The following is a 110,975-nucleotide window of genomic DNA, read 5'->3' as shown; positions in this document are numbered from 1 at the left end:
GGCGCTGTCCGGCGCGGCCAAGACCTCTTTCATGAAGAAGTGCATGGCCGATGCCTGCGAGGTGAAGGCGGTCGGCTCCGACGGCAAGAAACTCGCCGGCGCTGCCAAGACCAGCTTCATGAAGAAGTGCGAGGCTGGCGGCTGAGAGATCCGCTCGCGACACTGACACCCCGCCGGGACGCCGGCGGGGTGTTTGACAACCATCCCGCAGGTTCCATCGGAGGGAGCGTACCGCAGCCTTCTTTGACATGGTATATTGTCAGCCGAACTCCACATCGAGCTGCTCATGCCCTTTTACACCATCCTGATGTCGACGCCGAACGAGGCCTGTACCGCGTGAGTTCCGTGGAGGCCGACGCGCTCCGCCAGCGCCTGCTGGAGCTTGAAACCGAGAATGCCCGCCTGAAGGCGCGGTTCGCCGCCGACGCCGGCAAGCGCGCCGAAGCCGAAACGGCCCTCGCCGAAAGCGAGGAGCGCTACCGCACGCTGTTCAACTCGATCGATGAAGGCTTCTGCATCATCGAGTTCTTCGACGGCCCGCACGGCCCGCTCAGCGACTACGTCCATGTCGAGGCCAATCCGGCCTATGCGCTGCATGCCGGCATTCCGAACGTTGTCGGGCAGAAGGTGCGCGAGATGGTGCCCGATGAAGCCGACGGCTGGGTTGAGCTGTATGGCGGCGTGTTGCGCACCGGCGAGCCGATCCGGTTCGAGCGCGAGCTGGTCGCGACCGGCCGCTATCTCGAGCTCGCGGCCTTCAGGGTCGAGCCGGCAACGAGGCGGCAGGTCGCGGTGCTGTTCCAGGACATCACAGCGCGCAAGCGCGCCGAGGCCGCGCTGCAGGAGATCAACGACACGCTGGAAGCGCGTGTCGTCGCGGCGCTCGCCGAGCGCAAGCTGCTCGCCGACATCGTCGAGGGCACCAATGCCTTCGTGCAGGTGGTCGACATGCAGTTCCGGCTGATCGCGATCAACGGCGCCGCCACCCAGGAGTTCGAACGCATCTTCGGCCTGCAGCCGAAAGTCGGCGACGATCTGGTCGCGCTCTTCAACCATCTTCCCGAGCACCAGGCTGCCGTCCGCGCCGTCTGGTCGCGCGCCCTGGCGGGCGAGGAATTCGTCGAGGTCGGCGAGTTCGGTGTGAGCGGCCGCGACCGCCGTTTCTACGAGCTGCGTTTCTCCGGGCTGCGCGACGCCACCGGACAGCAGATCGGCGCCTATCAGTTCGCCTATGACGTCACCGAGCGTCTGCACGAGCAGGCGCGGCTGCGGGAGGCCGAGGAGGCGCTGCGCCAGTCGCAGAAGATGGAGGCGGTCGGGCAACTCACCGGCGGCATCGCCCATGACTTCAACAATCTGCTGACCGGCATCATGGGCTCGCTGGAAATGTTGCAGACGCGGATGCGGCAAGGCCGTTTCTCCGAGGTCGACCGCTATGTCGCCGCCGCCCAGGGCGCCTCGAAGCGCGCGGCGTCCTTGACGCACCGCCTGCTGGCGTTCTCGCGCCGCCAGACGCTCGATCCCAAGCCCACCGACGTCAACCGGCTGGTGATGGGAATGGAGGAACTGGTCCGCCGCACCGTCGGCCCGCAGATCCATCTCGAGGTGGTGACCGCCGGCGGTCTCTGGCCGGCCTTGATCGACTCCTCGCAACTCGAAAGCGCCCTGCTCAATCTCTGCATCAATGCGCGCGACGCGATGCCCGAGGGCGGCCGCATCACGATCGAGACCGCCAACAAATGGCTCGACGACCGTGCTGCGCGCGAGCGCGACCTGCCGCCCGGCCAATACATCTCTCTCTGCGTCACCGATACCGGCACCGGCATGACGCCCGACGTGATCGAGCACGCCTTCGATCCGTTCTTCACGACCAAGCCGATCGGCCAGGGCACGGGCCTTGGCCTGTCGATGGTCTACGGCTTCGTGCGCCAGTCCGGGGGACAGGTGCGGATCTATTCCGAGATCGGCCATGGCACCACGATGTGTCTCTATTTCCCGCGCCACTATGTCGGCGAGGCGGAAGCCGCCGATTCCGCGCACACGAGTGCGGGGACGTCGGCGCGAACCGGGCAGACGATTCTCGTCGTGGATGACGAGCCGACGGTGCGCATGCTGGTGATGGAGGTGCTCGACGAGCGCGGCTATGCCGTGATCGAGGCCAAGGACGGACCGACGGGATTGGTGGCGCTGCAGTCCAATGCGCACATCGACCTGCTGGTCACCGATGTCGGTCTGCCCGGCGGCATGAACGGCCGACAGCTTGCGGACGCGGCGCGCGCGACGCGGCCGGATCTCAAGGTGCTGTTCATCACCGGCTATGCGGAGAATGCGATCCTGGGCAGCGGCCAGCTTGCGCCGGGCATGCAGGTGCTGACCAAGCCGTTCGACGTCGAAGCGCTTGCAAACCGGGTAAGAGAAATGATCGAGGGCTGAACAGGACCGATGTCATCGCGCATCGCGATCCGGCGCCGGAGTGCCGCCGCTGCAGGGTTGGCCTTGTTGGGCCTGGTGACGCTTGGACCGGCCTTCGCCGCACCACCGGAGACCGTCTACTTTGCAGGCGGAGACGGCACCGAGCTGACAGCCTATCTGTTCAAGCCGGCCGGCAACGGTCCGTTCCCAGCGATCGTCATGCTGCATGGACGCGGCGGCCCCTACTCGTCGAACGTCAACAAGGATTGCGCGCTCGTCTCACGCAACGCACCAGCGTCGCCCTGCAATGCCGGCTCGTTGTCGAAGCGGCACATGATGTGGGGCAACTCCTGGGCGGAGCGCGGGTACGTTGCACTGCTGCCCGACAGCTTCGGACCGCGTGGCAAGGCGCACGGCTTCGGCCGCCACACCCATGACGATCCGGATCGCGACGATGTCAACGAACGCACGGTGCGGCCGCTCGATGCCGAGGGCGCGCTGGCCTATCTGCGCCAGCGAAGCGAAGTCATGCCGAGCCGCATCCTGCTGCAGGGCTGGTCCAACGGCGGCAGCACCGCGCTGAACGTGCTGTTCCGCCAGGGCACGTCGACAGCTGGCTTTCGCGGCGCGCTGGTGTTCTACCCCGGCTGCGGCGACAAATCGCTGCTCGGCCCGACGCTCACCTCGCGCGTGCCGATCCAGCTGTTTCTCGCGGCCGATGATGAGGAGGTGTCACCGACGCTGTGCAGCGCGATGGCCGATCGGTCCCGGCAAGCCGGCACGGCGATCGATGTCACGATCTACCCCGGCGCGACGCACGGCTTCGATGAACCGTCCGCCAGCCGGCAATCCGTCCCAGGCAATCGCCCGGCGATGGACGACACGCTCAGGCGCGCCGCGTCGCTTGCCTCCGAATGGCTGAAACAATGACCCACGGCCGGGCCCTCAGCTCCGCAAGCCGGGCGCCTCGTGACCGCTGCGGGCAACATATTCGGTGTAGCCGCCGCCATATTGATGCAGCCCGTCGGGCGTCAGCTCCAGCACGCGATTGGACAGCGCCGCGAGGAAGTGGCGATCATGCGAGACGAACAGCATGGTGCCCTCGAAGTTCGACAGCGCGGAGATCAGCATCTCCTTGGTCGCCATGTCCAGATGGTTGGTCGGCTCGTCCAGCACCAGGAAGTTCGGCGGATCATAGAGCATCTTGGCCATCACCAGCCGCGCCTTCTCGCCGCCCGACAGCACCCGGCAGCGCTTCTCGACGTCATCGCCCGAGAAGCCGAAGCAGCCCGCCAGCGCGCGCAGCGAGCCTTGGCCGGCCTGCGGGAACGAATGCTCCAGCGACTCGAACACGGTGTCCTCGCCGTCCAGGAGATCCATCGCGTGCTGCGCGAAGTAGCCCATCTTGACGCTGCCGCCGATCGTCACCGAGCCGTCATCGGGCTCGGCCGTGCCGGCGATGAGCTTCAGCAAGGTCGATTTGCCGGCGCCGTTGACGCCCATCACGCACCAGCGCTCGCGGCGGCGGATCGTGAAATCCAGCCCCTCATAGATGCGGCGGCTGCCATAGCTCTTGGACACCTTCTTCAGCGCCACCACGTCCTCGCCCGACCGCGGTGCCGGCAGGAAGTCGAACGCCACGGTTTGCCGTCGCTTCGGCGGCTCGACGCGCTCGATCTTGTCGAGCTTCTTGACCCGGCTCTGCACCTGGGCCGCGTGCGACGCCCGCGCCTTGAAGCGCTCGATGAACTTGATCTCCTTGGCGAGCATCGCCTGCTGGCGCTCATACTGCGCCTGCTGCTGCTTCTCGTTCAGCGCCCGCTGCTGCTCGTAGAAATCGTAGTCGCCCGAATAGGTCGTGAGCTGGCCGGCGTCGATCTCGATGACCTTGTTGATGATGCGGTTGATGAACTCGCGATCGTGCGAGGTCATCAGCAGCGCGCCCTCGTAACCCTTGAGAAAGTGCTCCAGCCAGATCAGGCTTTCGAGATCGAGATGGTTCGACGGCTCGTCGAGCAGCATGACGTCGGGACGCATCAGAAGGATGCGGGCCAGCGCGACGCGCATCTTCCAGCCGCCGGACAAAAGGCCGACGTCCTTGTCCATCATCTCCTCGGAGAAGCCGAGGCCGGCCAGCGCCTCGCGGGCGCGGCTGTCGAGCGCGTAGCCGTCGAGCTCCTCGAACCGCGCCAGCACCTCGCCATAGCGCGCGATGATCTCGTCCATCTCGTCGGCGCGCTCGGGATCAGCCATGGCGGCCTCGAGCTCCTTGAGCTCGGCGGCGACCGAGGACACCGGCCCTGCCCCGTCCATCACCTCGGCCACGGCGCTGCGGCCGGACATCTCGCCGACGTCCTGATTGAAATAGCCGATCGAGATGCCGCGATCGGTCGACACCTGGCCCTCGTCGGGCTGGTCACGGCCCGAGATCATCCGGAACAGCGTCGACTTGCCGGCCCCGTTGGGGCCGACCAGCCCGATCTTCTCGCCGCGCTGGAGCGCGGCGGAGGCTTCGATGAACAGGATCTGGTGGCCGACTTGCTTGCTGATGTTATCGAGGCGGATCATAGGGGCTCAGGCGGTGGACGGGATGCCGCCGCTCTTAGTCGATGCGCGCCCCCGGTGGAAGGCGCAATTTTGCACCGCAACCGGCGCCCCCGTCTGCCCCGGTCAGCGGCCCTGTGGCCGGAAATCCTGGTTGCCGAACGGCTTGTCGGTCGGGATCCGGATCGCGACGAAACCGCGATCCATGGTGGCGTGGCAGGCATTGCAGCCCGATGTCAGCTCGGTCACGGCGGAGGCGAAGCGCTTGCCGTCCTTGGCAGCGATCGCGTCCGAAATCGACTGGATCGGCTGGCTCAGGGTCGTCACGTTGTTCACCGGCAGACCCGTATAGAAGATCGCCGCATCCGTGAGGCTTTGCTTCAACTGGGCCAGCTCATAGCCGGCCAGATCCCAGTTCTTGGCTTGGCCGGCGAACCACAGCTTGGCGTGCCTGACCTGCACCAGATTCATGATGTCGCCGAGACGCGGCAGATATTGGTCTGCACTGGAGCGCGATGGCACCGCCGCGAGCGACACGATCGAACAGGCCAGCGCCACACCTGCAGCCCACTTGCGATACGTCATTCGATCCCTCGCTTCCCAGATCCGAACCACTGCGATCCGAGATGGACATACCGCCGTCCCAGCGCACGGGACTTGCGATTGATCAAGGGCGGCCATACCGGCTTGGCCTCGGCCGACCGACCTCCAAAACGAATGATCCGCCGGAGCGGTTGCTCCGGCGGATCATCACGTCAGCCCCGGCCCCGGGGTATGATGTTCGGCGTCTTAGGCTGCGGCTTTCGCGCCGGTCGGAACCGTCGCGATCGTCTTCAGGACCTGAGACGCGATCTGGTAGGGGTCGCCCTGCGAGTTCGGACGGCGGTCTTCCAGATAGCCCTTATAGGCGTTGTTCACGAACGAATGCGGCACGCGGATCGAGGCGCCACGGTCGGCCACACCCCAGCTGAAGGTGTCGATCGAAGCGGTCTCGTGCTTGCCGGTCAGACGCATGTGGTTGTCCGGTCCGTACACGGCGATGTGGTCGGCGCGGGCCTCCTTGAAGGCGTCCATCAGCTTCTCGAAGTACTCCTTGCCGCCGACTTCGCGCATGTGCTTGGTCGAGAAGTTGCAGTGCATGCCCGAGCCGTTCCAGTCGGTGTCGCCGAGCGGCTTGCAGTGGAACTCGATGTCGATGCCGTACTTCTCGGTCAGGCGCAGCATCAGGTAGCGGGCCATCCACATCTGGTCGGCGGCGGTACGCGAGCCCTTGCCGAACACCTGGAACTCCCACTGGCCCTTCGCCACCTCGGCGTTGATGCCTTCGTGGTTGATGCCGGCCGCGAGGCAGAGGTCGAGATGCTCTTCGACGATCTTGCGGGCGACATCGCCGACGTTCTTGAAGCCGACGCCGGTGTAGTACGGACCCTGCGGAGCCGGATAGCCATACTCGGGGAAGCCGAGCGGACGGCCGTCCTTGTAGAAGAAGTACTCCTGCTCGAAGCCGAACCATGCATCCGGATCATCCAGGATGGTCGCGCGGGCGTTCGACGGATGCGGGGTCTTGCCGTCCGGCATCATGACTTCGCACATCACCAGCACGCCGTTGGTACGGCCGGCATCGGGATACACGGCGACCGGCTTCAGCACGCAGTCGGAGCTATGGCCTTCGGCCTGCATCGTCGACGAGCCGTCGAAGCCCCAAAGAGGCAGCTGTTCCAGGGTCGGGAAAGAGGAAAATTCCTTGATCTGTGTCTTGCCGCGCAAATTCGGCACCGGCTTGTAGCCGTCGAGCCAGATGTACTCGAGCTTGTATTTCGTCATTGAGCCTCTCTGTCTTATCGAAAGGTGGGAGCCCAGCAATCGAAGGCTCCCCGCTTACCCGGCCACGATCGGCCAGCGCACTCTTAAGCACGGAACGTGCCAACTGCCGCGACCTCCCGCCGCAGGCAAGGCGCGCAATCCCGGCCCCCCACGGCCCTACCGGCACACTCACAGGGTGCGGCAAAGCGGCGCGCCCGGGATTGCACGGAGCGCATGGCGACGGAACGGTGTTGTCAAAAACCCGCTTGATTCCTTGGCATTGCGGCGGCGCGAAAAACGCCGCGAACAAGGCGTCAGCAGTTCCTCGACATTTTTGAAAAGATTACCGCCAATCCTCGCAACCTTCAGTCCGGCTCAAGGGTTAGTCAGGTGCCCGTTGCTTTGCAGGAGGCAAATCCATGAATGCCTCAGAAATACGCAAAATGTGATTTCGTTTTCATCATATTGCATTCCCCGGGGCAGCCGCCGATATCGCAAGTGGTAACCACAAGAGAACGAGTCGGGCGCACCATCATCATTGCCCGATGGGAAGGAGACTTGGAGTATGGACACCAATGTGAACGAGGGATCCGCACGGATCTATCAATTTCCGCGCGGAGGGCGGGCCGGTGTTGCGCCCCGCTCACCCGGAGTAACGTCTGCGCGGACGGTTGCGCCGTCAATCCAACCGACGATCTACAGCGGCAGCTGGTATCACGACGAGGCCATCCAGGAAGCCAAGCCGGCATGGGATCGCTAATGTCAGGCTGTACGTTGACGCAATGGCGCCACTGCTGAAGGGCCGCACCGATGAGGTTGCGGCCCTTGCTTTTTTGATCCTGTCCGGATGTGCTACAGCCGCTCGCAAACGGCCGCGGGCCGCCGCGCATGCCGGATCATGGTCCGGCCATCGCGGGTCAGGATCAACGTGACACCGCCGCCCGCATAACGTTGGCCCGACACGGCCATTCTGCGCGCCAGCGTCACCTCGCCGCCGTCGATCTGCATGAAGGCCCGGGCATCGTAAGGATAGAAGCCGACGATGAATCGCGTGCCGTCGGCGCAGCCATAGCTCGTGACAGACTGCGCGACCGCAGGGACCGCAGCGCCCGCGATCGCTGCGAACGACACGGCTGTGGTCATGATCCACTTCATCGAGCCCCCTGCTCCCTGATACGCATACGCTTCCCCGCTGAAAACAGCGCGCACGAACTTTCGCACAGGAAGCCTGCGTGTCATAGACTACCGGAATGTCCGATCCTCATCCCCGCCATCTCGGCCTTCACGGCGCCAGCAACTTCAGAGATCTCGGCGGGTATCCGAGCCGCGCTGGCGGGCATGTGCGCTGGCGGCAGCTGTTTCGGTCGAACCATCTCGGCCAGTTGACGGAGACCGACATCGCTGCCGTGCGTGGGCTCGGCATCCGCACGGCCTTCGACTTCCGTGGGCGTGACGAGCGTTTGGCGGGCATCTGCGCGCTTGACGAGATCAGCGTGCGCTCCGTGCCGATCGAGCCGAGCGTCGTTCCCGCCTTGCGGGCGCGGGCAGCGGCCGGGCAGCTCACGGCCGAGGCTGCCTTGGACCTCATGCGGGAGTCGTATCGCAACTACATCCGCAGCTACACGCCCCGCTTCCGCGCGCTGTTCGATCATCTCATCCAGGACGACGCTCCCCTGGTGATCCATTGTACAGCCGGCAAGGACCGCACGGGCGTCGCGTGTGCGCTCATCCTGCAGGCGCTCGACGTCCCCCACGAGATCATTCTGCAGGACTACCTGCTGACCAACGAATTGTATCGCCGCGAGGGCGTGGCCCACCCTGATCTCCCCCTCGAAGTCTTCCAGGCGATCGGGACGGTGCAGGCCTCGTTCCTGGAGGCGGCATTCGACACCATGCGCGACGATTTCGGTGACATCGACACCTATCTGGGTGATGGCCTCGGTCTCGACGATCCGGCGCGCGCGGCGTTGCGGGAGCGCTACCTTACGGCATGAGGCGCCCTTTCAATCAGGCAGCTTGGCGCGCTCGACTGTCACGATGCGCGCCGCAGCGGCGGACTTGACGGTACTGATCGTCATCTCCACCCGGAAGCCTAGCGACGGCTTCGCGCTCTTTGGGATGAACAACATCGCCGCGAAGCTGAGATGCCCGTCGGCGTCGAGCTTCACCGGCAGATCCTCCCGAACCCGAAACACACGGCTCTTGTCGGATGCTTGCGGACTCCTGGCGCGGACAGCGCCTTCCGTCAGATCGTGCAGGTCGAGCGTGACGACCGAAGCGTCGCTGATCGCGTAGAACCGGAACGAGTCGGTTTGCCAGCGGCTGTTCGCGACTTCGACCACCGCTCGGCTGTCCGGCGACCACGCCGCAACCAAGTCGTAGCGGTTCGCCCGCATTTCGCCGGTCGCCCAATAGGCGCCCCCGAGCCGGCCGAGAACGTCGCCCTCCGGCAGTTTGATCAGCACATTCTCCACGTCGCCGGGCGGCTCGGCCTGGCCCGACGGCAGTCCGGCTGACGTTCGCCAGCCGAAACCGAACTTGCGCGACGGAGCGATGGTATCAGGGAAGACCCGAATGGCATCCCTGCCCTCGCCGCAGATGAAGCTGCGCGACTGATCAGGAACGCAGGCTGCCCCAGCGGCGAGACATGACAAGAGTGTCTGGAGGGCAGCGGCGATGAGAGTGGCGAGGCGGCGCATGGCTCAGCATGTTAGCTGCAGGGCCCATGGGGCGCACGCCGGACTTTTGCGGTCTTGCAACTGCTGTATTCGCTGAAGGACGAGCGAGCGGTGGTCAGACGCGCTCGCGCGCGTCGATCAAGCCGCCTCGATGTCGGCCGTTTCGGCAGCTTCCATGGCATCGAGATCGGCAATCACTTCCTCGAAGGCGGAAATCGCCTGTTGCACGGCCGCGATCTGCATCAGCTCCCAGCCGGTGACCGGACCCGCACGGTTCTGCAAGGCCACCACGAGATCGCGACGCTGCTCCTTCAACTGCACCAGCGGCAAACCATGGTCCGGCAGATGTCTCATCATGACAAAGCTCCAACGCCCCTTAAGCGGCACAGCGTCAGGCTAGCCGTCCACGCTGGCGATCCACTTACGAAAGTCCGGAGAATTTTAGCGATCAGGCCAGCGGCGCTGGCGTCGCCATGATGGCACGGGCCAGAATCAAGCTGATCTTCGCCGTGGCCGCTTCGCTCAGATGAAGGCGATCGTCGTGCCCGTCGTCGAGCGCCGACAGTGGGATCTTGCCGGTCTTGTGCCAGCCCTTCATCAGGTCCCAGCGCCGGAAGAGATTGACCTTGGCAGCCGACGTCACCTTTTCTATCCGCCGCTGGATCTCCTCGGCCCGGTCGAGGCGGTTCTGATAGGTCACGATCGCTGCCGTGTATTGCAGGTCCATGACGATGACCTCGACGGACAGCCCGGCCAACCATTGCAGGCCACGCCGCAACGCCGCCTCGACGGCATCGGGACTGTAGACCTCAGGGCGATAGGCCGCATTGGTGCCGACCTGCCAGATGACGAGGGAAGGATTCTCGGCGATCACGTCATTTTCGAAGCGCGACAGTTCCTCGGGAGACTCCTGTCCGCCGATGCCGCGATTGATAACGTCGATCATGCAGCCGAAGTTTGCCTTGCGCAGCGACTGCTCGAGACGGGCCGGAAATGCGACGATGTCATTTGTGCCAGCCGTGGACGACGAACCCAGCGCCACGATCCGGGTCTTGCGCCTGATCTCCAGACTTTGCCGGAAATGTCTGATCGAATGAGGGAAAGTAATAAAAACGTCGGGAAAATCGATGTCTTGTGCTGCGGTCATGGTCACCCCTGGCAAACCACGCTCTCTGATTGCAATTCCATGCCGCGTCCGCGCAGCCATTGCAACTCGTCGGCTTGCCAATAGTATTAGACGGTGGCGCTGCGGGGCGTGTGAACGGGGACCAGGGACGGAATGAACGGAGCAGTGATTGTCATTACGGGTGCGCAAGGAGCGCTCGGGCGCAGCGTTGCCGACCTCGCGCTGGCGCGCGGCGCGCATGTGGCCGGGATCGATCACGCGCAGGCTGAAATTCCGGCAAGCGACGACCGCATCGAACTGGGAGGCGTCGATCTCTCCGATCCGGACCAGGCCAAGGTCGCCATCGACTCCGTGGCCGCCCATTTCGGCACGCTGGACGCCCTGATCAACATCGCCGGCGCATTTGCATTCGAGACCACCGCCGAGGGCGACGACAGCGTCTGGGACAAGATGCATGCACGCAACCTGATGACCGCGCTGCACGCCTCCCGCGCCGCCATTCCGCATCTGGTGCGCTCCAATACGGGACGCATCGTCAACATCGGCGCGATGGGCGCGCTGCAGGCCGGCGCCGGCATGGGTCCTTATGCTGCCTCCAAGTCGGGCGTGCATCGGCTGACCGAGGCGCTGGCTGCCGAATGGAAGGGCAAGATCACCGTCAACGCGGTGCTGCCCTCGACGATCGATACGCCGGCCAACCGCGCCAGCATGCCGAAGGCCGATTTCGACAAATGGGTGACACCGCAGGAACTCGCGGAGGTCATTTTGTTCCTGGCCAGTGACGCCGCAAGCGGCGTGACCGGCGCGCTGATACCGGTGGTTGGCCGGGTGTAGAGCCCGCGCGTCACATCGAATACTGGACGCTGACACGACGAGTCTCGCCGGGCTAGACTCGCGCGCGCTGAGTCGCACTCATGGACCGCCCTTGGAAACCGCGCTCTACCTCCCCATCAAACGCTTCCTCGAAAACCTTGGCTTCCTGGTCAAGGGCGAGGTCGGCGGCTGCGACGTCGTCGGGCTGAAGGGCGATGATCCGCCGGTGGTCGTGATCTGCGAGCTAAAGCAGGCCTTCAACCTCGAACTGCTGCTTCAGGCGGTCGATCGTGCCGGCGCCTGCGACGAGGTCTGGGTCGCGGCCAATCTGTCCGCGCGCGGCAAGGGCCGGGAAAGCGACGCGCGTTATCGCAACCTGTGCCGCCGCCTCGGCTTCGGCATGCTGGCCGTCACATCAGCGGGCCAGGTCGAGGTGCTGGTCCCGCCGCCCACGACAGCGCCGCGCAAGAACCCGAAGAAGCGCTCGCGTCTGGTGATCGAGCATCAGCGCCGCAAGGGCGACCCCGTCGCCGGCGGCTCGACGCGCGCGCCGATCATGACCGCATACCGCCAGCAGGCGCTGGCCTGCGCTTCGGCCCTATCCGATGGACCGAAGCGCATCAAGGATCTGCGCGCCGACATTCCGGACGCATCGAAGATCCTCCAGCGCAACGTCTATGGCTGGTTCGATCGCGCCGAGCGCGGCGTGTACGGACTGACGAAAGCCGGACACGCGGCCTTGCGCCGGTGGCCTCAGGATATCCACATGACGAAGGCAGCGTTGCCGGATCGCGACATGGTGAATGCATAGCTGGGCTGCCCGGCCGATTTTATATTGCAATGCAACAATGCTGCTTCTAGGTATCCCGGACGATTCACGAGGCCACCATGAGCGAAGATTGGAACACCAAGTACGGTACGCGTCGCGTCAGGCGTGATCCCCCGACTTTGGAGGAGGCGATCTTCGCGGCGTCAGGCATCACCGACGACGTCCAGGCCCAGGCCGAGATCGCCTCGGCGCTGATGGGGATGCCGCTCGAGCAGGTGCTGCCCGAGGTCAAGAAGGCGAGCCGCGTCGCCGCGCGCACCAACACTCGTGTCATTACCGCCGACCAGGGCACGCAGCAGCGCGCCGTGGTGGTCGAGCGCCGCACGGTGCGCCGCTTCAACTTCGACAAGCGCACCGGCACCTGAGGCGCTTGCGCGCACAGCTCACCGGCGCGCGCATTCGTTTCATCCGCCCTGCTTTATCAAACGACAAAAGCGCGACAGCCATGAAGCTGCCGCGCTTTTTGTGTCGCCGAACCGTTCAGATCAAGCGGCGCGCTTGTCGTACATGCGCGTCATCAGCTTCCAGCAGGCGCGGTTCAGGTTGAAGAACGCGCGGGCCGCGGCGATCGGCGTGTCGATGACGAGCTTCGTCAGTTCGTCCTGCGGTTGCTCGGTGAGATCGATCGTACCGGTCGACTCGCCATGGCGGAATGCGAGATGCGCGCCGAACTTCAGCGCCAGCGCACGCATGGCGTGGTTCTGCGATCCCGTCGTCACGCGCAGCTTGCGATATCCCTTCCAGCGCGCTTCCGAGATGACGCGCTGAAACAGCAGGCTGCCAACACCGCGCCGGCGCACGCACGACTCCACGCTGAACGCGATCTCCGGAAGCCCGTCCTCGGACTGCTCCGGCGGATGCAATTCGGCCGCGCCGCGCACCATGCCGTTTTCCATGTAGGCGACGACGATGGTGCCGTCAGCCGCACAACGGGCCGCGTAGCGTTCGATGAAACTGTCATCGAGGAAGCCGTTGAAACGATCATGCCGGCTTTCTGAATCGAGCCGCAACAGATGATCGCGCAGCAGCGGCAGTTCCTCGTGCTGGCTGAGCGTCCGCACATAGCCGAAGCCCGGCCGGGGACGAAAAGTATCTACCTGTGACACTGCCAAAGACTCCTCTTCGAAGCCCTCCCGCACAGACGTCTTTCCCTAGACAGGGGCTATATTGTGCATCGCAGCATCCATTGCAAGCCCTGCTCTCTACGGTGAGATCATGCGGCCATGCGCGGATCGCGTGAGTTAACAACTCGTTTGTGTACGAATCATCACAGCACGAGCTGGGTCTGTGTCACGATCGCCACCAGCTTACCGTCATCGGTCTCGATTCGGGTCTGCCAGACCTGGGTCCGGCGGCCCCGATGCACCGGCGTCGCGGTCGCGGTCACGACGGTCCCTTCCCTGGCGCCGCCGATGAAGTTCGTCTTGCTCTCGATGGTGGTGGTGCCCTTGGCGTCCTCGGGCAGGTTGATCACCGTCGCTGCCGCGCCAACGGAATCGGCGAGCGCCATGACGGCGCCACCATGGATCGTGTGATGCAGCGTGCAGAGGTCGGGACGCACCTGCATGACCGCAACGACCCGCTCGGCGCTGGCCTCGGTGAAGACGACGCCCTTCAGTTCCGCGAACGGCATCTTCATCGACTTGATCTTGTCGAGCGGCGTCATGCTTCTCCCTCCTCTTCATCGCACAGCACCTCTTCGCGTGCCTTCAGCGCATCTGATGAGCCGAGCGTCCAACAGGAAGCAATGACCTCAGAGGTCATTGCGTCCCGGGTGGCTCTCCCGGCTCAGGCCTTCTCGATTCCGCACCACTCGGCGATGAACAGGGCCATCGTCTTGGTCGCGCGGCGCAGCGACTCGATCTCGACATATTCGTTGAAGCCGTGCATCGCCGCGCCGGTCGCGCCGAAGCACAGGCTCGGAATGTCGTAGTTGAGGCCGTAGAAGCGCGTGTCGGTCAGCGCCGTGAACACGAGGTCCTGCACCTCGCCGCCGAAGACCGCATTGAAGGCGCGGCCGAACGCGGCTTCGGGCTCGGCCGAGTTGGTCAGCTCGTAGCCTTCCGAGAGGAATCCGGACCATTCCACGACGGGCGGGTTGTTGGAGAGGAAACGATGATCGCGCGACGCGGCAGCGATGCAGGCGAGGATCTCGTCCTGACATTCCTTGACCGACCAGCCCGGCAGGATCGCGATGCGGCAATCGACGTCGCACCAGGCCGGCACGCTCGAGGCCCAGTCGCCGCCCTTGATGATGCCCGGGTTGAAGTTGATCGGATGGTTCAGCGTCTTGAAGTGCCGGTCGCGCTTGGCGCGCTCGTTCCAGTCGGCTTCGAGCTTCTCCAGCGCATGGATGAGATGATAGCTCGCCTTGATCGCGTTGGCGCCGATACCCGCCTCGAACACATGGGCTGGAATGCCGCGCACCTTGATGCGGAACCAGATCACGCCGACCTGGGATCGCACCATCTTCTCGCTGGTCGGCTCCGGAATGAAGCAGGCATCGGCGCGATAGCCGCGCTGCAGGGTCGAGAGCGCGCCGATGCCGGTGCTCTCCTCCTCGATGACCGACTGGAGATGGATGCGCGCCGTCGGCTTGAGGCCGGCGGCCTTGATCGCATCGAGCGCGTAGAGCGCGCCGATCGTGCCCGACTTCATGTCGCAGGCGCCGCGGCCATACATCCGGCCGTTGCGGATCACCGGTGAAAACGGCGGCGTCTCCCACATGTCGAGCGGGCCCGCGGGCACCACGTCGCAATGCCCCTGCAGGATCAGCGAGCGTCCGGCCGTGGTCGCCGGCCGATAGGTTCCGACCACGCTGCGCGCCTTCGAAAAATCATGCTCGATCGGACCATAGCCGCGCATGTCCTTGAGCTCGTCGAGAGCGATGTGCCAGTCGTCCACCTCGTAGCCGCGTTCGCGCAGGAGATCGCCGAACATGTCCTGGCATGGTCCTTCGGCGCCACGGGTCGAGGGGATGGAGACGAAGTCGCTGGTGGTCGCAAGCTGGCGGTCGAAGCCGGCGTCGACTGCGTCGAGAATGCGCTGCGTGGTGTCCGAAGTAATCATGCTGGTCCGAAATCCCATTGCTGAAGGCCGCAGCAAATCACAATCCCGCGCGTCCGTGCACCCAATTTGCCGCTGCTTTCAGAATCGCAGGTCTCCCCGTACATTGGCGCATGCGCGCGAGCGCGGATTCTGGAACTCGGCATGTCGGACCATCGCAACATTCTCTATTTCCTGCTCGGCATTCTCACCGCCGCTGTCGTCGTGCTCGGCTACAACTTCTATCAGTCGAAGCGGCAGCCCGACGGATTTCAGATCAATGTCGGCCCGAACGGTGTGAAGATCGAGGGGAAGTGATGCGTGACGTGCTGTCTTTGCGCTTGCCGGTCGCTGTATTCAGCCTGACCGTCTCGGCGAGTCTCCTCGCCGCCCCCGCACAAGCCCAATATGTCGGGCGCGAGCAGGACATCACCGATCTCCGGCTCGGGCAGCGCGTGATGGTCGATGACGGCACCTGCCCTGCCGGCCAGGTCAAGGAGGTTTCCGGCTCCAGGATGGCGGAAACCGGCATCGTCCGCAGCGTGAAATGCGTGCCGCGCTTCGGGCCGAAGAAGAAGTAGGCGGCCCCACCAACAGCATCTCCTGCCGCCTTTCCTCTCAATGTGACATGCCGCACAGTGCTGCAGGCATGGTTTGCCGATGCTGGCGTCCGACGAGAAAACGCGGGGACGCAGCATGTCGATGTCACTGGTGCAGGAAAACGACTTCTTCGAACCGGCGGCCCGGCCGGAGCCGAACAAAGCCGACTTCAGACGCTACGCCCTGCTCGGCTATGCCTCGATCGCCCTGGTGTTCGGCGGCTTCGGCGTGTGGGCCGGGCTCGCGCCGCTCGACCGCGCCGCCATCGCGCAGGGCACGGTGTCCGTCTCCGGCGACCACAAGGTCGTCCAGCATCGCGAGGGCGGCATCGTCCGCGAGATCCTGGCCAAGGAGACCCACGCGGTCCATCGCGGCGACCTGCTGTTCCGGCTGCAGCCGACCGAGGCGCAAGCCAACACCGATCTCCTGCGCAAGCAGATGGATGCTGCGCTCGCCGAGGAGGCGCGGCTGCTGGCCGAGCGCGGCAATGCGCGGATGATCACCTTTCCCGAGAGCCTCCTGAACCGGCAGAACGTGCCGGAAGCCGCGCTCGCCATCGCCGACCAGCAGCGCCTGTTCATCGAGCGGCGCAACGGGCTGATCAGCCAGATCAACATCCTCAATTCGCAGACCGCCCAGCAGCAGCAGGAACTCGCCGGCCGCGACCGTCAGAGGGCCTCGCTCACGGCGCAGCTCGCAAGCTTCGACACCCAGATGAACAATGTCCGGCCGGCGGTCGCGCAAGGCTACTATCCGCGCAACAAGTTCCTGGAGCTGGAACGCGATCGTGCCCGCGTCGAAGGCGATCTCGGCCAGGCCCAGGCCGACGTGGCGCGGCTCACGCAGACCATCGGCCAGACCCGCTTCCAGATCGACCAGACGCTACAGAAATATCTGACCGAGGTCGGACAGCAGCTCGACGGCACCCGCGCCAAATTGTCGGATCTGCGCGAGAAGATTGTCATCGCCGAGGACGTGCTCCGTCGCGTCGACATCCGCGCCGAGCGCGACGGCATCGTCATGAACATGAAGGTCCACACCGTCGGCGCCGTGGTGAAGCCCGGCGATACGCTCGCCGAGATCGTACCTGTCGGCGAAGGTGTCGACGTGATGGCCCATGTGTCGCCGCGCGACATCGAGAGCGTCGCCATCGGTCAGAAGGCCGAGGTGCGCTTCCCGAACTTCTCCTCGCGCAGCACGCCGACGATCTTCGGCAAGGTCGCGAGCGTCTCGGCGGACGCGATGACCGACGAGGCGAGCAAGCAGAGCTACTACTCGGCGCGCGTCGTGATCGACTACTCGACCATTCCGCCTGAGATCGCCGAGAAGATCATGCCGGGCATGCAGGCCGACGTGATCATCTCGACCGGTGAACGCACCGTGCTCGAATATCTGGTCGGTCCGCTGCTCAACACGCTCGCCAAGACGTTCCGCGAAAAATGATCAGCGATCGTCTAACCAGGGTTCGCCAGTGCCGCGCTCGGGACAGCGATGTCCCGGGCGCGGCTCACGCCGATCACCTCAAGTGCCCCGCCCTGCCCGGCCGCGAGGGTTTCACGGCTCACATCGCCGAGGTCACCCAAGCCCGCACGGCTCGCGACGTCGCCCGAAAGCACAAGCTGCCAGCCGCGGGTGTCCGCGAGCTGCGCCATGCGGGCCGGCCATTCCGTCCCGAGCCCGAGCACGGCGATCTGTGTCAACCGTCCGAGATCAAGGCGCCCGACCACGATTTCGGTCGCGCGCGCGCCGATCGCAAGCTCGACCGGGCGGCCGATCTCGGCTCCGATCTTCTCGTTCACCCGATCCATCGCGAGATCCATCGCTTGGATCGCCTGCAGCGCATCGCGACAGCCCTGATCCAGCCCCCGCAGCTCGCCGAACACGGCGAGCACGCCATCGCCGAGGAAACGGTCGATGCGGCCGGCGTGGGCGTCAACGGCGTCAGCCACGGCTCCGAAGATCTCGTTCAGGATGAAGGCGAGGTCCGAGGCCAAGCGATCAGCTGCGATGGCCGGGAAGGCGCGCACGCGGATATCGACCAGGCAGACGGCGCGGCGCTCGCCCTGGCCAGCATCCTGCGCCGCAATCGGCGCGAGCATCTCGACCTCCCCGATCAGCGGCGTGACGGTGAGCGGCGCTGCGGGGCGGATCTGGCAGGCAAGCCGTACATTGCCCGGCGCCGCCAATTCGTCCAGCACGGCGCGTTCGGCACGGCTGGGCGCCGCGAGGCTCTCCGCGCCTTTCTCGACACGAACACGGCACAGACCACAGCGCGCCCGCCCGCCGCAGGCCGAGGGATCGGCGAGATCGTGGCTCCTGATGCTGTCGAGCAGCGTCGGGCCGATGGCCGCTTGCAGCGTCGCTCCGCCCGGGAACGTGATCGCGACCTTCGGCGCGGCGAGCAGCGCAATGTGGCGGAACACGACGATCGTCGCACCCGCCACGAGCAGTGCCGCCGCAGCAATCCACGCCGACATCTTGAACAGGCCGAGCCATTTCGCATCGAGCTCACCCGGCCAATGCGTCACCTCGCGCATCCGCTCAGCCATTCCGGGATCGCTCAACAGCGCAGCGACCGACCGCCCGGCCACCACGAAGCCCATCAGCGCGGCCATCGGCAGAGCTACGGCGAGAATGATCAGCAGCGGCTGCACCAGCCGGTACCAGCTGCGAAATTTCAGCCAGTGGTGCAGGCCAAGACACCCGTGAGTCCAGACCAGCAGCAAAAGCACGGTCTGGATCCAAGCCGCCTTCGGCCACAGCAGCGCCAGCGCATAGAGGTAGCCGTCCTGGACGCCGAACAGCGCATGGGCGACGTGGGTTTCGACGATGTGCGGCAACAGCAGCACGAGAATTGCAAATCCCGTGGCGAGCTGGATCAGCTCCCACGGCGGCAGCCGCCAGGTGCCGCGCTGGATCGTCCTGGCGAACGCGAGCGCCGCATGCGTCAGCAGCGCCCCCGCCAGCACGATCATCCCCGGCCAGGACCGCGTGACGAGAAGCCGCCATTCCTGCACCTCGTCCATCGCCTCAAGGCTGAACAGGCCGACGGCATGATTGAGAAAGTGGGTCGCCGCGAATGCAAACAGGATGAGGCCCGAGACGAGCCGGAGGGTCTGAAACGTTACGGCAGGCATGAGGTCACTGCGAATGAGGCCAACTTCGAGCTCTGAGCACGGCTGACCCATCCGGTAGCGGCTGCATCTCGCCAACTCAAGCGCCCGTGAATCGGCGTCACCCTATGTGACGCCGGTCACGGTCGAAGGCGCTTGGCCGGGCGAAGGTCGGAGCGCCAATGCCAAGGGGATCAGCCATGACCACGACCACCGCCCGCAGCCCGCTCGGAACCGCGCTTCGCGCCTGCTTTCCCGCACTCACCGCGACCTTCGTGCTCAGCCTGTTCATCAATGCGAGCATGCTGGCCTCGCCGCTGTACTCGATGCAGGTCTACGACCGCGTGCTGACCAGCCGCAATGTCAGCACCCTCGTCATGCTGACCCTGATCGTCGGCGTGTTCCTGATCCTCTACGGCGTGCTCGAATTCGCCCGCTCCGGCGTGCTGGCGCGGGCCGGCGTGCAGTTCGAAGGCACGCTGCGGCATCCGCTGTTCGAGACGATGATGAAGGCCGAACTGTCGCCGCGTCATCGTTACGGCCAGCAGATCATCCGCGACGCCGAGACCATCCGCGACTGCATCTCCAGCGGCACGGCGGCGATCGCCTGCGACCTGCCCTGGACGCCGGTGTTCGTCGCGCTGTGCTTCCTGCAGCACGCCTATCTCGGAATCCTCTCGCTGTTCGGCGCGATCGTGCTGTTCTCGCTGGCGCTGTTCACCGAGTTCTACACCCGCTCCAGCGTCGAGCGCACCAATGCGCTGGCCAATGAGGCCTCACGCTTCGTCGCATCGGCGCTGCGCAACGGCGAGGTCGTGCGCGGCCTCGGCATGGGCGACATCGTGCTGGATCGCTGGAGCTGCCGGCAGTCGGCAATGGTCGACGCGCACTCGACCCTGGTCGAGCGCGGCGCGGCGATGCATTCGGTCACCAAGTTTGCCCGCATGGCGGTGCAGACCTCCCTGCTCTGCATCGGCGCGTGGCTGGCGATCGAGCAGCAGATCTCGCCCGGCGCCATGATGGCGACCTCGATCATCATGGGCCGCGCGCTGGCGCCGGTCGAGCAGGTCGTCGGCCAGTGGAAGCGCATCGTTGCCTTCCGCTCCGCCTATCGCCGCCTCGAGGAGCTGTTCCAGGCGCTCCCCGTCACCGCAGCGCCGACCGCGCTGCCGACGCCCCGCGGCGACATCGACGTCGAGAATGCGGTGGTGTGGCCGCCGGCGGCCGGCCGTCCCTCGGTCAAGGGCGTCAGCTTCTCGCTCAAGGCCGGCGAAAGCCTCGCGATCGTCGGTGCCTCGGCCAGCGGCAAGTCCAGCATGGCGCGTGCGATGGCCGGTGTCTGGCCGCTGCGCGAAGGCGTGATCCGCATCGACGGTGCTGCCTACAGCCAGTGGGACCAGAACCGGCTCGGCAAGCACATCGGCTATCTGCCGCAGGACATCGAGCTGTTCTCGGGCACGGTCGCCGACAACATCGCCCGCCTCGCCAAGGTCGACGAAGCGGCCGTGATCGCCGCCGCCAAGGCCGCCGGTGCGCATGAAGTGATCCTGCGCCTGCCGAATGGCTACGACACCCCGATCGGCGAAGGCGGCGTGGCGCTGTCGGGCGGCATGCGCCAGCGGGTCGGCCTGGCCCGCGCGCTCTACGGCAATCCGCGGCTGCTGATCCTCGACGAGCCGAATTCCAACCTCGACGAGGATGGTGAGCGGGCGCTGGCTCATGCCATGGCGCAGATGAAGGCCGCCGGCCGCACCGTGATCGTCGTCACGCACCGTCCGCAGCTTTTGGCGCATGTTGATCGCGTCATGGTGATGGCCTTCGGAAAGTCGCTGGCATTCGGCCCGCGCGACGAGGTGATCGCCAAGATGCGCGGCCAGCGCGTGGTCGTCGCCCACGACAAGGCGAACACCAGCGCAGCGGCCTGAGCAACACAACGATTTCGCAAAGACGACAAGGAGCCTGCCATGATCAAGTTCACCTCTCGCCAGACCGCCCTGCAATTGGCCTTCGCAGCCGCCGTGCTCATCCCGGTCTCGGCGTCGGCCGAGACACCGATGACGGCGCGGCAGATGCTGGCGCATGCGCAGACTCAGACGCTGAATCCGCCCGCCGATGTCAGGACGCCCGTGCAGGCCGCGGAGAGCAGCGACAAGATCACGACCGCCGCCCTCGCGCCGCCTGCCAAGGCCGCCGAGATCGCCGCGCCGCTTCCGGTGATCGAACCGCCGGCACAGGTCGCGCCGCCGACGATCACGCTCTCAGCGCTGCCGGCACCGCTGGCCGCCCCCGAACTGCCCGCGAAACAGAGCCGCGGTGATATGCCAGCTGCCATGATGCCGGCTCCGGAGGCCGTCAAAGCGGTGAAGGCGCCCGAGCCGGCGGCAGCCATCCCCGTCAACGTGGATACGCGCGCCGCAGCGCCGGCCGTCACACCCTCGCCCGCTCCCGCTGCGACGGCTGCGGCACCGGCTCCCGCTGTCACGCCAGTTGCGCCGCAGGCGCAGGAAGCAACGCGGCCGCAATCGCAGCCCGCCGCCACCGTCAGCAAGACTTCTGAGACGCAGCGTCAGGTCACCCCTGCCAAGGCCGCTCCGACACGCGCAGCCCACAAGTCGACGCCCAAGTCGTCCGCACGCGGCAACGGCGCGTCGATCGACACTCAGATCTCGCGCATCATGCGTCGTCCGGACGTGCAGGCTCTGATGTCGCAATACGGATTGGATTGATCAGGACGACCAGGATCAATCTTGATTTGGCTGAGCGTTCGATCCGCTCACGACTTGGGCGGATCGAACATGCACGTCAGGGCGGGCTTTGCGATCCGTGTGAAGGTCGGCCCGATCTCGGCACGCTTGGTGGCTGGCAGCCACTCTGCCTCGATCGTGGGAACGCCGGTCTCGCTGATACCGCGCAGCAGCGCCTCGCGCAGGTCTTGATCCTCAATCACGGCCACGGCCTGGTCATGAAGACAGCTGCACACGGCGTCAGGATGAAGCCACCGTCCGAGCATGTGCGGCGCGCATTGGCTGACAAACGCGCTGCGCGGTTCGGGCAGCTTCGCGGCAGGCTGTGCATGAACAGAGGATGAGAAGAAGGACAGGACGGCTAGCGCGGCAAGAGTCAGTCGACGATGCATGTGGGTTCGCTGATCTCGTCAATGATTCGCTGGAGTCGATGCCGGATCTGAGCCGTTGCGCCGATCCCAGCTGCTTCGTGATACGCGGTCGATGTTTCATCCGGTTTGCGCCGCAAGCCCAAAATGGTTTCGTCGCGGATCCCGATTGCTTCTTCCGCTCGCGCTGACGACACAAAATGCAGCCGGAGAACGAAATCGGCCGCCCGATCAATCGGAGCAACGTGGGTGAAGGCCCCTCGGCCGAGCTCAGACCCAAGCATGGCCCATCCGGCGACAGCAGGACTTCTTAAGCATTCTGTGTTGCAACCCTGCGGTCGGCCGTCATTTGGCACGATCGAGAGCAACCCCGGCCGGGGCTGCGCGTTGAGCGATGCTTGTCGAACCTGGATTGCCATGCCCCTCGGACGCGCCCCCGCCCTGACGTCGCCGCCACCACGAAAAGCTGTCGCGATACCGATGGCCCAGCAGCGGCCCGAGAACTTCTCTGAGTCCACCCAGCAACGCCTCGTCCGGCTGATCGGCTGCCACGATCGAGGCCAGCGCTGCGCGCCTGACAGGACCGCGGACAGCCGATCGACCGCCGGCGACTATCCTATTGAATGAAGTCTCCGCACTTCTGAACCTCGCCGTCGTCAGACCTGCCCCACGGCATGACCGGCACCGATGAGGTCGAGTTCTTCGGCGAGCCCTCGATCAGCTTGTCTGAATAGACCATGTAGACGAGCACGTTGCGCTTGGCGTCGCAGCCGCGCACGATCTGCATCTTCTTGAAGAACAGCGATCGCCGCTGGCGAAACATGTCGTCCGCCTGCTCGAGCTTGCGCTTGAACCGGATCGGCCCGATCTGCCGGCACGCCAGCGAGATGTCCGAGACCTCCTCGGAAAGCCCGAGCCAGCCGGCATATCCACCCTTCTGCGGCACCGTGAAATGACACGCGACGCCCTCGACCTCTGGATCGTCAACGCCATAGGTCGCGAGCTTGTCATTCGGGCTGAGCAGTTTGAACACTGTCGACCGACGAAAGATCAGATCGGGCTCGTCAGCGGCATAGGCTGACACCACAGGCGAGGACACTCCGATAAGCAGCAGGAAAGCTAGGGTTTTCAGCCACAGGTCAAACCGTTTGGTGGCTCTGAACGACATGTCGGTCTCCGTTATACCGCCGATGACTCGGCATACCGCCCATGTAGGAACACAAATGCCTGCAAGAAAGGCACAATCGGTCAGCCGGCTTCGATTGCTCGTTTAACGTGATGTGAGGCTTTTCTGCTACGATCGGAACGAAAATATCGCAGGGCAGAAGCCCCAAGCTGGTGAACGCGGATTCGGTCTGCGACACTAAATGCCAGATGGTTCTTGAGGATTTGCCGGAATGCTCTGCGTTCGTGCAGCCGCCAGGGGGCGGTTTTATTGTGCAGCAATCGTTTCAGTCCCGCTTGTCCTAGCAGCGACATCACAGGCAGGCGCAGCGCCTTACTACTATTGGAACGACTCGCAGCCGGTCGCGATCACTCCGGCCGACGCTCCGCTGTTGCCGCGCAAGCCGAAAGTGCGCCGCGCGCCCAAGGCGCCGGTGGTCGAGAAGGAAGCCGCCAAGCCGCAAGGGCCTGTCATGGTGGCGGTGTCGATCCACAAGCAGCAGCTCAAGGTCTACGACGCGAACGGGCTGTTCGCGGAGGCGCCGGTGTCGACCGGCATGAAGGGCCACTCCACGCCGATGGGCGTGTTCAGCGTCATCCAGAAGCAGAAATTCCATCGCTCCAACATCTATAGTGGCGCGCCAATGCCGTTCATGCAGCGCATCACCTGGTCGGGTGTCGCGCTTCACGCCGGCGTGCTGCCGGGCTATCCGGCGTCGCATGGCTGCATCCGCATGCCCGCAAGCTTCGCGACCCGGATCTACGGCTGGACGCGCATGGGATCGCGCGTGCTCGTCACGCCCGGCGAGGTCGCTCCGGCCAGCTTCTCGCATCCTTTGTTGACCGCATTCAAGGCGCCGCAGCCGAGTGCCTCGGTTCAGCCCGACGGCAATTCGCCTGCATCGATGAAGTCGGACAAGGGTGCCGCCGCAGCGCCGACGATCACCGTGGCCACGACGGATCTGCGCGCGACGATCGGCCACGCGGATGGCCTGCGGCTCGGCGCGGAGGCAACTGTGGCCGCCCGCCCCACGCGCACGGCCGACGCCAGCAACGCCACGAGCATTCCGGCAACAGCCACCGACACCCCGGCTGCTTCAGCGGAGATCAAGCCAGCCGTCGCCGAAACCGAAGCCAAGGCCGTGGACCCGATCACGGTCCCGGAGATGGCGACCAAGTCAGAACCGGTTGCCGACACAGCCCAGAACGAGGCGAATCCCGCCTCCGCCGACGCAGCGGCTGAACCGTCGAGCCCCGCGCTGGCGGCGGCACCCGAAAAGCCGGCCGACGCCACGAGCAAGATCGAGGCGACCGGATCTGCCAAAGTGAAGCCCGTCGATACCAAGCCCGTCGACGTCAAGGCCGCGGAGCAACCTGTCACGCCGGCGACATCCACCGCCGATGCTCCGGCGCAGCCTTCGGAGCTCAAGGATCTCTCCAAGGATCAGTCGCGCGTGGCCGCGCCGGACAAGCCGATCGCACCGAAGCCGGAGTTGAAGCGCAACAATCAGGTTGCGATCTTCATCAGCCGCAAGGATTCCAAGCTGTACGTGCGGCAGAACTTCGCGCCGGTGTTCAACACCCCGATCACGATCGCTCCGAGCGACAAGCCGCTCGGCACGCATGTGTTCACCGCCATCGCCGACAAGGCCGATCCGGCGACGATGCGCTGGTCGGTCGTCTCGCTGCCGGCCTCCGCGCGTAGCGTCGCGGCGAATGAGGGCTCGGACAAAGCTGTCCGTCGCGGCAAGAAGCCGATCGAACCGCATGTCGATGCCAAGCCCGCAATCCAGCTGAGCAGCGCCGCCGAGGCGCTCGACCGGATCACGATTCCGGCTGACGTCATGGCCTGGCTCGGCGAGGCGCTGTCGGCCGGAAGTTCGCTGATCGTCTCGGATCAGGGCATCAACCAGGGCGAAACCGGCGAGGGCACCGAGTTCATCCTTTCGCTGCGCTGACGACCGACGACCTCCCTGTTTCCGCCCCACGGCGAGGGTATCCCCTTGCTGGGACGCAGCCTGATCCAACGCAGCGTCGCGGCCGTTGAAGAAACGGCCGGTCGGGCGCGGGCGCAGTCATGCTGACGGGGCTGGCTCTGCACAGGGAGATACACATGATCGATCGCAGGATGGTTGTTCTCGGCCTCGGTGCGTCCTTGTCCGGCGCGATGCTCGCGTCGCGTGCGGCCCATGCCGACAATGCGGTGAGCAAGACGACCGCCTACCGCTTCTCCTTCCCGGTGCCGTCGGGCGAGCCGATCAGGCTGTCGGAGTTTTCCGGCAAGCCGGTTCTGGTCGTGAACACGGCCTCGCAGTGCGGCTACACCCCCCAATACGTCGGTCTCCAGAAGCTCTGGGGCGAGTTTCACGAACGCGGCCTGTCGATCATCGCCGTGCCCTCCAACGACTTCAACCAGGAGCCTGGGGTCGGCAGCGACATCGCCGCGCTTGCCAATAAGGACTACGGCGTTACCTTTCCGATGACCGCCAAGGCGGTGGTCACCGGATCCAACGCCCACCCGTTCTATCGCTGGGCGGCGGAAGCACGACCCAAGGACACCCCGCGCTGGAACTTCCACAAATACCTGATTGGCCGCGACGGCTACATCGCCGACGTGTTCGCCTCCTCGGTCGAGCCGACCGACACGCGGGTCAAGACCGCGATCGCCCGGATGCTCGCCGACGGCTGAGCAGCACTTTTGGCAACACTCTGCAAGAATGCGGCGGAAGCTGGCAACTTCCCCGTGTTTTTGCCTCGTTTCCTTTTGGCGCCGGTCCGGCCGCTGGGCTAGTATTCCGCCCTGGATGGTGGAGCGACTCCCAGCGTGGCGCTCCCGTTGCAACAACCTCGAGGAAACACGATGCGGATTGCGACTGGACTGGTGTTCGCAAGCTCTTTGGCGGCTTCGCTGCTGATGTCTGGAGCCGCCTGGTCGCAGGCGCAGCGCACGGCGGCGGCGCCGACCCCGGCGGCCGCTCCCGCGCCGGCCGCTGCTCCGGCGCCAGTCCAGGCCCAGCCGCCGCGCGCCCCCTGCATGAACCCGGAGGCGCTCGGCGTCGGCCGGACCGTCGAGATCGACACCACCGGCGGTCCCGGCTTCGGCTTCGAGCACTTCAAGGACCTCGATTTCCTGAAGGATCACGAGGTCGTCCTGACGTTCGACGACGGCCCGTGGCCGGAGAACACCCCCGGCGTGCTGAAGGCACTGGCCGACCAGTGCACCACAGGCATCTTCTTCATCATCGGCAAGCACGCGACCTACTATCCGGAGATCCTGAAGCAGGTCTACAACGCCGGCCACACGGTCGGCACGCACACCTGGTCGCACGCGGCGCTGACCAACAAGAAGCTGACCGACGACCAGCGCAAGGAAGAAATCGAGCTCGGCATCAGCGCGGTCAAATGGGCGCTCGGCGGCAACTCGCCCGCACCGTTCTTCCGCTTCCCGGCGCTGCAGCATCCGCCGGAGATGGTGACCTATCTCGGCACCCGCAACATCGGCATCTTCTCCTGCGACCTCGACTCGTTCGACTTCAAGGCGCGCAATGCGCAAGCGGTGATCGACGTCACCTTCAAGAAGCTCGACAAGCTCGGCAAGGGCATCATCCTGATGCACGACTTCCACAAGCACACCGCCGAAGCCCTGCCCGAGATGCTGCGCCGCCTGAAGGCCGGCGGCTACAAGGTGGTCGCGATGCGCGCCAAGGCGCCGGTGCAGTCGCTGCCGCAATATGACGAGCAGCTTTACAAGGTCGCGAAGCTGCCGACGGTGAGCCAACGGCCGGTGTCGAGCGTTGTGACGACAGTGTCCGAGTGAGACAGGATTCCTTTCGTCAGTGACCAAGCTTCGTATCGAAGGTTATGTGATCGTATCGGCCGACGGCATGTTGGCCGATGCTGCTAATGTGATGCCCGGGGTTCTCAAATTCCCGGGCGATGCCGAGTTCTTCTCCAGCGCGCTGGACGGCGCCGATCTGATCGTCCACGGCCGCAACTCCTATGAGGACCAGCCGAACTCGCCCAAGCGGCGCCGGCTGGTCGTGACCCGCAAGGTCGCTGCGCTGGCGCCGGATCCCGACAAGCCGCATTCGACCCTCTGGAACCCCGCCGGCGCCTCGTTCGATCAGGCCTGCGAGGCCGCGGGTGTGATGACCGGCACCGTCGCCATCATCGGCGGCCCGGTCGTGTTCGACATGTTCATGGACCGCTACGACACCTTCTTCCTGTCGTTCGCGCCCCACGTCACCATTCCCGGCGGCGCGCCCTGCTTCCCCGCGGTCGGCCCGGGCCGCTCGCCGCAGCAGGTGCTGACGGCCCATGGCCTGACGCCGGCCAATCAGCTGATGCTCGATCCCGCCCACGACGTCAGCGTCACCGCCTTTCAGCGCGCGGCCTGAGCCGCGCCGTCAGATGTCCCCATACGCACTCTGCTCCGGCTCCTTCGGGCCGCGGCCGTAGCCGAAGATCATGAACAGCGCGCCGATGATCGAGAGATTCTTCAGCGCGTCGATCAGGGTCTTGGCGTTATCGGGCGGGGTCTGATTCCAGAAATCGTGGAAGTAGAAGATCGTCGCGCCGACGAAGATGATCATCAGCGCGGCGAAGAAGCGCCCGAGGAAGTTCAGCGCGATCATCACGCCGGCGAGCACCTCGAAGGCGCCGGCCGCGATCGCAAGGATCTGCGGCATCGGCATCTTCGCGGCTGCTTCGAGCTGCGCCGCGTACGGCGCGAGCAGCGGCGGGATCGTCACCTTGGCGGCGATGAGATCGGCGGTCGCCTGAATGCCGAACAGCTTGGTCGCGCCCGTGTAGATGAAGATCACGGCAAACAGAACGCGCCCGAACGTAATGAAACCCGGCATTCTCGCCCTCACGGATGAAGTTCAAACAGATACCGCCGGCCTCTCCGGCCGGATGTGTGACATCGCGAACGCTTTTCACCAACAAAGGCGGGCGGAATGCGACCGAAACCGGACGAATTCCGCCACACTTCGATCACGCCAGAATGATCACGCGAACAGCGTCGGCTGCGCCCTCCCCGCCCGCTCCTGGGCCTCGACGGCGGCCACCGCCGTCATGTTGAGAATGCCGCGCGCCGTCACCGACGGCGTCAAAATATGCGCCGGCCGCGCCGGACCGATCAGAATCGGACCGACGGGAACCGCATCCGCCAGCACCTTGATCATCTGATAGGCGACGTTGGCAGCATCGAGGTTCGGCATGATCAACACGTTGGCCGAGCCTTCGAGATCCGAATGCGGCAGGATCGCCTTGCGCGCGGTCGCCGACAGCGCGGTGTCGCCCTGCATCTCGCCGTCGGCCTCGAGGTCCGGACGATGCTGCTTCAACAGCGCGGTGGCCTGCCGCATCTTGCGCGAGGAGTTGGTGTCGTAGCCGCCGAAATCGGAGTGCGACACGAAGGCGATCTTCGGCTTGATGTTGAAGCGCGTGACGTGATTGGCCGCGAGCGAGGCCATCTCGGCGAGCTCCTCGGCGGTCGGATCGGGGCGCACCTGGGTGTCGCCGATGAAATAGGCGCCCTTGCTGGTGATGGTGAGCGCCAGCGCCGCGTAGTCGCTGACCCCCGGCATGAAGCCGATGATCTCGCGGACATGACGCAGATGGCTCATGTAGCGGCCCTCGACGCCGCAGATCATCGCATCCGCCTCGCCGCGGACCACCGCGAGCGCCGCGATGACGGTCGCATTGGTGCGCACCACCGTGCGCGCCGCATCCGGCGTGACGCCACGGCGGCCGGCGATCTCGATGTAGCTCTGCACATAGGAGCGGTAGCGCGGATCGTCTTCCGGATTGACGAGATCGAAGTCGCGCCCGGCCTTGATCGACAGGCCGAAGCGCTTGATGCGCGCCTCGACGACGCTCGGACGTCCGACCAGGATCGGCCGCGCCAGCTTCTCCTCCAGCACGACTTGAGTCGCGCGCAGCACGCGCTCGTCCTCGCCCTCGGCGTAGATCACGCGCACAGGCTGCGCCTTGGCCTTGGCGAACACCGGCTTCATCACGAGGCCGGAGCGGAACGCGAAGCGCTCGAGCAGCGCGGTGTATTCGTCGAAATTGGTGATCGGCCGGGTCGCGACGCCCGACTCCATCGCAGCCTTCGCCACGGCCGGCGCGATGCGCAGGATCAGGCGCGGATCAAAGGGCGAAGGGATCAGCGAGCCCGGGCCAAACCCCTGCGTCTCGCCGGTGTCGAAGCCGCGGCTCACCGCATCCGACGGCGGGTCCTGCGCCAGCTGCGCGATCGCATCGACCGCCGCCTGCTTCATCGCCTCGTTGATCGCGGTCGCGCCGACATCGAGTGCGCCGCGGAAGATGAACGGGAAGCAGAGAACGTTGTTGACTTGGTTCGGGAAGTCCGAACGCCCGGTGCAGATCATCGCGTCGGGCCGCGCCGCGCGCGCCTCCTCCGGCATGATCTCCGGGTTGGGATTGGCGAGCGCCATGATCAGCGGCTTCTCGGCCATCTGCTTCAACAGCTCCGGCTTCAGCACGCCGCCGGCGGAGAGGCCGAGGAAGATGTCGGCGCCGCCGATCACATCGGCAAGCGTCCGCTTGTCGGTCTTCTGCGCATAGACCGCTTTCCACGGGTCCATCAGCGTATTGCGGCCCTCGTGCACGACGCCGTCGATGTCGCAGACCCAGATGTTCTTGCGCTGCGCGCCCATCGACACCAGCAGATTGAGGCAGGCGATCGCCGCGGCACCGGCACCCGAGGTCACGATCTTGACCTCTGAGAGCTGCTTGCCGGCCAGCGACAGCGCATTCTTGATCGCGGCGCCGACGATGATGGCGGTGCCGTGCTGATCGTCGTGGAAGACCGGGATCTTCATCCGCTCCTTGAGCCGCGCCTCGATCTCGAAGCACTCCGGTCCCTTGATGTCTTCCAGATTGATGCCGCCGAAGGTCGGCTCCAGCGCCGCCACGGTCTCAACCACCCGGTCGATGGTGTCGGCGGCGATTTCGATGTCGAACACGTCGATGCCGGCGAATTTCTTGAACAGAACCGCCTTGCCTTCCATCACCGGCTTGGACGCCAGCGGGCCGATATTGCCGAGCCCGAGCACCGCCGTACCATTGGAAACCACGGCCACGAGGTTGGCGCGCGCGGTCAGCGAGGCGGCCTCGGCCGGGTTGTTGGCGATCTCGGTGCACGCAGCGGCCACGCCCGGGGAATAGGCAAGCGCGAGGTCGCGCTGGTTGGCGAGCGGCTTGGAGGCCTGGATCTCCAGCTTGCCGGGCCGCGGCAGGCGGTGATAGGCCAGGGCTGCGGAACGAAGATCTTCAGAATAGGACGACGACATACGTGCTCCAGCGTTTCCGACCCGGATTCTTGGTCTCTTGCGTTTCGTTCAGACGTCGGTTTTTCCGGCCGGTGGAAGCGCATGTGATGCACGTTGGACGGCTTTCATGCAACATCCGAAACCATGCTCGTCGGCATCCCGGGCCAGCGATTCCCTAGTTCGCAGAAGCACATCCCTACTCCATCGATTTCCCTGAGACCATCACCCTCCTGCTGCCTAAGCGTTGGGCGGAGCATATCGAATGAAACGTGTCGTCATCGCAGTCCTCGTCGCGGTAGCCCTGGGCGGCGCCGGCTTGATCGGCGTCCCCTGGTACGCCCAGGCGCGCGCCGAGCGCGAGGTCGAGGCCAATTTCGCCCAGATCCGCCAGAACGGCGCCACCGCCAGCCATGGCAAGGTCACGTTCGACCTCTGGTCGCGCAAGTTGACAATCGCCGACGTCAAGCTGGAATCGGCCAGCCAGCCGCCGGCGAGCGTGACCTTCGGCAGCATCGTCGCCACCGGGCTGAACCAGCCCGACAGCGAGCACGTCACGGCGTCCAGCATCGAGGTCAATGACGTCACCATGGCCGGCAGTCTGGCCGGCGCGGCGCCGATGCGGCTCAGCTACAAGCTGCCGCAGCTGGTGGTGAAGGACTATGCCGGTCCGGCGCGGTTTGCCGCGATCCCCTCCGGCGCCAGCATGCTCGACACCTACCGGGCGCTTGCCCAGCAGTTCGTGACGATCAGCGCCGCGTCGATCTCCGTGCCGCGCACCACGGGCACCATGGACGGCGGCCCCTCCGCCGGCCCGGCCGAATTCGCCTATTCCGGGCTCACCTTCGAGAACATCAAGGCCGGCCGCATTGCCAACTACAAGCTCGACGAGGTCACCTTCACGATGACCCCGCAGCAGCCGGGCGGCAAGGCCGACAAGATGCAGGGCCGCATGGCCGGCATCGTCCATCAGGACATGGACGCCAATGCGATCCTGGCCGTGCTCAACCCCGACGCCGCCAAGGACGACAAGACCTATCGCGTCAACGGCAAGTTCACGATGGGCGCTTACGAGATCACCACGGACTCCGGCCTGAAGATGCGCATGGACAGCGCCAGCGCCGACGAGTTCAGCGTGCGGCCGTCCCGGCTGCAGCTGCCCGCGCTGTTCGCCGTCCTGCCGGCAACGCCGGCCGCCCAGCCGACGCCCGAGCAGGCGCGCGAGCTGATGGACAGGGTCGCCGGCATCTATGAGGGCATGGCCGTCAAGAATGCCGAGCTTCGCGGCTTCTCGATCGAGACGCCGCAAGGGCCCGCCAAGCTGGCCGCGTTCCGGCTCGATCTCCAGGACGGCAAGGGCGACATCGCCGTCGAGGGGTTTGACGGTCGCGGCCCGAACGGACCGATCAAGCTCGGCCGGTTCGCGCTGAAGAGCTTCGATCTCGCCGGCCTGATGCATTTCGCCGCCAAATATTCCGCCGCCGGCGCCAAGCCGGCCCCGGCCGATGCGGCCGAGATGCTCAAGCTGCTCGCCGGCGTCGAGCTGAAGGCGCTGACGGCGCCCTACAGGACCGGCGACAAGCCGGTGCAGATCGACGCCATCAGCCTCGATTGGGGCCAATATGTCGGCCCGATCCCGACGCAGGCGCGGCTCGTCGCCAAGATGGCCGGGCCGCTCGATCCCTCCAACCCGGCATTCCTGCCGCTGCTGGTCGCCGGCATCGACACCGCCGCGCTCGATGCCGATCTCGGCCTTGGCTGGACCGAGAGCGCCGGCACCTTCGCGGTGTCGCCGTTCAAGCTCGAGGTCAGCAATCTGATCGGTGCCTCCGCCAGCGTCTCGCTGGCGCGCGTGCCGCGCGAGGTGTTCACGGTCGATCTGCAGCAGGCGACGACGGCGGCGGCGCAGATCGAGGCGTCCGGGATCGAGCTGACGTTGCGCGATCTCGGCGCCGTCGACGTGTTCGTCGCCAACTATGCGCGGACGCATGCGATTCCGCGTGACGCCGCGCGCAAGGCGCTGGTCGACAGCATCAAGGCGATCGGCGCCCAGTTCGCTGCCGACAATGCCGACGTTGCCGCCGCGGTCGACGCTCTCAGCCGCTTCGTCGAGAAGCCGCGCCAGACGTTCTCGCTGAAGCTCTCGCCCCGCGCCAAGGTGCCCGCCATGCAGCTCGCCCAGCTCATCGCAATCGATCCGCCGAGCGCGCTGGCGCAGTTCAAGATCGAGGCGCAGACGGCGCCGTGAGTTCGGCGACGACTGGAACGGCGTGTTGAAACCGAACGTGAGTCCGCCTCTCTCTCTCCACGCGTCATTCCGGGGCGCGCGCAGCGCGAGCCCGGAATCCATAACCACGACCGCATGTGAGCCCCGAGATAGCTGACGCCTTCCTTCACGAGGGCCTTCCGGGAGTATGGATTCCGGGCTCGCGCTGCGCGCGCCCCGGAATGACGGGCGGAGAGAGTGTGCCATCAGGCGGCAACGTTGCACGCGGAGGGATCGCGCTCGCTGATCAAGACGCACGGTTGGCACCTCGCCGTCAGCACACACGTCCACGATCCCGCGGCTGAAACGCCCGAGTTGGTCCGGTTGGTTCGGCCCTCTCCAATCGAAGAGGGCGCAGGGAATGCCGGGTGATGGCCTCACCCATGGCCCGCCTGCACAAGAGTAAGCAGGCGGCAGGTACCACAGGTTCAGCCGGTCATCCGGCATTCCCTGCGCGGTGGGCTTGTCGGCTGCTTCGCGCTCTCCCTGGTGCACCGGGCTTGTTGGCCACCATGACGACAATGCGCTTCGAACGCCTTGCGCTTGACACCAGCGTCGGGGTGTCGAGACCACGCGACTTGACCGCCTGCGCCGTGCCGTTCGTCCACGCGCTATGAGCACGTTGCGACACGATGCAGCCACCGCCTCCCCACCTCACGTCTCGTGACGACCGCGAACCGTCCCTCTTCATCGAGGCGGGATGGCCGGAAATGTGAGGGTGATTTGCCCGACAAGACAAGCGGATTGATTGCGACAAACTAACACGACGGGCAGTTTGCGCATGAGAGGGATGCGGCGATTGCCCGTCGGGCAGACCGCCATACAGCCAGCCTAGCTCATGGCGGCGGAATCAAGACGTTGCATCTCCCAAGATTGGTCAGCGCTTCACCATCGGACCAGTCCTATGTAGGCTCCCATGATCCATAGCATCAACTCTTTGCGTCCGTGCCCATGCGAAGCCGCCAGATCAACTTTTTCCTGACGCCGGACGACCAGGCGGAGCTGCTGCGCAGACTCGATCCTGACGGTCAGTTCGTCTACCTCGCTCGCAGGTGCCTGTACGACCAGATGCAGATCCTCCCCACGGCCGTGGTTCGCCAGATGGGGCAAGAGCCGCTCGGCATCTATATCGCTCGTGCGGCTGATCTCGACACGATCGTCTTCAATGAAGGCGAGAAAGACAAGTCCATCGACGTGATCCGATCTCCCGTCATCGAATTCAACCGATGCTACTTGGGCGACGAGCATATCAGCGATGGCCGCCTCTATGTCGTCAACAGCTACTTCGACGCCCACGGTCGGATTGCCAGAAAGAACGACAGCTTCCTGAAATGGTCGGAGCGGCTGATAGCGAAGACCAGGAGATGTCTGACGAAGGAGGACAAATCGTTCTACTATTTTGGAACGGAGACGCTGCAACTCAAAAGATCGGGCTTCAAGACTTCACCATTTTAGCCGTCAATGCGTCGGGCCGCAGCGTTTCGCACGGCAACCGTCCATAGCCACGCCTTTGCGCCTCCCGGATGGAGACGCGCCGTGACCCGCTCTGCTCGCCGTGATGGTCGGTGACGAATGAAACAATGCAGATTTGATTCAAAGTCGAACGGATCTTCGCGCAGCACCGGCGTACCCGCAACACATCAAACTCTACGGTTGCATTATCAGAATACAGTAAGCCTTACTTAACCCGATACCCTCTATCGTGGAAACTACGGGAAACAATCGGCAACGAACCAACACCTGTTGTCCATCGAGACAGTCGGGGCGGCGTTCGGAAATGCCGAGATGGCCAATGTCGACCAAACGAGTGTGAGGGGTCATGCTGCACGGCCTGGTGCTTCGCTTCGCACGGGATCGCAAAGCCAATGTCGCGGTCATCTTCGCCCTGACTTTGGTGCCGACGATCTACCTGGCCGGCATGGCGCTCGACTATACGCAGGCCTTGCGCAAGCAGGGACAGCTCGACGCCGCGGCCGACGCCGCGGCGATCGCCGCCGTCCGACCGGCGATGCTGACCGTGACCGACGCCAACGCCGTGAAGGCGACGGCGGCTGCCGTGTTTGCGGCCAAGGCCAATATGCCGGGCCTGACCGTCGTCCCGACACCCGACATCACGGTCACGGATTCCGGGCTGAAGCGCACGATCAAGGTGTCCTACGTCGCGCAATCCATCAATAACTTCCCATCGGTGCTCGGCGCGCCGTCGTGGAAGGTGCAGGGCTCGGCGACCGCCGAGGCGTCCAGCGCGCCCAACATGAACTTCTATCTGCTGCTGGACGACTCGCCGTCGATGGCCATCGCCGCCACCCAGAACGACATCAACGCGCTGATCTCCGCCACATCGAAGCAGCCGGGTGGATCGAAGAACTGCGCTTTCGCCTGCCATGAAACGAACCCTCAGCTCGACAGCGGAGCCAATTCGTCGACCAAGGACAATCTCAGCGTCGCGCGGGCGAACAACATCACTCTCCGGATCGACCTCGTCGTCAACGCGGTCAAGCAGCTGCTGGTCGGCCCCTGGTCATGCCTGCAGGCGAACGTGTCCGGCGGCGTCATGCAGTGCATGTCGGCCATCAACAGCACGACCTACAAGGCCGCGATTTACACGTTCGACTACAATCTAAACACCATCCAGACACTGACCTCGCCGTCGTCTGCCGGCACCAAGATTTCGAACATCCAGCTGATGACGGTCGACCATCAGAACTGCGTCACGACCGCGATCTGCAACACCGACTTCGGCACCGACATCTCCGGCGCGCTCACGAGTCTCAACGCCATCATGCCCGCGCCGGGCTCCGGCACCAATCAGTCCGGCGACACGCCGCAGGAGGTGGTGTTCCTGGTCACCGACGGCGTCGAGGACAAGCTGATCGCCAAGACCGCGAGCTGCGATCCGAATGCGACCTATCCGCTGCCCTCGGCGGGAACGCAGGTGCGCTGCCAGCAGCCGCTCAACACCGCGGCCTGCGACGCCATCAAGAACCGGGGCATCCGCATCGCGATCCTCTACACCGAGTATCTGCAGCTGAGCGACAGCTGGTACAACAGCCGTATCGCGCAGTTCAACAATCCATCCTCGTCGACCGGCGCGATCGCGCAGCGGCTGCAGTCCTGCGCCTCACCCGGCCTGTTCGCGAACGTCCAGACCGGCGGCGACATCTCGACGGCGCTGACCAACCTCTTCCTGAAGGTCGCATCGAGTACCGCGAGCCTCGTGCAGTAAGGTCACGTCATGACACAGCCCGCAGCAGAATTGCAGACAGCCCACGACGTCAGTTGCACCGCCTTCGTCAAGGACAATAGAGGCGCAACGGCGGTCGAGTTCGGGCTTGTGGCGGCGCCCTTCCTCGCCCTCGTCGTCGCGCTGATCCAGACCTTCCTCGTCTTCTTCGCCCAGCAGTTGCTCGAAGCGGTCGTGCAGCAATCGGCGCGCCTGGTGATGACCCAGCAGGTGCAGATCCAAGGTCTGAGCCAGGACGCCTTCAAGCAGGAGGTCTGCAAGAAGATCCGCATCTTCTTCAACTGCAGTGGCCTGATGGTCGACCTGCAGGTGGCCAATGCCTGGTCGTCGGCCAACACGGGCATGCCGTCGCTGACCTACAACAGCCAGGGCCAGGTCACGAACACCTGGAAATTCAGTCCAGGCGGGCCCGGTGACATCGTCGTCCTCAGGGTGATGTATGTTTGGCCGGTCATGCTGGGCCCGCTGGGATTCAATCTGTCCAACCTGTCGAGCGGCAACCGCCTGATCATGGCGACCGCCGCCTTCCAGAATGAGCCGTAGTCGTGAGAGGAACGAACATGCTCACCCATCTGACCTGCCGCGCGCGCACGCTGTACGCCGATGTCGATGCCGTGGCCGCCACCGAGTTCGCCATCGTGCTGCCGTTCATGCTGACGCTGCTGCTGGGCGGTGTCGAGCTCGGCAATGGTCTCGCCATCGGTGTGAAGGTCAGCGAGACATCGCACAGCGTCGCCGACATGGTGGCGCAGAACACCCAGATCACCGCGGCGCAGATGCAGAACATCCTGCTGGCCTCGACATCGATCATGGCGCCCTATCCGGTCAGCGAGGCCGGAGGCAACTCGCTGATGACGGTGACGGTCTCCGAAGTCTCGACCGACGCCAACGGCAACGCGACCGTGCAATGGAGCACATCGACCAAGTCCGGCGCCGCAAGGGCCGTGGGTCAGAAAATGACCTTATCGGCATTCACCAATACGAGCCCGATCAACGCCAACATTTCGCTCATTCTGGGCGAGGTGTCCTATTCCTATAAGCCCAATCTCGGATCGGGCGTCACCGGCCCGGTGACGATTTCCGACAGCTACTATCTGTTTCCACGCTGCTCGACCAACAGTCCGTCGACATCGAGCTTCCCCTATTACGACGTCAAATACCCGGCCTCGGCAAGTTGCACCTGCGTTCAGCATCTGCGCCAGAAGAGCTGCTAGGCTGGACGCCACAGCCGCTTCTCGAAGCACACAGCCTCGGGTCGGCCGACATACCGGCCATAGTTGGGAATGCGGCCATAGCCGTGACGCTCGTAGAAGCTCACGGCGCGCGCATTGACGTGCCGCGTCTCCAGCCAGATCGCGTCATAGCCGAACCCGGCGGCGGCCGTTTCGAGATGGCTGAGGATCGCAGCCCCCACGCCGCGCGTGCCTGGACGCGCATACATGCGCTTGACCTCGGCGATCCCGGCATCGATCGGACGGAGCGCACCGCAACCGACGGCCTGCCCGGATCCGTCACGCGCGATCACGAAGCAGGCTCTTGGCCCCCGGACGTCATCCGGATCGAATGACGACCGGCCACTGTCACCGGTGATGCGCGCGAGCGCCGCGGACAGGTCCGCGATCAGGGCCGCGGCGTCGGCGGACGCCGGATCTTCCGGTGAGATCGTCAACATGCGAGGGACTCTGCAGCACATTCGTCGGCGCTGCTCCTATCATGCCGACCGGCGCGCCTGCCAGCCATCGCGACGCGGACGGCCTCATCCTATTTTGCAACGGCGGAAGAATTGCTCTAGAGGTCGCGGACTTGCCGGAGAAGATCACGTCATGCCCGACCTGCACACGTTTCTCCTGTTCCTGTCCGCTGCCCTGGTCGTCGCGCTGACGCCTGGTCCGGGCATCTTCTACATCGTCGCACGGACACTGGCCGGTGGACGCCGCGAAGGTCTGGCGTCCAGCGTGGGTCTTGGCCTTGGCGGTCTCGTGCACGTGATGGCCGGCGCGGTCGGACTGTCGGCGCTGGTGATGACCAGCGCCGAGGCCTTCACCGCGCTGAAGATCGCCGGCGCGATCTACCTGATCTGGCTTGGCATCAAGACCTGGCGCGAAGCAAAGATCGCCGCTCCGGCGGAGGTGTCGACCACGGGCCGCCAGCGCGCGTTTCGCGAGGGCATCATCGTCGAGGCGCTGAACCCGAAGACGGCGGCGTTCTTCCTCGCCTTCATCCCGCAATTCGTCGATCCCACCCGCACCGTCGCCACGCAGTTCATCGTGCTGGGCTTGATTTCGGTCGCTCTGAACACCGCTGTCGACCTCGTTGTCACCGTCTGGGCGGCCAAGGCACGCCATGGGCTCGTTCGGCGGCCGAGCCTCGTGACGCGGATGCGTCAGATGTCCGGTGCGGTCATGTGCGGGCTCGGCGGCGCGCTGCTCTTGGCGCGCCGCACGAGCTGAGCTGGCGGTCGGGCATGGGCGCGGTTGCCCCGTCGCCCTACTCCAGCTCGATCGCCTGGTAGGTGCCGGTCTCGTCGAGCGCGGTGCCCCAGATTTTGTGCGAGGCCTGGTGCTCGGCGCGGCCGAACGACAGCTTGCTGCCAAGGCCGAGATCGATGTTCTGCATCGACTCCAGCGTATCGACGAGACGCTCGGTGTCGAGCGGCGTCGTCTGCTTGAGCGCCTGGATCAGGATGTTCGCCGAGATGAAGCCCTCGAGCGAGGTATAGTCCGGCGCTTCGCCCGGGAAGTACTTCTCCAGCGCCGTCTTGTAGTCGAGCACCAGGCTCGAATAGCCGGCGACCGACGGGACACCCTGGGTGACGATCACGTTCTTGGTGTATTTCGGGCCGAGCAGCTTCAGCTCGGCGGCGAGCGACGACGATCCGACGGCGGAGATGTTGGCGTAGATCAGCCCCGGCACGGCATCGTGGGTCTTCTCGATGAACTTCGCCGCCGCGCGGTCGGTCGCGATCATGATGACCGCCTTGATCGCCGGCTTGGTCTGCGCCTTGAGCTGGTTGACGGCCTCGTCGACCTCCAGCGTGCCGCGCGGAAAGCCGTAGCGGATGATCGGATCGGTAATGCCTTGCGCGCGGAACGCCTTGGCGACGCCGTTCGCCCCATCGTCGCCATAGCCGTCATTCTGCGCGAACACCGCGATCTGCTTGGCCGGGATGCGCTTAACCTTCATCAAGTAATGGACGATCGCCGCCGTCTCCTCGGCATAGCTCGCACGGTAGTTGAAGACGTAGCGGTCGGGCGGATCGCGGCGCACGATGGCCGAGCCGCTATAGGGCGCGAAGAACAGCGCGCGGCGCTCCAGCGCATACGGGATCGCCAGCGCGTTGTTGGCGGTGCCCATGTTGCCGATGAAGCCGAACACCTGCTCCTTTTCATAAAGGTGCGTCATCGCGCCGATCGTCTTGGAGGGGTCGTAGGCGTCGTCGGCCGCAATCAGCCGCAGCTTGCGGCCGTTGATGCCGCCGGCGTCGTTGGCGCGGTTGAACGCCGTCTCGATGCCGACCTTCATCTGGCGCGCGGACTCCTTGCGCACGCCCGAGAACGGAATGACGGTGCCGAAGCGGATCTCGGTGTCGCTGACGCCGCGCGGCAGCGGCGGCGGTAGGTTGGCGGTGGGCTGCGTTGCCGCGGCAGCGGTGGACGGCGCCAGCGCGAAGGACAGGCTGGGCGCCGCCGATTGCTGCTGGCCGAGCGAGCGCTCCAGATCCGACAATTGGCGCTCAGCGGTCTGGCAATTGACTTGCGAGGACGCGACGCGGCCGCGGCCTTCGGCGATGTAGCTGTTGAAGCTGCGGATCAGCCCGTCGCGATCGCTGCTGTTCGTGGCGGCCTGGCGGATCACCTCGCCGAACTGATCGATGATGGTCTGGACGCGCCCCTGCGCGATCTCGCGGCAGGTCGCGGCCTGGCCGACCACCGGGCCGACGCGCGAGGCGAGATCACGAACCGTATCGGGAGAGATGGGAGCAGCGGAGGCGGTCGGCACTAACAAGCAGGTTCCGAGAAGGAGCACGCACCAGCGAACGGTCATATCTGAACTACCCGTCTTCTTTTGTTTGGTTGGCGTTGTTCGACTACATGAGTGAGACAGCAATCGTATTAAGGACAGGTTGCAGGACACCGCAAGCTCCATCGCACTGAGCGCCGGTCTAGGAACGCCGCGGCGACTGCTGTCGCGCGATCGCTGACATTGGGGGCCCTGCATCGTCGCGAACTAACAGCCGCCGTGATCGATTATCGCCGGGAAACAACGGCTTGCGACCTCGCATGACAGGCGGCTCGCGGTTCGCGCGCGACCGGGAGCGAGGCCCTCTCGCGGCACGGAGGCGTTCAGACGTGAGGGCGGGAAGTTGCTTGCAGTGTTAACCGCCGCTAACGCAGGACGATCAAATGCGCGCGCCGGCCTTGAAGGCGGGCTCACCTTGCGCCTGTTGGCGACGACGTGCCGCACCACAAGCCGTGATGACAATCGGGTGAGTTTTAATTGAATGCAGCAGCCGTCGAGGCCCTCGCAGGCGGCTGGATCGGCGCCCGTTTTGACGCTAGCAGCAGCCTATCTCGTGTGAGTGCAGAGGGGATCCGCCGTGCCGTGGAAGAATACCAGACTGGAGTTCGGCGGCGTCGCCAAGTTCTTCCATTGGACCAGCGCGGCGGCGTTCATCGCCGCCTACATCGTCGTGTACTACGTCATCTGGTTCATGGATGACACCGCGCCGGAGGTGCTGCCGGTGCTGAATGTCCATTGGGTGCTTGGCATCTTCGTCGGGCTGTCCGTGGTCCCGCGGCTGCTGTGGCGGCTCGCCAATGTGCAGCCGGAGGCGCCGCATTCATCTCCCGCCGAGGCGTGGCTTGCGCAGGCAGCGCATTGGGGCCTCTACGCGCTGCTGATCGTGATGCCGCTGACCGGCTATATCGGCACCGATGCGCCGACCGATTTCGGAGCCTTCGCGGTGCCGAGCTTCCGCGAGACCGCGTTGTTCGGCTGGATCGAGACGCGCTGGGGCGTGTCGTGGGAGGCGTTCGAGCCGCCGGTCGACGCGATCCACCATTTCATCGGCAAATGGATCGCCTGGGTCGTGGTGGCCCTGCACGTCGCCGCCGCGCTGGTTCACCACATCGTCCGCCGCGACGGCGTGCTGACGCGGATGCTGCCGGGGCGGCCGGCGGCGTGATGATGTCGCCCGAATCCGACCGTCATTGCGAGGAGCCGAAGGCGACGAAGCAATCCAGGGCGTCGCGAGGACTCTGGATTGCTTCGCTCGCAATGACGCCTGGTAAAGCGTCGATCGTGCTCTGCCGACCTACTTGGCCGGCAAATTGGGCTTGATGTGCAGCTCGCGGAGCTGCTTGGTCGAGGCTTCCGACGGCGCGCCCATCAGCAGGTCCATGGCCTGCTGGTTCATCGGGAACAGCGAGATCTCGCGCAAATTCGTGGTGCCACACAGCAGCATCACGATGCGGTCGACGCCGGCGGCCATGCCGCCATGCGGCGGCGCGCCGTACTGGAAGGCGCGGTACATGCCGCCGAAGCGGTCGACCACCTCCTGCTCGCCATAGCCCGCGATCTCGAACGCCTTCACCATCGCTTCCGGCTTGTGGTTGCGGATGCCGCCGGAGGCGATCTCGTAGCCGTTGCAGGCGATGTCGTACTGGAACGCCTTGATGGTCAGCGGGTCCTTGGTCGTCAGCGCTTCCAGGCCGCCCTGCGGCATCGAGAACGGGTTGTGCGAGAAGTCGACCTTCTTGTCGTCCTCGTTGTACTCGTACATCGGGAAGTCGACGATCCAGGCCAGCGCGAAGCGGTCCTTGTCGATCAGGTTCAATTCCTCGCCGACCTTGGTGCGGGCGAGGCCTGCGAACTTCCAGAACTTGTCGGGATCGCCGGCGACGAAGAAGGCGGCGTCGCCCTCCTTGGTGCCGATCTGGGCACGGATCGCAGCCGTGCGATCAGGCCCGATGTTGTTGGCGAGCGGGCCCGCGCCCTCGCCGCCCTCGCGCCACATGATGTAGCCGAGGCCGGGCTGGCCCTCGCCTTGCGCCCACGAATTCATGCGGTCGCAGAACGCGCGGCTGCCGCCACCGGGAGCCGGGATCGCCCAGACCTGGTTCTTCGGGTCCTCGAGCATGCGCGCGAATACCTTGAAGCCGGAGCCGCGGAAGTGCTCGGAGACGTCCTGCATCTCCAGCGGATTGCGCAAATCGGGCTTGTCGGTGCCGTATTTGCGCAGCGCTTCCGCAAACGGAATCCGCGGCCAGCCCTTGGTGACCGGCTTGCCCTTGGCGAACTCCTCGAACACGCCGGTGATGACCGGCTCCAGCGCCGCGAACACGTCCTCCTGCTCGACGAAGCTCATCTCGACGTCGAGCTGATAGAACTCGCCGGGCAGACGGTCGGCGCGCGGATCCTCGTCGCGGAAGCACGGCGCGATCTGGAAGTAGCGGTCGAAGCCCGACATCATCAAGAGCTGCTTGTACTGCTGCGGCGCCTGCGGCAGCGCGTAGAACTTGCCGGGATGGATGCGCGACGGCACCAGGAAGTCGCGCGCGCCCTCTGGCGAGGACGCGGTCAGGATCGGCGTCTGGAATTCGAAGAAGCCCTGCTCCTTCATCCGCCGGCGCATCGAATCGATGATCGCGCCGCGGGTCATGATGTTCTGGTGCAGCTTGTCGCGGCGCAGGTCCAGAAAGCGATACTTCAGCCGGATGTCCTCGGGGTAGTCCTGCTCGCCGAACACCGGCAGCGGCAGCTCGGCCGCGGGGCCGAGCACCTCGATGTCGGCGACATAGAGCTCGACCTGGCCGGTCGGCAGCTCGGCATTGTCGGTGCCCTCGGGACGGCGGCGGACCTTGCCTTCCATGCGCACGACCCACTCCGAGCGCAGCTTCTCGGCCAGCCCGAACGCCTTGGAGTCGGGATCGACCACGCATTGGGTGATGCCGTAATGGTCGCGCAGATCGACGAACAGCACGCCGCCATGGTCGCGGATGCGATGGCACCAGCCGGACAGCCGGACCGTCTCTCCGATGTTGCTGTCGCGGAGCGCGCCGCAGGTATGGGTCCGGTAGCGATGCATGGTCGTCCTGAATGGTCGGCGTGAGGAAAAGGGAATCGGCGCAGCCTTGAAGGCGCAGGCCGAATGCGCGCTGGGTTTAGCCGAGCCGCCCCGGCGCGGCAACCGCAGGAACGGCTTTTCCGCCCCGGAGGCCGGCCACCCGGGCTCTCATTGCAACCTCCCCTGCTGCCGCCGAATTGGGCTGGCGCCGAAGCGCTCATCTGACGGCCGTTTGGGCTCGAAAAGCGGCCGCCTTGCGCCTATCTTGGAGCCATGACCGTGCATTTCCCCTTCCAGAACTCCTACGCCGCGCTGCCGGACAATTTCTTTGCCCGGGTGGCGCCCACCCCCGTCGCCGCGCCGCGGCTGATCAAGCTGAACCGGCCGCTGGCCGAGGAGCTCGGGCTGAACCCGGCCGAGCTGGAGACGCCCGAGGGCGCGGAGATCCTAGCCGGCAAGACCGTGCCGGAGGGTGCCGAGCCGATCGCCATGGCCTATGCCGGGCACCAGTTCGGGCATTTCGTGCCGCAGCTCGGCGATGGCCGGGCGGTGCTGCTCGGGGAGGTGGTCGACCGCAACGGCGTCCGCCGCGACATCCAGCTCAAGGGCTCCGGCCCGACCCCGTTCTCGCGCCGCGGCGACGGCCGGGCGGCGCTGGGGCCCGTGCTGCGCGAATACATCGTCAGCGAGGCGATGGCGGCCCTGGGCATCCCGACCACCCGTTCGCTGGCCGCTGTCGTCACCGGCGAGCAGGTCTATCGCGGCACCGCGCTGCCCGGCGCCGTGCTGACGCGGGTCGCGACCAGCCATATCCGGGTCGGCACCTTCCAGTATTTCGCCGCCCGCCAGGACACCGAGGCGGTGCGCAGGCTCGCGGACCACGTCATCAGCCGGCACTATCCGGATCTCGCCGGCTCTGAGCGGCCCTATCACGCCCTGCTGGATGCCGTGATCTCGCGCCAGGCCAGACTGATCGCCGATTGGCTGCTGGTCGGCTTCATCCATGGCGTCATGAACACCGACAACACGTCGGTGTCCGGCGAGACCATCGACTACGGCCCGTGCGCCTTCATGGACGCCTATGATCCGAAGCAGGTGTTCTCCTCGATCGACGAGTTCGGCCGCTACGCCTTTGCCAACCAGCCGCGCATTGCGATGTGGAACCTGACCCGGCTGGCCGAATGCCTGCTGCCGCTGTTCGACGCCGACAAGGACCAGGCGATCAAGCAGGCCGAGGCCGCGCTCGACGGTTTTGCAAGTCAGTTCACCGAGGCGCACCAGGCGGGCCTGCGCCGCAAGCTCGGGCTATCAACGCAAACGGAAGGCGACCAGCCGCTGGCGCAGGCGCTGTTCGACACGATGGCGGCGGCCAAGGCGGACTTCACCCTGACGTTCCGCCGACTCAGCGACGCCGCCGGCAGCGGCGATCTGAGCGAGGTCCGCGCCCTGTTCGAGGATCCCGCCGGTTTCGACGAATGGGCGGCGCGCTGGCAGCAGCGCCTCGCCGAGGAACCGCAGACCCCGGCCGAGCGGCGCGACGCCATGCGCAAGGTCAATCCGGCCTTCATCCCGCGCAACCACCGCATCGAGGCCGTCATCAGCGCGGCGGTGGAGAACGACGACTACGCGCCGTTCGAGGAGCTGCATGCGGTGCTGGCAAAGCCTTTTGAGGACCAGCCGGAGCGGGCCGACTATGCCCAGCCGCCCGAGCCCGAGGAGCGGGTGCTGCAGACCTTCTGCGGCACCTGACACGCGCTCTTAACTCCACGTCCACCATCGCGGCGACCGCGCCTGGGTCCTTAAGAAACGATCAACGCAGCCCCGACAAGTTGAAGCAACAAGTCGGGGAGGTCCGAGACGTGGACGCGCTGGTGTTCGAATTCCTGGGTCTGGCGATGGTCGCCCTGTGCCTCATCGTGCTCGCGGTCCCCTCCGGACGGAGGCCCTCCGGCCGCGTCCGGCATCATTGACGGCCCGCCGGCCCGTCCATCATCAACCATAGAGCGATCGGCGGACACGGCAGCGCTTGCCTTCCGGCCTGATTAGGCCGACAAGCAGAGATGAATTTCGTCTCGTACCCTTTGCCGACACCCTTGACTTGTCAGCGTTTTCGGACGACGGCGTAAGAGCCTCGTCATGGATCGTTCATGGACTTGATCACCACCACCGCGGACCTCGCGGCCGCCTGCGCCCGTCTCGCCCAACACCCGGTCATCACCGTCGATACCGAGTTCCTGCGGGAAACCACCTACTACCCCCTGCTCTGCGTCGTGCAGATGGCGAGCCCGGACGAGGCCCTCGTGATCGACGCGCTGGCCGAAGGCATCGATCTCAAGCCGTTCTTCGAGCTGATGGCCAACGAGAAGGTCCTGAAGGTCTTCCACGCCGCGCGCCAGGACATCGAGATCATCTGGCACCGCGCCGGCATCGTGCCGCACCCGATCTTCGACACCCAGGTCGCCGCGATGGTGCTGGGGTACGGCGACAGCATCGCCTACGATCAGCTGGTCGAACGCATCACCGGCCATCGCCCCGACAAGACCCACCGTTTCACCGACTGGTCGCGCCGGCCCCTGACCAAGGAGCAGGCGCATTACGCCGAGGCCGACGTCACCCATCTGCGCGATGTCTTTGCCGCGCTCGATGCCGACCTCAAGAAGCGCGGCCGCAGCGACTGGGTCAGCGAGGAGATGGAGATCCTGACCTCGCCGAAGACCTACGACTTCCATCCCGAGCGCGCCTGGGAACGGCTGAAGACCCGCGTCCGCAAGCCCAAGGAGCTCGCGGTGCTGATCGAGGTCGCCGCCTGGCGCGAGCAGGAAGCGCAGAGCCGCGACGTGCCGCGCAGCCGCGTCATGAAGGACGATGCCGTCGGCGACATCGCCACGCATGCGCCGACCACGATCGAGAAGCTCGGCAACCTGCGCTCGCTGCCGAAGGGCTTCGAGCGCTCCAAATGGGGCTCCGATATCGTCGCCGCCGTGCAGCGCGGGCTGGCGCGTGATCTCGCCGCGCTCCCGAAGCTGGAAAAGCCGCGCAACAACTCCAATGGCGCCGCCATCGTCGAGCTGCTGAAGGTGCTGCTCCGCATGACGTCCGAGCGGCACGCCGTCGCCAGCAAGGTCATCGCCACCGTCGACGATCTCGAACAGATCGCCGCCGACGACCAGGCGGATGTGGCTGCGCTGCAGGGCTGGCGCCGCGAGCTGTTCGGTGAGGCGGCGCTGGCGCTGAAGCACGGCAAGCTCGCGCTGGCGATCGACAAGGGCCGCGTGATCCGCGTCGACCGGGCCTGACGGCGATCGAACCTGGCCGCTACGGCCGGTTGCAGCTCCGGGCGTTTACCCAGTTGATTGCGGAGCGCCGCATACGCGGCGAATTTGCCACACTTTCACTCGGAATCGGCCCGCCCCCTCAACTCCGCCTCGATTGTCTGGGACACCTCAACCAGAGCCAACGAAAGGATGTAGGCGCTGGTCGGCAGGTTGAGCTGGCGCGCCCTCGCGATGGCCGCCTGGAGGCTGCTCGCCAGCTCTTTGAGCTCTTCCTCTCGGGTCATGTCGCGGTCTCGGTGGTGATGTCGGTGCTGGAGCTGCCCGTGTGAGCAAAGACGATTGCGAGCCGCCAGAACAGAAGCTGCTGCGGCTGCTGAGCGAAAATCCTGTTGATTTGCACGTGATGGAGGCGTTGCGCCTCGTGGTTGCATTCAACAAGATCACCGATCCGTCGGACCGCCGCATGGTGATCGATCTGGCCGAGCGTCTCGCCGAGGGCTGAACACCACGCCGGCGCCGCTCACACCGCCAGCCGTCCGCCCGCTCCGACCAATTCGGCGCTGTCGAGAACGCCGGCGAAGTTGCCGATCACCTTGGTGACGACCAGCTTGTAGGAAGTGGCGTCCCCGACGCAGGCCTGGCGGCAGGCCACCGCGTCCCTGATCACCTGATAGCGCTGGCTGCGATGAAAGCCGTCGACCACCGTCGACAGGATCGTCTCGTCCAGCGAAAAGCCGAGCATGACGCAGCGGATGTTGCGCATGTTCGACATGTAGTCGGCGAAGCGCGCCGAGCTGTAGGCTGACGGCAGCGGATGCTCGAAGGCCATCTCGCCGGGCGTCGGCCTGAAGTCGTCGATCCACTCTGTCAGATTGGATGCCGGGTTGAACCAGGCCGCTTGCGCGATCCGCTTGAGATGGATCACCGGCCACAATTGCTCGCGCCAGAACGCGACCATTTGCCGACAGCGCGCCATGGTGGCGTCGCCGTCCGCGATCAGGTGCTTGCGTCCCAGCGCGAGATATTCGCGCTGCAGATCGGCGCAGACCAGAACCGGCGGATCCGTGTCGGTCGCGCCGAACAGCTCCCGGTTCGACATCAGGGTCTCGCTGCAGAGAAATCCCGCAGCGGCGAAGATGCCGGCCGGCCTGCGGAGAGATCGAGCACGCCGGGCCGATCCCAGTCGCCCTCGGGCCGGATGATCATGTAGGGATCGCTGTCGAGGGTGATCGCGTCGTTGCACGGCTCGAGGTCGAGCACCATCTCGGTGTAGGAGAAATCCGAGAAGGTCAGCTTGCGATTGTGCCCGAGCGGCTTGGCGCCGAAATGCGCCCAGAAATCGACGAGACGATCCTGCGCGTGGCCATACGCCTTCTTGAAGCCCTTGCGCCGGCAATAGTCGAGCGCCTCCCGGACCAGCTTGAATGACAGCCGTGAGCGCCGGTACTGATGGCGCACTGCGAGCCGCTCCACCTTCGCGAATTCGCCAAAGAAGCGCACGCGCACGCAGCCGGCCGGCTGATTGCCGACGAAGCCGAGGAAATGCGCCGCGACCAGGTCGTTGCCGTCGAACTCCTCCTCCATCGGGCAGTCCTGCTCGGACAGATAGACCGCCGAGCGGATTGCAGTGACGAGCATCAGGTCGTTCGGATCGCGCGCGATGCGCACCGTGATCGCGCGTGAATTCGATTTGGCCGTCTTGGCTGTACTAATGCCGTGCATCCGCAACACTCCCTTCCACAAATTGATTCATCCGTATCGCCGGGTCGATCAGCTCCGGCATCCGGTTCCAAGGCCGCTGGTACCACCAGAGATCCGGTTGAAAGCTAGGAACCGGCGAGAAGCCAAGCGCGCCGAGAAACGCGCGTCCTTCCGCGCTCGATGGCTGCGCGTAGTAGTCGGCGGCGCGAAACCTGGGCTCGCGCATCATCCGGGCGACATTGCCGAGCCCGATGGCGCCCCGGCCCTGCGCGACCAGCGCCCACACGTAGATCGCCGCGGCCTGCTCGCCGGGCCGCGCCAGAAATTGGCGCGGCGGTTGAATCAAATTGAACTCATCCAGCAGCAACGCATCGAGGCCGGCGCAATTCAGATAGAGAAAGGCGATCCCGCCGAGCAGGTTCCTACCGCGGCAAAGCATGAAGATGGAGTCCGGGTCGTAGCGCAGGAATTCGGCGAGCTCGTGCTCGGTGGCGCGCACGCCAGGGATTTCCCGCCGCGCGAGCGCGGCGAGCTCAGCCAGACGGTCACGCGTGACTGCGTGCGCCGTGACGATATCTGACTGCGGCAATGCGTCGAGGTCATGTCGGACGCTGTATTCTGTGCTTCCGCACTGCGGCTTCTGCATCTATGTTTCCAGCTTGGCTTTGATGACGTCACCATACTAGTCGGGGCTGGAGTGTGTATGCCGCAACATTTGCATCGGGGCGCTGCGCTGACGCAGCGCCGCAAACCTGACGAAACGCTTAATGCATCGTGGGAAGATTTAAGAGCATTTCTCCTTTGTACCCGGCACCGCAGCTTTCGACATGCCGCCGATGTGCTCGGGCTCACGGCCACCACATTGATGCGCAAGATCGACCGGCTCGAGGAAGAGCTCGGCTGCAAGCTGTTCATTCGCGATCAGTCCGGCCTGTCGCTCAGCGATGAAGGGCGGTCGCTGCTGTTCGACGTCGAACAGATGGAAAGGCTGAGCTTCAACATCTTCCGGCGCGCCTCGCTCTCGACCGATACCCGCGGCTCCGTGCGCGTCGCGGTGACCGAAGGCCCCGGCAATTTCTGGATCCTGCCGCGGCTGATCGACTTCCAGCGGACCTATCGCAGGATCACGGTCGATCTGAGCTGCGCGATGCAGCAGGCGGACGTCTCACGGCTGGAGGCCGACATCTCGATTCAGTTCGAGCCGCCGACCAATCCCGATGTCATCGTTGCCAAGCTCGGCCGCCTTCACATCTACGGCTTCGTGTCGGAATCCTATCGCGACGCCTATGGACTGCCGAAGACGCTCGCCGATCTCAGGAACCACCGCATCATCAAGCAGCACGGCGTGCAACTGGATGAGACGGGCTACGCCCGCATTCTCGGCTTGGAGTCCCTCGAAGGCATCGTCGGCATCTCGACGAATTCGAGCGTGGCCGTGCTCTACGCCGTCGAGCGCGGCGCCGGCATCGGCTTCCTGCCGACATCCGCGGTCGCGCTCGGCGCGCCGCTGGTTCCGGTGGACCTCGGCATCAACTACCACATGGATCTGTGGCTGACCTACCACAAGGAGTTTCGCAACTCGGACCGGCACAAGATCGTCATCGACTGGCTGAAGCGCATTTTCGATCCGAAGGTCCACGCCTGCTTCCGGGACGAATTCATCCATCCGCTGGAGCTGGTCCCCTTGATGGCGCAGGCACGGGAGGTGGTCGGCTTCGGCGGCTACGTCGCGCCCAGCCCGGTCTGAGAGCCTACCACTTGAACTCGACGCCGAGCGTGCCTTGATGCGACTGCAGCGCCGAGCGAAGCTTGGCGTCGTAGTTCACATAGATGCGCGAGGTGCTGCTCAGCGACAGCGACATCGCCGCTCCGGTGTCGGCGCCGTAGCGGCCCTCGCCCAGTCCTTGGAGCGTGATGCTTTGCGGACCGAGGCTGACGGTGACGGAGCCGAGGTTCTGGCAGACATTGTCGACGAACTTGGCGTAGGCCGAGAGGTCGAGGATCTTGCCATCGAGAATGAAGTAGCGGCCGACTTCGGCCCCGACGAGAAAGCGCGCGCGCTCGAGCGACGTGCCGCTGACAGTGAGCGGTTCGAGGCCGCCGCTTTCCTGGAATGCGGCGGTGGTTGCGCGCGCATATTCGAAGGCGAGCTTCGGCACGACCCGGGTTTCACCGAAGCTCCAGTAGTAGTCGAGTTCGCTCAGGACGCCGGTGATGTGGGCGCCGTAGGCTGCGCGCGTCGCACCCAGGCTGGTGCCGCGCTGCGCCTTGATCCCACCGGAGCCATAGACCACCGCGATGGCCCAGGTCCAGGGTCCCTGATCCACGGAGGCATTGAAGCCCAGCTGCGTCAGGTCGAGGGTGGCCGACTGGAGCGCCAGCGGCACGTCGACCCAGGTGCGGCTCTGGTCCACCGAGATCCCGGCATTCACGCCGGGCGCGAGGCGCATGCCGATACCGGCAACGCCGCCCCAGGTCGATCTGCGGTCGCCGACGAAATCGCCCTGGGGCTGGCTGCGAGCCCAAACCCCATAGGTTTCGCCCCAGGTCCGAAAGCGCGGCTGCTCCGCCGCCTCCGACGCGCCGCCGCCGCCGGGATTGCTGCGCTGGAGCCGGCTTCCGCCATGCGTCGCCTCGACCCCCAGCCGCTCCAGGAAGCTGGAGCCAAGATTGAGCACCGACTGGCCCGCAGACAGATCGGCATTCAGCGCGCTTGCCTTTGGGACAGGAACAGGAACGGGGGTCGGGCTTGGCGTGGGCGTGGGGCTTGCCGACGGGCTTGGCAGGCTTGCCGCGCCGGCGGCGCCAGCGGAGAGCACGAGCGTCAACCCGAGTGCGGCGACACCAGCCAGTGCGCGTGCGAACCCGCGCGAGCGTCCTGTCTCTGCAGCCCGAGATGCGCCGCGCATCGATGCCCGCCCCGAATTGATTAAATATCAACCGTCGGGATTTGCCTGCAGTTCTCCCTGATGGTCAATCCGGATGTTCCGGTCCGGCCGGGTCGTGCGGAACTTTGTGGTTCCGGCGCCACAACGTCGCGAGGCGCTGGCGCGACAGTGCTTGCGACTCCGCGACGCGTTCTCATCAGTTCGGCAAACTTGATATCGACGGAAAATCGTGTTGCAATCTCGGATACAATCGGATTGGCCGTTCGACTGTGCGTTTCGTGACTTCGGAAATCAAGCAGATCCCGGGAAGCCCGTTTGTGGCGTGGCACGCGCGAGCGTGGCCGCGTCTTTTTTTCGTCTAGACGGAGGAGACAACGATGCCGACCTACAAGGGCAGCGTGAAATGGTTCAACCCGACCAAGGGATACGGCTTCATCAAACCGGCCGGCGGAGACAAGGACGTGTTCGTCCATATCTCGGCCGTCGAGCGGGCCGGATTGACCACGCTCAACGAGAACCAGCCGATCGAATATGACCTGGTGGAGAGCCGCGGCAAGACCTCGGCGGAGAATTTGAAGCTGTCGTGAACCTGTGTGCGGGCGGACATGCCATGATGTGGGCCGCCCTCAGCTAACGAACTCCGCGCAAGGCTACTACGCGGATGACCAGACTTCGTCAGCCCTTGATGCGCCCCCGGCCCTGCCGGGGATTTTTTTTGTCCGAACGCAGGCTCAGCGCGGGCGATACACGGCTGTTCCTGCGGAAAGAAACCCCTCACCCAAGCGAGCCCGCAGATCGGCCGGCGATGCCCTCTCCCACCCTGGCGAAGCAAAGCTTCGCCAGGGTGGGAGAGGGCCAGACGGTGGCAGCGTCATACTCACTCGGGCGAGGGGTTCTTTCCGCGAGCGCACTCTCTCCGCAGACAAGATCCCTCACCCGGCAACAACGCCCCAACTACGAAACCATCGGCCAGATCATCATCTGGTCCGCCTGCTCCGTCGCGGTGGTCTTGCAGAGATCGCCTTCCAGCCGCACCTGGTCTCTCGCCAGCAGCTTCAGCGCTTCCGGATAGATCCGGTGCTCGACGCCGAGGATGCGCTCCGACAGCGTGTCGGCGGTGTCGTCGTCCCGCACCACGACCGCGCCCTGCATCACGATTGGGCCGGCGTCCGTCTCGGGAATCACGAAATGCACGGTCGCGCCGGAGAGCTTCACGCCGGCGCGCAGCGCCTGGCCGTGCGGATCAAGGCCAGGGAAAGACGGCAGCAGCGAGGGATGGATGTTGAGCATCCTGCCATACCAGCGCTGCACGAACTCGGCCGTGAACAGCCGCATGAAGCCGGCCAGGCAGATGATCTCGATGCCGCGCGCGTCCAGCGCCGCCTGCAGCTTGGCCTCGAAGCCGGCGCGGTCCTTGCCGAACGGCTTGCTCTCGATCACCTCGACCGCGATGCCGCTCTCCGCAGCCTTCTGCAGTCCGGCGGCGTCCGCGCGGTTCGAGATCACGACGGCGATCTCGGCCGGAAAGCCCGGCTGCGTCGCAGCGCGGATCAGCGCGGCCATGTTCGAACCGCGACCGGAGATCAGGATGGCGACGCGGCGCTTCATCGTGGCAGCTCGTCTCACAGAGCCAGATCGAGCGCGCCGGTGTAGATCACGCGCTCCTCGCCCGACGCCGCGACCACTTCACCGAGGCGGGCCACGTGCTCGCCATTGGCGGTGAACACCTCGGTGACGGCGTCGACGGCCTCGGCCTTGACGATCACGATCATGCCGATCCCGCAATTGAAGGTGCGCAGCAGTTCGCGCTCGGCGATGCCGCCCTGCCCGGCCAGCCATTTGAACACCGGCAGCACCGGCAGATGCGTCAGGTCGATCGAGACGCCGAGATGCTTCGGCAGCACGCGCGGGATGTTGTCGGTGAAGCCGCCGCCGGTGATATGTGCCAGCCCCTTGACCGCGCCGGTCTCGCGGATCGCGCGCAGGCAGGATTTCACGTAGAGCCGCGTCGGCGTCAGCAGTGCCGCACCCAGCGTCAGCACCGGCGCGAACGGCGCCGGCGCATCGAAGCCGAGGCCCGATTGGGCGACGATCTTGCGCACCAGCGAGTAGCCGTTGGAATGCACGCCCGAGGAGGCCAGGCCGAGCACCAGGTCGCCGGCCGCGATGTCCGGCGACGGCAGCAGGGTGCCGCGCTCGGCTGCGCCGACGGCAAAGCCGCCGAGATCGTAGTCGCCGTCCTTGTAAAGGCCCGGCATTTCGGCCGTCTCGCCGCCGATCAGCGCGCAGCCGGATTCGCGGCAGCCTTCGGCAATACCGGCGACGATCGAAGCCGTCGCCTCCGGGTCGAGCTTGCCGCAGGCGAAGTAGTCGAGGAAGAACAGCGGCTCGGCGCCCTGCACCACGAGATCGTTGACCGACATGGCAACGAGATCGATCCCGATGCCGCCATGCAGCCCGGTCTCGATTGCGATCTTGACCTTGGTGCCGACGCCGTCGGTCGCGGCCACCAGGATCGGATCCTTGAAGCCGGCGGCCTTCAAATCGAACAGGCCGCCGAAGCCGCCGATCTCGGCATCCGCGCCGGCGCGGGCGGTGGCGCGCACCATGGGCTTGATCAGATCGACCAGACGGTTTCCGGCATCGATATCGACGCCCGAATCTGCATAAGTGAGCCCGTTCTTGCGCTCGGTCATGGTAAAAACCCCTAATCTGACCGCTGGTTACGTCGGAATCCGGCTGCGCGCAATGGCTCGCAGGGGGCTCGTCCCCACCCTATCTAGGAACCGACCGGTTCGCTTCGCACGGAAGTGGGTTAAGTTTTGATCGAGTTGTCGTCGGGACCAGCTGCGTGACCATTCCCCACTCTATCCCCAATCTGATTACGCTGGGCCGAATCCTGCTGGTGCCGATCGTGGTCTGGGCCATCGCGGCCGGAGAGATGGAGGTCGCGTTTCTGGTGTTCGTGGTGGCCGGCGTGAGCGATGCCGTCGACGGCTTCCTGGCGCGGCGATTCAATCTCCGCTCCGAGCTCGGCGCCCTGCTCGACCCGCTGGCGGACAAGGCCCTGCTGGTTTCGATCTTCGTCACGCTGGGCATCTGGGGCGCCATCCCGCGCTGGATCGTCATCCTGGTGGTCTCGCGCGACATCATGATCGTGGCCGCGGTGATCGTCTCCTGGCTGTTCGACCGGCCGGTCGCGATGAAGCCGTTGATGGTCTCCAAGCTGAACACGGCAGCCCAGGTCGGATTTGCCGCGCTCGTGCTCGCCTCACTCAGCTTCGGCTTCGAGCCCAAGCCTTACGACGCGGTGCTGATGGTGCTGGTCACGGTCTTTACGCTCGTGTCGGTCGGGCTGTATCTGGTCGACTGGGTGCGCCACATGAGCACCATTGAAGTCCGCTGATCCTCTCAAGAGCTGTCGCGGACCTCGGGCACGCCACGTTACGGAGCACGTCGATCTTGGCCAGCCACATTCCCCCTCGCCAGCTGGCCCTTGCCCTGCCGCACGAGGAGAGCCTGACGCGGGACAACTTCTTCGAAGGTCCCGGCAACGCGGCCGGGCTCGCTCTGGTCGACGCATGGCCGGAATGGCCGGCCCGGACGATGTTCCTGGTCGGCCCCGACGGCTCCGGTAAGAGCCATCTCGCCGCGATCTGGGCCGAGCAGGCCGGCGCCCGCTCGCTGTCGGCGCATGCGCTGGAGGCCGGCGCCGTCCCCGGGGCGCTCGCCACCGGCGCGCTGGTGCTGGAGGACCTCACGGCCGCCGATCTCGATGAACGGGCCCTGTTTCATCTGCTGAACCTGGCGCGCCAGGACGAAGCCTTCGTGCTGATCACCGCCCGCGAGGCACCGGCGAGCCTGCCGATTGCGCTGGCCGACCTGAGGTCGCGGCTGCGCGCCGTCCCGGTGGTCACCCTGCTGCCGCCCGACGACCAGCTGTTCCGAGCCCTGATCGTCAAGCTCGCGGCCGACCGGCAGCTTTCGATCGACGAGACGGTCGTGAGCTACCTGGCGAGCCGCATCGAGCGATCCTATGCGGCTGCGCGCGAGACCATCGCGATGCTCGACAACGAGTCGCTGCGGCTCGGACGGCCCGTCACCCGTGCCCTGGCGGCCGAGCTGCTCCGCAGCGTGTGACCGCCGGCCATCTTGACGGCAGCCTTCGCCGGAACCTCAATGGTGCCGGCGACGTCATCCCTCTGTCATACGGCTTGCGCTACTGGTTGGCACTCGCGCCCTGATTTGGCGCCGTGACCGAATATGGATCGAGTTCTCATGGATATTGAGCAAGTGACTGAGATTGCAGCACAAGAGCCGGTTACGGCTGCCGGGCTCGAGATCGCCTCGAGCCCCGAGCGCTTCATCAACCGGGAACTGTCCTGGCTGCATTTCAATCGTCGCGTGCTCGAGGAATCGGTCAATCCGCGCCACCCGGCGCTGGAGCGGGTGCGGTTCCTGTCGATTTCAGCCAACAACCTTGATGAATTCTTCATGGTCCGCGTCGCCGGCATCCGCGCCCAGGTGCGCGAGGGCATTGCCGAGCGCAGCCCGGACGGGCTGACGCCGATCGAGCAGCTGAAGCTGATCAACGAGACCGTGTCGCAGCTCGCGATCGACCAGCAGGCGATCTGGCGCGACCTGCGCAAGTTTCTCGCCGAGCTCGGCATCGTGCTGGTCGACGGCCAGGATGTCACCAAGAGCGAGCGGGCCTGGATCGAGGACCACTTCCTTGCAAACATCTTCCCGCTGCTGACGCCGCTCGCGATCGACCCGGCGCATCCGTTCCCGTTCATCCCGAGCCTCGGCTTCACCGTGGCGCTGCAGCTCACGCGCACCGCCGACGGCCGGCCGATGAACGCGCTGATCCGCATGCCCGGCAAGATCGACCGCTTCATCCGCTTCCCCGGCGCCAAGGACGGCGTCATCCGCCTGATCACCCTGGAACAGGCGACCAGCCTGTTCATCGGCCGCCTGTTTCCCGGCTACACGGTCAAGGGCCAGGGCGCCTTCCGCATCATCCGCGACAGCGAGATCGAGATCGAGGAAGAGGCCGAGGATCTGGTGCGGCTGTTCGAGACCGCGCTCAAGCGCCGCCGCCGCGGCTCGGTGATCCGGCTCGAGATCGAGGCCAACATGCCGGAGGAGCTGCGCCACTTCGTGCAGGATGCGCTGGCGACCACCGACGACGAGGTGTTCGTGGTCGACGGCGTGCTGGCGATGAACGAGCTGTCGCAGCTGACGCGCGTCGACCGGCCCGACCTGGAATTCGCGCCCTATGTGCCGCGCCATCCCGAGCGGGTGCGCGACCATGGCGGCGACATTTTTGCTGCGATCCGGCAGAAGGACCTGATCGTCCACCACCCCTACGAGTCGTTCGACGTCGTCGTACAATTCCTGCAGCAGGCGGCGCGCGATCCCGATGTCGTCGCCATCAAGCAGACGCTGTACCGCACGTCGAACAATTCGCCGATCGTGCGCACGCTGGTGGAAGCGGCGGAGGCCGGCAAATCGGTCACCGCGCTGGTCGAGCTCAAGGCACGCTTCGACGAGGAAGCCAACATCCGCTGGGCGCGCGACCTCGAACGCGCCGGCGTGCAGGTCGTCTATGGTTTCCTGCAACTGAAGACCCATGCGAAACTGTCGATGGTCGTGCGCCGCGAAGGCGGCAGCCTGACCACCTATGTGCACACCGGCACCGGCAACTATCATCCGGTCACGGCGCGCATCTACACCGACCTGTCCTACTTCACCTCTGACCCAGTGATCGGCCGCGACGTGACGCGGGTGTTCAACTACATCACCGGCTACGCCGAGCCGATCGACATCGAGAAGATGGCGGTGTCGCCGCTCACGCTTCGCAAGCGCATGATCGAGCACATCCATGGCGAGACCAGCTTTGCCCGCCAGGGCAAGCCGGCCGTGATCTGGATGAAGATGAACTCGCTGGTCGATCCCGATATCATCGACGCGCTGTACGAGGCCTCGCAGGCCGGCGTCTCGATCGACCTGATCGTGCGCGGCATCTGCTGCCTCAGGCCCGGTATTCCCGGCCTGTCGGACAACATCCGCGTCAAATCGGTGATCGGCCGCTTCCTCGAGCATGGCCGCATCTACTGCTTCGGCATGGGCCAGGGCCTGCCGAGCGCCAAGGCCGCGGTCTATATCTCCTCGGCCGACATGATGCCGCGCAATCTCGACCGCCGCGTCGAGGTGCTGTGCCCGCTGCAGAACCCGACCGTGCACCAGCAGGTGCTGGAGCAGATCATGGTCGCCAACCTCAAGGACACCGAGCAGAGCTGGCAATTGTTGCCGGATGGGTCGTCAACGCGTATGAAGGCCGCGAAGGGCGAGGAGCCGTTCAACCTGCACAATTACTTCATGACGAATCCGAGTCTGTCCGGCCGTGGAAAGTCGCTCAAGGAATCATCACCGCGCCGGCTCACGCGCCGGAACGAACGCAACTCGTCCTAGCGACCTGCTTCTCAGGGGAATGACGCGGTGAAACGGCCCGCGACCAGGGCCGGAAATGTCGGTGTCATCGACATCGGCTCGAACTCCGTCCGTCTCGTCGTCTACCAGGCGATGGAGCGCAGTCTCGTCACCGTGTTCAACGAGAAGGCGCTGTGCGGGCTCGGCCGCGAGGTGCAGACCACCGGCCTGCTCGCTGCCGACGCCGTGGACAAGGCGCTGACGGCGCTGAAGCGGTTCCGTGCGCTCTGCAAGGTGCAGAAGGTAGGTCAGGTCCATGCGATCGCCACGGCCGCCTGCCGCGATGCCTCGAATGGCCCCGACTTCATCGCCAAGGCCGAGAAGATCTGCGGCGTGCCGATCCAGATCCTCACCGGCCCCGAGGAGGCGCGCTACTCGGCGCTCGGCGTCATCTCCGGCATTCATAAGCCCGACGGCATCGTCGGCGATCTCGGCGGCGGCTCGCTGGAGCTGATCGACGTGCGCGGCCATCAGGTGCGCAGCGGCGTCACCTTGCCGCTCGGCAGCCTGGCGCTTCAGGACCTTGCGGAGAAATCGCTGAAGAAGGCACAGCGGATCGCCAGCGAGGCGCTGACCGACCTGCCGCAACTTCTCGCCGGCGAGGGCCGCACCTTCTACGCGGTCGGCGGCACCTGGCGCGCGCTGGCGCGCATCCACATCATCCAGAGCGGTTATCCGCTCGGCGTCATGCACGGCTATGCGATCCCCGCCGCGGACGCGCTCGCCTTCGTGCGCCGGCTGCGCCGACTGGTCGCCGCGGACATGCTGGCCGACATCGAGGCGATCGCCGAGGCGCGCCGGCCGCTGCTCGCCTATGCCGCGCTGGTGCTCGAGCACATCATCCGCGTCGCCAAGCCCACCACGGTCGTATTCTCCACCTTCGGCGTACGCGAGGGCCTGCTCTACTCCAAGCTGCCGGATGCCGAGCGCGCCAAGGACGGCCTGCTCAGCGCGGCGCAAGGATTGAACGAGCTGCTGTCGCGCTCGGCGCAGCATGCCCGCGAACTGATCGACTGGACCGACCGCCTGTTTCGCGTCGTGCATGTCCGCGAGACCGATGACGAGCGCAGGCTGCGCCACGCCGCCTGCCTGATGTCCGACATCGGCTGGCGGATGCATCCGGATCATCGCGGCGAGCAGACCTACGGCATCATCCTCAACGGCAATTTCGGCTCGATCAGCCATGAGGGCCGCATCTTCGTCGCGCTGTCGGTGTTCTTCCGCTACGAAGGTCAGCGCGACGAGGCGGCTGCCCCTGCTCTCACCCAGCAACTAAGTCCCGCACAGATCGATCGCGCCCGCCTGCTCGGTACCGCCTTCCGCGTCGCGCATCTGATCTCGGCGGCACGGCCGGGCGTGCTGTCCGCCACGCATTTCCGCACCCAGGACCGCAAGCTGATGCTGGTGTTCGAACATCACCTGGTCGATCTCGTCGCCGACCGCGTCGGCGGGCGGTTCAAGCAATTGGCCCGGCTCGTCGGCCGCTCCGGCTCGGTGGTGCTGAGCTAGCCGAGTTCGCGCCTCGGCATCGACCAACACGCCAAGCGGCCGGGCCACGGCCCTGAGGGCGCTAGCGGGGCTGCGGCGGGACGCCGGCCGAGATCGCGATCATGCGCTGGGCGATGATACCGTAGACCTTGCGCCAGGCGTTCTCGACCTCTTCAGTCCATTGCGGCCCGAGACCCTTGGCCAGGCTCCACAACAGCGCTTCACCGACCACGGGATAGTGCTCCGGCCTGACGCCGTAGCGCGCATGATTGCGGCCGAGAATATCAGTGCTGGACAACAGGCCCGTCATCTTGTCGAGGCTGCCGACGAGCACCGCGAGGGTCGCGATGAAATCCCGCTTGAGGACCTCCATGTCGGCGGGAAACAACTGGCGGCATTCCGGAGCGAGCTCGAAAACGCGGTCATAGAACGTGGAGGTCATCTCCGAGGCATTGGCAAATACCATGTCGAACGACGACCTGACATGGCCGATCTCCTCTGCAGTCAACATTCGCTAGTCCAATTTCAAAAATACCGATGATGGCTCGATGGCTTGAAGTCCGACGTGGTGGTGTCGCCGCGGCACGATCTGGTTCAAGACGATCTGGTTCACGACGATCTGGTTCACGACGATCCAGCTCAAGACTACGAGACGCGACCGACGCCACCCTACCCTATTCGTTCAAAACGCGGCACCGTGCCGCAGCCGCATCAACAGCTCACGCCCTTCCCCGGCTCCGTTGAGCGCGTCGGCCCATGCGGACAGATCCGGCGGGCGGAGATCGCGTCTCGGCGATCCATCACAGCACCGGCTGCATCAGCCGGTCATCAGGCGTTGCCACCATCGCAAGCGTGCTGTGGGACTATCACGATGTCCCATCACGAGGGCATCGTCACACTGCATCATTGTTGAGCATTATCCGCGATGCATCGCGACGCATGATGACCTGAACTTGGGCAACGTCGCGGGCTTGTCGCAAAGCCGACACTCCGACACGTGATCTATATTTCTCACAATATAGCTTTCGAGAATTCCAAAATCATTCTATCTGCGTTCGGTGCGGGGCGATCCGCCTGCCGATCCTCCGCGCGATGGGGACGAACATGGGAGCTGAAGGCCATGTGGGCTCGGCGACCAGGAAAGGAAAATCTTCAATGGCAACCACGACGGCCGAGCTCGAGCAGCTTCTGATGCAGCGCTCGCTCACCGACGCCGAATTGATCGCGGCGGCGGAGACGGCAGCTGATTTCCGCATCCTCCCTGATGCCACCGTGATCAAGATCGGTGGACAGAGCATGATCGATCGCGGCCGTGCCGCCGTCTATCCGCTGGTCGAGGAGATCGTCGCCGCGCGCAAGACGCACAAGATGCTGATCGGCACCGGCGCCGGCACTCGGGCGCGGCACCTGTATTCGATCGCCGCGGGCCTGAACCTGCCTGCCGGCGTGCTGTCGCAGCTCGGCGCGTCCGTAGCCGACCAGAACGCGGCGATGCTGGGTCAGTTGCTTGCGAAGTACGGCATCTCCGCGGTCGAAGGCGCCGGCCTGTCCGCCGTGCCGCTGTATCTCGCCGAGGTGAACGCCGTGGTGTTCAGCGGCATGCCGCCCTACGGCCTGTGGATGCGGCCATCAGCCGACGGCGTCATCCCGCCCTACCGCACCGACGCCGGCTGCTTCCTGGTCGCCGAACAGTTCGGCTGCAAGGCGATGATCTATGTGAAGGACGAGAACGGGCTCTACACAGCCAATCCGAAGACGGACAAGACCGCCACCTTCATTCCAAGGATCTCGGTCGCCGAGATGAAGGCCAAGGGCCTTGCCGACTCCATCCTGGAATTCCCGATGCTCGACCTGCTCGAAGCCGCCCGCCACGTCCGCGAGGTGCAAATCGTCAACGGCCTCGTGCCCGGCAACCTGACCCGCGCGCTCGCCGGCGAGCATGTCGGAACCATCATCACCGCGAGCTAACGGAGCCGCCCGTCATGGCTGACACCAACACCATCAAGCACGTCGCCTCGCCGCTCGCCCGGCAGACCCTGCTCGACAACAAGCTCACCCGCCCCGTCGCCGGCAAGCGCCCGATGGCGCTGCTGCCCTGGCTTCAGGTCGTCAAGATCGGTGGCCGCTCGATCATGGATCGCGGCGCCGAGGCGATCCTGCCGCTGGTCGAGGAGACCAGGAAGCTGCTGCCCGAGCATCGTCTTCTGATCCTGACCGGCGCCGGTATCCGCGCCCGCCATCTCTACGGCATCGGCCTCGATCTCGGCCTGCCGGTCGGCTCGCTCGCGCCGCTTGCCGCCAGCGAGGCCGGACAGAATGGACACATCCTGGCAGCGCTGCTGGCCGCAGAGGGCGTCTCCTACGTCGAGCACCCGACCATTGCGAACCAGCTCGCCATTCATCTGACGGCAGCGCGCGCGGTCGTCGGCAGCGCCTTCCCGCCCTATCACCACCATGAATTCCCGACCTCGCGGCTGCCGACGCATCGCGCCGACACCGGCGCCTTCCTGATCGCCGACGCGCTGGGCGCGGCCGGGCTGACGATCGTCGAGGACGTGGATGGGGTCTACACGGCCGATCCGAACGGGCCCGACGCCGCCACGGCGACATTGCTGCGCGAGACCAGCCATGATGCGCTGGCCAAGCAACAGGGTACGCTGCCGTTCGATCGCACGCTGCTCGAGGTGATGGCCAATGCCCGGCACCTGTCGCGCGTGCAGGTCGTCAACGGCCTGGTGCCGGGGCGGCTGACGGCGGCGCTGCGCGGCCATCATGTCGGCTCGGTCATCACCACCGGCGCACGTCCCTGATCACCCAAAGAAGAAGGCCGCTCGTGCGACGAGCGGCCTTGTTGTTGGTCGGAACTGGACGAGCTTTCTGCACTGACCCTGCAGTCAGGGCAGCTCGACGCCGCGCGCCGGAACGGCTTCGATCTCGTGCTTGCCCTTGTTCTGCAGCGCCCGCCCCCGCCAGATGGAGCCGGCTACCAGGACCACCAGGGCGCCGAGCAGCGACATCAGGGTTTCCATGACGTCGACATGGCTGGTGAGAGTCGACTTGCCCGCCCACAGCGCCGATGTCGCGTCGATGCTGATGTTGACGGTGCCGTCGAGCAGATGATGCAGCATCGGCTCGATCGCGGGATCGGTCGCGATCACTTCGCCGGCGACCCAGCCGAGCAGCATGGCGCCGAGCCAGACCAGCAGCGGGAAACGATCGAGGACAAGCATGATCAGCGCGGCACCCGCAATGATCAGCGGGATGCTCATGGCGAGGCCGATGATCAGCAGCGACGCCTGTCCATTGGCGGCGGCGGCCACCGCGATGACGTTGTCGAGGCTCATCACGAGGTCGGCGAGCGCGACGATGCGCACGGCGTGCCACAAGGTCGTACCGGCAGCGATGTCGTCGTTCTCGTCCTCGGGAACCAGCAGCTTGGCGGCGATCACCAGCAGGGCCAGGCCGCCGATCAGCTTCAGATAGGGCAGCGCCATCAGGGTGGCGACGATGCCGGTAAAGGCGATCCGCAGCGCCACGGCAATGCCGGAGCCGGCCACCATGCCCCAGAAACGGTGCTTGCCGTGCAGGCCGCGGCAGGCGAGCGCGATCACCAGCGCGTTGTCGCCCGACAACAGCACGTTGATCCAGATGATCTTGCCGAGCGCGAGCCAGAACCCGGGGCTCTGCAGATCGGCTTCGAATTGAGCGAGGAGATGACCGTAGGTGGCGGGATCAGCGAGTTGCGACAGCCAGTTCACGGCCAGACCTTCCAGATGTGTTCGACGGGACTTCCCCGGCCGGAAACCCTGCGGCGGGGCCTGGCCCCGCCGCAATGTTCAGCGTCAGCCGACGATTTCGTTGCCGGAGAAGAACTGCGCGATCTCGATCGCAGCGGTTTCCGCCGCATCCGAGCCGTGCACCGAGTTCTCGCCGATCGACTTGGCGTGCAGCTTGCGGATGGTGCCGTCGGCCGCCTTCGACGGGTCGGTCGCGCCCATCACGTCGCGGTACTTCAGGATGGCGCCCTCGCCTTCGAGAACCTGGACGACGACCGGGCCGGAGATCATGAAGTCGACCAGCTCGCCGAAGAACGGCCGCGCCTTGTGCACGGCGTAGAAGGTCTCGGCCTGATCCCGGGTCATGCGGATGCGCTTCTGGGCCACGATGCGCAGGCCGGCTTTCTCGATCAGCGCGTTGACCGCGCCGGTGAGGTTACGCTCGGTCGCGTCGGGCTTGATGATCGAAAAGGTGCGCTCAATCGCCATGATATCGTCCTTGGAGGTGCGGGATTTGGGTGGGTTGCGGGCTTATATCGACGCCACGGGTCGACGGCAAGCGACCGGAGCCCTCCCGGAGGCGCGATGCCTTACGACAATTTCACGATTCTGAACATTGTCTGAAGGGCTCGTGCGCTCCTCGTTCAGGTGTCTTGCCCTATCGTGTGCGCTATCGGGCGATGACGAGCCAGCCGCGATCCGGCTGACCGCCTTCTCCCAGCCTCATCCCTCGGACAATTTCGGCGCCGCCAGCGCTGTCATCCAGGAGACGATCATGTTGCGCAAACTCTCACTCATCGCCGCGGCCACGGTTGCCCTGGGCGCAGCCGCCCTCGCCCCTACCGCTGCATCGGCCCATTGGCACGGTGGTTGGCATGGCGGCGGCGGTTGGCATCACGGCTGGCACGGCGGCTACGGCTGGCACCGTCCGTTCTATGGTCCGCGCGTGTTCGTCGGCGGCCCGGCCTACAGCTACGGCTATGGCGGTTGCTACGTGCGCCGCGTGGTTCCGACCCCGTGGGGGCCGCGCTGGCGCTGGATCAACCGCTGCTACTGAGATCTCGCCTGATACGAGCCTAGGAACGGCATCCGCCCCCCGCCGCTCCGAACTCGCATTGCCCCGGCGTCTCCCCCACGCCGGGGCTTTTTTCGTGTGTTATCAACCCATTTTCGGCCTTCTCGGAGCTTGCGCGGAAACAATTCGGCCTCCTACGACTTGGTAAGACACTGAATTGCAACTGCTCGTGGAACTCCGTCATGTCTGGCCGCACCGCCGATTACAGCGAGGCGCTCGATCGCAAGACCAGCCGATCGATCTGTGAGGCCGTGGGCGAAAGGCTGCAGCGCAGCCTGCCGCCAGAAGGCTCCGAATTGCCCGCGTCGCTGGCCCATTTGCTGAACGAACTGCGCAAGCAGGACGACGCGGCCGCGCGCTTCGACTGACCAGCCCGCACCTGAAAACACGATAAAGCGGTTGCGTTTGGCGGCGCGCGCGGTGACAAGGCGCGCATGCTTTCCATCACCGACATCTCCATCCGCCTCGCCGGACGGCTTCTCATCGACCAGAGCTCGGTGCAGATCCCGCCCGGCGCGCGCGTCGGCCTGGTCGGCCGCAACGGTACCGGCAAGTCGACGCTGTTCAAGGCCATCCGCGGCGAACTGTCGCTGGAGAACGGCAGTATCAGCCTGCCGCCGCGGTGGCGGATCGGCAGCCTGGCGCAGGAGGCCCCGAGCGGTCCCGAGAGCCTCATCGAGGTCGTGCTGCGCGCCGATCTGGAGCGGGATGCGCTGCTGCGCGAGTCCGAGACCGCCGATGATCCGGACCGGATCGCCGAGATCCAGACACGCCTCGTCGACATCGACGCGCATTCGGCGCCGGCGCGCGCGGCTGCGATCCTCAGCGGTCTCGGCTTCTCCGCGGCCGACCAGGCCCGCGCCTGCTCGGAATTCTCCGGTGGCTGGCGCATGCGCGTGGCACTGGCGGCGACGCTGTTCGCCGCGCCCGACCTGCTGCTGCTGGACGAGCCGACCAACTATCTCGATCTCGAAGGCACGCTGTGGCTCGAGGATCACCTGGCGCATTATCCGCGTACGGTGATCGTGATCAGCCACGACCGCGACCTTTTGGAAACCTCGGTCGACCAGATCCTGCATCTCGACCGCGGCAAGCTCACGCTCTACCGCGGCAGCTACTCGTCCTTCGAGGAGCAGCGCGCGACGCGCGAGATGCTCGACGCCAAGGCGGTGAAGCGCCAGGAGGCGGAGCGCGCGCGGCTGCAGGCCTTCGTCGAGCGCTTCAAGGCCAAGGCCTCGAAGGCGCGGCAGGCGCAATCGCGCGTGAAGATGCTGGAGCGCATGAAACCGATCACCGCGCTGGTCACCCAGGACGTCCGCGAGATCACGTTTCCGGCGCCCGAGAAGCTGCTGTCGCCGCCGATCATCGCGGTCGACAACGCATCGGTCGGCTACGACCCGGCACAGCCCGTGCTCAATCGCGTCACCTTGCGGATCGACAATGACGATCGCGTCGCGCTGCTCGGCGCCAATGGCAACGGCAAGTCGACGCTGGTGAAGCTGCTGGCCGGACGGCTGGCGCCGTTCTCCGGGAAAGTGACGCGCGCCGACAAGCTGTCGATCGCCTATTTCGCCCAGCATCAGCTCGATGAACTCGACGAGAGCGGCTCACCGTACACCCATGTCCGCAAGCTGATGGGCGATGCGCCGGAATCGAAGGTGCGGGCCCGCGCCGGCGCGATCGGCTTCTCCGGCAAGGCGGCGGACACCTCGGTGAAAAGCCTGTCCGGCGGCGAGAAAGCGCGCCTGCTGCTCGGGCTTGCGACCTTCTACGGCCCGAACATGATCATCCTGGACGAGCCGACCAACCATCTCGACATCGACAGCCGCGCCGCGCTCGCGGAGGCGATCAACGAATTTCCGGGCGCCGTGATCATGGTCTCGCATGATCGCTATCTGATCGAGGCCTGCGCCGACCGTCTGTGGGTGGTGGCCGACCGCACCGTCAAGACCTATGACGGCGACCTCGACGAATACCGGCGCATGATCCTGTCAACGCGCAGCGGCGCGCCGGCGCGCGACAACGAGCGATCTCAGCCGTCGGAGAAAGCCGAGCGGCCGCGCGGCGACAACAAGCGCAGCGGGCTGAAGCAGAAGATCGCCGCGGCAGAGGCCGAGATCGCGCGCATCACCGAGATCATCGCCAAGATCGACAGCGCGTTGTCGCTGCCCGACATCTTCACGCGCGATCCGAAACAGGCCGCGCAACTCTCCAAGGCGCGCGCCAATGCGGCCGATGCGCTCGCCCGCGCCGAGGAGCAATGGCTGGAAGCCAGCACGCTGCAAGATGAGGCGACAAGCTGAAAGAGCATCGGCGGACGAATTCCCTCGCCCGCCTGCTCACGGGTAGCGCGGCACCAAGCTTGGTCTTACAGGCTTGGTCTTGCAGGCTTGGTCTTAAGTGGCGCGCTTCTTCGCCTTGCTCGGCTTCGCCACCTTCGGCGCCGGTCCGGCATCGGGCGCGCGCTCGACGGACGCGAGCCGGCCGCTGTTGAAGGTGTAGACGCCGGCGCGGGCGCCGCGCAGCCATGTCACGGTGGCAACACGCTCACCGCCATTGCTCGAAATGTTGACGTTGTCAGGCGCACCGATGCCACGCACGACGTCGCACTCGGTATGGCCGAGAGCAACAGTGCCCCCGGCGGTCGGCGGCGGCGCAGCCGCGGCGTCATTCGCCATCGCATTGGCGCCGGAAGGCGCCATGCCGGGACACGCACCATCCGCGCTGACGAGATCCTCAGGCGACACCGGCTTATCCGGCGTCAACGGCGGCGCGTCGATCGAGATGTTCTTGATGAACAGGCGCTGCGGCCGGTTGAACCATTCGGCGTCCTTCGACAGGAACTCCGGCGTGCTCGAGCATCCGGTCATGACCGGTGCCAGCACAAGAAACGCCAGAACGCGCGTCAGCTGTTTGTTGTGATCTCGCACGATGAACCTTGCTGAATTGCAACCTGTGGACACTCTAAGATGTTGTCCCAACATCACTTTGCGGCACGTTCGTGACTTTGCCAACGCTTGGCCGGCAAATCGGCAGATTATCATTAATCACGATGTGCCGCTATTACCGGGCCAGCAATGAACCGGCTGCTACTGCCGACGTTGCCACCGTCCCCGCTCATCGGCCTGCCAGTAAGTGACCTCGAATCCGCGCGCTTTGCAATCGGTCCATGCCGACCGCGCTGCAGCAAGCGCATCCGGATCGTCGCCGTTGAACACCAGAACCATGCGCTCATAGGTCTGTGAGTCGGACGGCAACGGCGCGTTGTCCACGAGAAATCGCACATGCGCGCGGTTGGGATTGCTCTCCTCCACCGCCAGCAGAATCGGCTGGTCGGCTGCATCGGCCACCCGCCAGGTGGCATGCGGCAGAAACGAATCGTCACGATAGGTCCACAGATGCGCATCGAGCGCATCCGCGCGTTCCTCCGAGGTCGCTTGCACCACCACGCGCCAGCCGCGCTCGAGCGACTTCTCGAGCAGCGGCGGCAGGACGGATTCGAGCGTCATGTTCTGCAGATGATAGAACAGGACTTCGGTCATCGCAGGTTCAAACCTTGGCGCCTGCTTTGGCCTCGTAGGCGTCCCACACCATCCGGTCGAGCAGGCGGACACCGTAGCCGGACCCCCAGCTCTGGTTGATTTCCGATTTCGGCGCGCCCATCGCGGTGCCGGCGATGTCCAGATGCGCCCACGGCGTGTCGTTGACGAAGCGCTGCAGGAATTGCGCGGCAGTGATCGAGCCGCCATGCCGTCCGCCGGTATTCTTCATGTCGGCGAACTGCGAATCGATCAGCTTGTCGTATTCGGGTCCGAGCGGCATGCGCCAGACCTTCTCACCGGTTTCCTGTCCCGCCTTGACGAGCTTGTCGGCGAGATCGTCGTTGTTGGTGAACAGGCCGGCATGCTCGGTGCCGAGCGCGACCAGGATCGCCCCCGTCAACGTCGCCAGATCGATCATGAATTTCGGCTTGTACTTGGTCGCGACGTACCAGAGCACGTCGGCGAGCACGAGCCGTCCTTCGGCATCGGTGTTGATGATCTCGATGGTCTGGCCCGACATCGAGGTGACGATGTCACCGGGACGCTGGGCGTTGCCGTCGGGCATGTTCTCAACCAGGCCGATCGCGCCGATCACATTCGCCTTGGCTTTGCGCGCGGCGAGCGCATGCATGAGGCCGACGACGCAGGCCGCGCCCCCCATGTCGCCCTTCATGTCCTCCATCGAGCCGGCCGGCTTGATCGAGATGCCGCCGGTGTCGAAGCAGACGCCCTTGCCGATGAAGGCGGCCGGCGGCTCGCCCTTCTTGCCGCCGTCGTAGCGCATCACCACCGTGCGGCTCGGCCGCGCCGAGCCCTGGCCGACGCCGAGCAGCGCGCCCATGCCGAGTTTCTTCATGGCGGGAACGTCGAGAATCTCGACGGTGACGCCGAGCTTGCGCAGCGCGGCGGCGCGCTTGGCGAACTCTTCCGGGTAAAGCACGTTCGGCGGCTCGTTCACGAGATCGCGCGCCAGGATGACGCCATCGGTCACATGCGCGCGAGGCGCGAACGCCTTCTTCGCGGCAGCGACGTCGGCGACAGCGACCGACAGGTTGGCGGACACGCCGCCCTCCTCGTCCTTCTTCTTGGTCTTGTAACGGTCGAACCGATAGGCACGCAGCCGCACGCCTTCCGCGAGCGAGCTGACCTGGTCCGGCGTCATCGGCCCCGCGGGCAGTTCGGCCAGCACCGTCACCGCTTCAGTTCCGGCATTCAGCTTGCCGGTTAAAGTCCCGCCGTACTTGAGTAAATCCTTGTCCTTCAGATCGGCGCCCTTGCCCGTGCCGATCACGATCAAGCGCTGAATCTTGATTCCCTCGGGCGCCAGCAGGTCGAGCACGGCGCCGTCCTTGCCCTTGAACCGCGCGGCGCCAGCGGCGCGCTTGATCAGGTCCGTGGCTCCCCCGAGCGCCTTCTCGGTCGCGACTCCAAGTCGCAGGGTGTCATCGCAAAACGCCACCACGATACCGCGGGGAGCGGTCGACAGCGGGACGAAGCCGACCTTGACGGCGTCGGACATCAAGCAATCCTCCAGATTTCGACGTGATGAGCCGCCACGTCCGGCCGAAAACTTCAAGGGCCAGACGAGGATGGCGGCTGTTCAGAACCCAACTTGGCAACAGTATGGCCCGCCGTGGCCGGACCTGCCAAGGGGCCCATGAAAGGTCGCGTGGCGGAGTGGTCACAATGATGAAATTTTAACCGTATTTTCGTGGCGCCATGTCACAGCCATTTTGTCGACGGATCAAAGGGATGGTACAGATACTCACCGCCTTCGGAACGTGACGGCGACAGCAGCCTCGGGGGCCCGTTGCGAGGGTTGGCTGCAGCGCTCGTTTGGGACAGCTGACTGGGGATTCGAGCGCACACGATGGGGTCCATCGACAGGTACATCTTTCGCACGACGCTGGCGTCGTTCGCGTTGGTGCTGGTCAGCCTCACCGGCGTGATCTGGATTACCCAGGCGCTGCGCGGCATCGACCTGATGACCAGCCAGGGCCAGACCATCCTGACCTTCCTCGGCATCACCGGCCTCGTGATTCCCTCGCTGCTCGGCGTCATCGCGCCGATCGCGCTGATGATCGCGGTCTCGCACACGCTGAACAAGCTCGCGACCGATTCGGAGATCATCGTCATGAACGCCGCCGGCATGTCGCCGATCCGGCTGTTCGTCCCGTTCGCCTACGCGACCTGCGTGGTCGCGATCCTGGTGACCCTGATCGCATCGTTCTTCGCGCCCGACGGCCTGCGCCGGATCAAGCAATGGGACGCCGAGATCACCGCCGACGTGCTCGCCAACATCCTGCAGCCCGGGCGCTTCGCGCAGCTCGACCAGAACCTGACGATCCGAATCGGCGAACGCTCGCCCGGCGGCGAGTTGAAGAGCATCCTGATCGATGACCGCCGCGACCCCAAGGAGCGCATCACCATCATCGCCGAGAAGGGCACCGTCGTGAAGAACGCCGACGGCTCGTTCCTGGTGCTGGAGGACGGCAATCTCGAGCGCTTCGAGCTCGGCAAGCGCGAACCGGCGATGGTCGCTTTCGCCCGCTACGCCTTCGACATGTCGAAGTTCTCGAACCAGGGCCGCGACGTCACGCTCGGCATCCGCGAGCGCTATCTCTGGGAGCTGATGGCTCCGGCCGAGAACGATCCGATCTACAAGCAGATCCCCGGACAGTTCCGGCAGGAGCTGCATGACCGCTTCCTGGCGCCGATCTATCCGTTCGCCTTTGCCGCCCTCACCTTCGCGTTCCTCGGCGCGCCACGCACGACGCGGCAGAGCCGCAACTTCTCGTTCGGCAGCGCCATCCTGGCCGTGTTCGGCGTCCGCATGGCGGGCTTTGCCTGCTCAGTCATGACGGTGAAGACCCCCATGGCCGCGCTGGTGCAATACCTGATGCTGTTCGGCGTGCTCGGCCTGTCGATCTGGATCATCGTCGGCGGCGTGGTGGTCGAACCGCCGGCGCGGCTGATGGAGGCGATCAACCGCTCGAACGCGCGCATCGCACGGCTGTTCAGAAGGCCGGTCGCCGCATGAGCATGGTCACCAACACGCTCGGACGCTATTTCGCCGGCCGCTTCCTGGTCTCGGCGGTCGGCGTGTTCGCCAGCATCTTCATCCTGCTCGTGCTCGTCGATTACATCGAGATGGTACGCAAGACCTCCGGGCTGGCCTCGGCCTCGGCGCTGATGGTGGCGGAGACCTCCCTCTTCCGCGTGCCGCAGCTGCTCGAGAAGATGATGCCGTTCTGCGTGCTGATCGGCGCCATGACCTGCTACCTCGCGCTGTCGCGCCGGCTCGAGCTGGTGGTGGCGCGCGCCGCGGGCGTCTCGGCCTGGCAATTCATCGCGCCCGCGCTCGCCAGCGCCATCATGCTCGGCCTGATGGCGACCACGCTGTACAACCCGATGTCGGCGAATCTGCGCGAGCTCTCCAAGCGCATGGAGGCCGAGCTGTTCGGCTCCGCCCCAGGCGGCGGCGTGCAGGACGCGGCCGGCTTCTGGCTCAACCAGATCAATCCGGACGGCTCGGTCATCATCAACGCCGCGCGCAGCGAACAGCAGGGCGTGCGGCTGACCGGCCTGACCCTGTTTCGTTTTGACACGAACAAGCGCTTCAAGGACCGAATCGAAGCGCGCGAGGCGACGCTGGAGGAAGGCCGCTGGGTCTTCCGCTCGGTGCGCCGATTCTCGCTCGATGCGCCGCCGGTGGACGAACCGACGTTCATTCTTCCCACAAGCCTGACCCCGGCGCAGGTCCGAAACAGCTTCTCCACCCCCGAAACTGTGTCGTTTTGGCAACTTCCGACCTACATCCGCTCCTCGGAGAGTTCAGGCTTCGCGACCGCGGGGTACAAACTGCAGTATCATAAGCTGATCGCACAGCCGTTTCTGCTGGCTGCGATGGTCATGCTGGCCGCATCCGTAAGCTTGCGGTTCTTCCGAATGGGCGGCGTTCAAAAGATGGTTTTGAGTGGCGTGGGCGCCGGGTTTCTGCTCTACGTTCTGTCGAAAGTAACTGAAGATTTGAGCAAGGCTGAGTTGATGAATCCGATCGCTGCGGCGTGGCTTCCGGTGTTCGTCGGCGGCCTCACCGGCTTCATGGCCTTGCTCTACCAGGAGGACGGCTAGTGTCGTTCGTTGCCGTCCGTCAGACCGCGCTCGCCGCGATTCGGCAGCGTGTTGCCGCGCGCAGCGCCTGCGCGCGCGCGCGCTTCGTCGCGTCTGCTGCTACCGGATTCGTCGTGGCCGGAGGATTCGGCCTGCTGCTGGCGCTCGCCGTCGGCATCGCGGCCCCGTCTCCTGCTGCTGCCCAGAGCTTCACCTACAATCCGCGGCCGCCCAAGGCGCCGCCGCCGCGCGTCGCCAACGACAACCAGATGCTGGTGCAGGCGACCGAGGTCGACTACGACTACAACAACTCGCGTGTGTCGGCCGTCGGCAACGTGCAGCTGTTCTACAACGGCACCTCGGTCGAGGCCGACCGGGTGATCTACGACCAGAAGACCAAGCGCCTGCATGCGGAAGGCAACATCCGCATGACCGACGCCGACGGCAAGATCACCTACGCCAACAGCCTCGATCTCTCCGACGACTACCGCGACGGCTTCGTCGATTCGCTGCGGGTCGAGACCGAGGACCAGACGCGGATGGCGGCGACCCGCGCCGACCGCTCCAAGGGCAATTACACCGTCTTCGAGAACGGCGTGTACACCGCCTGCGCGCCTTGCAAGGACAATCCCAAGAAGCCGCCGCTGTGGCAGGTCAAGGGTGCGCGCATCATCCACGACCAGACCGAGAAGATGCTGTATTTCGAGAACGCCCAGCTCGAATTCTTCGGCGTTCCGCTCGCCTACATTCCCTACTTCTCGACGCCAGATCCGACGGTGAAGCGCAAGAGCGGCTTCCTGATGCCGGGCTTCACCCAGACGGGCGGCTACGGCTTCGGCGTCGACATCCCCTATTACTGGGCGATCGCGCCGGATTACGACGCGACATTCACGCCGCGCATCACCTCCAAGCAGGGCGTGCTGGTGCAGACCGAATTCCGCCAGCGCCTCAGCAATGGCGGCTACCAGGTGCGCCTGTACGGCATCGACCAGCTGAACCGCAACGCGTTCGCCGGCCAGCCGGGCGATCGCCAGTTCCGCGGCGGCGTCGACACCAAGGGCCAGTTCGCGATCAACGACAAATGGGTGTGGGGCTGGGACGGCATCCTGCTGTCCGACTACATGTTCCTGTCGGATTACCGGCTGGCGCAGTATCGCGACCCGTTCAACTCGTTCATGAGCCTGCCGACGGAAGCGATCTCGCAGCTGTACCTGACCGGCGTCGGCAGCCGCAGCTTCTTCGACGTCCGGGCGATCCATTATCTGAGCTTCTCGGGCAACCAGCAGACCGTGCCGGTGGTCTACCCGGTACTCGACTACTTCAACGTGCTGAACTATCCGGTGTTCGGCGGCGAGGTCAGCTACAAGACCAATTTCGTCAATCTCAGCCGCGAAACGGCGGTGTTCGATCCGATCACCACGACGGCCAACACCGCCGGCCTGTGCACCACGACATCGGCTGATCCGCGCGCGCGCCTGCCCACCCAGTGCCTGCTGCGCGCCACGCCCGGCACCTATACCCGGCTGACGGCACAGGCCGAATGGCGGCGCTCGTTCACGGACCCGTTCGGCCAGATCTGGACACCGTTCGCGATCCTGCGCGCGGATGCGATCAACGCGCAGGTCTCGAACCAGCCGGGCGTCGGCAACTTCCTGCAGACCGGCGACACCCAGGCGCTGCGCCTGATGCCGACCGTCGGCCTCGAATATCGCTACCCGTTCATCAACGTGCAGCCGTGGGGCACCACCACGATCGAGCCGATCGCGCAGGTCATCATCCGGCCGAACGAGACCTATGCCGGCAGGCTGCCGAACGAAGACGCGCAGAGCATGGTGTACGACGCCAGCAACCTGTTCAGCGTCAACAAGTTCTCCGGCTACGACCGCGTCGAGGGCGGCGGCCGCGCCAATGTCGGCGTGCAGGCCACCACCCAGTTCGACCGCGGCGGCACCATCAACGTGCTGTTCGGCCAGTCCTACCACCTGTTCGGGCTGAACTCGTACGCGGTTCAGGACATGAACAACACCGGCATCGGGTCGGGCCTGGACAAGAACGTCTCGGATTATGTCGCCCGCGTCGATTACTCGCCGAACCGGACCTACACGTTCAGCATGCGCAGCCGGTTCGACCAGCAGACGCTGAACATCCAGCGCTTCGAGGCCGAGGCGAAGGCGAACTTCGACCGCTGGTCGGTGGCCCTGACCTACGGCAACTATGCCGCAGATCCGGCGCTCGGCTACCTCGACCGGCGTGAGGGCATCCTGGGCAGCGGCTCCGTCAAGGTGGCACCGAACTGGATCGTCACGGGTGCAGCGCGCTGGGATCTGGCCGCCAACAAGATCAACCAGTATGTGATCGGCGCCGGCTACGTGGACGATTGTTTCGTGCTGGCCGCAAACTACGTTACGTCCTATAATTACACGGCAGGCACCACTCCGCCCGTTCTGAGCCACGCCTACATGCTCCAGATCGGACTTCGGACGCTTGCGAACTCCTCGTCCACGGGGACCGGGGCTGGTATCCAGTAGCGCGCGCCAGCCCCCCGACGGTTCCGCCGGGCTCGAGAGTTCCTCGTCGAGAGCCGTGGTGCCGCTTCCCGTTGGATCCATTTCGAACAGCGAAGCTTGGTCATGACGATCGCGTTCCTTCTCCGCCTTCGGGCCCTGGCCGTCTGCAGTCTTGCGGCACTGGCCTGCGGCGCCGGAACCTCTCCGGCCCGTGCCCAGAGCATCGTCGTCATGGTGAATGGCGACCCCATCACCGATTTCGACATCCAGCAGCGAACGAAGCTGAACTTCCTGAGCACCCGCAAGCAGCAGACCCGCCAGGAGATCATCAACGAGCTGATCGATGACCGGGTGAAGATCAAGGAAGGCAAGAAGTTCGGCGTCGAGCCGAGCTCTTCCGATGTCGATCAATCGTTCGCCGGCATGGGCTCTCGCATGCGGCTCAGCCCCGAGCAGCTGACCAAGTCGCTCGAGAGCCAGGGCGTCCGTCCGGAGACGCTGAAGTCGCGCATCAAGGCGGAAATCGTCTGGAGCAGCCTCGTGCGCGGCCGCTACAAGGAGCGGTTGATCGTGTCCGACAAGGACGTGGCCGCTGCCGTGGCCGCCGCCGGTGGCGATGGCGACCAGCAGGGCCAGGCTTACGAATACAAGATGCAGCCGGTCGTGCTGATCGTGTCGAACGCGTCGAACCAGGGCCTGATGGAAGCGCGGCATAAGGAGGCCGAGGCGCTGCGCGCACGCGTGCAGACCTGCGCCGAAGCCAACAACGTGTTCAAGACCACGGCGAACGCCGTGATCAAGGAGATCGTCGTCAAGACCTCCGCCGACATCCCGCCCAATCTCCGCAAGCTGCTCGACGATACCCCGATCGGCCACCTCACGCCGCCGGAAGCGACCCGCCAGGGCATCCAGATGGTCGCCCTCTGCTCGCGCACGCCGACCACGGTCGACACGCCGAAGAAGCGCGAGATCAAGGAGCAGATGTACACCAAGAAGTACGAGGCCACGTCGAAGGCCTATCTGCAGGAAGTCCGCAAGGCGGCGATGATCGAATATCGCTGATGACCAAGCCCCTCGCGTTGACCCTGGGGGAGCCGGCCGGCATCGGACCCGACATCACCCTGCAGGCATGGCTGCGCCGCGCCGAGCTTGGACTTCCCGCCTTCTATGTGCGTGGCGATGCCGGCTTCCTGGCGCACCGGGCCAGACTGCTCGATCTGCCGATTCCGGTCGAAGAGGTGCGCCCGGGCCAAGCGGCGCAAGCCTTCGCGACGGCGCTGCCCGTGGTGTCCACCGGACACCCCGTCACCGCCCTGCCCGGGCGTCCGGACGCGACCAGCGCCGCGGCCGCCATCGGCTCGATCCGCGAGGCCGTCGCCGACGTCAAGGCGGGGCACGCGGCTGCCGTCGTGACCAATCCGATCGCCAAGGCCGTGCTCTATCGCGCCGGCTTCGCCCATCCCGGCCATACCGAATTTCTCGCCGAGCTCGCCGCTGACGGCGGTGTCGTGCCGCAACCCGTGATGATGCTGTGGTCGCCGACGCTGGCCGTCGTGCCGGTCACCATCCACGTCGCGTTGCGCGAGGCGATCGAGCAACTGACGAGCCCGTTGATCACGTCGACGACGCGCATCGTTGCCGCCAGCTTGCGCCGCTATTTCGGCGTGTCGCGGCCGCGCATCGCCTTGTCAGGTCTCAATCCGCATGCCGGCGAGGATGGTACGCTCGGCACCGAGGAGGACGAGATCATCGCACCGGCCATCGCGACCTTGCGCAACGCCGGGCTCGACGTGCAGGGGCCGCTGCCTGCCGACACGATGTTCCATGACGCCGCGCGCAAGACCTATGACTGCGCGATCTGCATGTATCACGACCAGGCCCTGATCCCGATCAAGACGCTGGCGTTCGACGACGGCGTCAACGTCACGCTCGGCCTGCCCTTCATCCGGACGTCGCCGGATCACGGCACGGCGTTCGGCATCGCCGGCAAGGGCACCGCCAATCCGGCGAGCCTGATTGCGGCGCTGCGCCTCGCCGCGCGCATGGCCCAGCAATCATCATGAGCGCGATCGACGACCTCCCGCCGCTGCGCGAGGTCATTCGCGATCATCAGTTGTCGGCGCGCAAGGCGCTCGGCCAGAACTTCCTGCTCGACCTCAATCTCACCGCGCGGATCGCGCGTGCGGCCGGCCCGCTCGAGGACGCCACCGTCGTGGAGATCGGTCCCGGTCCCGGCGGCTTGACGCGGGCCCTGCTCGCGCTCGGCGCCCGTCACGTCATCGCCGTGGAGCACGACGAGCGTGCCATTCCCGCGCTGCGGACAATCGCCGATCGCTACCCCGGACGGCTCGAGATCGTCTGCACCGACGCGCGCACCTTCGACGTCCGGCCCTATCTCGGCAGCACCAAAGCCAAGATCGTCGCCAACCTGCCCTACAACATCGCGACGCATCTCTTGATCGGCTGGCTCTCCGCGGAGCCATGGCCGCCCTGGTACGACATGATGGTGCTGATGTTCCAGCGCGAGGTCGCCGAGCGCATTGTCGCGCGCGAGAACGAGGAGGCCTATGGCCGGCTCGGCGTGCTCGCCAATTGGCGCTGTGAGACCAAGATCCTGTTCGACATCTCGCCGTCGGCCTTCGTGCCGCCGCCGAAGGTGACCTCGTCGGTGGTGCGGCTGGTGCCGCGCCCGTCACCTGAGCCGTGCGATCGGCGCGCGCTCGAACAGGTCGCCGCCGCCGCCTTCGGCCAGCGCCGCAAGATGCTGCGCCAGAGCCTCAAGTCTCTACCCGCCGATCCCGCGCGTCTCGCCGCCGCCGCGGGCATCGATCCCACCCGCCGCGCCGAGACCATTCCGGTGTCCGGCTTTGTTGCCATGGCCCGCGAATTGACCAATAGTCGCAACGACGACAAGACTTAAACAACAAGCATTTCAGGGAGAGTCATCATGGCGTTGATGCGCCGTCAGTCGCTCGTCAAATTCGATGCGCCGCTGTGCGAAACCATCGTCGAGACACCGAAGCCCGTGGGGCGCGAGGTGCTGGTGCGCATCGAGCGCTGTGGCCTCTGCCACTCCGACCTGCACATCCAGGACGGCTATGCCGATCTCGGAGGCGGCAAGCGCCTCGACACCACGCGCGGCATGACGCTGCCTTTCACGCTGGGACACGAGATCGCCGGCGTCGTCGACGAGGTCGGCTCCGACGTGCCGAAGGAGTTGATCGGCGCCAAGCGCGCGGTGTTTCCGTGGATCGGCTGCGGCCAATGCCGGGACTGCGCCAACGGCGACGAGAACCTCTGCGCCAAGCAGCGTTTCCTCGGTGTCTCGATCGACGGCGGCTTCGCCACGCATGTGCTGGTGCCCGACGCGAAATATCTGCTCGAATATGACCCGCTGCCGGTGAACCAGGCCGCGACCTTGATGTGCTCGGGCGTCACGGCCTATGGCGCGCTCAAGCGCCTCGTCGATCGTCCGCGCCAGCGCAATCTCCTGCTGATCGGTCTCGGCGGCGTCGGCATGATGGGCCTGTCGTTCGCGCAGGCGATGTTCAAGCAGCCGATCTCGGTGGCCGATCTCTCGGCCGCCGCGCGTGAGACCGCGCTGAAGAACGGCGCCGCCACGGCCTACGATCCGACCGAACCGGACGTGATCAAGCGCATCCTCAAGGAAACCGGGGGTGGGTTCGACGAGGTCGTCGACTTCGCCGGAAACGAGAAGTCGATGGCGTTCGCCGTCGCGGTCGTCGCACGCGGCGGCAAGATCGTCGTCTCCGGCCTGATGGGCGGCCAGTTCACGCTGCCGATGGTTCAATGGGTGTACAAGCGCATGACCATCGAAGGCTTCATGGTCGGTACGCTGGCCGAGGGCCATGAACTGATGGCACTGGCGCGCGCCGGTCAGATCAAGCCGCCGCCGATGCGCGAGGAGCCGATGACCGACGTCCAGAAATGGATCGACGCGCTGCGCGCCGGCCACGTCGTCGGCCGCGTGGTGCTGACGAACTGATTAGTTCGTCGTTCGAACTGGCGGGCGGCGGTGCTTGCACCCTCGCCGCTCGCTTCTCGTCTGCTCATCGCCTGGATCGGACACGATGATGGAGCCGACGACGTTGCGGCGAGCCGCGAATGCGGTTGCCGCCTGCGGCTCGCCGTTTTGATCCGCTGCTCTGCATTCCGACCGCAACGCCCGGATTCCGGAACTCAGCCGCGCGACGTCGGCGCAGATCATTTGTCCACAAACGCCGGGGATTGCGGATCCGACGTCGATGATCCGCATAGCCGAATTGCGCCGTCGATCTTCACCGATGTGACCGATTTGGCGCGACATCGCGGCCGAAATCGCGACGCCGCGCAGACTCTCTTGTGGGAAAAAAGACGCAGTCCACAGCGAAAAAACCGAGACAGAATTAATCCGGAATTGCGGCTCATTGCGACCCAACTTGTTTCCGAGAACGCGCCGTTGCGTCGCGTATCCGGAGTCGTCAATGGCAAGCCGAACGGCAGGAGTTGCATTCGCCATTGCAGCCGGATTCCTCGGAACGGCTGTGCTGGTGGTGCCGCGCGCCGTCGTCGCTGCCGAGGACTGTCTGACCGAGCCCACCGGCGAGAAAACCGATGCGCAGCGCTGGTATTACCGCTTCGACCGCGGCACCAACCGCCGCTGCTGGTACCTGAAGGACGCCAACGGCAACACGACGGCTCCCGTGCGCGCCGGGCAGCAACCGGCGCCGTGGGATTTCGCCCAGCCCGCGCCGCCGAAGCTGACGCCGAAGCGCGCCGACGGTCCGGTGGTACGCAGCAGCGACGCGCTCGCCGAGACGCCGCAGCCGCGCCTGCGCACCGACCTTGCCGTGCGAGGCACGCCGCGGCCGCAGAACGTTGCGATCACGCCGACGACGCTCACCGCGTCAGACGCCAGCCTGCCGCGCAACCTCGACACCTCACCCTGGTCCTCCGCACCACCGCAACCGGCTGAGCCCACGACCACCGGCGTCGCTCCCGCGGCGATGGCCGACGATGGCAACCTTGACCCGGACGCCAACACGCCGCCGTCAGCGGATGGTCCGATCATCTCACCCGCAAAGTCGTCCAAGCCGGAAGCGCCGATCCATGTGCTGATGCTGGTCGTGATCGGCGCGCTGGCGATCTCCGGCCTGCTGGCAAGCGCGCTCTATCGGCTCAGCCGGATGGGACGGCAGCGGCGGCGCAACGGCAGCTGGCATGCGGACGCAAGAGCGCGACGTGGCCGTATGAAGTCGCGGCCCAAAACGCACACCGCGACGCAAACCGCCATGCGCGGAAACCGCGGCGGCTCAGCGGCCCCGGCGGGCGGCGGACGCAGCTCGTATCCGCCGCAGTCGGCGCTCGACCTCGCCAGCGCGCGGCTGTCCGCGGCCGACCCGGAGCCGGTTGATCCCCGCGTGTACCGCCCTGCCCATCCGGCCCCTCAACAGGACCATCCCGCGCTGGCGGCGCGCCGGCGTGACCGCGACGCAGCCGACGAGATGCAGCGGACACAGGCCAACGACGAGGCGGTTTGGCAGGCCGTCGATCAACTCGCCGACCGCATCCCGTCGCATGGCGGGCCCGTGGACGCGGCACGACCAGCACCGACGCCCGACGCACAACCGTTCGCAACAGCTAATCTTGCACCCACGCCACGGACGCAAATGACGGCCGCCCAGGTCGCCGCAATCCAGATGGCAGTCGCCCAGACCGCCAACGCGAAGATCGCGGCACCCCAGATCCCCGCCGGCAACGCCCCGGCCGCAAGCGGTCCGCAAAGTCCGCCCTACCACACCGCGCCGATGCCGCCGGTAGAGCCCTGGCCGAACGCACAGAGAGGTGCGCCGGCCGGTCCGCCCCCCAACCAAGCGACCATGCCGTTCGCGCCTGCCCCTGCACCAGAACCCGCATCCGCCCCACCGGCACCGGTCGACGTGGGCGAAATCGTTTCAGCCCTGCGCAAGGCCCGCGCGGGCGAAGCCGGCCCTGCAGCCGGCGGCGGCGGCGCGCCGGTGGACGCCGCCAAGGTCATCGCGGCCCTGCTGGTGTCGCGCGCCGCCAAGCGGCGCGCGGCTCAATCTGGTCCAGACGAAGCCGGTGCCGCGCGCCCTGCTGCCGGCGCAATGACCCAGGCGGCCCCGCAGCCGGCGGCCGATGTTGCCGCGGTGCAGACGATGCAGGCCGCCCAGCATCTCATCGATCGCTTCCGGGACGGCAGAGAGGAAGCCGGACAGCCCGCTCCCCTCATGCCGGCTCAGGCCATGGCTGCACCTGAGACCGCTCAGTCAGGCGATCCGGCCGCTGCGCTCATCGAAACACTTCGCGCCCATGCCGCGCGGCAGCCGGCCTATGAGCGGGACGGCCAGGAGCACGACACCCCGGCCGGGCGGATGCCGATGTCGAACGCGCCAGCGTCCGCTGAGGACGACGAGCTCGACGATCCCGCGGCGGCGCTGATCAATCTGCTGCAGTCGCGGTTCTCATTGCCCGAAGATGAACTGGAGCCGGACACGGCGCAGGACGCGCCCGAGACGTCGGCGCCCGAGCCGCCGCAGACCGTTGCCCACTTCCACGAAGATCCGGCGGCTCAGTTGTTGAGCATGTTGGAGTCACGGTCCAGCATCCCCGCCGCACCGACTACCGTGGAGCGGCAGCCACCGCCGCAACGGCAGCAGCAGCCACAGCGGCAACAGCCGCAGCCACAACGGCAGCAACCGGTTCAGCAGCGGCGTCCGCAATTCGCTCCCGCGCCGTTCGAGGATCCGGCCTCGCCGCCGCTCGACTTCATCCCGCGACCGCAGGCGCTGCGGCCGCGCGCGCACAGCATTCAGCACGACGAGTCGCTCGATGGCATCCAGGATATCCTGGCGCGCCTCGGCCGCCGGGCCTGACGAAGCGCTTCAGCTGTCGAGCTGGCTCTGTAGTTCGCGTACGAACGTCGTCAGCCCGGTGCGCCGCTCGCGCTTCAACCGCTCGGCCTTGAGGATCGACTGCACCTCGGCGAAGGCGTCGTCGACGTTGCGGTTGATGACGATGTAGTCGTACTCCGCCCAATGGCTCATCTCGTGGCTGGCGCGGCTCATGCGCCCGCGGATGACCTCGTGCGAATCCTGCGCCCGCGTGTGCAGCCGCTTTTCCAGATCAGCGGCAGACGGCGGCAGGATGAACACGCTGACGACGTCCTGCCGCGCCTTTTCGCGCAGCTGCTGCGTGCCCTGCCAGTCGATGTCGAACAGCACGTCCTTGCCGGCCGAGAGCGCGGCCTCGACCGGACCGCGCGGCGTGCCGTAGCGGTTGTCGAACACGGTCGCCCATTCGAGCAGTTCGCTGCGCTTGACCATTTCCTCGAAGCGCGCGCGGTCGACGAAGTGATAGTCGCGGCCGTCGACCTCGCCCGGCCGCATCGGCCGTGTCGTCGCCGAGACCGACATCTGCAGTCCCGGCATGCGATCGATCAGCATGCGGGACAAGGTCGTCTTGCCGGCGCCGGAGGGCGACGACAGCACGAACATCAGGCCGCGCCGCTCAACTCCATCGAAGCTTCCGTCGTGAGCCGCCATGGATCACTCCAGATTCTGAACCTGTTCGCGAAACTGCTCGACCACGGTCTTCAGCTCGAGACCGATATTGGTCAGCTCGATGTCGTTCGACTTCGAGCAGGTGGTGTTGACCTCGCGGTGGAATTCCTGGGAGAGGAAGTCGAGCCGGCGGCCGACCGGTCCGCCCTTGCCGAGCATCTCGCGCGCCTGCGCGATGTGCGAGGCGATGCGGTCGAGCTCCTCGCGCACGTCGGCCTTGGCCGCGATCAGCAGCGCCTCCTGCGCCAGGCGATCCGGATCGAAACGGTCGGATGTCTCGAGCAGGGCCGCGACCTGTTCGGCGAGCCGTGCCTTGATCGCCTCGGGCTTGCGGCCGGGGGACGCCTCCGCCCGCTTCGCCAGCGCCTCGATCTCATCGACGCGCTGGTTCAGGATCTGGCCCAGCGAATCTCCCTCTCGCCGGCGCATCTCGACGAGGTGCTTCAGCCCGGTCTCGAACGCCGCGATCGCGGCGTCCTTGGCGGCCTTCTCCTCGGCCTCGTCGGTCTCCGGCTCCGCCACTTCGATGACGCCCTTGATCGACAGCAGCCCGTCGATGCTCGGCGCGACCGCGTCGATACGGCCGGACAGCGAGCTCGCCACCTTCACGACCGCCGCCAGCACGTCCTCGTTGATGCGCACCGTCGAGCCGGTCTCGGTGCGCTTGACGGTGAGGTTTGCATAGACGGTGCCGCGCGACAGCACCTCGGTGGCTCGTTTCTTCGCGAACGCCTCGACCTCGTCCCAGCCCTGCGGCAGCCGCACCCGGACGTCCAATCCCTTGGCGTTGACGGACTTCAACTCCCACTCGAACGAGTAGGGACCGCTTGCCCCGTGGTGACGGGCAAAGCCGGTCATGCTCGACAGCGCCATTTCGTCAATGTCTCCGGCAGATCAGCACGGGCGACAGACTCGCCCGCCAAAAGTGCGCGAACCTTACGGTCTTTTGGGCAAATGTTAAGCCCGGTTCTGCGCGGCCGGTCTGCGTGGGAAATTATTGCTGAACGACCGGCGGGCTCGGCTGGGCCGCGCCCTGCCGCGCACCGTTGCCGGGAGCGGCGCCGCCGGTTGCGCGGTTGGCCGGCGGTTTCTTGGCGCCGGCCGGCGTCCGCGGGGACGCCGCTCCGGCAGCCGGATCCACCGGCGAGCCGGCGACGGCCGGGGCCGGCGCCTCGTCCGGTTCGACGGTGTCGTTCTGGGTCTGCCGCTCCATCGCCCGGAGCTTGGCGACGTTCTTCTGATGCAGGTCGTAGGTCTCGGTGAAGGCGTGACCGCCGGTGCCGTCGGCGACGAAATAGAGGTCACGCGTGCGCGCCGGATTCGCGGTCGCCTCGAGCGAAGCGCGGCCGGGATTCGAGATCGGCCCGGGCGGCAGGCCCTCGATCACATAGGTATTGTAAGGCGATGGCTGCGTGATCTCGCTACGCTTGATCGGGCGCCCCAGCGTTCCCTTGCCCCCGACCAGGCCGTAGATGATGGTCGGATCGGACTGCAGCTTGATCCTCTGCTTGAGCCGGTTCACGAACACCGCAGCGACACGGCTGCGCTCGTCCGGCTTGCCGGTTTCCTTCTCGACGATCGAAGCAAGGGTGACCAGCTGCTCGGGCGTCTTCACCGGAAGGTCCGCGCTGCGGCGCTCCCAGATCTCGGCCAGCACGCGCTTCTGCGCCTGCTGCATGCGCTGGATCACCTGATCGCGGCTGGTGCCGCGCGGGAACTTGTAGGTCTCGGGCAGCAGCGTTCCCTCGCGCGGAATCTCGCGCACGCTGCCGGTGAAGATCTCGTTCTCGGACAGGCGGGCGACGATCTGCTCCGAGGTCAAACCTTCGGGCACCGTGACCGAATGCTGGACGACCTTGCCCTCGACGATCACGCCGATGACGTCGCGCAGCGATGCGTTCTTCTGGAATGCATACTCGCCCGGCTTGAGGTCGGAACTCGCCTTCAGTGCGTACACGCCGCCGATGAAGATCCAGGGATTGACGTCGATGACGCCCTCACGCGCGAGCACGTCGGCAATGTCGCGTTTGCCGGCACGCTGCGGAATGTTGACGATCTTGTCCTCCTGCAGCGGTCCGGCCGTCTCCAGGATCTGCCGCCCGTAGTAGTAGGCGGCGCCGGCGCCGAGCATCGCGAACAACAGCAGCGTGATGATCGCATTGCCCACGACAACGAACGGATTGCGGGCGCGCTCCGAGCGCCGCGGCGGCGGCGGCACGCGTTCGGGCTCCAGCGCTGCGCGCGGACTACGGGGCGAGATGGGCGGCCGTTCACTCATCGATGCAACCTTCAGTCCTGTCGCTCTCGTCGCGGCCGTGCGCTCCCCACGCAAGCGACCTGAAGTCCACGCCCATCCTAACGATTCGTCATCGAATACGGCGAAAAGGTGTTTACGCCGGGCCTTGCCGCCGTGCGCATCTGCCTCCCGCGTCGGCCAGCGTCCGATCGGCGAAAGACATGCGAAGTCAAGACACGCGAAGTCAACACACGCGAAGTCTTGGGTTCTAGTGTGGCTGCAGTCGGATATCCGCGTGACCAAGAGATAACGGGCCCAAGCGGCAGTCCGTCCTTCCGCACTAGTTCACCACGCGCCGCAGGATCACCGACGCATTGGTGCCGCCGAAACCAAACGAGTTCGACAGCGCCACGTTGATCTCGCGCTTGCGAGGCGTGTGCGGGACGAGGTCGATCGCGGTCTCGACCGACGGGTTCTCGAGATTGATCGTCGGCGGCGCGATGTTATCCCGAATCGCGAGAATGCTGAAGATCGCTTCGACCGCGCCGGCAGCTCCCAGCAGATGCCCGATCGAGGACTTCGTCGAGGACATCGAGATCTTCGACGCGGCATTGCCGAGCAGGCGTTCGACGGCGCCGAGTTCGATCTCGTCGCCGACCTGAGTCGAGGTGCCGTGGGCGTTGATGTAGTCGATGTCGGCGGCGGTGATTCCGGCGCGCTTCATCGCCGCGCTCATGCTGCGGAAGCCGCCATCGCCATCCGGAGACGGCGAGGTGATGTGATAGGCGTCGCCCGACAGGCCGTAGCCGCAGACCTCGGCGTAGATCCGCGCGCCGCGCGCCTTCGCATGCTCATACTCCTCGAGCACGACCACGCCGGCGCCCTCGCCCATGACGAAGCCGTCGCGATCCTTGTCATAGGGACGCGAGGCCCGCTCCGGGGTCTCGTTGAAGCCCGTCGACAGCGCCCGCGCCGCGCAGAAGCCGGCCATGCCGATCCGGCAGATCGGCGACTCTGTGCCCCCCGCGACCATGACGTCGGCATCGCCGAGCGCAATCAGACGACTCGCGTCGCCGATCGCGTGAGCCCCGGTCGAACAGGCGGTGACCACCGAATGGTTCGGCCCCTTCAGCCCGTGCTCGATCGAGACATAGCCCGAGGCCAGGTTGATGAGACGTCCGGGAATGAAGAACGGCGAAACCTTGCGCGGGCCGCGCTCCTTCAGGAGGATCGCGGTGTCGGCGATGCCGGAGAGACCGCCGATACCGGAACCGATCAGCGTGCCCGTAGCACAGCGGTCCTCTTCGGTCGCAGGATGCCAGTTGGCGTCATCGAGCGCCTGGCGCGCCGCAGCCATCGCGAAGATGATGAAGTCGTCGACCTTGCGCTGGTCCTTCGGCTCCATCCACTGATCAGCATTGAATGTGCCGTCCGTACCATCACCACGCGGCACCTGGCAGGCCACCTTGGCCGGCAGATCGGAAACGTCGAACGTCTGGATCACGCGGGCGCCGCTCTTGCCCTGGAGGATCCGCTGCCAGGTCGTTTCCACCCCGCAGCCAAGCGGCGAAACCATGCCAAGGCCCGTGACGACAACCCGCCTCATATCCGTTTCTCCAGAACAGCCCTCGCGCGCAACCGGTGGGCTCGCGGCCGACACCTGCGCCTCGGGTCATCGTTTCGAGCAACACTCTCCCGGCGCATGACGGAGCTTGCTGGTCGTACGCCGGTGGCTGGCGGCAGCAGCCGCAACAACGCCGCCAACAGCAAGAAACCGGTCGACCGCGCGTGACGATCGGCCGGTTTCAAAGAACTCTCGCCGTGAGCGTCAGCTCTTGGCGTTCTTCTCGAGGAACTTGGTGGCGTCGCCGACCGTGAGGATCGTCTCGGCGGCGTCGTCCGGAATCTCGCAACCGAACTCTTCCTCGAACGCCATCACGAGCTCAACGGTATCGAGGCTGTCAGCACCGAGATCGTCGATGAAGCTCGCGTTGTCGACCACTTTCTCGGGCTCGACACCAAGGTGTTCGACCACGATCTTCTTAACCCGCTCGCCAATCTCACTCATCGTTCAACCTCGTGCTTGTTCCTTTAAGACCCGACCCCCGGATGATCCGCGTCACCCCGGCCGTTAAACTTCCTTCGCGATCGCGCAAAACCAGATTTGCCCCGCAGCGCCCCTTTACCGAAGTTTGGCGGACAACTTGCGGTCCGAAAACTTCGGAAACGGGGCCACTCACAAACTCCAATCCTGAGGACTCCTTGAGTCCGGTACGCCTCCAACCCCGAGCGCTCAAACAGGAACCCGGATCAGCAGCACCAGCCGTCGGAGGCCCGGCGAACGATGGCAGCTCGCCCCGCCAATATACAGGGTTTCGAAATCCTGCAATGGCGTTCTTCGGTCCGCCGTGAGTGCTCCGGTTACCATACACGCGAATCATTGCCCACGGCGTCCGGGGCGGCCGATGCGACGTTTTTTCGCCGCATTCCGCCCCGTGGACGCCGGTTAGATCATGGCCATCCCGCCGTTGACGTGAATGGTCTGGCCGGTCACGTAGCCGGCCTCGTTGGAGGCGAGATACACCGCAGCTGCAGCAATATCCTCGGGAGTCCCGAGTCGGGCGGCGGGCACCTTGGCAAGAATGCTCTCGCGCTGCTTGTCGTTGAGCGCGTCCGTCATCGGCGTCTTGATGAAGCCGGGGGCGATGCAGTTCGCCGTGACGCCACGCTTGGCGTATTCGGCGCCGAGCGTCTTGATCATGCCGATGATGCCCGCCTTGGACGCGGTGTAGTTGCCCTGCCCCGGATTGCCGGTGACGCCGACGATCGAGGTGATCGCGATGATGCGGCCGAAGCGCTTGCGCATCATCAGCTTGGTCGCGGCGCGCGACAGCCGGAAGGTGGCGGTCAGATTGACCTTGATGACCTCGTCCCAGTCCTCGTCGCGCAGCTGCACGAACAGGTTGTCCCGGGTGATTCCGGCGTTGGCGACGAGAATGTCGAGCTGTCCCATGGCCTGCTCGGCCGCCGGAACGAGCGCCTCGACCTCGGCCGCGTCCGACAGGTTGCAAGGCAGCACGTGCACACGACTGCCCAGCTCGCCCGCCAGCGTCTCCAACACCTCGCGGCGCGTGCCGGAGATGGCCACGGTCGCACCCTGGGCATGCATCGCCTTGGCGATCGCATTGCCGATGCCGCCGGTCGCGCCGGTCACCAGTGCGGTCCTGCCACTCAGATCGAACATTCAACTCTCCTCACTGCCGCTTTGACGCAGCCTCTTACGATGCCTTCGCCGCGGCCAGCGCATCCTTCGCCGCCGCAATATCCGCCGGCCCGCCGACGGCGACGCCGACCGCGCCGTCGGCGATCCGCTTGACCAGCCCGCTCAGCACCTTGCCGGCGCCGATCTCGAAGAAGCGCGTGACGCCCTGACCCGCCATATAGGCGACCGATTCGCGCCAGCGCACCGTTCCCGTGACCTGCTCGACCAGGCGCCGGCGAATCTCCTCGGGATCACTGATCGGCGCGGCCAGGACGTTGGACACCAGCGGCGCGGCCGGAGCCTTGATCGTGACCCTCGCCAGCGCCTCGGCCATGACGTCCGCAGCCGGCTGCATCAGCTGGCAGTGGAAGGGCGCGGAGACCGGCAGCAGCATGGCGCGCTTGGCGCCCTTGCCGCGTGCGATCTCCACGGCGCGGTCAACGGCAGCTTTGTTGCCGGACACCACCACCTGGCCACCGCCATTGTCATTGGCTGCCTGGCAGACCTCGCCCTGGGCCGCCTCCTCGGCGACAGCCACCGCCGCCTCGTAATCCATCCCCAGCAGCGCAGCCATGGCGCCGACACCCACGGGAACAGCCTTCTGCATGGCCAGCCCGCGCGTCCGCAGCAGGCGGGCGGTATCGGCGATCGTCAGACTGCCGGCGGCGGCCAGCGCCGAATACTCGCCGAGCGAATGGCCTGCCACGAACGCGGCGTCGCGGCCGACCGCGAACCCGGCCTCGGTCTCCAGCACGCGCAGGGTCGCCATCGACACCGCCATCAGGGCCGGCTGGGCATTTTCGGTCAGCTGCAAGGTTTCGGCGGGGCCTTCCCAGATCGTCGCGGTCAGCTTCTCGCCGAGCGCGGCGTCGACCTCGTCGAACACGGCGCGAGCCGCCGGAAATGCGTCCGCGAGCGCCTTGCCCATGCCGACGGCCTGGGACCCCTGCCCCGGAAAAGTGAATGCTGCCATCATGGCCGCTCCCTGAACGTTCCAAAATCCCTGGAATTGAGTAACTTTGGCCGGAAAGACACTGGCCGGCCCCGTGATGTCAAGCGCGCGACGGGCGCATTTCGACCACTTTCCCTTGCCTCGGCTGCGAAAATCGGTATAAGGCCCGCCATCCGTGAATCCCGAGCCGGGAGCTGAACGGACGGTCCCAGCAAAATCGCTTTGCTTCATCTTGGGGAATTCCAACCTCCAGGACGTCCAGGCGGCTTTGATGTGGCAGGGCCAGTCGGCCCGTCGTCCCGTGTTCCCGCCTTCTGAGCTGACGTCTGCGAGTCCTTTCCACAAGGTCTCGAAGGGCTTGACGCCGGGATTTGCGCCAACTTGGAAAGGACAGCCATGCCGCTTTACGAGCATGTTTTCCTCGCGCGTCAGGACGCGAGCACCCAGCAGGTGGAAGAACTGACGGCTCAGATGACCGGTATCGTCGAGGGTCTCGGCGGTAAGGTCACGAAGACCGAGAATTGGGGCGTTCGCTCCCTCACCTACCGCATGAACAAGAACCGCAAGGCGCACTTCGTGCTGCTCAACATCGACGCGCCGTCCGCGGCGATCGCCGAGATCGAGCGCCAGGAGCGGATCAGCGAGGACGTCATCCGCTACCTCAGCGTCCGCGTCGAGGAGCTCGAGGAAGGCCCGTCGGCGATGATGCGCAAGGCCGATCGCGACCGTGAGCGCGACGACCGTGGCGGTGGCTTCCGTGGTGAGCGCGATGGCGGCGGCTTCCGTGGCGATCGCGGTGACCGTGGCGATCGTGGCCCGCGCCGGCCCCGTGACGAAGAAACTGCGGACGAGGAGTAACATCAATGGCTGAAGCCCCCGCACGTCGCCCGTTCTTCCGCCGCCGCAAGACCTGCCCGTTCTCGGGCCCGAACGCGCCGAAGATCGATTACAAGGATTCGAAGCTGCTCATGCGCTACGTCTCCGAGCGCGGCAAGATCGTGCCGAGCCGCATCACGGCCGTCTCGGCCAAGAAGCAGCGTGAGCTGGCCCGCGCCATCAAGCGCGCCCGCTTCCTCGGCCTGCTGCCCTACGTCATCCGCTGATAGTGGACCCGAGACCGGCGGCCTCGCGCCGCCGGTTCTCTTTCTCGAATTCTCATAAGGCTTCCGGGTCGTCCGGTCGCCGATGGTTGGGGCCCCGTCGCCTCTAACCGCTCGAAGGGAGCGGGACAGCTGATGATCGCACAGATTCTCATCGCGCTCGCGGCAGGCGCTGCCTCCGCTGTCATGTTCGCCTCGACGATGTCGGGCGTGATGATGTCGATCGTGCTCGCGCTGTTCGCTCCCGTTCCATTGCTGGTCGCCGGCATCACCTGGGGCCGCCTCTGCGCCGTCATCGGCGGGCTGTTCGCGACGGCCTGCGTTCTGGCCGCCTTCAGCTTTACGCGCGCCGAGATCTTTGCGATCTCCGTTGCCCTTCCCGCCTGGTGGCTCGGCCACCTGATCCTGCTCGGCCGGGCGACGACCGGCCCATCGGGTCAAGACTTCGTCGAATGGTATCCGGCGGGCCATATCCTGCTCTGGATCGCCGTGATCGCCGCGCTGATCATCGCGTTCGCCTTCGGGACGGATGCGACGGCCACGAATCAATCCTTCAGGCGGATGCTGGAACGCGTGCTGGCCAGGACCGGTGCGCCCGACGGCGTCGACATCCCCCGGCTGCTCGACCTGCTGGTCTTCCTGGCGCCGATGATGGTCGCGATGATCATGACCACGGTGCTGGCGCTGAACGTGGTGATCGCCGCCAAGATCACCGCGATCTCCGGCCGGCTGATGCGCCCATGGCCGCGTCTGCGCGAGACCAAGCTGCCGGTGATGACGCTCCCCGCGCTGTTCGCCATCATCGCCTTCTGCTTCCCGGACGGCCTGATCGGGCTGCTGGCGCGGATCGCCGCGGCGGCGCTGCTGACGGCCTATGCGCTCACCGGCTTTGCCGTGCTGCATACGCTGACCTTGCCGCTGCGAACCCGCCCGCTCTGGCTCGGCCTCGCCTATGCGCTGATGCTGACCTTCATCTGGCCAATCCCTGTCTTCGCCATGGTCGCGCTCGGCCTCGCCGACGCCGCCTTCGACCTCCGCCACCGGTTTGGGCCGCGGCAGCCGCCGCCGTTGCCGGTGCCCTGAAAGACCAACCTCACACCAACCGCTTCCGAACATCTTGAAGGAGAACATCGATGGAAGTCATTCTGCTGGAACGTGTCGCCAAGCTCGGCCAGATGGGCGAGATCGTCAAAGTGAAGGACGGGTTCGCCCGCAACTTCCTGCTCAAGCGCAAGAAGGCGCTGCGGGCCACCGCCGAGAACAAGGCCAAGTATGAGGGCATGAAGGCCGAGCTCGAGGCCAACAACATCAAGGCCAAGGGCGAGGCGTCCAAGGTCGCCGAGAAGATCGACGGCCGCGACATCGTCATCATCCGCCAGGCCTCCGAATCCGGCCAGCTGTTCGGCTCGGTCTCGGTCCGCGACATCGTCACGGCCCTCGCCGCCGACGGCATCACCGTCAGCCGTCCGCAGGTCTGGCTGGATGCGCCGATCAAGACCATCGGCCAGCAGAAGATCACCATCGCGATCCACCCGGAGGTCGAGACCTCGGTGACCGTGACGGTGGCCCGCAGCGCCGACGAGGCCGAGCGCATCAAGCGCGGCGAGGACATCTCGACCCGCCAGGAGGACCTCGACGCCGCCGCCGAAGCCATCGCCGCCGCCGGCGAGTTCTTCGATCCGGAGGCCCAGGACGAGGGCGCTGCCGAGCCGGCCGCGCAGTAAGCAGCGCGGCATCTGCCAAAAAACGAAGCCCGGCTCATCGAGCCGGGCTTTTTTCATTCAGTCCTTGGCCGGCGCCGGCGTCACCGGGGGAACCGGATCGGCACGCAGCGCAGGCGCTGCATCGCTCGATTTCGGCGTCTCCAGCGCGGGAGGCTCGGAACGCGCCGCACTCTCGCCGCGCACGGCCGACGCCCTGGTCGCGCCGGTCGCTTCGCCCGGCGTGTCCTCGGAGGAGGCACCGTCCTGGGCCGGCTTCTTGCGCTTGCCCTTGCTCTTCGGACGCGCCTCGCCGTCGGGCGCCGCCACCGGCGGCTCAGCCCCTGCTTCCGGCTTGGCCTCGGTCGGGGCCGACCGTCGCTTGGAATGGTGTCCGCGGCGACCGTCCTGCTGAGCAGCACCATCGGCCTCCGGCTTCGCCTCGGCGGGCTCGGTCGCGGCCGACCGGGCGCGGCGCTCGGAGCGCGTCTCGCGGGCGTCCTTGCCCGAATGCCCCATGTAGCGGGCATCGGTGGCGCCATTGGAGATCAGGTAGTTGGCGAGCACGCCGGCCATTTCGGGGCTGGTGGTATAGTGCTGGCGCAGAAAGCCCGGCAGCGATCCCGGCGATGTGTTCTTGGCGAGACCGCGCGGTGATTTGTGGCAGACCACGCAGGTGCCGTTGAAGATCTGCGCCGGGCTCTTGCCCGCGTCGAGATTTTCCTGCGCCGCAGCCGCACCGGCCAAGCCGATGCAGAACAAAGCCACCACCGTCGCCAAATTGAGCGCTCGGCCCACCATTCTCATTCTCCAGCTATGGTTCTGCCCACACGGCGCCGTTCTGCGCGACATCCGCAACCGTGTTCCCTTCACGCCGTCTCGCAATCGTCGACGACGTACCCTCGAAGACCTGGCCCGGCTCCCCCGCCGGACACCGGCCCAAAGGCCGTTGGCCGCGGCCTTTTTAGCGAATTGCGGCGGGATTGAAAGCGCACATGTGTTCCTGCGCGGAGATGTCCCGTGCTCATGTGATTTCGGAATAACGGCTTTGTGTCCGTGGCCATGGCACGCTTTATGCCTGCTGACTAACATATGGAAAGGTAGAATGGGAACCAATCGGTTCTCAACGCGTCGAGTGCGACGGCCGGGCAAGTCAGCATCTCACGGGGATAGCTCGTTGGGTGGTGGGAATGGACCGTTTGCTGCGTAGTCTGTTGAGTCGTTTTATCTGCCGTGGGTCGATCAGCTTCACGACCGCCGACGGTGTTACCTTCGCTTGCGGAGACGGGACCGGCGTCCCCGTGGCGGCGCGTTTTCTGACCCGGGACGCCGAGCGCCGGCTGCTCGTCAATCCCGAGCTCGCCCTCGGCGAGACCTATATGGACGGGACGTTCGTGATCGAGCGCGGATCGATCACGGACCTCTTGTCCATCGTGATGAGCCAGCCGGCCGTGATGCCGGAATGGGCCAAGCCGCAATGGTGGCTGCGCTACCTCGTCCGGCATCTGCGCCAGCTCAACATCCGGGCACGGTCGCGCCAAAACGTTGCGCATCACTACGATCTCGACGGCCGGCTCTATGCGCTGTTCCTCGATGCCGACCGGCAATATTCCTGCGCCTATTTCGACACGCCCGACACCACGCTGGATGACGCCCAGCTGGCCAAGAAGCGGCACCTCGCGGCAAAGCTGCTGATCGATCCCGGCCAGCGGATCCTCGACATCGGCTGCGGCTGGGGCGGGCTCGGACTTTACCTCGCGGAGATGTGCAACGCCGACGTCACCGGCGTGACGCTGTCGTCCGAGCAATTGCAGGTCGCCAATACCCGCGCGGCCGAGCGCGATCTCTCCGCATCCGCGCGCTTCCTGCTGCAGGACTATCGCGACGTGCCCGGCACCTTCGACCGCATCGTTTCGGTCGGCATGTTCGAGCATGTCGGCGTCGCGTTCTACGATACGTTCTTCCGCCGCTGCGCCGAGCTGCTCGACGACGACGGCGTGATGCTGCTGCACTCGATCGGCCGCTCGGAGGGACCGGATTCCACCAATCCGTGGATCGCCAAATACATCTTCCCCGGCGGCTACATTCCGGCGCTCTCGGAAGTGCTGCCCGCGATCGAGCGCGCCGGCCTGCTGGTGTGTGACATCGAGATCCTCAGGCTGCATTACGCCGAGACGCTGAAGGCGTGGCGCGAGCGCTTCATCGCCCGCCGCGAGGACGCCGTGCAGCTCTATGACGAGCGCTTCGCGCGGATGTGGGAGTTCTACCTTGCCGCCTCCGAAATGGCGTTCCGCAAGCAGAACATGATGAACTTCCAGATCCAGCTGACGAAGCGGCAGGGCATCGTGCCGATGACGCGCGACTACATCCATCGCGAGGAGGCGCGCCTGCGCGCCGTCGAGCGGGGCTATCGGCCGGCGTTGCGGATGGCGGGCGAGTAGGACGCGCGGCGCCTCAATCTCAGGCTGACAAATTGTAAAGAGACATCTCCAGCACGAATTCCCGCTGATCCGTCTCAAATTTTCGAACAAACCGTGCGGTCTGTGAACTGGCTCACAGACCCCGGTGAACTCCGGCCGTAAAGTCCCGGCATGTCCCAGAGCACTGCACGAGCCATGTTGGAACCTCAGACCGACTTCAGCACCGACTACGCGCTGATTGCTGCCGGTGTGGGCGCGTCCCTCATCGCCTTGATTTATCTGCTGCTGGTCTGACCCGCCGCGCCGATCCACGCGCCGCCGCAGTGGACGCGCCAGTTCCTGTCTCCGTCTCGCAGACCCTCGAACGCGCTGCCCCCTTTCCCGGCATGAGACGTGAACTCCCGCCTGTGCGGCTTTGAGTCCTCCAGGTTCCGTCAAGCACGGCATCTGGCGAGTCCGGATTCATCCACCAAATTTACCGGACGGTGAATAGCGCGCAGCTTTCGCTTCCGCTTCGTCGGCGACTGGCGCTTTATCCCCTCCCCTTCAAAGCTGCTAAACACGGCCATGGCATTGACCGATTCGAACGTACTCAAGCTGGCTCCGACGGACGCCGCGACGCCGACCTATCGCAGCGCGCCTCACAACATCGAGGCGGAACAGGGTCTGCTCGGCGCGATCCTCGTCAACAACGACGCGTTCTATCGCGTCTCGGACTTCCTCGAGCCGAAGCATTTCTACGAGCCGCTGCACCAGACGATCTTCGAGACGACGGCGAGCCTCATCCGCATGGGCAAGATCGCCACGCCCGTGACCTTGAAGACGTTCCTGCCGGCGGACGTCGATCTTGGCGGCATGACCGTCGGGCAATATCTGGCGCGCCTCGCCGCCGAAGCCACGACGATCATCAACGCGCAGGACTATGGCCGCACCATCTACGACCTGTCGTTGCGCCGCGACCTGATCGGCATCGGCGAGGACATGGTCAACGTCGCCTATGACGCGCCGGTCGACTTCGCGCCGCGCAACCAGATCGAGGACGCCGAGCGCCGGCTGTACGAGCTCGCCGAGTCCGGCCGCTATGACGGCGGCTTCCAGAAATTCTCGCAGGCGCTGACCACCGCGCTCGACATGGCCGCGAAAGCGTTCCAGCGCGACGGCAAGCTGTCGGGCATCTCGACCGGCCTGCGCGACCTCGACGCCAAGATGGGCGGCCTGCAGCACTCCGACTTGATCATCCTCGCCGGCCGTCCCGGCATGGGCAAGACCTCGCTCGCCACCAACATCGCCTACAATGTCGCACAGGCCTATGTTCCGGAACTGCAGCCGGATGGCACCTACAAGGCGGCGCAGGGCGGCGTGGTCGGGTTCTTCTCGTGCGAAATGAGCGGCGAGCAGCTCGCCACCCGTATCATCGCCGAGCGCTCGGGCGTTCCCTCCAGCATGATCCGCCGCGGCGGCATCACCGAGGCCGATTTCGAGAAGCTGCGCGAATGCTCGATCGAGCTGCAGTCGCTGCCATTCTATGTCGACGAAACCGGCGGCATCTCGATCGCGCAGGTGATGGCGCGCGCCCGCCGCCTGAAGCGCCAGAAGGGCCTCGACCTCCTGGTCATCGACTACATCCAGCTGCTGTCGGGCTCGGGCAAGCGCGGCAACGACAACCGCGTGCAGGAAATCACCGAGATCACCACCAGCCTGAAGGCGCTGGCGAAAGAGCTCAGCGTTCCCATCATCGCGCTGTCGCAGCTGTCGCGCCAGGTCGAAAACCGCGAGGACAAGCGGCCGCAACTGTCGGACCTGCGTGAATCCGGTTCGATCGAGCAGGACGCCGACGTCGTGCTGTTCGTGTATCGCGGCGAATACTACCTCGCCGCCAAGGAGCCGCGCCCCGGCACCGAGGAACACCAGAAGTGGCAGATGGAAATGGATCTGGCGCTCGGCAAGGCCGAGGTCATCATCGGCAAGCAGCGCCACGGCCCGACCGGCACGGTCGAGCTGCACTTCGACGCCTCGGTCACCCGCTTCGGCGATCTCGCACATGATGGCCTGCCGCCCCAGAACCACGACTATTGACCGTGTACTGTTGAACAGATGCGCTGCGGCGCGTAAAAGCGCCGCATGACTGTTCCCGAACCGAAACCCGCCGAGCTCTCCGCTTCGGCGGTGGATGAGATCCCCGCCGGCGCCACCGGTGTGCTGACCATCGACCTCGATGCGCTCGCCGCCAACTGGCGCAAGCTGGAAAAGACCGCGGTGCCGGCCGAATGTGCCGGCGTGATCAAGGCCGACGCCTATGGCTGCGGCATCCCGCAGGTGGCGCGCACGCTGGCTGCCGCCGGCTGCAAGACCTTCTTCGTCGCCACGCTCGGCGAGGCCAAGGTCGCGCGCAGCGCCCTGCCCGACCAGGCCGCGCTGTACGTGCTCGACGGCTTCTTTCAGAACACCGGCGACGATTACGCCGCAATCAACTGCCGCCCGGTCATCGGCGATCTCAACGAACTCGCTGAGTGGGACATGTTCTGCCGCCGCACCGGCTGGAAGGGCGGCGCCGCCATTCATGTCGATACCGGCATGAACCGGCTCGGCCTGACGCCGCTCGATGCGCAAGGCATGATCCCGCGCATCCAGAGCGGCGACCATGGCATCACCCTCGTCATGAGCCATCTCGCCTCCGCCGAGCAGGTCAACAGCCCCGCGAATGCGCGCCAGCTCGCGACCTTTCGCGAGGTCACCAGCGTCTTCCCCGGCGTGCCGGCCGCGCTCGCGGCCTCTTCCGGCATCTTCCTCGGCGCCTCCTTCCAGTTCGACATGGTGCGCCCCGGCGCGGCGCTCTACGGCGTCAACCCGACGCCGGAGGCCGACAACCCGATGCAGCCGGTCGCCGAGATCAAGGCCCGCATCGTGCAGCTGCGCGACCTCGCCCGCGGCGACACGGTCGGCTATGGCGGCACCTGGACCGCGCGCCGTCCGACCAGGATCGCCATCCTCTCCGCCGGCTATGCCGACGGCTATTTCCGCGCGGCCTCGTCCAACGACGGCACCCGCGGCGCCGACGTCATCATCGCCGGCCAGCGCTGCCCGGTCGCGGGACGCGTCTCGATGGACCTGATCGCGGTGGATGTCACCGACCTGCCGCCGAAGGCCGCCCGCCGCGGCCACTTCGCGACGCTGCTCGGCGAAGGCATCACCGTCGACGAGCTCGCGCATCATTTCGGCACCATCGGCTACGAAGTTCTGACCAATCTCGGCCACCGCTATCACCGCATCTACAAGGGCGGCGCGGCGGTCGCGGAGAGCTGATCGGCGGGCGGCGAGCGCCGAATTCGCCAGCACGCGCCGCTGTATCCACATCGTCATTGCGAGCGCAGCGAAGCAATCCAGAGTCCCGCACACCACCCTGGATTGCTTCGCTGCGCTCGCAATGACGCGCTGATAGATATCATCGAAAGACGGCGACAACGCCCGCTGCGTAGCCCGCCCCCTCCGCTGTCATCGCCCGGCTCGACCGGGCGATCCAGTATTCCAGAGACGATAGTGAGTCCTCGAGAGGCCGCGGCGTACTGGATTCCCGCTTTCGCGGGAATGACGACCGCGTGCGAGGAGCCATCATTCCGTCTCATGGGAGGACACGTCTCATCATTCTCGCGCGCAGTTTACGCCGAGGCTTGCATCTTATTTGCCCCTCTTCGCAAGACGAGGGCGCAGGGAATGCCGGGTGCTGGCCGCAACCCATGGCCCGCCTGCAGAAAAGTAGCAGGCGGCAGTCACCACAGGTCCAGCCGGTCAACCGGCATTCCCTGCGCGATGGCCTTACGTCTTATGCGTACTCTCCCCGGGGATCGGGCTCTTTTGCCCCCGTGACCAGCGGATCATCACCGCCGGCGTAGCATCAGCGTCGAGATGCCAGGACCATACGTTTTCGACGTGCGCCTCGTGCCGTTCGTCCGCACGGCCAAGCCATGCTGCGACCCGAAGCGCCCACCGCATCCCACCCCGCGTGTCGTGACGATCGCGATGCGCCCCTCGTATCGAGGCGGGACGGCGCTATACAATCATGATTTTCGGAAAAAACGAAAGACATATATTTTTCCGCATAGGACTGGACAGGATGAGTCGCCTTGAACTTGTTGAGGAATCCAACTTATCCGCGCACGAATGAGCATCCTGTCGGGCAGATCAGCAGCGGCTTCTGGATGTCGTGTTCGGGATGATGTGATATGGACGTGTTCCAGCCTGCAAGCGAGACCGGCGCATGATTTGTGAGCAGTCCCGAATTCGATTGGCCCTGGCTCTGCGGCGCTACGTCGCCGGACGGATCGACAACGACACTCTGGATGAGGTCGAGGTTGATTGGCGCGATCGCGGAGCGGTTGCCGTCAAGCAGGCCGCATGGACACTCTACGACGATACAAAGAACCATCATGCAAAGGGCCGGCACAAGATATCCCGCCGTGATCGACGCAGCATCGCCAAGTGGATCGTGTTCCTGCATAGTCGCAATGAGTATCTCTGGCCCGAATACTCGTTCCTTCAAATCGTGAACTGGCCGATGAACATCCTAACTTTCGGTTGGTGGGAACGCCGCAAGGCTCGGCGATGGCAAGAGTTCGAAGAGGCAGGCGAGTTCGCGGCTTGGCCGTTCATTGCGATGTCGGACCTTGAGGCTGCGACGGCGAAGCCTAGATATTTTGCTGGAGTTGGGAGAAGCCGACGAGTCTAAGCGCCTCAGGTCAATGATCGGTCCCTCGTCCAACGAAAGACGTGGCTTTGTTCTCCAAACTCAAGGAAATCGCCAGCGGTGCCGCGAAAAGTGTCGGCGGGCAGTTCGCGAAGGCCTCCAGCGCCATTGCCGACCTCGCCGCGAGCCTTGCGACCCGTGCGGCGGCGGCGGCGGATCTCGGCCGCATTCTCGATATCATCGAGATGGTGCCGGGCGTCAAATTCGAGCGCCCCGAGATCGATGCGGCCTATCTCGACACGCTGCTGGCCGCCGTGCAGATGGGCGAGCTCACGCTCGCGATCCACTACCGCAAGGAAACCGAAGCAAGCGTGGTGCGCCTGCATCCCCTGCCCGCGGCGGCCGCCAATGAACTGACCGTATCGGACAGGTTCCTTGCGAAGGTCCTGATCAACGGCGACGACGACAAGCCGGCCATCCAGATGCTGATCAACTCCGAGCATCTGGCGAACAACTACCGGCACGTGACAGCGGACACGCTGATCAACGCGCTGGCCTTCCCCATCGAGAACGTCAAGGGCGGGTTCATCATCGCCAGATCGTTCCGCGCCATCGCGCGACCGATCGCCGGCTGGCTGCTCGGCATCATCTTCGACCAGGGCGAGAAACTGCACCGCCGTCTGCGCGGCGATCGCGACGATGATGAGGCGCAATCACCCTCGCCCGCGGAGGAGGAACGAGCGGAGGCCGAGCCAGCCCCAGTTGCGTCCGACGACGGACACATTCCGAGTCCGGAACCGAAGCCGAACGATCCGCAGCCTGGGCCTCAGTGAGATTGCACGACCTCAGCCCGTCACGCGGCTGCTTCGACGATCCGGATGTCGCGATCCGCGGCATTGCCGAGCAGCGCGTGGGCTGCCTGATAGGCGGGGCTTTCGTAGGCTGCCTTGGCGGCTGCCACGCTGTCGAACTCGATGATCACGACGCGTTCGGTCAAGCCGAGCTCGAACACGGCGGCCGGCAGACCGCGCACGATCACGCGGCCTCCCGCGGCTTCAAGAGCCGGTCGCGAGACCTGCGCGTAGGCGGCCATCGCTTCGGGGTCCCTGATAGCGCGATAGGTTGCGACCCAATAGGCTTTGGCCATGGACTGGTTGTTCTCCGCTGAGGCTGCCCCGGCGTTTGGCCGGGAGATCGGTGTTCGACACGATCACCATAAGGGCGAAGTTTGCGCGTGACCACTGCGCCGGCGCCGGTCGTCGACCGCTATCCGGCGGCCACCTTCCTGTCCATCTCCTGCAGGCGGACGAATGCCGCCCAGGCCTGGCGATACTCGATGTCGATGGTGTCGATCGTCAGCAGCGCCCGGCAGGCCTCCCTGATCTGCTTCGATGACGGACGCAGCCGCGGATCGCCGGCGGCTTCCGATCTTTTCCAGCGCTCCTCGACGTCTTTCGCCATGGCCAGCGCGTCCGCCGGCGGTCGCTTCGGCGCCGGCTCCGCCAGCGGATGGCCTTGCGGAAACTTTGGCCAGGCACGTGGCGGCTGATCGGCGCGCCATTCGACTGGCTTGCTGACGGCGACTCTTTCGGTCCCGGTGCCGCCCTGCCCTGAAGTGCCGCCCGGCGCGGGAAGCGCCGTGCGTGCGGCGAGCGCGCCGATCTGCTGCTCCATGCGCTGGCCGCCTGCCCCGCCTCCGCCGGAGGCTCCCTCAGGCGCGAGCGTCGCCGACAGCTCGGTCAAGGTCGCGGGATCGCCCTCGGGGATCAGCTTCTGGGCGGTCTTCACCAGAGCGAGCGCGGTCGGCGATAGCGTGAGTTTCTTGTCGGTCTGGGCGATCGTCTGCTCGGCCTCCGGCGCCGGACATGGCCTGTAGGCCGACTGCTGGCGCGTCATCCGTCCGCCATCATCGACACGGGCGAAATCGATGTCGACGGCATAGACGAAGGCGGCCTGGGAAAGACTGCCGCTTCGATCCCTCGCCTTGACGAGGCCGCAAACGAGCTTCGAGGTGCCCTCGGTCACCGAGCGCATGCTCTCGAACTGCGCCGAGTCCGGGTCGAGCAGCACATTGCGAACCGCCGTTCGCGCTTTCATGTGCTCGGAAGACAGGGCGCTCATGACCACGGTGGGGCTGATCGTGGTCGACGGATGGATCTGCCAGCGCAGCTCCGCGGCCAGAAATGCCGCGCCGAAAGCGGTCGCAATCAGAAGTGCAGGAACATTCATGTCACAATCTCGCGCGTTTCAATTCTTGAATGGCGCTCTTCCCAGTTCTCGACCTTAGGTCGAACATCCAGGCGAGCGCCTGGCCGCCTGGGGCTCGTGGGTTGCCGAGGTGAGGGTCAAGAGTGAGAGGTTACATGATACATTCAGAAACACTTCGAGCGGTAGCTCGATAGTTGCGGCGACCGGATCGTAGTTAAGATCCTCCTAACGCGCCGCATGCGGCCCGCGCGAGATCCCCCGCGGCAAGCCTGGCCAAAGCCGGGCGACCGCATTCGGCCGCATGGCCCCCAAACACGCCCGACACAACCGGCGGGGCGCCGCGCTCAGGTGGTCCGGAGACCCGGCGTCCACCCGCGCGCGTCCGTCGCCAACAGCGCGTAGAGCATGTCGTCGCGCCATTCGCCGCCGACGCGCAGATGATCGCGCAGCCGGCCCTCGCAGTGGAAGCCGAGCTTTTCCGCCAATCCGCGCGAGGCGGCGTTGTCGGGATGGATGAGCGCCTGCACGCGGCGCAGGCCGAGCTCGCCGAAACAGAAGTCGAGCATCGCAGCCACAGCCTCGAAGGCGATGCCCTCGCGCTGCCGGGCGGGATCGACGATGTAGCCGATCGTGACGCGCCGGCTCTTCATCTGACCATCGTGGTAGTTGACCATGCCGATGCAGCGGTCGCTCTTGGCCTCCGCCACCGCCCAGAACCGGTAGTAGGACGGCGTGCAATCGATGAAGCGGCGGGCGCTCCGCTCGCTCTCGCTGAGCTTGGTGTGAGCGGTGTGATTCCAGAACCGCATCGCGGCCGCGTCGCCGTAGCAGCGATGCAGGCCTTCCGCATCATCGGGTCGGAACTGGCGCAGCGTCAGCCGCGAGGTCGACAGGATCGGATGCGGGATCGGCGGCTTGGCCATGGGACGTACTCGTGCATTGATCCTGCCAGCGTAGCAGCACTGAGCGCCGGACGCATCTCCGATGCAATCTACTCCTTGACCTCGGCCTTGTAGGCGTCGACCATCTTCTTGCAGGCGTCGGCGAGTTGCGCATAGTTCCGCGTGAGGCAGGCGATGATGCGGCCGCCGCCGGGGATCAGGCCGATACAGAACTTGTCGTAATCGGCCTGGCAGGCGGCACGCTCCTCGTCGGTCGGCAGCCGCTGCGCCTGCGCCGCAGGGACGGCGGCGATCGTCAGCGTGAACAAAATGGCGGTTGCGAGCATTTTCATCCGACCCTTCCCCCAAGCGGCGGCATCATGAAGATCGCGACGTTCAACATCAACAATGTCCGGCGGCGTCTCCCCAACTTGCTGGCCTGGATGCGCGCCGCCAAGCCGGACATCGTCTGCCTGCAGGAGCTGAAATGTGCGCAAGGCGAATTTCCGATCGATGAGATCGGAAAGGCCGGCTATGGCGCGGTGTGGCAGGGGCAGAAGACCTGGAACGGCGTCGCGATCCTCGCGCGCAAGGCGGAGCCGGTGCTGATCCGCACCGCCCTGCCCGGCGCGCCCGCCGACAAGGAGGCGCGCTACATCGAGGCCGCCGTGCGCGGCATCGTCGTCGGCTGTCTCTATCTGCCGAACGGCAATCCGCAGCCGGGGCCGAAATTCGACTATAAGCTCGCCTGGTTCAAGCGGCTGCACAGGCATGCGGCCAAGTTCATCAAGGACAATCTGCCGGTCGTGCTCGCCGGCGACTACAATGTCGCGCCGACACCGCTGGATATCTACCCAACGAAGTCGTGGGACAAGGATGCGCTGATCCAGCCGAAGAGCCGCGCGGCCTTTCGCGCGCTGGTCGATCAGGGCTGGTGCGACGCGATCCGCACGCTGCATCCGCAGGCGCCGATGTTCACCTTCTGGGACTACAAGCGCAACCGCTGGCCGCGCGATGCCGGACTGCGGCTCGATCATCTGCTGCTCAGCCCGCCACTCGCGCCGCGGCTCAAGAAGGCCGGCGTCGATCGCGCCATTCGCGGCGAGGACGGCGCCAGTGATCACGCGCCGGCCTGGATCGTGTTGAAGTAGGCGCGGCCGCGTCACGGCGTCAGCCGCGATCCGGCCAGACCTGCTCGAGATTGGTCGAACGCTCCGGCAGTCCCTCCGTCAGCACCGCCATGCCGCCGCACACCGGCAGATGCACGACGAGGCTTGCCGCATCCGGCACGTTGGCGCGCGGCGTCACGTTCCACAGCATGATCTCCTGGGGCGTGCGGCGGATCTCCTTGAACTCGTAGCTGAAGGTCTCCGACCCCCGCGGATATTCGCGCCACAGCTTGCCCTCCTTGCGAAAGGCGCTCTGCGTGCCCTCATAGCGGTCGCTGTAGCGCAGGCAGGCCGGCAGGTTCAGCGTCTCGAGCACCTTGGTGCCGACATTGGCGGCGGCGGGAATGACGCTGTTGACCGCGCCGATCGCAGCGAACACCGTGGTGATCACGCCGGCGGCCATCGCGAGCCAGCCGGTTTTCGATCCGCCCGACGACGCGGGCGCTTTTGAACTGACAAGCTTGGACGAGGTGAGAGGGAGCTGGGCCATGACTGCGTTCTCCGATGTCTGTGACAGAGACTGCTGACCAACCGGGTCCGTTCATCGGAGATTAATCTGACAGGTCCCGCGCCCAGCGAATGTGACGCCGGTCACAACCAGAAATGATTGTCGAACCGGCGTCACACGGAGAACCGTCGCGGCGTCAGTCCCGCCCGGCATCCATGATCGCCTGCGCCAGCCGCGCGGGATCGGAGAAGCACAGCTCGTGGCTGCCGGGCACCTGCACCAGCCGGAACAGGCCGAGCTTGCCGGACAGGCGCGGATGCCATGGCAGGCTATGCGGCAGCGCCGTGTCCTCGGTGCAGTTGATGTAGGATTTGGCGATCGTCATTTCGGCGGGATTGGTCTTCAGCTTGATCGCATCCGTGAAGGTCTTGTTCGGATGCGGATTGAGGATTTCATAGGTGCGCGTGGCGGTGGCGAGATCGGCATCGTTGATGAAGGCCTCGCGCCAGATCGGAAACGGCAGCACCACCGAGCCGTCGCCTCGCTCTTTACTGACGGCATCGAACAGCGCGACGTAGTGCGGCGGCACCATGTCGTTGAGGCATTCGCCGTCATTGGGCACGAATGCATTCCAATAGATCAGGCGGCGGATGCGCTCCGGGATGCGATCGGCGACCCCGGTGATGACCATGCCGCCATAGGAATGGCCCATCAGCACGGCGTCGGTGATGTCGTGCGCGGTGAAGTAGTCGACGATCGAGCTGATGGCCTCGTCGAGGCCCACGGTCTTGGGATCGCCCGGACGGTTGCCGCGGATGGTCGGCAGATGCACGGTGTGGCCGGCGGCGCGGATCGGCGCGGCGACCGGCTCGAGCTCGGTGCCGGTATGCCAGGCGCCGTGGACCAGGACGTAGGTTGACATGGTCGAGTTCCTTTGCACGATGAGGGACGGTGCAAGGAGGATGGCCGGAGCGCGGTCGCCGCGCTTGGCTGCAACTGAACCAATTGGTCTCGGAGTGAACCGATGCCGGGCGTGGAGGCTGAGCGTCAGCGGAGCTGGAATACGGCCGCGGTGCGGCCGGCCGAGCAGTTCTCCTATTATCGCGAAGCAATCTGCCAGGCGTTCATGAACCTGACGCCCGAGCCGGCGCGCGGCATCGGCTTTTCGGCCGAGGTGCAGCATGTCAGTATCGGCAGCGGCGCCATCAATCGCGTCACCTTCCCGGAGCACATCGTGCGCCGCTCGCGCACCGACATCGCGGCCTCCGACCAGCGCTGTTTCTACCTCAACCTCAAGCTCGCCGGCCGCTGCACCATCCTGCAGAACGAGCACGAGGTCAGCCTGTCCGCCGGACAGGTCGGCATCTTCGACAGCGACCGCACCTTCGTGCTGCAGCACGATCGCGGCCCGTCGCTCGGCGTCATCTCGTTTCGCGTGCCCGCCACTGCGTTGTTCGGCCGGCTGCCGGCCGTTCAGGACATCGTGCCGACGCGTCTGTCGGACGATCCCTGCCTCGGCGCGCTGATCGTCGAGACCGCCCGTTCGCTCAATGCCAATGCGCTGCGACTCTCGGCTGATGACGCCACGACGCTGTTCGACGTGCTGCTCGATCTCGTCGCGCTGAGCGTGTCGCGCAGCCGGGAGGCGCATGCCACGGCCTCGTTCGCGGATGCCACGACCTTGGCGCTGCGGCGCGCCATACATGAGCGGCTGCGCGAGCCCGGCCTGACGGTCGCCACCATAGCCGTGTCCGTCGGGATCAGCGAGCGCTACGTGCACAAGCTCCTGGCGCGCGCCGGCACCAGCTTCTCGGAGATCGTGATGGCGCGCCGGCTCGACGGCGTCGCGCGCGACTTGCGCGATCCCGCCTGCGCGGACCGCGACATCGGCCGCATCGCGTTCGATTGGGGATTTTCGGATCTGTCGCATTTCACGCGCCGCTTCAAGCAGCGCTTCGGCCAGCGCCCGCGCGACTGGCGCGCGCAGTCCAACTCAGGCTGACAGCCGTCGCGCATTGGCCGCGACGTGCTCGCGATAGCGGCCGACGATCGCCGCCGGAGATGCACCGGCGCAAAGGCTTGCCGCGGCCTCGAAGGCGGCCGCGATCTTCTCGGCCACCATCAACTGCGCCTCCTGCGACGCATCCTGATCGCAGCGCGCGAACTTCTCGAGCCGCAGGCAGATCACCTCGCCCGCTTCCATCGCCAGCATCGCGCCTGCGAACAGCGGAAACGTCGCTGCGGATGGCGTAAGTCTCGGCTGGTGGTCGCTGCGCATCGTCGTCTCGCTGGAAAACTTCGGATCGTGTTGCGACGAATACGCTTCAACTTTTAAAGATGCAGACGCACAATCATCGGCGATTTCGATTCCCGTCGAACCACCCGTTAACCACCGGCACAGCTCCCTCCTCCGTCATTGCGAGCGCAGCGAAGCAATCCAGGGCCGCGGGCGTAGCCCTGGATTGCTTCGTCGCTTCGTTCCTCGCAATGACGTGCGGAAAGGTCGTGCCTCACCCCTGCGGAGGACGAAACGTTGGGCTTCCTGTTCGTCCTCGCCGTCGGCCTTGTCGCCGGCACGCTGTCCGGCATCGTCGGCACGGGGTCGTCGATCATGCTGATGCCGGTGCTCGCCTACGAGTACGGACCGAAGGAGGCCGTGCCGATCATGGCGGTGGCGGCCGTCATGGCGAACCTGTCGCGCATTCTCGCGTGGTGGCGCGAGGTCGACTGGCGCGCCTGCGCAGCCTATTCGGTGACCGGCATTCCGGCCGCGGCGCTCGGCGCGCGCACCCTCCTGATCCTGCCGTCACACGCCGTCGACATCACCATCGGGCTGTTTCTCATGGCCATGGTGCCGGTGCGGCATTGGCTGGCGCGGCACGAAATCAAGGCCAGCCTCTGGCACCTCGCGCTCGGCGGTGCGCTGATCGGATTTCTGACCGGCATCGTGGTCTCGACCGGGCCGCTCAGCGTGCCGCTGTTCCTGTTCTACGGCCTGTCGAAGGGTGCCTTCCTCGCCACCGAGGCCGCGAGCTCGCTCGGGCTCTACGTCTCCAAATCCATCACCTTCCAGCGGTTCGGCGCGCTGACGCCGGATATCCTGCTGAAAGGCCAGATCGCCGGCGGCTCGCTGATGGCCGGCGCCTTCGTCGCCAAGCGCTTCGTGCTGCATATGAAGCCCGACGTGTTCCGGCTGGTGATGGATGGCATCATGCTGGCCGCAGGTCTAAGTATGTTATGGAACGCCGCCCACTCCTGACCGCATCGATTCTTCCCCATGGCCAAGAACGCCCTCTCCTTCGTCTGCCAGAATTGCGGCGCGGCCTATTCGCGCTGGCAGGGCAAATGCGAGGCCTGCGGCGAGTGGAACGCGCTGGCCGAGGAGGACACCACGGGTGCGACCTCCGCTCCGGTGTCGTTGCGCTCCAAGCGCAAGGGCCGCACCTTCCAGCTGGAATCGCTGACCGGCAAGAGCATCGACGCGCCGCGGCTGTCGTCGGGCATGACCGAGCTCGACCGCGTCACCGGCGGCGGTTTCGTGCGCGGCTCCATTCTCCTGGTTGGCGGCGATCCCGGCATCGGCAAGTCGACCCTGCTGACCCAGACCACCGCGATGATGGCGCGTGCCGGCCATCGCGCCGTCTACATCTCGGGCGAGGAAGCCGTCGCGCAGGTGCGGCTGCGCGCCGAGCGGCTGGGGCTCGCGGATGCGCCGGTGCAGCTGGCGGCCGAGACCTCGGTCGAGGACATCATCTCGACCCTGTCCGAAGGCACGGTGCCGCGGCTGATCGTGATCGATTCGATCCAGACGATGTGGACCGACACGGTGGAATCGGCCCCGGGCACGGTGACCCAGGTGCGCGCCTCGGCGCAGAAGCTGATCAGGTTCGCCAAGAAATCCGGCGCCGCCATCATCCTGGTCGGCCACGTCACCAAGGACGGCCAGATCGCGGGTCCCCGCGTCGTCGAGCACATGGTCGATGCTGTCTTGTCGTTCGAGGGCGAAGGCTCGCAGCAGTTCCGCATCCTGCGCGCGGTGAAGAACCGCTTCGGCCCGACCGACGAGATCGGCGTGTTCGAAATGACGGGATTGGGTTTACGCGAGGTCACCAACCCCTCGGAGCTGTTCCTGTCGGAGCGCGATCTCGGCAGCCCCGGCACCGCCGTGTTTGCCGGCATCGAGGGTACGCGGCCGGTGCTGGTCGAAATGCAGGCACTGGTGGCGCCGACCTCGCTCGGCACGCCGCGCCGGGCCGTGGTCGGCTGGGATCCGAGCCGGCTGTCGATGGTGCTCGCGGTGCTGGAGGCGCATTGCGGCGTCAAGCTGTCCGGCCACGACGTCTATCTCAACGTCGCCGGCGGCCTGCGCATCCACGAGCCGGCTGCGGACCTCGCCGCCGCCGCGGCGCTGGTATCATCCTTGGTGAACGCGCCGTTGCCGCCCGATGCGGTCTATTTCGGCGAAATCTCGCTATCTGGCGCGGTACGGCCGGTGGCGCAGACCTCGGCGCGGCTGAAGGAGGCGGCGAAGCTCGGCTTCCTCCGCGTGGTGCTGCCGGAGCGCGCCCGCGGCGAGGCCGGCGGCGATGCCGGCCTCAACCTCAATACCGTCGGCGGACTCACCTCGTTGGTTGCAGACATCGCCGCGCGCGGCACGCCACGCGCGCGCCACGGCAGCGGCCGAGACGACGACGATTCGCGCGATCAGGGCCGCCGCGCCCCGAGCCATGCCGAAAAAAATGCCACACCAGCGAGATTCCGCCGCCAGGACGGCTAGCCGGACCGTGACGTTCCCGTGACTCGCCGCTATACAACGCCGCAACCGGGCGCGCGCACGGCATCGTGCCGGATCCGGACTTGCTGGGGAACCCTGCTCCGCTCCACCTGGAGCAGCAGCGATCCCGGGCGATTCGAAGCGAACCTTGGACCTGTGAAGCGGACCTGAGCAGCCGATGCCCGTAACGATCCTCGATCTCATCCTGCTCGGCGTCATGCTGGTGTCGGGGCTGCTCGCGATGGTCCGCGGCTTCATGCGCGAGGTGCTGTCGATCGCCGCCTGGGGCGCCGCCGCGCTGGTCACGCTTTATTCATTCTCGAAGCTGCTGCCGACCGCCAAGACCTATTTCAACAACGATACGGTGGCGAGTGTCGTCGTCGTCGCCGGTACTTTCGTGGGCACGCTGCTCATCGTCTCGATCATCACGGTCAAGATCTCCGACATGATCCTCGATTCGCGGATCGGCGCGCTCGACCGCACCCTCGGCTTCCTGTTCGGACTGGGCCGTGGCCTCCTGATCGTCGTGGTCGCCTTCCTGTTCTTTAGCTGGCTGGTGCCGGACAAGCAGCGTCCGGACTGGGTTACAGGCGCAAAATCCCGTGTGGTCCTGCAGGGAACCGGGGATTGGCTGATGTCGCTCTTGCCTGATGATCCCGAGAACACCATTTTAAAGAAATTCAAGAAGAACAAGCCGGACGAAGACCAGACTGACACCGAGTCGCCCGGAGCGGGCGGCGATGGGTACAGCAAGCCTGCCCGCGACAGCTTGAAGAAGCTGATCGAAAAACCCGCGGCCAAGTGAGCCAAGCCCAGAAGAGAGGCGCGATGGACCAGCACCACGATTCTTCCGGCCAACACTCTTCAGGCCAAGCCCAGATGGACTCCGACGCGGATCTGCACTTCGGACCCCAAGCCTACATCAGAGACCCAGACCTAGATGGAGACACGCTGCGCGAGGAGTGCGGCGTGTTTGGCATTTATGGGCACAGCGATGCCGCTGCGATCACCGCGCTCGGCCTGCATGCGCTCCAGCATCGCGGCCAGGAAGCCGCCGGCATCGTCTCCTATGACGGCGCGCGCTTCCACAGCGAGCGTCGTCTTGGCTTGGTCGGCGACACCTTCTCCCGCCGCGAGGTGATCGAGCGCCTGCCCGGCAATGCCGCGATCGGCCATGTCCGCTATGCGACCACCGGCGCGACGATCCTGCGCAACGTGCAACCGCTGTTCGCCGAGCTCGGCGCGGGCGGTTTTGCTGTCGGCCACAACGGCAACCTCACCAACGGCCTCACTCTGCGCCGCGAGCTGGTGCGCGCTGGCGCGATCATGCAGTCGACCACGGACACCGAAGTCATCCTGCATCTGGTCGCGCATTCCCGCCGCAGCAACTTCATCGACCGCTTCATCGAGGCGCTGCGCGCGATCGAAGGCGCCTACTCGCTGGTCTGCATGACCAACAAGAAGCTGATCGGCGCGCGCGATCCTCTCGGCATTCGTCCGCTGGTCTATGGCGAGCTCGAAGGCTGCCCGATCCTGGCGTCGGAGACCTGCGCGCTCGACATGATCGGCGCGCGCTATATCCGCGACATCGAGCCCGGCGAAGTCGTGATCTTCGACGAGACCGGCATGCACAGCCACAAGCCGTTCCCGCCGAAGCCGGCGCGTCCCTGCGTGTTCGAATACATCTACTTCGCGCGTCCCGATTCCGTGGTCGGCGGTCGCTCGGTCTATGAAGTGCGCAAGGCGTTCGGCGCACAGCTGGCGCGCGAGAGCCATCCCGAGGTCGACGTCGTCGTCCCGGTGCCGGATTCCGGCGTGCCGGCGGCGATCGGCTACAGCCAATATTCGGGCGTGCCGTTCGAGCTCGGCATCATCCGCAATCATTATGTCGGCCGCACCTTCATCCAGCCGACCCAGGCGATCCGCGAATCCGGCGTGCGCATGAAGCACTCGGCCAACCGTGCCGCGATCGAGGGCAAGCGCATCATCCTGATCGACGACTCGCTGGTGCGCGGCACCACCTCGCGCAAGATCGTGCGCATGATGCGCGATGCCGGCGCCACCGAGGTGCACTTCCGCCTGGCCTCGCCGCCGATCCTCTATCCCGACTATTACGGCATCGACCTGCCCGACCGCGGCGGCCTCTTGGCGGCGACGCATTCCCTCGAGGAGATGCGCGAGCTGATCGGCGCGGACTCGCTGGCCTTCCTGTCGATCGACGGCATGTACCGCGCGATGGGCGAGCCGGCCCGCGACCCCGCGGCGCCGAAATACGCCGACCACTGCTTCACCGGCAGCTACCCGACCAACCTCACCGACCAGTCGCTGGTCGAGCCGACCCAGCATCAGCTGTCGTTGCTGGCCGAGGCGAGCTGAGGCTCTCTCTCCTCACGACGTCATTCCGGGGCGATGCGCAGCATCGAACCCGGAATCTCGACATTGTCTTGCGCGACTCACCTTGAGATTCCGGGCTCGAGGCCTGCGGCCACGCCCCGGAATGACGGCATAAGGTTGGCAGTCGTCCCGGCGAAAGCCGGGACCCATAGCCACCGAACGTCGTTTGGCCGGCAGGACTAGCCACGACCAGCCAACTCCCTCATAACCGCCGCGGAGTATCGATCCCCGCTTCCGCGGGGATGACGACAATTGAGACCTGCGGCCATGACCCTTCCCCTCGCCAATCGGATTGCCCTCGTCACCGGTGCCTCGCGCGGCATTGGCCATGCGACCGCCCGCGCGCTTGCCCGCGCCGGCGCGCATGTCGTGGCCGTCGCCCGAACGCAAGGAGGGCTGGAGGAGCTCGACGACGAGATCCGGAAAGACACCGGCAACGGCGCCACTTTGGTGCCGCTCAGCATGACCGACAGCGACGGCATCGCCCGGCTCGGCGCGGCGCTGCATGAGCGCCACGGCAAGCTCGACATCCTCGTCGGCAACGCCGCCGTGCCCGGCCCGTCCTCGCCGCTCGGCCATATCGATTTGAAGCCGTGGAACGACGTGGTCGCCGTCAACCTCTCCGCCAATTTCCAGCTGATCCGCTGCATGGAGCCGCTGCTGAAGGCCTCCGACGCCGGCCGCGCGGTGTTCCTGACCTCGGGCGCCGCCCATAAGGCCCAGGCCTATCTCGGCCCCTACGCTGTCACCAAGGCCGCGCTCGAGACCCTGGCGCGCGTCTGGGCCCACGAGACCGAACGCACGCCGCTGCGCGTGAACCTGTTCAGCCCGGGCCCGATCCGCACCCGCATGCGCGCCACGGTGATGCCCGGCGAGGACCCGATGACGCTGGAGACGCCCGAGCAGGTCGCCGAGTTCATCCTGCCGATGTGCCTGCCGTCCTGGACCGAAACCGGCAAGATCTACGAGTACAAGACTCGCACGCTGAAGAGTTTTCAGCCGCCGGCGTAGTCGTCCGCTTGCCAAGTACATCCTGAACAACGACTGTCGAGAGCGTCCATTCCTCTCTCCTCCGTCATTGCGAGCGCAGCGAAGCAATCCAGGGGTCCCGCGAAGACTTTGGATTGCTTCGCTGCGCGTAACTGCCCAGGTGTCCGTCTGTATCGCTTGACTGGCCACATGTGTTTGTGAGTCAAG

111 protein-coding genes (1 of these 111 running past the window's edge) are annotated in these 110,975 nt (G+C 65.6%); 63 read left to right on the top strand and 48 right to left on the bottom strand.

Going from position 1 to position 110,975, the window contains the following annotated elements:
- From ACQR1L_RS28840 to ACQR1L_RS28830, 3 genes are all read left to right on the top strand, one after another.
- Positions 1–145: the 3' portion of a hypothetical protein gene (locus tag ACQR1L_RS28840; RefSeq protein WP_434861304.1), read on the top strand. Its footprint begins 101 nt before the window's first position; only the last 145 of its 246 coding nucleotides appear in the window; the start codon falls outside the window, past its left edge; it ends in the stop codon at positions 143–145.
- Positions 146–336: 191 nt separating this feature from the next.
- Positions 337–2,433, top strand: a complete 2,097-nt coding sequence (locus ACQR1L_RS28835; RefSeq protein WP_434861303.1) for a PAS domain-containing protein — start codon at positions 337–339, stop codon at positions 2,431–2,433.
- A gap of 9 nt (positions 2,434–2,442) precedes the next feature.
- On the top strand, positions 2,443–3,342 hold the full coding sequence (locus ACQR1L_RS28830) for a dienelactone hydrolase family protein (protein ID WP_434861302.1): 900 nt from the start codon (positions 2,443–2,445) through the stop codon (positions 3,340–3,342).
- A gap of 15 nt (positions 3,343–3,357) precedes the next feature.
- Here ACQR1L_RS28830 and abc-f read toward each other — a convergent pair whose 3' ends face one another.
- The 3 genes from abc-f to ACQR1L_RS28815 all read right to left on the bottom strand — a co-directional run bounded on the left by abc-f (position 3,358) and on the right by ACQR1L_RS28815 (position 6,780).
- Positions 3,358–4,980: a ribosomal protection-like ABC-F family protein gene (gene abc-f / locus ACQR1L_RS28825; protein ID WP_434861301.1), complete on the bottom strand. Its 1,623-nt coding sequence runs from the start codon at positions 4,978–4,980 to the stop codon at positions 3,358–3,360.
- Positions 4,981–5,082: 102 nt separating this feature from the next.
- Positions 5,083–5,541 carry a hypothetical protein gene (locus ACQR1L_RS28820; protein ID WP_434861300.1) on the bottom strand — a complete coding sequence of 153 codons (459 nt, stop codon included), beginning with the start codon at positions 5,539–5,541 and terminating at the stop codon, positions 5,083–5,085.
- 204 nt (positions 5,542–5,745) lie between these two features.
- Complete coding sequence (locus ACQR1L_RS28815; protein WP_434861299.1) at positions 5,746–6,780, bottom strand: glutamine synthetase beta-grasp domain-containing protein; 1,035 nt, start codon at positions 6,778–6,780, stop codon at positions 5,746–5,748.
- A 544-nt stretch (positions 6,781–7,324) separates the two neighbouring features.
- On the opposite strand from ACQR1L_RS28815, the gene ACQR1L_RS28810 reads away from it, so the two are divergent.
- Positions 7,325–7,519, top strand: a complete 195-nt coding sequence (locus tag ACQR1L_RS28810) for a DUF2735 domain-containing protein (protein ID WP_434861298.1) — start codon at positions 7,325–7,327, stop codon at positions 7,517–7,519.
- Between the two features lie 92 nt (positions 7,520–7,611).
- On the opposite strand, the gene ACQR1L_RS28805 is transcribed toward ACQR1L_RS28810, so the two are convergent.
- Positions 7,612–7,902, bottom strand: a complete 291-nt coding sequence (locus ACQR1L_RS28805) for an MliC family protein (RefSeq protein WP_434861297.1) — start codon at positions 7,900–7,902, stop codon at positions 7,612–7,614.
- A 107-nt stretch (positions 7,903–8,009) separates the two neighbouring features.
- Between ACQR1L_RS28805 and ACQR1L_RS28800 the strand changes: the two genes are divergently transcribed.
- Positions 8,010–8,753, top strand: coding sequence for a tyrosine-protein phosphatase (locus tag ACQR1L_RS28800; protein ID WP_434861296.1), 744 nt, complete (start codon positions 8,010–8,012; stop codon positions 8,751–8,753).
- Between the two features lie 9 nt (positions 8,754–8,762).
- Here the strand turns inward: ACQR1L_RS28800 and ACQR1L_RS28795 are convergent, their stop codons facing one another.
- From ACQR1L_RS28795 to ACQR1L_RS28785, 3 genes are all read right to left on the bottom strand, one after another.
- A complete protein-coding gene (locus tag ACQR1L_RS28795; protein ID WP_434861295.1) occupies positions 8,763–9,458 on the bottom strand; it encodes a hypothetical protein in 696 nt (231 codons plus the stop codon).
- A 117-nt stretch (positions 9,459–9,575) separates the two neighbouring features.
- Entirely contained in the window at positions 9,576–9,794 is a 219-nt protein-coding gene (locus ACQR1L_RS28790; RefSeq protein ID WP_012044361.1) for a hypothetical protein, read from the bottom strand.
- 91 nt (positions 9,795–9,885) lie between these two features.
- Positions 9,886–10,584 (bottom strand): SGNH/GDSL hydrolase family protein, encoded by a 699-nt coding sequence (locus tag ACQR1L_RS28785; protein ID WP_434861294.1) that lies wholly within the window; start codon positions 10,582–10,584, stop codon positions 9,886–9,888.
- Between the two features lie 132 nt (positions 10,585–10,716).
- Between ACQR1L_RS28785 and ACQR1L_RS28780 the strand changes: the two genes are divergently transcribed.
- The 3 genes from ACQR1L_RS28780 (at position 10,717) to ACQR1L_RS28770 (ending at position 12,570) form a co-directional block, all read left to right on the top strand.
- Positions 10,717–11,397: an SDR family oxidoreductase gene (locus ACQR1L_RS28780; RefSeq protein WP_434861293.1), complete on the top strand. Its 681-nt coding sequence runs from the start codon at positions 10,717–10,719 to the stop codon at positions 11,395–11,397.
- Between the two features lie 91 nt (positions 11,398–11,488).
- On the top strand, positions 11,489–12,187 hold the full coding sequence (locus ACQR1L_RS28775) for a DUF2161 domain-containing phosphodiesterase (RefSeq protein ID WP_434861292.1): 699 nt from the start codon (positions 11,489–11,491) through the stop codon (positions 12,185–12,187).
- 77 nt (positions 12,188–12,264) lie between these two features.
- A complete protein-coding gene (locus ACQR1L_RS28770) occupies positions 12,265–12,570 on the top strand; it encodes a hypothetical protein (RefSeq protein ID WP_434861291.1) in 306 nt (101 codons plus the stop codon).
- 120 nt (positions 12,571–12,690) lie between these two features.
- On the opposite strand, the gene ACQR1L_RS28765 is transcribed toward ACQR1L_RS28770, so the two are convergent.
- The 3 genes from ACQR1L_RS28765 to ACQR1L_RS28755 form a co-directional block, all read right to left on the bottom strand.
- Positions 12,691–13,344 carry a GNAT family N-acetyltransferase gene (locus ACQR1L_RS28765; RefSeq protein ID WP_434861290.1) on the bottom strand — a complete coding sequence of 218 codons (654 nt, stop codon included), beginning with the start codon at positions 13,342–13,344 and terminating at the stop codon, positions 12,691–12,693.
- A gap of 128 nt (positions 13,345–13,472) precedes the next feature.
- Positions 13,473–13,871, bottom strand: coding sequence for a PaaI family thioesterase (locus tag ACQR1L_RS28760; protein ID WP_434861289.1), 399 nt, complete (start codon positions 13,869–13,871; stop codon positions 13,473–13,475).
- Positions 13,872–13,993: 122 nt separating this feature from the next.
- Positions 13,994–15,274, bottom strand: a complete 1,281-nt coding sequence (locus ACQR1L_RS28755) for an ArgE/DapE family deacylase (protein ID WP_434861288.1) — start codon at positions 15,272–15,274, stop codon at positions 13,994–13,996.
- A 141-nt stretch (positions 15,275–15,415) separates the two neighbouring features.
- Here ACQR1L_RS28755 and ACQR1L_RS28750 point away from each other — a divergent pair, with 141 nt between their 5' ends.
- From ACQR1L_RS28750 to ACQR1L_RS28740, 3 genes are all read left to right on the top strand, one after another.
- A complete protein-coding gene (locus tag ACQR1L_RS28750) occupies positions 15,416–15,568 on the top strand; it encodes a hypothetical protein (RefSeq protein ID WP_434861287.1) in 153 nt (50 codons plus the stop codon).
- The gene (locus ACQR1L_RS28745) at positions 15,568–15,831 is read left to right on the top strand and encodes a DUF6719 family protein (RefSeq protein WP_434861286.1); all 264 of its coding nucleotides are present in this window, start codon (positions 15,568–15,570) and stop codon (positions 15,829–15,831) included. The genes ACQR1L_RS28750 and ACQR1L_RS28745 overlap by 1 nt, the downstream gene beginning before the upstream one ends.
- 115 nt (positions 15,832–15,946) lie before the next feature.
- Positions 15,947–17,293, top strand: coding sequence for an HlyD family type I secretion periplasmic adaptor subunit (locus tag ACQR1L_RS28740; protein ID WP_434861285.1), 1,347 nt, complete (start codon positions 15,947–15,949; stop codon positions 17,291–17,293).
- Between the two features lie 11 nt (positions 17,294–17,304).
- On the opposite strand, the gene ACQR1L_RS28735 is transcribed toward ACQR1L_RS28740, so the two are convergent.
- Positions 17,305–18,987: a 2Fe-2S iron-sulfur cluster-binding protein gene (locus tag ACQR1L_RS28735; protein ID WP_434861284.1), complete on the bottom strand. Its 1,683-nt coding sequence runs from the start codon at positions 18,985–18,987 to the stop codon at positions 17,305–17,307.
- A 176-nt stretch (positions 18,988–19,163) separates the two neighbouring features.
- On the opposite strand from ACQR1L_RS28735, the gene ACQR1L_RS28730 reads away from it, so the two are divergent.
- Together ACQR1L_RS28730 and ACQR1L_RS28725 are read left to right on the top strand one after the other, a co-directional pair.
- Positions 19,164–20,888: a type I secretion system permease/ATPase gene (locus tag ACQR1L_RS28730; protein ID WP_434861283.1), complete on the top strand. Its 1,725-nt coding sequence runs from the start codon at positions 19,164–19,166 to the stop codon at positions 20,886–20,888.
- A gap of 129 nt (positions 20,889–21,017) precedes the next feature.
- Positions 21,018–21,689 carry a hypothetical protein gene (locus ACQR1L_RS28725; protein ID WP_434861282.1) on the top strand — a complete coding sequence of 224 codons (672 nt, stop codon included), beginning with the start codon at positions 21,018–21,020 and terminating at the stop codon, positions 21,687–21,689.
- Positions 21,690–21,736: 47 nt separating this feature from the next.
- Here ACQR1L_RS28725 and ACQR1L_RS28720 read toward each other — a convergent pair whose 3' ends face one another.
- The 3 genes from ACQR1L_RS28720 to ACQR1L_RS28710 form a co-directional block, all read right to left on the bottom strand.
- Complete coding sequence (locus tag ACQR1L_RS28720) at positions 21,737–22,099, bottom strand: hypothetical protein (protein WP_434861281.1); 363 nt, start codon at positions 22,097–22,099, stop codon at positions 21,737–21,739.
- The gene (locus ACQR1L_RS28715; RefSeq protein ID WP_434861280.1) at positions 22,084–22,359 is read right to left on the bottom strand and encodes a hypothetical protein; all 276 of its coding nucleotides are present in this window, start codon (positions 22,357–22,359) and stop codon (positions 22,084–22,086) included. Before ACQR1L_RS28715 ends, ACQR1L_RS28720 begins: the two co-directional genes overlap by 16 nt.
- 332 nt (positions 22,360–22,691) lie before the next feature.
- A complete protein-coding gene (locus ACQR1L_RS28710) occupies positions 22,692–23,243 on the bottom strand; it encodes a CreA family protein (protein WP_434861279.1) in 552 nt (183 codons plus the stop codon).
- A 229-nt stretch (positions 23,244–23,472) separates the two neighbouring features.
- Here ACQR1L_RS28710 and ACQR1L_RS28705 point away from each other — a divergent pair, with 229 nt between their 5' ends.
- From ACQR1L_RS28705 to ACQR1L_RS28690, 4 genes are all read left to right on the top strand, one after another.
- Positions 23,473–25,197 carry a L,D-transpeptidase family protein gene (locus ACQR1L_RS28705; protein WP_434861278.1) on the top strand — a complete coding sequence of 575 codons (1,725 nt, stop codon included), beginning with the start codon at positions 23,473–23,475 and terminating at the stop codon, positions 25,195–25,197.
- A gap of 155 nt (positions 25,198–25,352) precedes the next feature.
- Positions 25,353–25,928 carry a glutathione peroxidase gene (locus tag ACQR1L_RS28700; RefSeq protein ID WP_434861277.1) on the top strand — a complete coding sequence of 192 codons (576 nt, stop codon included), beginning with the start codon at positions 25,353–25,355 and terminating at the stop codon, positions 25,926–25,928.
- Positions 25,929–26,099: 171 nt separating this feature from the next.
- Positions 26,100–27,056, top strand: coding sequence for a polysaccharide deacetylase family protein (locus ACQR1L_RS28695; RefSeq protein WP_434861276.1), 957 nt, complete (start codon positions 26,100–26,102; stop codon positions 27,054–27,056).
- Between the two features lie 19 nt (positions 27,057–27,075).
- Positions 27,076–27,636, top strand: coding sequence for a dihydrofolate reductase family protein (locus ACQR1L_RS28690; protein ID WP_434861275.1), 561 nt, complete (start codon positions 27,076–27,078; stop codon positions 27,634–27,636).
- A 9-nt stretch (positions 27,637–27,645) separates the two neighbouring features.
- On the opposite strand, the gene ACQR1L_RS28685 is transcribed toward ACQR1L_RS28690, so the two are convergent.
- Both ACQR1L_RS28685 and ACQR1L_RS28680 read right to left on the bottom strand, forming a co-directional pair.
- A complete protein-coding gene (locus ACQR1L_RS28685; protein ID WP_434861274.1) occupies positions 27,646–28,101 on the bottom strand; it encodes a DoxX family protein in 456 nt (151 codons plus the stop codon).
- A 147-nt stretch (positions 28,102–28,248) separates the two neighbouring features.
- Entirely contained in the window at positions 28,249–30,561 is a 2,313-nt protein-coding gene (locus ACQR1L_RS28680; protein WP_434861273.1) for an NADP-dependent malic enzyme, read from the bottom strand.
- Positions 30,562–30,802: 241 nt separating this feature from the next.
- Here ACQR1L_RS28680 and ACQR1L_RS28675 point away from each other — a divergent pair, with 241 nt between their 5' ends.
- The 5 genes from ACQR1L_RS28675 to ACQR1L_RS28655 all read left to right on the top strand — a co-directional run bounded on the left by ACQR1L_RS28675 (position 30,803) and on the right by ACQR1L_RS28655 (position 37,261).
- Complete coding sequence (locus ACQR1L_RS28675) at positions 30,803–32,785, top strand: hypothetical protein (RefSeq protein WP_434861272.1); 1,983 nt, start codon at positions 30,803–30,805, stop codon at positions 32,783–32,785.
- Between the two features lie 969 nt (positions 32,786–33,754).
- Entirely contained in the window at positions 33,755–34,258 is a 504-nt protein-coding gene (locus ACQR1L_RS28670) for a hypothetical protein (protein WP_434861271.1), read from the top strand.
- 364 nt (positions 34,259–34,622) lie between these two features.
- Positions 34,623–36,029 (top strand): TadE/TadG family type IV pilus assembly protein, encoded by a 1,407-nt coding sequence (locus tag ACQR1L_RS28665; protein WP_434861270.1) that lies wholly within the window; start codon positions 34,623–34,625, stop codon positions 36,027–36,029.
- 9 nt (positions 36,030–36,038) lie between these two features.
- A complete protein-coding gene (locus ACQR1L_RS28660; protein WP_434861269.1) occupies positions 36,039–36,590 on the top strand; it encodes a TadE/TadG family type IV pilus assembly protein in 552 nt (183 codons plus the stop codon).
- Positions 36,591–36,607: 17 nt separating this feature from the next.
- Entirely contained in the window at positions 36,608–37,261 is a 654-nt protein-coding gene (locus tag ACQR1L_RS28655) for a TadE/TadG family type IV pilus assembly protein (protein WP_434861268.1), read from the top strand.
- Here ACQR1L_RS28655 and ACQR1L_RS28650 read toward each other — a convergent pair.
- Positions 37,258–37,719, bottom strand: a complete 462-nt coding sequence (locus tag ACQR1L_RS28650; RefSeq protein ID WP_434861267.1) for a GNAT family N-acetyltransferase — start codon at positions 37,717–37,719, stop codon at positions 37,258–37,260. The genes ACQR1L_RS28655 and ACQR1L_RS28650 overlap by 4 nt on opposite strands.
- Before the next feature lie 151 nt (positions 37,720–37,870).
- Between ACQR1L_RS28650 and ACQR1L_RS28645 the strand changes: the two genes are divergently transcribed.
- Complete coding sequence (locus tag ACQR1L_RS28645; RefSeq protein ID WP_434861266.1) at positions 37,871–38,497, top strand: LysE family translocator; 627 nt, start codon at positions 37,871–37,873, stop codon at positions 38,495–38,497.
- Positions 38,498–38,534: 37 nt separating this feature from the next.
- On the opposite strand, the gene ACQR1L_RS28640 is transcribed toward ACQR1L_RS28645, so the two are convergent.
- Complete coding sequence (locus tag ACQR1L_RS28640; protein WP_434861265.1) at positions 38,535–40,091, bottom strand: ABC transporter substrate-binding protein; 1,557 nt, start codon at positions 40,089–40,091, stop codon at positions 38,535–38,537.
- Positions 40,092–40,644: 553 nt separating this feature from the next.
- Here ACQR1L_RS28640 and ACQR1L_RS28635 point away from each other — a divergent pair.
- Complete coding sequence (locus ACQR1L_RS28635) at positions 40,645–41,232, top strand: cytochrome b (protein WP_434861264.1); 588 nt, start codon at positions 40,645–40,647, stop codon at positions 41,230–41,232.
- A 129-nt stretch (positions 41,233–41,361) separates the two neighbouring features.
- Here the strand turns inward: ACQR1L_RS28635 and aspS are convergent, their stop codons facing one another.
- Positions 41,362–43,134, bottom strand: a complete 1,773-nt coding sequence (gene aspS / locus ACQR1L_RS28630; protein ID WP_434861263.1) for an aspartate--tRNA ligase — start codon at positions 43,132–43,134, stop codon at positions 41,362–41,364.
- Positions 43,135–43,386: 252 nt separating this feature from the next.
- Here aspS and ACQR1L_RS28625 point away from each other — a divergent pair, with 252 nt between their 5' ends.
- Positions 43,387–44,862, top strand: coding sequence for a protein adenylyltransferase SelO (locus ACQR1L_RS28625; RefSeq protein ID WP_434861262.1), 1,476 nt, complete (start codon positions 43,387–43,389; stop codon positions 44,860–44,862).
- Positions 44,863–45,260: 398 nt separating this feature from the next.
- Positions 45,261–46,409, top strand: coding sequence for a ribonuclease D (gene rnd, locus ACQR1L_RS28620; protein ID WP_434861261.1), 1,149 nt, complete (start codon positions 45,261–45,263; stop codon positions 46,407–46,409).
- A 95-nt stretch (positions 46,410–46,504) separates the two neighbouring features.
- Here the strand turns inward: rnd and ACQR1L_RS28615 are convergent, their stop codons facing one another.
- Positions 46,505–46,672 (bottom strand): hypothetical protein, encoded by a 168-nt coding sequence (locus ACQR1L_RS28615; RefSeq protein ID WP_434861260.1) that lies wholly within the window; start codon positions 46,670–46,672, stop codon positions 46,505–46,507.
- 41 nt (positions 46,673–46,713) lie between these two features.
- On the opposite strand from ACQR1L_RS28615, the gene ACQR1L_RS28610 reads away from it, so the two are divergent.
- Positions 46,714–46,890, top strand: coding sequence for a hypothetical protein (locus ACQR1L_RS28610; protein WP_434861259.1), 177 nt, complete (start codon positions 46,714–46,716; stop codon positions 46,888–46,890).
- An 18-nt stretch (positions 46,891–46,908) separates the two neighbouring features.
- On the opposite strand, the gene ACQR1L_RS28605 is transcribed toward ACQR1L_RS28610, so the two are convergent.
- From ACQR1L_RS28605 to ACQR1L_RS28595, 3 genes are read right to left on the bottom strand one after another with little or no spacing between them, the layout of a single operon-like run.
- Positions 46,909–47,487, bottom strand: a complete 579-nt coding sequence (locus tag ACQR1L_RS28605; RefSeq protein WP_434861258.1) for an isochorismatase family protein — start codon at positions 47,485–47,487, stop codon at positions 46,909–46,911.
- Positions 47,487–48,110 carry a GNAT family N-acetyltransferase gene (locus tag ACQR1L_RS28600; protein ID WP_434861257.1) on the bottom strand — a complete coding sequence of 208 codons (624 nt, stop codon included), beginning with the start codon at positions 48,108–48,110 and terminating at the stop codon, positions 47,487–47,489. Before ACQR1L_RS28600 ends, ACQR1L_RS28605 begins: the two co-directional genes overlap by 1 nt.
- A complete protein-coding gene (locus ACQR1L_RS28595) occupies positions 48,097–48,735 on the bottom strand; it encodes a hypothetical protein (RefSeq protein ID WP_434861256.1) in 639 nt (212 codons plus the stop codon). Before ACQR1L_RS28595 ends, ACQR1L_RS28600 begins: the two co-directional genes overlap by 14 nt.
- Before the next feature lie 57 nt (positions 48,736–48,792).
- Here ACQR1L_RS28595 and ACQR1L_RS28590 point away from each other — a divergent pair, with 57 nt between their 5' ends.
- Positions 48,793–49,836, top strand: coding sequence for a LysR family transcriptional regulator (locus tag ACQR1L_RS28590; RefSeq protein WP_434861255.1), 1,044 nt, complete (start codon positions 48,793–48,795; stop codon positions 49,834–49,836).
- A 4-nt stretch (positions 49,837–49,840) separates the two neighbouring features.
- Here the strand turns inward: ACQR1L_RS28590 and ACQR1L_RS28585 are convergent, their stop codons facing one another.
- On the bottom strand, positions 49,841–50,998 hold the full coding sequence (locus tag ACQR1L_RS28585; protein ID WP_434861254.1) for an autotransporter outer membrane beta-barrel domain-containing protein: 1,158 nt from the start codon (positions 50,996–50,998) through the stop codon (positions 49,841–49,843).
- A gap of 356 nt (positions 50,999–51,354) precedes the next feature.
- On the opposite strand from ACQR1L_RS28585, the gene ACQR1L_RS28580 reads away from it, so the two are divergent.
- A complete protein-coding gene (locus ACQR1L_RS28580; RefSeq protein ID WP_434861253.1) occupies positions 51,355–51,564 on the top strand; it encodes a cold-shock protein in 210 nt (69 codons plus the stop codon).
- A 367-nt stretch (positions 51,565–51,931) separates the two neighbouring features.
- On the opposite strand, the gene purN is transcribed toward ACQR1L_RS28580, so the two are convergent.
- Both purN and purM read right to left on the bottom strand, forming a co-directional pair.
- Positions 51,932–52,585, bottom strand: a complete 654-nt coding sequence (gene purN / locus ACQR1L_RS28575; RefSeq protein ID WP_434861252.1) for a phosphoribosylglycinamide formyltransferase — start codon at positions 52,583–52,585, stop codon at positions 51,932–51,934.
- A 14-nt stretch (positions 52,586–52,599) separates the two neighbouring features.
- Complete coding sequence (purM, locus tag ACQR1L_RS28570) at positions 52,600–53,673, bottom strand: phosphoribosylformylglycinamidine cyclo-ligase (protein ID WP_434861251.1); 1,074 nt, start codon at positions 53,671–53,673, stop codon at positions 52,600–52,602.
- A 155-nt stretch (positions 53,674–53,828) separates the two neighbouring features.
- Between purM and ACQR1L_RS28565 the strand changes: the two genes are divergently transcribed.
- The 4 genes from ACQR1L_RS28565 (at position 53,829) to ppx (ending at position 58,978) form a co-directional block, all read left to right on the top strand.
- Positions 53,829–54,383: a CDP-alcohol phosphatidyltransferase family protein gene (locus ACQR1L_RS28565; protein ID WP_434861250.1), complete on the top strand. Its 555-nt coding sequence runs from the start codon at positions 53,829–53,831 to the stop codon at positions 54,381–54,383.
- 56 nt (positions 54,384–54,439) lie between these two features.
- Positions 54,440–55,117 (top strand): chromosomal replication initiator DnaA, encoded by a 678-nt coding sequence (locus ACQR1L_RS28560; protein ID WP_434861249.1) that lies wholly within the window; start codon positions 54,440–54,442, stop codon positions 55,115–55,117.
- Between the two features lie 138 nt (positions 55,118–55,255).
- Complete coding sequence (locus ACQR1L_RS28555; RefSeq protein WP_434861248.1) at positions 55,256–57,451, top strand: RNA degradosome polyphosphate kinase; 2,196 nt, start codon at positions 55,256–55,258, stop codon at positions 57,449–57,451.
- Between the two features lie 27 nt (positions 57,452–57,478).
- Entirely contained in the window at positions 57,479–58,978 is a 1,500-nt protein-coding gene (gene ppx, locus ACQR1L_RS28550) for an exopolyphosphatase (protein ID WP_434861247.1), read from the top strand.
- Positions 58,979–59,039: 61 nt separating this feature from the next.
- Here ppx and ACQR1L_RS28545 read toward each other — a convergent pair whose 3' ends face one another.
- Positions 59,040–59,468: a globin family protein gene (locus tag ACQR1L_RS28545; RefSeq protein ID WP_434861246.1), complete on the bottom strand. Its 429-nt coding sequence runs from the start codon at positions 59,466–59,468 to the stop codon at positions 59,040–59,042.
- Positions 59,469–60,112: 644 nt separating this feature from the next.
- On the opposite strand from ACQR1L_RS28545, the gene ACQR1L_RS28540 reads away from it, so the two are divergent.
- Both ACQR1L_RS28540 and ACQR1L_RS28535 read left to right on the top strand, forming a co-directional pair.
- Complete coding sequence (locus tag ACQR1L_RS28540; RefSeq protein ID WP_434861245.1) at positions 60,113–60,925, top strand: uridine kinase; 813 nt, start codon at positions 60,113–60,115, stop codon at positions 60,923–60,925.
- A 14-nt stretch (positions 60,926–60,939) separates the two neighbouring features.
- On the top strand, positions 60,940–61,767 hold the full coding sequence (locus ACQR1L_RS28535) for a molybdenum storage protein subunit alpha (protein ID WP_434861244.1): 828 nt from the start codon (positions 60,940–60,942) through the stop codon (positions 61,765–61,767).
- Between the two features lie 84 nt (positions 61,768–61,851).
- Here ACQR1L_RS28535 and ACQR1L_RS28530 read toward each other — a convergent pair whose 3' ends face one another.
- Positions 61,852–62,715 carry a TerC family protein gene (locus tag ACQR1L_RS28530; protein WP_434861243.1) on the bottom strand — a complete coding sequence of 288 codons (864 nt, stop codon included), beginning with the start codon at positions 62,713–62,715 and terminating at the stop codon, positions 61,852–61,854.
- Positions 62,716–62,799: 84 nt separating this feature from the next.
- Entirely contained in the window at positions 62,800–63,222 is a 423-nt protein-coding gene (gene ndk, locus ACQR1L_RS28525) for a nucleoside-diphosphate kinase (RefSeq protein WP_006613441.1), read from the bottom strand.
- A 286-nt stretch (positions 63,223–63,508) separates the two neighbouring features.
- Here ndk and ACQR1L_RS28520 point away from each other — a divergent pair, with 286 nt between their 5' ends.
- From ACQR1L_RS28520 to ACQR1L_RS28510, 3 genes are all read left to right on the top strand, one after another.
- On the top strand, positions 63,509–63,790 hold the full coding sequence (locus tag ACQR1L_RS28520; protein WP_434861242.1) for a sulfur globule protein precursor: 282 nt from the start codon (positions 63,509–63,511) through the stop codon (positions 63,788–63,790).
- A gap of 200 nt (positions 63,791–63,990) precedes the next feature.
- Complete coding sequence (locus ACQR1L_RS28515; RefSeq protein WP_434861241.1) at positions 63,991–64,176, top strand: hypothetical protein; 186 nt, start codon at positions 63,991–63,993, stop codon at positions 64,174–64,176.
- A 66-nt stretch (positions 64,177–64,242) separates the two neighbouring features.
- Positions 64,243–66,111, top strand: a complete 1,869-nt coding sequence (locus tag ACQR1L_RS28510) for an ABC-F family ATP-binding cassette domain-containing protein (RefSeq protein WP_434861240.1) — start codon at positions 64,243–64,245, stop codon at positions 66,109–66,111.
- Between the two features lie 93 nt (positions 66,112–66,204).
- Here the strand turns inward: ACQR1L_RS28510 and ACQR1L_RS28505 are convergent, their stop codons facing one another.
- From ACQR1L_RS28505 to ACQR1L_RS28495, 3 genes are all read right to left on the bottom strand, one after another.
- Complete coding sequence (locus ACQR1L_RS28505) at positions 66,205–66,693, bottom strand: hypothetical protein (protein WP_434861352.1); 489 nt, start codon at positions 66,691–66,693, stop codon at positions 66,205–66,207.
- Between the two features lie 204 nt (positions 66,694–66,897).
- Positions 66,898–67,350 carry a DNA polymerase III subunit chi gene (locus ACQR1L_RS28500; protein ID WP_434861239.1) on the bottom strand — a complete coding sequence of 151 codons (453 nt, stop codon included), beginning with the start codon at positions 67,348–67,350 and terminating at the stop codon, positions 66,898–66,900.
- Between the two features lie 7 nt (positions 67,351–67,357).
- Positions 67,358–68,869 carry a leucyl aminopeptidase gene (locus ACQR1L_RS28495; protein WP_434861238.1) on the bottom strand — a complete coding sequence of 504 codons (1,512 nt, stop codon included), beginning with the start codon at positions 68,867–68,869 and terminating at the stop codon, positions 67,358–67,360.
- 351 nt (positions 68,870–69,220) lie between these two features.
- Between ACQR1L_RS28495 and lptF the strand changes: the two genes are divergently transcribed.
- The 7 genes from lptF (at position 69,221) to ACQR1L_RS28460 (ending at position 77,976) form a co-directional block, all read left to right on the top strand.
- A complete protein-coding gene (gene lptF, locus ACQR1L_RS28490; protein ID WP_434861237.1) occupies positions 69,221–70,390 on the top strand; it encodes an LPS export ABC transporter permease LptF in 1,170 nt (389 codons plus the stop codon).
- Positions 70,387–71,484, top strand: coding sequence for an LPS export ABC transporter permease LptG (lptG, locus tag ACQR1L_RS28485; protein WP_434861236.1), 1,098 nt, complete (start codon positions 70,387–70,389; stop codon positions 71,482–71,484). Before lptF ends, lptG begins: the two co-directional genes overlap by 4 nt.
- A complete protein-coding gene (locus ACQR1L_RS28480) occupies positions 71,484–73,991 on the top strand; it encodes an LPS-assembly protein LptD (protein ID WP_434861235.1) in 2,508 nt (835 codons plus the stop codon). The genes lptG and ACQR1L_RS28480 overlap by 1 nt, the downstream gene beginning before the upstream one ends.
- Before the next feature lie 75 nt (positions 73,992–74,066).
- Complete coding sequence (locus tag ACQR1L_RS28475; protein ID WP_434861351.1) at positions 74,067–75,032, top strand: SurA N-terminal domain-containing protein; 966 nt, start codon at positions 74,067–74,069, stop codon at positions 75,030–75,032.
- Positions 75,032–76,033, top strand: coding sequence for a 4-hydroxythreonine-4-phosphate dehydrogenase PdxA (gene pdxA / locus ACQR1L_RS28470; RefSeq protein ID WP_434861234.1), 1,002 nt, complete (start codon positions 75,032–75,034; stop codon positions 76,031–76,033). Before ACQR1L_RS28475 ends, pdxA begins: the two co-directional genes overlap by 1 nt.
- Positions 76,030–76,890, top strand: coding sequence for a 16S rRNA (adenine(1518)-N(6)/adenine(1519)-N(6))-dimethyltransferase RsmA (gene rsmA / locus ACQR1L_RS28465; RefSeq protein ID WP_434861233.1), 861 nt, complete (start codon positions 76,030–76,032; stop codon positions 76,888–76,890). The genes pdxA and rsmA overlap by 4 nt, the downstream gene beginning before the upstream one ends.
- 27 nt (positions 76,891–76,917) lie before the next feature.
- The gene (locus ACQR1L_RS28460) at positions 76,918–77,976 is read left to right on the top strand and encodes an alcohol dehydrogenase (RefSeq protein ID WP_434861232.1); all 1,059 of its coding nucleotides are present in this window, start codon (positions 76,918–76,920) and stop codon (positions 77,974–77,976) included.
- Here ACQR1L_RS28460 and ACQR1L_RS28455 read toward each other — a convergent pair whose 3' ends face one another.
- Positions 77,977–78,489: a hypothetical protein gene (locus ACQR1L_RS28455; protein WP_434861231.1), complete on the bottom strand. Its 513-nt coding sequence runs from the start codon at positions 78,487–78,489 to the stop codon at positions 77,977–77,979. It abuts the gene before it with no gap.
- A 25-nt stretch (positions 78,490–78,514) separates the two neighbouring features.
- Here ACQR1L_RS28455 and ACQR1L_RS28450 point away from each other — a divergent pair, with 25 nt between their 5' ends.
- Positions 78,515–80,866 (top strand): hypothetical protein, encoded by a 2,352-nt coding sequence (locus ACQR1L_RS28450; RefSeq protein WP_434861230.1) that lies wholly within the window; start codon positions 78,515–78,517, stop codon positions 80,864–80,866.
- A gap of 9 nt (positions 80,867–80,875) precedes the next feature.
- On the opposite strand, the gene gmk is transcribed toward ACQR1L_RS28450, so the two are convergent.
- The 7 genes from gmk to fabD all read right to left on the bottom strand — a co-directional run bounded on the left by gmk (position 80,876) and on the right by fabD (position 88,027).
- Entirely contained in the window at positions 80,876–81,535 is a 660-nt protein-coding gene (gene gmk, locus ACQR1L_RS28445; protein WP_434861229.1) for a guanylate kinase, read from the bottom strand.
- 3 nt (positions 81,536–81,538) lie between these two features.
- Positions 81,539–82,426: a YicC/YloC family endoribonuclease gene (locus tag ACQR1L_RS28440; protein ID WP_434861228.1), complete on the bottom strand. Its 888-nt coding sequence runs from the start codon at positions 82,424–82,426 to the stop codon at positions 81,539–81,541.
- A gap of 121 nt (positions 82,427–82,547) precedes the next feature.
- Positions 82,548–83,831, bottom strand: a complete 1,284-nt coding sequence (mltG, locus tag ACQR1L_RS28435) for an endolytic transglycosylase MltG (RefSeq protein WP_434861227.1) — start codon at positions 83,829–83,831, stop codon at positions 82,548–82,550.
- A gap of 298 nt (positions 83,832–84,129) precedes the next feature.
- Positions 84,130–85,395 carry a beta-ketoacyl-ACP synthase II gene (fabF, locus tag ACQR1L_RS28430; protein WP_434861226.1) on the bottom strand — a complete coding sequence of 422 codons (1,266 nt, stop codon included), beginning with the start codon at positions 85,393–85,395 and terminating at the stop codon, positions 84,130–84,132.
- Between the two features lie 222 nt (positions 85,396–85,617).
- The gene (locus ACQR1L_RS28425) at positions 85,618–85,857 is read right to left on the bottom strand and encodes an acyl carrier protein (protein WP_006610957.1); all 240 of its coding nucleotides are present in this window, start codon (positions 85,855–85,857) and stop codon (positions 85,618–85,620) included.
- Positions 85,858–86,295: 438 nt separating this feature from the next.
- The gene (gene fabG, locus ACQR1L_RS28420; RefSeq protein WP_434861225.1) at positions 86,296–87,033 is read right to left on the bottom strand and encodes a 3-oxoacyl-[acyl-carrier-protein] reductase; all 738 of its coding nucleotides are present in this window, start codon (positions 87,031–87,033) and stop codon (positions 86,296–86,298) included.
- A 34-nt stretch (positions 87,034–87,067) separates the two neighbouring features.
- Entirely contained in the window at positions 87,068–88,027 is a 960-nt protein-coding gene (fabD, locus tag ACQR1L_RS28415; RefSeq protein WP_434861224.1) for an ACP S-malonyltransferase, read from the bottom strand.
- Positions 88,028–88,399: 372 nt separating this feature from the next.
- Between fabD and rpsF the strand changes: the two genes are divergently transcribed.
- The 4 genes from rpsF to rplI all read left to right on the top strand — a co-directional run bounded on the left by rpsF (position 88,400) and on the right by rplI (position 90,827).
- On the top strand, positions 88,400–88,861 hold the full coding sequence (rpsF, locus tag ACQR1L_RS28410; RefSeq protein WP_434861223.1) for a 30S ribosomal protein S6: 462 nt from the start codon (positions 88,400–88,402) through the stop codon (positions 88,859–88,861).
- A gap of 5 nt (positions 88,862–88,866) precedes the next feature.
- Positions 88,867–89,106 carry a 30S ribosomal protein S18 gene (gene rpsR, locus ACQR1L_RS28405; RefSeq protein WP_008963441.1) on the top strand — a complete coding sequence of 80 codons (240 nt, stop codon included), beginning with the start codon at positions 88,867–88,869 and terminating at the stop codon, positions 89,104–89,106.
- A 132-nt stretch (positions 89,107–89,238) separates the two neighbouring features.
- Complete coding sequence (locus tag ACQR1L_RS28400; protein WP_434861222.1) at positions 89,239–90,186, top strand: hypothetical protein; 948 nt, start codon at positions 89,239–89,241, stop codon at positions 90,184–90,186.
- A gap of 50 nt (positions 90,187–90,236) precedes the next feature.
- Positions 90,237–90,827 (top strand): 50S ribosomal protein L9, encoded by a 591-nt coding sequence (gene rplI, locus ACQR1L_RS28395; RefSeq protein ID WP_434861221.1) that lies wholly within the window; start codon positions 90,237–90,239, stop codon positions 90,825–90,827.
- Between the two features lie 57 nt (positions 90,828–90,884).
- Here rplI and ACQR1L_RS28390 read toward each other — a convergent pair whose 3' ends face one another.
- On the bottom strand, positions 90,885–91,604 hold the full coding sequence (locus ACQR1L_RS28390) for a hypothetical protein (RefSeq protein WP_434861220.1): 720 nt from the start codon (positions 91,602–91,604) through the stop codon (positions 90,885–90,887).
- A gap of 389 nt (positions 91,605–91,993) precedes the next feature.
- Here ACQR1L_RS28390 and ACQR1L_RS28385 point away from each other — a divergent pair, with 389 nt between their 5' ends.
- From ACQR1L_RS28385 to ACQR1L_RS28360, 6 genes are all read left to right on the top strand, one after another.
- Positions 91,994–93,244, top strand: coding sequence for a class I SAM-dependent methyltransferase (locus tag ACQR1L_RS28385; protein ID WP_434861219.1), 1,251 nt, complete (start codon positions 91,994–91,996; stop codon positions 93,242–93,244).
- 150 nt (positions 93,245–93,394) lie between these two features.
- Complete coding sequence (locus ACQR1L_RS28380) at positions 93,395–93,517, top strand: hypothetical protein (protein ID WP_434861357.1); 123 nt, start codon at positions 93,395–93,397, stop codon at positions 93,515–93,517.
- A 273-nt stretch (positions 93,518–93,790) separates the two neighbouring features.
- Positions 93,791–95,299 carry a replicative DNA helicase gene (locus tag ACQR1L_RS28375; RefSeq protein WP_434861218.1) on the top strand — a complete coding sequence of 503 codons (1,509 nt, stop codon included), beginning with the start codon at positions 93,791–93,793 and terminating at the stop codon, positions 95,297–95,299.
- 45 nt (positions 95,300–95,344) lie between these two features.
- Positions 95,345–96,526 (top strand): alanine racemase, encoded by a 1,182-nt coding sequence (alr, locus tag ACQR1L_RS28370; RefSeq protein WP_434861217.1) that lies wholly within the window; start codon positions 95,345–95,347, stop codon positions 96,524–96,526.
- Positions 96,527–97,478: 952 nt separating this feature from the next.
- Complete coding sequence (locus ACQR1L_RS28365; protein WP_434861216.1) at positions 97,479–97,946, top strand: hypothetical protein; 468 nt, start codon at positions 97,479–97,481, stop codon at positions 97,944–97,946.
- 47 nt (positions 97,947–97,993) lie between these two features.
- The gene (locus ACQR1L_RS28360; protein WP_434861215.1) at positions 97,994–98,737 is read left to right on the top strand and encodes a hypothetical protein; all 744 of its coding nucleotides are present in this window, start codon (positions 97,994–97,996) and stop codon (positions 98,735–98,737) included.
- A gap of 20 nt (positions 98,738–98,757) precedes the next feature.
- Here ACQR1L_RS28360 and ACQR1L_RS28355 read toward each other — a convergent pair whose 3' ends face one another.
- From ACQR1L_RS28355 to ACQR1L_RS28340, 4 genes are all read right to left on the bottom strand, one after another.
- Positions 98,758–99,051: a DUF1330 domain-containing protein gene (locus ACQR1L_RS28355; protein ID WP_434861214.1), complete on the bottom strand. Its 294-nt coding sequence runs from the start codon at positions 99,049–99,051 to the stop codon at positions 98,758–98,760.
- 119 nt (positions 99,052–99,170) lie between these two features.
- Positions 99,171–100,133, bottom strand: coding sequence for a hypothetical protein (locus ACQR1L_RS28350; RefSeq protein WP_434861213.1), 963 nt, complete (start codon positions 100,131–100,133; stop codon positions 99,171–99,173).
- 323 nt (positions 100,134–100,456) lie between these two features.
- Complete coding sequence (locus tag ACQR1L_RS28345; RefSeq protein ID WP_434861212.1) at positions 100,457–101,035, bottom strand: GNAT family N-acetyltransferase; 579 nt, start codon at positions 101,033–101,035, stop codon at positions 100,457–100,459.
- 68 nt (positions 101,036–101,103) lie between these two features.
- Positions 101,104–101,346, bottom strand: a complete 243-nt coding sequence (locus ACQR1L_RS28340) for a hypothetical protein (RefSeq protein ID WP_434861211.1) — start codon at positions 101,344–101,346, stop codon at positions 101,104–101,106.
- 27 nt (positions 101,347–101,373) lie between these two features.
- Here ACQR1L_RS28340 and xth point away from each other — a divergent pair, with 27 nt between their 5' ends.
- Positions 101,374–102,144 (top strand): exodeoxyribonuclease III, encoded by a 771-nt coding sequence (gene xth / locus ACQR1L_RS28335; RefSeq protein ID WP_434861210.1) that lies wholly within the window; start codon positions 101,374–101,376, stop codon positions 102,142–102,144.
- Positions 102,145–102,163: 19 nt separating this feature from the next.
- Here xth and ACQR1L_RS28330 read toward each other — a convergent pair whose 3' ends face one another.
- Together ACQR1L_RS28330 and ACQR1L_RS28325 are read right to left on the bottom strand one after the other, a co-directional pair.
- Positions 102,164–102,652, bottom strand: coding sequence for a hypothetical protein (locus tag ACQR1L_RS28330; protein ID WP_434861209.1), 489 nt, complete (start codon positions 102,650–102,652; stop codon positions 102,164–102,166).
- A gap of 154 nt (positions 102,653–102,806) precedes the next feature.
- Complete coding sequence (locus ACQR1L_RS28325) at positions 102,807–103,532, bottom strand: alpha/beta fold hydrolase (protein WP_434861208.1); 726 nt, start codon at positions 103,530–103,532, stop codon at positions 102,807–102,809.
- Positions 103,533–103,634: 102 nt separating this feature from the next.
- On the opposite strand from ACQR1L_RS28325, the gene ACQR1L_RS28320 reads away from it, so the two are divergent.
- Complete coding sequence (locus ACQR1L_RS28320; protein ID WP_434861207.1) at positions 103,635–104,612, top strand: helix-turn-helix domain-containing protein; 978 nt, start codon at positions 103,635–103,637, stop codon at positions 104,610–104,612.
- On the opposite strand, the gene ACQR1L_RS28315 is transcribed toward ACQR1L_RS28320, so the two are convergent.
- Positions 104,604–104,888, bottom strand: coding sequence for a hypothetical protein (locus tag ACQR1L_RS28315; protein WP_434861206.1), 285 nt, complete (start codon positions 104,886–104,888; stop codon positions 104,604–104,606). The genes ACQR1L_RS28320 and ACQR1L_RS28315 overlap by 9 nt on opposite strands.
- 255 nt (positions 104,889–105,143) lie before the next feature.
- Here ACQR1L_RS28315 and ACQR1L_RS28310 point away from each other — a divergent pair, with 255 nt between their 5' ends.
- The 5 genes from ACQR1L_RS28310 to ACQR1L_RS28290 all read left to right on the top strand — a co-directional run bounded on the left by ACQR1L_RS28310 (position 105,144) and on the right by ACQR1L_RS28290 (position 110,789).
- Complete coding sequence (locus ACQR1L_RS28310; protein ID WP_434861205.1) at positions 105,144–105,869, top strand: sulfite exporter TauE/SafE family protein; 726 nt, start codon at positions 105,144–105,146, stop codon at positions 105,867–105,869.
- A gap of 18 nt (positions 105,870–105,887) precedes the next feature.
- Positions 105,888–107,387, top strand: coding sequence for a DNA repair protein RadA (gene radA / locus ACQR1L_RS28305; protein ID WP_434861204.1), 1,500 nt, complete (start codon positions 105,888–105,890; stop codon positions 107,385–107,387).
- Positions 107,388–107,562: 175 nt separating this feature from the next.
- Complete coding sequence (locus ACQR1L_RS28300; protein WP_434861203.1) at positions 107,563–108,189, top strand: CvpA family protein; 627 nt, start codon at positions 107,563–107,565, stop codon at positions 108,187–108,189.
- A 23-nt stretch (positions 108,190–108,212) separates the two neighbouring features.
- The gene (gene purF / locus ACQR1L_RS28295) at positions 108,213–109,760 is read left to right on the top strand and encodes an amidophosphoribosyltransferase (RefSeq protein ID WP_434861202.1); all 1,548 of its coding nucleotides are present in this window, start codon (positions 108,213–108,215) and stop codon (positions 109,758–109,760) included.
- 285 nt (positions 109,761–110,045) lie between these two features.
- Positions 110,046–110,789: an SDR family NAD(P)-dependent oxidoreductase gene (locus tag ACQR1L_RS28290; protein ID WP_434861201.1), complete on the top strand. Its 744-nt coding sequence runs from the start codon at positions 110,046–110,048 to the stop codon at positions 110,787–110,789.
- Positions 110,790–110,975 lie beyond the last annotated feature (186 nt).

This window comes from Bradyrhizobium sp. HKCCYLR20261 (assembly GCF_051168435.1).
Lineage (GTDB): Bacteria > Pseudomonadota > Alphaproteobacteria > Rhizobiales > Xanthobacteraceae > Bradyrhizobium.
The sequence above is the reverse complement of the archived record's forward strand: the minus strand, read 5'-3'. Positions and strand labels throughout refer to the sequence as shown.

Bases quoted from the DNA above. Each gene is read 5' to 3' on its own strand.
- ACQR1L_RS28830 (WP_434861302.1), top strand. From the start codon at position 2,443: ATGTCATCGCGCATCGCGATCCGGCGCCGGAGTGCCGCCGCTGCAGGG.
- abc-f (WP_434861301.1), bottom strand. From the start codon at position 4,980: ATGATCCGCCTCGATAACATCAGCAAGCAAGTCGGCCACCAGATCCTG.
- ACQR1L_RS28820 (WP_434861300.1), bottom strand. From the start codon at position 5,541: ATGACGTATCGCAAGTGGGCTGCAGGTGTGGCGCTGGCCTGTTCGATC.
- ACQR1L_RS28815 (WP_434861299.1), bottom strand. From the start codon at position 6,780: ATGACGAAATACAAGCTCGAGTACATCTGGCTCGACGGCTACAAGCCG.
- ACQR1L_RS28810 (WP_434861298.1), top strand. From the start codon at position 7,325: ATGGACACCAATGTGAACGAGGGATCCGCACGGATCTATCAATTTCCG.
- ACQR1L_RS28805 (WP_434861297.1), bottom strand. From the start codon at position 7,902: ATGACCACAGCCGTGTCGTTCGCAGCGATCGCGGGCGCTGCGGTCCCT.
- ACQR1L_RS28800 (WP_434861296.1), top strand. From the start codon at position 8,010: ATGTCCGATCCTCATCCCCGCCATCTCGGCCTTCACGGCGCCAGCAAC.
- ACQR1L_RS28795 (WP_434861295.1), bottom strand. From the start codon at position 9,458: ATGCGCCGCCTCGCCACTCTCATCGCCGCTGCCCTCCAGACACTCTTG.
- ACQR1L_RS28790 (WP_012044361.1), bottom strand. From the start codon at position 9,794: ATGATGAGACATCTGCCGGACCATGGTTTGCCGCTGGTGCAGTTGAAG.
- ACQR1L_RS28785 (WP_434861294.1), bottom strand. From the start codon at position 10,584: ATGACCGCAGCACAAGACATCGATTTTCCCGACGTTTTTATTACTTTC.
- ACQR1L_RS28780 (WP_434861293.1), top strand. From the start codon at position 10,717: ATGAACGGAGCAGTGATTGTCATTACGGGTGCGCAAGGAGCGCTCGGG.
- ACQR1L_RS28770 (WP_434861291.1), top strand. From the start codon at position 12,265: ATGAGCGAAGATTGGAACACCAAGTACGGTACGCGTCGCGTCAGGCGT.
- ACQR1L_RS28760 (WP_434861289.1), bottom strand. From the start codon at position 13,871: ATGACGCCGCTCGACAAGATCAAGTCGATGAAGATGCCGTTCGCGGAA.
- ACQR1L_RS28755 (WP_434861288.1), bottom strand. From the start codon at position 15,274: ATGATTACTTCGGACACCACGCAGCGCATTCTCGACGCAGTCGACGCC.
- ACQR1L_RS28750 (WP_434861287.1), top strand. From the start codon at position 15,416: ATGTCGGACCATCGCAACATTCTCTATTTCCTGCTCGGCATTCTCACC.
- ACQR1L_RS28745 (WP_434861286.1), top strand. From the start codon at position 15,568: ATGCGTGACGTGCTGTCTTTGCGCTTGCCGGTCGCTGTATTCAGCCTG.
- ACQR1L_RS28740 (WP_434861285.1), top strand. From the start codon at position 15,947: ATGTCGATGTCACTGGTGCAGGAAAACGACTTCTTCGAACCGGCGGCC.
- ACQR1L_RS28735 (WP_434861284.1), bottom strand. From the start codon at position 18,987: ATGCCTGCCGTAACGTTTCAGACCCTCCGGCTCGTCTCGGGCCTCATC.
- ACQR1L_RS28730 (WP_434861283.1), top strand. From the start codon at position 19,164: ATGACCACGACCACCGCCCGCAGCCCGCTCGGAACCGCGCTTCGCGCC.
- ACQR1L_RS28725 (WP_434861282.1), top strand. From the start codon at position 21,018: ATGACGGCGCGGCAGATGCTGGCGCATGCGCAGACTCAGACGCTGAAT.
- ACQR1L_RS28720 (WP_434861281.1), bottom strand. From the start codon at position 22,099: ATGCATCGTCGACTGACTCTTGCCGCGCTAGCCGTCCTGTCCTTCTTC.
- ACQR1L_RS28715 (WP_434861280.1), bottom strand. From the start codon at position 22,359: ATGCTTGGGTCTGAGCTCGGCCGAGGGGCCTTCACCCACGTTGCTCCG.
- ACQR1L_RS28710 (WP_434861279.1), bottom strand. From the start codon at position 23,243: ATGTCGTTCAGAGCCACCAAACGGTTTGACCTGTGGCTGAAAACCCTA.
- ACQR1L_RS28705 (WP_434861278.1), top strand. From the start codon at position 23,473: ATGCTCTGCGTTCGTGCAGCCGCCAGGGGGCGGTTTTATTGTGCAGCA.
- ACQR1L_RS28700 (WP_434861277.1), top strand. From the start codon at position 25,353: ATGATCGATCGCAGGATGGTTGTTCTCGGCCTCGGTGCGTCCTTGTCC.
- ACQR1L_RS28695 (WP_434861276.1), top strand. From the start codon at position 26,100: ATGCGGATTGCGACTGGACTGGTGTTCGCAAGCTCTTTGGCGGCTTCG.
- ACQR1L_RS28685 (WP_434861274.1), bottom strand. From the start codon at position 28,101: ATGCCGGGTTTCATTACGTTCGGGCGCGTTCTGTTTGCCGTGATCTTC.
- ACQR1L_RS28680 (WP_434861273.1), bottom strand. From the start codon at position 30,561: ATGTCGTCGTCCTATTCTGAAGATCTTCGTTCCGCAGCCCTGGCCTAT.
- ACQR1L_RS28675 (WP_434861272.1), top strand. From the start codon at position 30,803: ATGAAACGTGTCGTCATCGCAGTCCTCGTCGCGGTAGCCCTGGGCGGC.
- ACQR1L_RS28670 (WP_434861271.1), top strand. From the start codon at position 33,755: ATGCGAAGCCGCCAGATCAACTTTTTCCTGACGCCGGACGACCAGGCG.
- ACQR1L_RS28665 (WP_434861270.1), top strand. From the start codon at position 34,623: ATGCTGCACGGCCTGGTGCTTCGCTTCGCACGGGATCGCAAAGCCAAT.
- ACQR1L_RS28660 (WP_434861269.1), top strand. From the start codon at position 36,039: ATGACACAGCCCGCAGCAGAATTGCAGACAGCCCACGACGTCAGTTGC.
- ACQR1L_RS28655 (WP_434861268.1), top strand. From the start codon at position 36,608: ATGCTCACCCATCTGACCTGCCGCGCGCGCACGCTGTACGCCGATGTC.
- ACQR1L_RS28650 (WP_434861267.1), bottom strand. From the start codon at position 37,719: ATGTTGACGATCTCACCGGAAGATCCGGCGTCCGCCGACGCCGCGGCC.
- ACQR1L_RS28645 (WP_434861266.1), top strand. From the start codon at position 37,871: ATGCCCGACCTGCACACGTTTCTCCTGTTCCTGTCCGCTGCCCTGGTC.
- ACQR1L_RS28640 (WP_434861265.1), bottom strand. From the start codon at position 40,091: ATGACCGTTCGCTGGTGCGTGCTCCTTCTCGGAACCTGCTTGTTAGTG.
- aspS (WP_434861263.1), bottom strand. From the start codon at position 43,134: ATGCATCGCTACCGGACCCATACCTGCGGCGCGCTCCGCGACAGCAAC.
- ACQR1L_RS28625 (WP_434861262.1), top strand. From the start codon at position 43,387: ATGACCGTGCATTTCCCCTTCCAGAACTCCTACGCCGCGCTGCCGGAC.
- rnd (WP_434861261.1), top strand. From the start codon at position 45,261: ATGGACTTGATCACCACCACCGCGGACCTCGCGGCCGCCTGCGCCCGT.
- ACQR1L_RS28615 (WP_434861260.1), bottom strand. From the start codon at position 46,672: ATGACCCGAGAGGAAGAGCTCAAAGAGCTGGCGAGCAGCCTCCAGGCG.
- ACQR1L_RS28605 (WP_434861258.1), bottom strand. From the start codon at position 47,487: ATGTCGAACCGGGAGCTGTTCGGCGCGACCGACACGGATCCGCCGGTT.
- ACQR1L_RS28600 (WP_434861257.1), bottom strand. From the start codon at position 48,110: ATGCACGGCATTAGTACAGCCAAGACGGCCAAATCGAATTCACGCGCG.
- ACQR1L_RS28595 (WP_434861256.1), bottom strand. From the start codon at position 48,735: ATGCAGAAGCCGCAGTGCGGAAGCACAGAATACAGCGTCCGACATGAC.
- ACQR1L_RS28590 (WP_434861255.1), top strand. From the start codon at position 48,793: ATGCCGCAACATTTGCATCGGGGCGCTGCGCTGACGCAGCGCCGCAAA.
- ACQR1L_RS28585 (WP_434861254.1), bottom strand. From the start codon at position 50,998: ATGCGCGGCGCATCTCGGGCTGCAGAGACAGGACGCTCGCGCGGGTTC.
- ACQR1L_RS28580 (WP_434861253.1), top strand. From the start codon at position 51,355: ATGCCGACCTACAAGGGCAGCGTGAAATGGTTCAACCCGACCAAGGGA.
- purN (WP_434861252.1), bottom strand. From the start codon at position 52,585: ATGAAGCGCCGCGTCGCCATCCTGATCTCCGGTCGCGGTTCGAACATG.
- purM (WP_434861251.1), bottom strand. From the start codon at position 53,673: ATGACCGAGCGCAAGAACGGGCTCACTTATGCAGATTCGGGCGTCGAT.
- ACQR1L_RS28555 (WP_434861248.1), top strand. From the start codon at position 55,256: ATGGATATTGAGCAAGTGACTGAGATTGCAGCACAAGAGCCGGTTACG.
- ACQR1L_RS28545 (WP_434861246.1), bottom strand. From the start codon at position 59,468: ATGTTGACTGCAGAGGAGATCGGCCATGTCAGGTCGTCGTTCGACATG.
- ACQR1L_RS28540 (WP_434861245.1), top strand. From the start codon at position 60,113: ATGGCAACCACGACGGCCGAGCTCGAGCAGCTTCTGATGCAGCGCTCG.
- ACQR1L_RS28535 (WP_434861244.1), top strand. From the start codon at position 60,940: ATGGCTGACACCAACACCATCAAGCACGTCGCCTCGCCGCTCGCCCGG.
- ndk (WP_006613441.1), bottom strand. From the start codon at position 63,222: ATGGCGATTGAGCGCACCTTTTCGATCATCAAGCCCGACGCGACCGAG.
- ACQR1L_RS28520 (WP_434861242.1), top strand. From the start codon at position 63,509: ATGTTGCGCAAACTCTCACTCATCGCCGCGGCCACGGTTGCCCTGGGC.
- ACQR1L_RS28515 (WP_434861241.1), top strand. From the start codon at position 63,991: ATGTCTGGCCGCACCGCCGATTACAGCGAGGCGCTCGATCGCAAGACC.
- ACQR1L_RS28510 (WP_434861240.1), top strand. From the start codon at position 64,243: ATGCTTTCCATCACCGACATCTCCATCCGCCTCGCCGGACGGCTTCTC.
- ACQR1L_RS28500 (WP_434861239.1), bottom strand. From the start codon at position 67,350: ATGACCGAAGTCCTGTTCTATCATCTGCAGAACATGACGCTCGAATCC.
- ACQR1L_RS28495 (WP_434861238.1), bottom strand. From the start codon at position 68,869: ATGTCCGACGCCGTCAAGGTCGGCTTCGTCCCGCTGTCGACCGCTCCC.
- lptF (WP_434861237.1), top strand. From the start codon at position 69,221: ATGGGGTCCATCGACAGGTACATCTTTCGCACGACGCTGGCGTCGTTC.
- lptG (WP_434861236.1), top strand. From the start codon at position 70,387: ATGAGCATGGTCACCAACACGCTCGGACGCTATTTCGCCGGCCGCTTC.
- pdxA (WP_434861234.1), top strand. From the start codon at position 75,032: ATGACCAAGCCCCTCGCGTTGACCCTGGGGGAGCCGGCCGGCATCGGA.
- rsmA (WP_434861233.1), top strand. From the start codon at position 76,030: ATGAGCGCGATCGACGACCTCCCGCCGCTGCGCGAGGTCATTCGCGAT.
- ACQR1L_RS28460 (WP_434861232.1), top strand. From the start codon at position 76,918: ATGGCGTTGATGCGCCGTCAGTCGCTCGTCAAATTCGATGCGCCGCTG.
- ACQR1L_RS28455 (WP_434861231.1), bottom strand. From the start codon at position 78,489: ATGGCGAATGCAACTCCTGCCGTTCGGCTTGCCATTGACGACTCCGGA.
- gmk (WP_434861229.1), bottom strand. From the start codon at position 81,535: ATGGCGGCTCACGACGGAAGCTTCGATGGAGTTGAGCGGCGCGGCCTG.
- ACQR1L_RS28440 (WP_434861228.1), bottom strand. From the start codon at position 82,426: ATGGCGCTGTCGAGCATGACCGGCTTTGCCCGTCACCACGGGGCAAGC.
- mltG (WP_434861227.1), bottom strand. From the start codon at position 83,831: ATGAGTGAACGGCCGCCCATCTCGCCCCGTAGTCCGCGCGCAGCGCTG.
- fabF (WP_434861226.1), bottom strand. From the start codon at position 85,395: ATGAGGCGGGTTGTCGTCACGGGCCTTGGCATGGTTTCGCCGCTTGGC.
- ACQR1L_RS28425 (WP_006610957.1), bottom strand. From the start codon at position 85,857: ATGAGTGAGATTGGCGAGCGGGTTAAGAAGATCGTGGTCGAACACCTT.
- fabG (WP_434861225.1), bottom strand. From the start codon at position 87,033: ATGTTCGATCTGAGTGGCAGGACCGCACTGGTGACCGGCGCGACCGGC.
- fabD (WP_434861224.1), bottom strand. From the start codon at position 88,027: ATGATGGCAGCATTCACTTTTCCGGGGCAGGGGTCCCAGGCCGTCGGC.
- rpsF (WP_434861223.1), top strand. From the start codon at position 88,400: ATGCCGCTTTACGAGCATGTTTTCCTCGCGCGTCAGGACGCGAGCACC.
- rpsR (WP_008963441.1), top strand. From the start codon at position 88,867: ATGGCTGAAGCCCCCGCACGTCGCCCGTTCTTCCGCCGCCGCAAGACC.
- ACQR1L_RS28400 (WP_434861222.1), top strand. From the start codon at position 89,239: ATGATCGCACAGATTCTCATCGCGCTCGCGGCAGGCGCTGCCTCCGCT.
- rplI (WP_434861221.1), top strand. From the start codon at position 90,237: ATGGAAGTCATTCTGCTGGAACGTGTCGCCAAGCTCGGCCAGATGGGC.
- ACQR1L_RS28390 (WP_434861220.1), bottom strand. From the start codon at position 91,604: ATGGTGGGCCGAGCGCTCAATTTGGCGACGGTGGTGGCTTTGTTCTGC.
- ACQR1L_RS28385 (WP_434861219.1), top strand. From the start codon at position 91,994: ATGGACCGTTTGCTGCGTAGTCTGTTGAGTCGTTTTATCTGCCGTGGG.
- ACQR1L_RS28380 (WP_434861357.1), top strand. From the start codon at position 93,395: ATGTCCCAGAGCACTGCACGAGCCATGTTGGAACCTCAGACCGACTTC.
- ACQR1L_RS28375 (WP_434861218.1), top strand. From the start codon at position 93,791: ATGGCATTGACCGATTCGAACGTACTCAAGCTGGCTCCGACGGACGCC.
- alr (WP_434861217.1), top strand. From the start codon at position 95,345: ATGACTGTTCCCGAACCGAAACCCGCCGAGCTCTCCGCTTCGGCGGTG.
- ACQR1L_RS28365 (WP_434861216.1), top strand. From the start codon at position 97,479: ATGATTTGTGAGCAGTCCCGAATTCGATTGGCCCTGGCTCTGCGGCGC.
- ACQR1L_RS28355 (WP_434861214.1), bottom strand. From the start codon at position 99,051: ATGGCCAAAGCCTATTGGGTCGCAACCTATCGCGCTATCAGGGACCCC.
- ACQR1L_RS28350 (WP_434861213.1), bottom strand. From the start codon at position 100,133: ATGAATGTTCCTGCACTTCTGATTGCGACCGCTTTCGGCGCGGCATTT.
- ACQR1L_RS28345 (WP_434861212.1), bottom strand. From the start codon at position 101,035: ATGGCCAAGCCGCCGATCCCGCATCCGATCCTGTCGACCTCGCGGCTG.
- ACQR1L_RS28340 (WP_434861211.1), bottom strand. From the start codon at position 101,346: ATGAAAATGCTCGCAACCGCCATTTTGTTCACGCTGACGATCGCCGCC.
- xth (WP_434861210.1), top strand. From the start codon at position 101,374: ATGAAGATCGCGACGTTCAACATCAACAATGTCCGGCGGCGTCTCCCC.
- ACQR1L_RS28330 (WP_434861209.1), bottom strand. From the start codon at position 102,652: ATGGCCCAGCTCCCTCTCACCTCGTCCAAGCTTGTCAGTTCAAAAGCG.
- ACQR1L_RS28325 (WP_434861208.1), bottom strand. From the start codon at position 103,532: ATGTCAACCTACGTCCTGGTCCACGGCGCCTGGCATACCGGCACCGAG.
- ACQR1L_RS28320 (WP_434861207.1), top strand. From the start codon at position 103,635: ATGCCGGGCGTGGAGGCTGAGCGTCAGCGGAGCTGGAATACGGCCGCG.
- ACQR1L_RS28315 (WP_434861206.1), bottom strand. From the start codon at position 104,888: ATGCGCAGCGACCACCAGCCGAGACTTACGCCATCCGCAGCGACGTTT.
- radA (WP_434861204.1), top strand. From the start codon at position 105,888: ATGGCCAAGAACGCCCTCTCCTTCGTCTGCCAGAATTGCGGCGCGGCC.
- ACQR1L_RS28300 (WP_434861203.1), top strand. From the start codon at position 107,563: ATGCCCGTAACGATCCTCGATCTCATCCTGCTCGGCGTCATGCTGGTG.
- purF (WP_434861202.1), top strand. From the start codon at position 108,213: ATGGACCAGCACCACGATTCTTCCGGCCAACACTCTTCAGGCCAAGCC.
- ACQR1L_RS28290 (WP_434861201.1), top strand. From the start codon at position 110,046: ATGACCCTTCCCCTCGCCAATCGGATTGCCCTCGTCACCGGTGCCTCG.